The following is a 115,343-nucleotide window of genomic DNA, read 5'->3' as shown; positions in this document are numbered from 1 at the left end:
GGCGACCCCGCGTCCATCGCCTTCGACGCGGTGAAGGAGGGCGTCGCGGAGGGAGCCGACGTCGTCCTCATCGACACCGCGGGACGGCTGCACACCAAGACCGGCCTGATGGACGAGCTGGGCAAGGTCAAGCGGGTGGTGGAGAAGCACGGCGCGGTCGACGAGGTCCTGCTCGTCCTCGACGCCACGACCGGCCAGAACGGCCTCATCCAGGCGCGCGTCTTCGCCGAGGTCGTGGACATCACGGGCATCGTGCTGACCAAGCTCGACGGCACGGCCAAGGGCGGCATCGTGGTCGCCGTCCAGCGTGAACTCGGGGTCCCCGTCAAGCTCGTGGGCCTGGGCGAGGGCGCGGACGACCTGGCCCCGTTCGAGCCGGAGGCGTTCGTGGACGCGCTGATCGGCGACTGAGCTCGCGACGATCGGTCAGGGCCGCCCCGCGCCGCGCGGGGCGGCCCTTCGCGTGCGCTACGGGGTGCCGGCGAGCGGGGGCGTCCCCACGCCCCTTGGGGGTGGCGTCGGGAGGCTCGCTCCGTGTGAGCGCGCTGGAAGGGGTGCGTCGTGGGCCGCGCTGACGGTGCGGAGGCGGGCGTGTGGTGCACGGGGCCACGGCCCCGTGGCCCCGTCTCGTGATCGGATGACGTTCCCCGCCACGCCTGGCGTCTGCCGCCGCTCCGTGCCCCGTGGGCGCTCCCGTGGTGAGCTCTGCCCCGTGCCCCGTGCCCCGTGCCCCGTGCCCCGTGCCCCGTGCCCCGTGCCCCGGTGGCGGCGTACGCCCCAGGGTGGGTGGTGGGGAGTGCCACCGTGCTGTGGAGCGGCGGGAGCTGTGCCGGCGCGGTCGCGCAGGCGCTCCGTCGCCCGCGCCGTGGTGGCGCGGGTCCGGCGCGCGGAGCGCGAGCGGGCAGGCGGCCTGCGGGGGCTCAGGTGGCCGAGCGATGGCAGACGTACGCGAGGGTGCCGAGGAGCAGCCGGGCGTGTGGGGGGTTGTCGGCGGTGTCGAGGAGGGGCGGGCGGAGCCAGCGGACCGGGCCCAGGCCCCCACGGTCCGAGGGCGGTGCCGTGACGTGCTCACCGGGGCCGAGGCAGCGTAGGTCGAGGTCGGCGTCGTCCCAGCCCATGCGGTAGAGCAGGTGGGGCAGTTCGGTCGCGGCTCCGGGGGCGACGAAGAACTGGGCCCGCCCCTCCGGGGTGACGGTCACCGGGCCCAGGGGCAGCCCCATGCGCTCCAGTCGGACCAGCGCGTGCCGCCCCGCCGCCTCGCCCACCTCCAGCACGTCGAAGGTCCGCCCGACGGGCAGAAGCATGGCGGCCCCCGGCGTACCGGCCCAGATCGCCGCCGCGTCGTCGAGGGTGGAGCCGGCGGGGACCGGCCGCGTCCGGGGGAGCGGGTGGGCCCCGGGGGCGGAGCAGTCGGCGGCCCCGCACGAACACTCACGCGCTCCACCGGCGCCCCGTACGGCGCGGGCTCCGGGCACCACGTCCCACCCCCACAGTCCGGTGTACTCCGCCAGCGTTGTGCTCTCGCTCGCGCGGCCACGGCGCCGTGAGGCCGACCGCATGTCCCGGATGCCGCCGATCGTGAAGCCCATGCTCCCTCCAACGGGTTGCGCTCTTGATGGTTACGAGTTGGAGTTCCGCCAGGGCCCTCGGCGGCTGCCGACGGCCAGACGGCGTGCTGTCGCGCACCGGGTGGTGTGTTGCCGAACGCACGCCCCGTGGCGCACCACTGCGCCTTGTGAGGGCGACCTGCGACAAGTGAATCGTGGTGAGGGACAGGGGAGTTCATTCGAAGGGGTGGCGAATGGTGGCGTTTCCCGGGAGCGGCTCGCTGGGGCAGTGATCGTAGGATTACCGTCGGTGCATGTGAGCCGGAATCTGGCCTGTCATCTGGCCGGGTTGGCGACAGTTCGTCGTGGGTCAAGTCGACTGGCCCACGGTTGTGTTGGCGCGCCGTACGGCGGCACCCCCGGTCACGGACGCGACGGCGAGCGCCCCGCACCCCGCCCCCTGCGCGAAAGGCGCTCGGCGGAGTGTGATACGGAGGCGCTAGCCAGGGTGAGCGTCAGGGGCTGGCGCGGACGGCGAGGGCCCGGCGACGATGGTGCGGTCGCGGCCGGGTGAACGATGAAGTGACTCTCGAAGTGGGGGCGTTCCAGTGGGCGGCAACTGCGGAAGCGCTGAGAAGCGACCCAACGAGCAGCTGGGTTCGTGGTTTCTCCGCAGTGGCTGGTCCAAGGGGGAGTTGGCCCGACAGGTGAACCGTAGGGCGCGTCAGCTCGGCGCCCACCACATCAGCACCGACACCTCGCGCGTACGGCGGTGGCTCGACGGCGAGCAGCCGCGTGAGCCGATCCCGCGCATCCTCTCCGAGCTGCTGTCCGAGCGGTTCGGCTGCGTGGTCAGCGTCGAGGACCTGGGCCTGCGGGCCCACCACCAGGCGCCCTCCGTATCCGGCGTGGACCTGCCCTGGACGGGGCCGCAGACGGTCCAGCTGATCAGCGAGTTCTCCCGCAGCGACCTGATGCTGGCGCGGCGCGGCTTCCTCGGCACCTCGCTCGCCCTGGCGGCCGGGCCCGCGCTCGTGGAGCCCATGCAACGCTGGCTGGTGCCCGCGCCCGGCGGTGTGGCCCCCCCGGTGCCCGGTGAGGGGCGCCGGGCGGAACAGGCGGGCCGTGCGCGGCTGTCGGGGCCGGAGCTGGACATGCTGGAGTCGACCACGCGCATGTTCCGCCAGTGGGACGCCCAGTGCGGCGGCGGGCTGCGCCGCAAGGCGGTCGTGGGGCAACTGCACGAGGTGACCGACCTGTTGCAGGAGCCGCAGCCAGAGCTCATCGGGAAGCGCCTGTTCCGCGCCGCCGGCGAACTCGCGGAACTCGCCGGCTGGATGAGCTACGACATCGGCCTGCACCCCACCGCGCAGAAGTACTTCGTGCTGGCGCTGCACGCCGCCCGGGAGGCCGGGGACCGCGCGCTGGGCGCGTACGTGCTCTCCAGCATGAGCCGCCAGATGATCCACCTGGGGCGCCCGGAGGACGCGTTAGAGCTGATCCATCTCGCGCAGTACGGGGGGCGCGAGTCGGCCACCGCGCGCACTCAGGCGATGCTGTACTCGATGGAGGCCCGGGCGTACGCGAACATGGGTCAGCCGAACAAGAGCCACCGGGCCGTGAAGATGGCGGAGGAGACCTTCGCCGACTGCGGCCCGGGCGACGGTGACCCCGACTGGATTCGCTTCTTCTCCGAGGCAGAGCTGCACGCGGAGAACGCCCACTCCTACCGCGATCTCGCGTACGTGGCGGGGCGCAGCCCGACATACGCGCACCTGGCCCAGCCCTCGATGCTCAGGGCCGTGGAGCTGTTCGGCCAGGAGGTCAGCCGGAACCAGCCCGGACACCAGCGCTCGTACGTGCTCAACCTCATCGGCATGGCCACCGTTCACCTGCTCCAGCGTGAACCGGAGCAGTGCACCGTGCTGGCCGAGCGCGCCTTACACGCGGCCCAGAAGGTGCGCTCCGAGCGAGTGAACAACCGGTTGCGCAAGACCGTCGACAACGCCGTGCGCGAGTACGGGCACCTGGCCGAGGTCGCCTACCTCGCCAGCGAACTCACCCGCCTGTTGCCGGACCCGATGGAGCCCGCGCAGGCCGCGGTCTGACACGACCCGCCCCGTAGCCCCGCCACCCGCGGGTGGTCCCGCGCGGGCCCTACGGGGCGGGCGGGGGAACGGGGCACGGTGCGCCGCACGGCGGCCCGCCCCATGGCGTTCACCCGCGCGTAACACCACCGCACCGTTCTTCACCACGGTGAAACACCGCGCGGCACCGGTCGAAACGGCGCCGCGGCAACCTCGTGGCCACATCGGCTCTCCGGGCCGATCCCGCTCGAACCCGCCTCGTCACCGGGGCGGCCGCGACGAGGAGACGTCGACATTGAACGGCGCAGACACCGCATTCGTACTGATCAGTGCCGCACTGGTGATGGTGATGACCCCCGGCCTCGCGTTCTTCTACGGCGGCATGGTGCGGGTCAAGAGCGCGCTCAACATGCTCATGATGTCGTTCATCTCGATGGGCATCGTGAGCGTGCTGTGGGTCCTGTACGGCTACGCGCTGGCCTTCGGAGACGACACGGGCCGAGGGCTGATCGGCGACCTCGACCACGTCGGGCTCGGCGGCGTGGACGCCGCGACGCTGACGGGCGGCCGGGAGGGCATCCCCGTCTTCGCCTTCGCCCTGTTCCAGCTGATGTTCGCGGCGCTCGCCCCCGCGCTGATGAGCGGGGCGCTGGCCGACCGGGTGAAGTTCAGCGCCTGGGCCGTGTACGTCACCCTGTGGGTGAGCCTGGTCTACTTCCCCGTCGCGCACTGGGTGTGGCAGGCGGACGGCTGGCTGTTCCGACTGGAGGTCATCGACTTCGCCGGCGGCACGGCGGTGCACATCAACGCCGGCGTCGGGGCGCTGGCCGCGGTGCTCGTCGTCGGCAAGCGGATCGGCTTCCGCCGCGACCCGATGCGCCCACACAGCCTGCCGCTGGTGATGCTGGGCGTGGCGCTGCTGTGGTTCGGCTGGTTCGGCTTCAACGCGGGCTCCGCGCTCGCCGCGAACGGCACGGCCGCCACCATGGCCCTGAACACGCAGGTCGCCACCGGCGCCGCGATGCTCGGCTGGTTGGCGTACGAGCGCGTACGGCACGGCGCGTTCACCACCCTGGGCGCCGCCTCCGGCGCCGTCGCGGGACTGGTCGCCATCACCCCGGCGGGGGCCCACGTGGACGCGATGGGCGCGCTGCTGGTCGGCGTCGTCGCGGGCTCCGTCTGCTCCTGGGCGGTGAGCCTGAAGTACCGGCTGGGCTTCGACGACTCGCTCGACGTGGTCGGCGTGCACCTCGTCGGCGGGCTGGTGGGCACGCTCCTGGTCGGGCTGCTCGCCCGCGACGGTGTCGGCGGGCTCACCCAGTTGGGCAAGCAGGCCACCGGCGCGTTCGCCGTGCTCGCCTTCTCCTTCGTCGCCTCGTGGCTGCTGGCCAAACTCGTGGACGCCGCCATGGGCTTCAGGGCCACACAGGACGACGAAGTCGGCGGCGTGGACCAGGCGTTCCACGCGGAGACGGCCTACGACCTCGGCCCCGTCGCCGTCACGCACCCCCACCGCACCACGGTGCCCGCCGACTCCGACACCCGACCCGACGCCGCCACGGTGCTGCGGCCGAACGACGCGAAGGTGGACGCGTGAAGCTCGTCACCGCGGTCGTCAAGCCCCACCGGCTGGACGAGATCAGGGAGGCCCTCCAGGCGTTCGGCGTCCAGGGCCTGACGGTGACCGAGGCCAGCGGGTACGGACGCCAACGGGGCCACACCGAGGTGTACCGGGGCGCCGAGTACACCCTGGACCTGGTACCGAAGGCGCGCGTCGAGGTCCTCGTGGCGGACGCCGACGCGGCGGCGCTGATCGAGGTCGTCGTGGAGGCCGCCCGCACGGGCACGATCGGCGACGGCAAGGTGTGGAGCGTCCCGGTGGAGACGGCCGTCCGCGTACGCACCGGCGAACGCGGCCCGGACGCCCTGTAGGACCGTGGCGCCAGGCGGAACCCGCGCCGGGCCCCCGCCCCTTTCGCAGGCAGCCCACGGCGCCGTGACCGGCCGCGCGCCGGGACGGGGCCGACACGTCACCCGGACCCGCCCCGTACACCGGTCGCGGCCGATGGAGCGACGTCCAGGAGCGGCGCGGCCACCCGCCACCACCCCGGAACGGAGCCCGAGTTGACCGAACGTCCGACCACGGAGCCGGCAGCGCCGGCCGCCCCCGACCTGGACGGTCACGCGGCCGCCCGCCTCCGCCTCCTCCAGCGGCACGGGCAACCCGGCCAGCGACACCGGACCAGGCTGTCCGACCTCACGGATGCCTGGCTGGCCTCCCTCCTGACCCGGGCGACCCGGCCCGCGCCCCACGCCGACGCCACACCCCGACGACCAGCCCGGTACGAACGGGGTCGCGCACCACGCACCGACACCCGGAGCGACGACGGGCCCGACGCCGGAATGACGGGGCCGCCGAGCGAGGAGGCCGGGGCACGGGGCGTGGGCGACGGCGTGCACCGTACGGGGCGGCAGGTGGAGCCCCACGGGGTGCGGGCCACGCGGCGCTCCCCCGCTCCGTACGGGGCCCGGGGCACCGAGGAACACGGAGCACGCGGCGACGCGCGGTGGACGGAGCACGGGGCACGGGGCGCCGGAGAGCCGTGGGACACGGCGGAGCGGGGCGCGGGGCCGGAGGGGCGAGCCACGGGGCGGACGGAGCAGGCGACGCGAGGCGCGGAAGGGGCGAGCCACCAGGCGCCACACGTGCAGCGGACGGGGCACGGTCCACGGAGCGTGGGGCACGACGGGCGCGCCGCCGCGCCACCCGGGTACCGCGACCCCACCGAACTGTCAGCCGTACGCCCCGGGGCCACCGCCCCGTCGCCACACCTCGCGGCAACCGCGCCGCCCGCCGGGCCCGTGCCGGCGTACGCTCGACGGCCGGCGACAGTGCGCGGCGTGGCGCTCGTCGCGGTCGGAGGGTACGGACGCGGCGAACTCTCCCCGCGCAGCGACCTGGAGGTGGTGCTCCTGCACGACGGCCACCTCGACGCCCCGGCGCTCGCCCACCTCGCCGACCAGATCTGGTACCCGATCTGGGACGCGGGCCTGCCCCTCGACCACTCCGTACGCACCCTCGCGGAGGCGCGCACGGCCGCGGCGCGCGACCTCAGGGCGCACCTCGCTCTGCTCGACGCGCGCCACGTCGCGGGCGACGCCGCGCTGACGGCGCGGCTGCGCTCCGTCGCCCTCGCCGACTGGCGCGCCAGCGCGCGGCAACTACTGCCCCAACTCCACGAGCTGTGCCAGGAGCGGGCACGGCGCCATGGCGAACTGCGGTTCCTGCTGGAGCCGGACCTCAGGGAGGCCCACGGTGGCCTGCGCGACGTCACGGCGTTACGAGCCGTCGCCGCGTCCTGGCTCGCGGACGCTCCCCGCCCCGGACTTGAGCGGGCGTGCCACCGGCTGCTCGACGTACGGGACACGCTGCACCTGGTCACCGGGCGGGCCACGGCGCGGCTGGCGCTCCAGGACCAGGGCCCCGTGGCGGCACGCCTCGACCTGCCGAACGCCGACGCCCTCCTGCGCCAGGTCTACGCATCGGCCGGGACGATCGCGTACGCCGCCGACGTCACCTGGCGCGAGGTCGAACGCGTACTGCGGACCCACGGGGCCGGCCCTCGGCGACGTGGGCGGCCTCGTGGCACGGGGCACGGCACGCACGCGACGGGGCACGGAGCCCGCTCAGCGGACGGTGCGCGGACGACACCGCTCGCGGAGGGAGTGGTCGAGTACGAGGGCGAGGCCGTCCTGGCCCGCGCCGCCCGTCCCGACCGCGATCCGGTGCTGCCCCTGCGGGCCGCCGCCGCAGCCGCCCAGGCGGGGTTGCGCCTGCCTCCCCACACGGCGCGCCGGCTGGCCGACGCGAAGCCCCTTCCCACGCCGTGGCCCCCCGAGGCGCGCGAGCGTCTGGTCGCCCTGCTCGGGGCCGGCGAGGCCCTGGTACCGGTGTGGGAGGCACTGGAGGCGGAAGGGCTGATCAGTCAGCTGTTGCCGGACTGGGAGCGGGTACGGTGCCGTCCACAGCGCCATCCGGCGCACCGCTGGACGGTCGACCGCCACCTGATCGAGACTGCGGCGCACGCCAGCGCGCTCGGTCATCGCGTCAGTCGCCCCGACCTGTTGCTGTTCGCCGCCCTGCTCCACGACATCGGCAAGGGCTGGCCCGGCGACCACTCCGTGGCGGGGGAGACCATCGCCCGCGACACGGCTGCGCGTATCGGCCTGGGCGCATCCGACGCCGCCACCCTCGCCACGCTCGTACGCCACCGTCTGCTGCTCGTCGAGACGGCCACCCGGCGTGACCTCGACGACCCCGCCACGGTGCGGTCCGTCGCCCGGGCCGTCAGCAGCCGTCCCACCCTGGAACTCCTGCACGCGCTGACGGAAGCCGCCGCGACCGCCACCGGGCCCGCCGCGTGGAGCGCCTGGCGCGCCTCGCTGGTGGCCGATCTGGTGCGCCGTGTCACGGCCTACCTCGCGGGCGAACACACCGCGCCCCGTGTCACGGCACAACCCCCGCCCGCCGAACAGGAGCGGCTCGCTGTACAAGCCTGGCACACCGGCGAACCCGCGCTCGCCCTACACCGCCCTACGGGGCCACACCCGGCCGCCACGGCACGCCCGCACGCCGGAGCGGAGCCGGTCGGTGACGTCCTTCCGCTGGCGGCCCAGGCTCGCGCACCACAGGAGGCCGTGGGCCTCGAGCTCCTCATCGCCGCACCCGCCGGACCCGACACCCTGGCTGTCGTCGCCGGAGTGCTCGCCCTCCACGGCCTGACCGTGCGCTCCGCCGCCCTCCGCGCCGTGCCGCCCCCGCCGACCTCGGGAGAGGGCCCTGCGAGGAGGGGGGAGGGGCGGGAGACGGGCCCGGCGGGCGGAGCGGCCACCGGACGACTCGCAGCACGGGCGACCTCACCGCACCGGATACCAGCCGCCCTGGTCACCACCCCTCGGCTACGGCGTGGCTGGAGCAGGCGGGCCACCCCGGCCGGGCGGGGCCCGACCGCGAACGCGCGGCCAGCCGCCGTATCGCTCCTGACCTGGCGAGTCGCCGTCGCCTACGGAGCCCCTCCCCAGGCCGAGCGGCTGCGCCACGACCTGATCCGCGCTCTCCACGGCACACTGGACATCGCCACGAAGCTCGCGGAGCGCGAGAACGCGTACCCGCCCCGCCGTGGCGCCCTCGCGCCTTCGCCGCGCGTGACCGTGGTGCCCGACGCCTCGCCGCTGGCGACGGTGCTCGAAGTCCGGGCTCAGGACGCGCCGGGGCTGCTGCACCGCGTCAGCCGCGCGCTGGAGTGCGCGGTGGTGACCCTGCGCAGCGCCCACATCGACACGTTGGGCGCCCATGCGGTGGACACCTTCTACGTCACCGACACCGCCGGGGCTCCGTTGTCGGCGGCACGGGCCGCGAGCCTGGCACGAACGCTGGAGCGTGCCCTGCGCTGAGCCCGAGCCGCACGGGCCAGTCGCCCTGCGCACGCCGGCGGCGAGCGACGCGCACGGCGGGGCGGTACACGTACCGACGGAGCACGGGGCACGGGGCACGGGGGCACGGAGCACGGGGCGGTGTTGCGGTGGGTACGGGGCGGTGATCCTGCTTGGGGGCACGGGGCACGGGGCACGGGGCACGGGGCACGGGGCGGCGGCCCCGTGGGGGTGCGGGGCGGTGAATCCCGCACGAGGCACGGGAGGCACCGGGCGAGGGCCCGTCTGCTTGGGCGCGGCGGGCGGGTCGACGTTCGCTCCGCGGATGAGGCACTGTGGGCACGGTGGCCCTCGTGAAGCGTCCGACCGGCGCTTCGGGCGCCAGCGCGTGACCTGTCGGACGGGACGCCGAACGCGGCGCCCGAGTGGCCGCTCCCGTCGAGGCCGCGGGAGGTGACCGTGGACAGCGGGGCAGACCACGCCGGACCGGGCGGATACCCTTGGGGGTCAACCGCCGAATCGACTTCGACAAGAAGGACTCGCGACCGCCGTGTTCGATACCCTCTCCGACCGCCTCGCAGCGACGTTCAAGAACCTCCGGGGCAAGGGGCGCCTGTCCGAGGCGGACATCGACGCCACGGCGCGCGAGATCCGTATCGCCCTGCTCGAGGCGGACGTCGCCCTGCCCGTCGTCCGTGCGTTCATCAAGCAGGTCAAGGAGCGGGCGCTCGGCGTCGAGGTCTCCCAGGCGCTGAACCCCGCCCAGCAGGTCATCAAGATCGTCAACGAGGAGCTGGTCGGCATCCTCGGCGGCGAGACCCGCCGCCTGCGTTTCGCCAAGACCGCGCCCACCGTCATCATGCTGGCCGGCCTGCAGGGCGCCGGTAAGACCACCCTCGCCGGCAAGCTCGGCCGGTGGCTGAAGACCCAGGGCCACGCGCCGCTGCTCGTCGCATGTGACCTCCAGCGCCCCAACGCCGTCAACCAGCTCTCGGTCGTCGCCGAGCGCGCCGGTGTCGCGATCTACGCGCCCGAGCCGGGTAACGGTGTGGGTGACCCGGTGCGGGTCGCCGAGGACTCCATCGCGTTCGCCAAGTCCAAGCAGTACGACGTGGTCATCGTCGACACGGCGGGACGTCTCGGCATCGACCAGGAGTTGATGCGCCAGGCGGCGGACATCCGGGACGCGGTGCGCCCGGACGAGGTGCTCTTCGTCGTCGACGCGATGATCGGCCAGGACGCGGTGAACACCGCGGAGGCGTTCCGGGACGGCGTCGGGTTCGACGGTGTCGTGCTCTCCAAGCTCGACGGCGACGCCCGTGGTGGCGCCGCGCTGTCCATCGCGCACGTCACCGGCCGACAGATCATGTTCGCCTCCAACGGCGAGAAGCTGGACGAGTTCGACGCGTTCCACCCGGACCGCATGGCGTCCCGCATCCTCGGCATGGGCGACATGCTGAGCCTCATCGAGAAGGCCGAGCAGACCTTCAGCCAGGCCGAGGCCGAGAAGATGGCGGCCAAGCTGGCGAAGGGCCCCAAGGAGTTCACGCTCGACGACTTCCTGGCGCAGATGGAGCAGGTCCGCAAGATGGGCTCCATCTCGAAGCTGCTCGGCATGTTGCCGGGCATGGGGCAGATCAAGGACCAGATCAACAACCTGGACGAGAAGGACGTCGACCGCACGGCCGCGATCATCAAGTCGATGACCCCGGCCGAGCGGCAGGAGCCGACGATCATCAACGGCTCGCGCCGCGCCCGCATCGCGCGCGGTTCCGGCGTTGACGTGAGCGCGGTCAAGAACCTCGTCGAGCGCTTCTTCGAGGCGCGCAAGATGATGTCGAAGATGGCCCAGGGCGGCGGCATGCCGGGCATGCCCGGGATGCCTGGCATGGGCGGTGGCCAGCGGAAGAAGGGTAAGCCGCAGAAGAAGGCCAAGGGCAAGCAGCGCAGCGGCAACCCCATGAAGCGCAAGGCCGATGAGGCCGCCGCGGCCGAGCGTCGAGCCGCCGGCGCCGGCGCGGGCGCCGCGCAGGGCGACACGTTCGGCCTGCCGGGCGCGGGTAAGGACGCGAGCTCGTTCGAGCTGCCCAAGGAGTTCCGCGACATGCTGCCGCCCCAGCAGTAGCAGGAACCCGCACGACAGGCGGCAGGGCCGCCCGCGCCGTGGCCCCGCGTAGACGCGGCGCCACGGCGCTGTCGCGCCCGGACGGGCGTACCGTTCTCGCCCTCTGTCCCGCAGCCCTCCCGCACACCCCGTGCCCCCGCGTCGCCAGCGAGACAATCTCGCCCCGTGCCCCGTGCCCCGTGCCCCGTGCCCCGTGCCCCGTGCCCCGTGCCCCGTGCCCCGTGCCCCGTGCCCCGTGCCCCGTGCCCCGTGCCCCGTGCGGCGGGGCGTACGGAGCCTGGGGCGGTGGGCCTGCCGGGGCGACATCCCGCCGCACGCGTCGAGCCGTCCCGGTGCGGGGGGCGGGGCCGCGATTCACGTTCCGCGCTACTCGCCCCGTACGATCTGCGCCATGGCAAAGGCTCCCGTACTCACGCCCCAGGCGGACGACTTCCCGCGCTGGTACCAGGATCTGATCAACAAGGCCGAGCTGGCCGACAACGGCCCCGTGCGCGGCACCATGGTCATCCGACCGTACGGGTACGGGCTCTGGGAGCGGATGCAGCGGGAGCTGGACGACCGGATCAAGGCGGCGGGCGCCGCCAACGCGTACTTCCCCCTGTTCATCCCGCAGTCGTACCTGACCCGCGAAGCCGAGCACGTCGAGGGGTTCGCGCCGGAGCTCGCGGTCGTCACGCACGGTGGCGGCAAGGAGCTCGACGAGCCGGTCGTGGTGCGCCCCACGTCCGAGACGATCATCAACGAGTACTTCTCGAAGTGGGTGCAGAGTTACCGTGACCTGCCGCTGCTGATCAACCAGTGGGCCAACGTGGTCCGCTGGGAGATGCGCCCGCGGGTGTTCCTGCGGACCTCGGAGTTCCTCTGGCAGGAGGGGCACACGGCGCACGCCACGTACGAGGACGCCCGGGAGTACGCCGCACGCATCCACCGCGACGTGTACGCCGACTTCATGGTGAACGTCCTGGGCATCGACGTGGTGCTGGGGCGCAAGACCGCCAAGGAGCGGTTCGCCGGGGCGATCAACACCCTCACCCTTGAGGGCATGATGGGCGACGGCAAGGCGTTGCAGCTCGGCACCAGCCACGAGCTCGGCCAGAACTTCGCCAAGGCGTTCAACACCCAGTACCTCTCGGCCGACGGCGGTCGGGAGCTGGTCTGGCAGACCTCCTGGGGCGTTTCGACCCGCATGGTCGGTGGCCTGATCATGTCGCACGGTGACGACAGCGGACTGCGCGTGCCGCCGAGGCTCGCGCCCGTGCAGGCCGTCGTGTTGGCGATCAAGGGCGAGGAGTCCGTCGCCGCCGTGCGCGCGCTGGGCGACAGGCTGACCGCCGCCGGCATCCGGGTCCAGGTCGACGACCGGGTGGACATTCCCTTCGGGCGGCGCGCCGTGGACTGGGAGCTTAAGGGCGTACCGGTGCGGATCGAGATCGGTCCGCGCGACCTCGAGAACGGCACCGCCATGCTCGCCCGGCGCATCCCCGGGGGCAAGGAGCCGGTTCGCGCCGAGACGCTGCCCGAGACGCTGCCGGCGATCCTCGAAGCCGATCAGGCACTCCTGCTCCAGCAGTCCCGCGAGCGCCGTGAGGCCCGTACCACGGAGGCGGCCACCCTCGACGAGGCGGCGCAGGCCGCGACGGCGGGTGGCTGGGCGCGCATCCCGTGGGCCGACCTCGGCCCCGAGGGTGAGGCCAAACTGGCTGAACAGGCTGTGTCCGTACGGTGTTTGATCGCCGAGGATGGTTCGGTGCCGGACGCGGACGACGCTCCCGGTACGGTCGCCATCGTCGCCCGCGCGTACTGAGGCGGGCCCCTCGACGAGGGGGATCGATCGGTGCGGGTTCCACGTCCGGGTTCCGGTCACGCCGCCCACGCGGCGCGACCGGAGGACGCCATGGCCCGCGGCGACGGGGCGGCACGCGGGGCCGCGAGGGCCATGGTGCACGGCGCGCGGTGACGGACGGGGCCAGGGCGGTGCGCCACGCGGCGCACGGAGCGGGCGCACGGTGCTGGCCGGGGTGCGGGCCCGGTTCGGACGCTGGGGCGTACGCACCGGTACGTACCGGCTTGACGCGCACCGCGCCGCTCCTCCGCAGATCTGCGCACCCGCCCTCGTCAGGAGGCATCAGCGTGAACCGACTGGTACGTGCAAATTATTTGGGATGCCCGGAATCGGAACACCCGGACGCCACCGCTCGTTGTCACGACGTGAGCACGACACCACCTGTTCTCGCCGCGGAGCTGGCGCTGGCGTGGGCCGACATTCAACGGCACCACCCCGAGCTGCCGGATCTCGCCGCGCCCGAATCCCTGATCGGAGAGTCGTCGTCAGCCTGTGGCCACGAGCTCTCATTCGAACGGCTGCTGCACGAGGCCGTGCACGGGATTGCCGCAGCCCGCGGTATCCGTGACACGTCGCGCGCCGGTCGCTACCACAACCGTCGATTCCTGGCGATCGCCGAGGAGTTGGGTCTCGACCACGCCGAGGAGCCGCACCCGAGCAGCGGCTTCTCGCTGGTCACCCTGAACCCGGAGGCGAGAAAGCGCTATCGCCCGACCATCGAGCGGCTGCAGCGCGCCCTGAAGGCGCACACCGTGGCGACCGCCTCCGACACCGCCCGCAGCTTCCGTGGCCCGGCCGCGCGGCACGGGTCGTCCGGCGGCGGGGTGCGGGTCAAGGCGGTGTGCGACTGCGGGCGCAACGTGAGAGTCGTCCCGTCGGTGCTGGCCCAGGCGCCGATCATGTGTGGTGGATGCGGGAAGCCCTTCCGTATCCCCGAGGTGGTCGCGGTCGGCTGACCTGCCACGGTGTGGCACAATAGCGAGCTGTACTCGACAGTCGAACAGGACCCCTCTCTCCTCCGGCTGACGCGTCCATCGGGCACTCGAGTACCGCAACCCCACGCGGCACCTCGTAGTGCTCAACCACGTCAAGACCAGGAGACACCACTCCCGTGGCAGTCAAGATCAAGCTGAAGCGTCTGGGCAAGATCCGCGCGCCTCACTACCGCATCATCGTCGCCGACTCCCGTACCCGCCGTGACGGCCGGGCCATCGAGGAGATCGGCCTGTACCACCCGGTGCAGAACCCCTCGCGCATCGAGGTCGACTCGGAGCGCGTGCAGTACTGGCTGGGTGTCGGCGCGCAGCCGACCGAGCCGGTCGCGGCCATCCTCAAGGTCACCGGTGACTGGCAGAAGTTCAAGGGCCTGCCGGCCCCGGAGCCGATGAAGGTCGCCGAGCCGAAGGCCGACAAGAGCGCGCTGTTCGAGGCCGCCGCCAAGGACGCCGGTGACGAGCCGAAGGGTGAGGCGATCACCCCGAAGGCGAAGAAGGCCGACAAGAAGTCGGACGAGGCGGCCCCGGCCGCTGAGTCCACCGAGTCGACCGAGGCCTGAGGATGCTCGAGGAAGCCCTCGAGCACCTGGTCAAGGGCATCGTCGACAACCCCGACGACGTGCAGGTCGCCTCGCGCGTCCTGCGCCGCGGGCGCGTTCTTGAGGTGCGGGTACACCCCGACGACCTCGGCAAGGTGATCGGCCGCAACGGCCGCACCGCGCGCGCTCTGCGCACCGTCGTGGGCGCCATTGGCGGCCGAGGCATCCGGGTCGACCTCGTCGACGTGGATCAGGTTCGCTGAAGAGCGAGTGAGCACCGGCACGGGCCGGGGACGGCTATCTGCCGTCCCCGGCCCGTGCCGCGTTCGGCGTTACCGTGAGGTAGGCGGTCGGCCTCGTCCGGCGTCCCCGTGCCCCGTCCGACGGGTTCCGTGGCCCGCGCGCTCGGCTCGCCGAGCCGCGCTCGCCACGCGTACGGGGCGCCAGAGCGAGGCTCCGTGCCCTGTCCGGCCCTCGGAGCCCGGCCCGCTCCCCGTCCTTTCGATCCACACCCACCCCGCGTAGCTCGCGCGGCGGCAGAGAAGGAAACGCATCGTGCAGTTGGTAGTCGCGCGCGTCGGCCGCGCCCACGGCATCAAGGGCGAGGTCACGGTCGAGGTACGGACCGACGAGCCGGAACTGCGGCTCGCGCCCGGCTCCGTACTGGCCACGGAGCCCGCCGCGGTAGGGCCGCTGACGATCGAGACGGGCCGCGTCCACAGTGGCCGCCTGCTGCTGCGCTTCGCCGGCGTCAGCGGCCGGACGGGTGCCGAGGCGCTCCGCAACGTCCTGCTGATCGCCGAGGTCGACCCGGAGGAGGTCCCCGAGGACCCCGAGGAGTTCTACGACCACCAGCTCGTCGACCTGGACGTGGTGACCGTGGAGGGAGTTCTCGTCGGCCGCATCGCGGAGATCTCCCACCTGCCTCACCACGACCTGCTCATCGTGAGGCGCCCCGACGGCGGCGAGGTGATGGTGCCGTTCGTCACCGAGATCGTTCCGGAGATCGACCTTACGGAGCAGCGGGCGATCATCGATCCGCCGCCGGGACTGCTGGATGACGCGGACGAGTCCGTACGGGGCGGAGACGGCGCCTGATGCGGCTCGACGTCATCACGATCTTTCCGGAGTACCTGGAGCCGCTCAACGTCTCGCTGGTCGGCAAGGCGCGTGCCCGTGGCCAGCTCGACGTACGCGTACACGACCTGCGGCAGTGGGCGCACGACCGGCACAACACGGTGGACGACACCCCGTACGGCGGCGGGCCGGGCATGGTCATGAAGCCCGAGCCCTGGGGCGAGGCCCTGGACGCGGTGCTCGACTCCGGGACGGAGCGGGACGGGGCCGGCCCCGTCCTGGTCGTACCGACACCCAGCGGGCGGCCCTTCACCCAGGCCCTCGCGACGGAGCTTTCCGAGCGGCCGTGGCTGGTTTTCACCCCCGCTCGCTACGAGGGCATCGACCGGCGCGTCATCGACGAGTACGACGAGCGCCTCGACGTCTACGAGGTGTCCATCGGCGACTACGTGCTCGCCGGCGGCGAGGCGGCCGTGCTGGTGATCACCGAGGCGGTCGCCCGACTGCTGCCGGGTGTGCTCGGCAACGCCGAATCGCACCGTGACGACTCCTTCGCGCCCGGCGCCATGGCCGACCTGCTGGAAGGCCCCGTCTACACCAAGCCGCCCCAGTGGCGGGAGCGCGGCATCCCCGACGTCCTGGTCAGCGGACACCACGGGAAGATCGCCCGGTGGCGCAGGGACGAGGCGTTCCGGCGTACCGCCCGTCACCGCCCCGACCTCATCGAGCGCTGCGACCCCGCGGCGTTCGACAAGGGCGACCGCGCCATCCTGGCCGCACTGGGCTGGCAGGAGCGCGCGGACGGCCGATTTGGGCCGCCGGGCCCGGCCGTGGAAGAATAGGCCGCTGTTGTCCACCTAGCGTGCGCCCCTGCCACAGGGGGAACGACGCCGCCGGCCAGCGACAACACTCATCGATCATTCCAACATCCCGTTGATGACCTGTGGCATCAGCGAAGAAAGCAGACGGTCATGCACCTTCTCGACAACGTCGACGCCGCGTCGCTGCGCACCGACGTCCCGGCCTTCCGCCCCGGCGACACGGTCAACGTCCACGTCCGCGTCATCGAGGGCAACCGCTCTCGTGTGCAGCAGTTCAAGGGCGTCGTCATCCGTCGCCAGGGCTCCGGCGTGCGCGAGACCTTCACCGTCCGCAAGGTCAGCTTCAGCGTCGGCGTCGAGCGCACCTTCCCCGTGCACACCCCGATCGTCGAGAAGATCGAGCTCGTGACCCGCGGTGACGTCCGCCGTGCGAAGCTCTACTACCTCCGTGACCTCCGTGGCAAGGCCGCGAAGATCAAGGAGAAGCGCGACAACTGAGCCGGGCGGGTGCCGGGCGGTCACAGGTTGGCCGGATAGGCTCTGGGCCCGATGGACACCGACGCACAGCTTTCGGAGCGCGATCGCTCTCCCGACCCCCTAGCGGGTCCGGAGCCGCGATCGCGCTCCTCGCGTTTGTCGTGGCTGACCGGCGGCGGCCCCTGGCGCCGCACGACGCTGTTGGCCGCCGCGTGTGTGACGTGCGTCCTGCTGTTGAGCGCCTTCGTCGTGCAGCCCTTCTTCATCCCCAGCACCTCGATGGAGAACACCCTCAAGGTCGGGGACCGGGTGCTGGTGAACAAGCTGGCGTACCGTTTCGGTGACACGCCGCAGCGTGGCGACGTCGTGGTCTTCGACGGCACCGACTCCTTCGAGGAGGAACCCTCGTCGAAGAACCCCGTGACGTCGCTGCTGCGCTCGGCAGCCGCGGCGGTCGGGCTGGCCGAACCCGCCGAGACGGATTACGTCAAGCGCGTGGTGGGCGTCGGAGGCGACCGGGTCACCTGCTGCGACAAGCGGGGGAGGATCAAGGTGAACGGCCAGCCGGTGGACGAGGACTACCTGCACCCCGGAGACGCCCCGTCCCACGTCCCCTTCGACGTTGTGGTACCCGAGGGGAAGCTGTGGGTGATGGGCGACCATCGCAGTGCCTCGCGGGACTCACGGGACCGCCTCGGCGCCCCGGGCGGCGGCTTCGTCCCCGTCGGGCGGGTGATCGGGCGGGCCGACTGGATCGGCTGGCCCCTGAACCGCCTGCGCTCGCTGCACCGCCCCGACGCCTTCGCGGAGGTGCCGGAGCCCGGCGAGAACCCGGGATCGGGCCGGGGACATGGGTAACCACGGCCGGCCGCGTCCCGGCCCGCACCACTCCGAGCCGCCACGGGAGCCACTGCCGCCGCGACCCCCGACGGAGCCCCACACGGAGCACGGAGCGCGAAACCACGGAGCACCTCACGGGGCGGAGCCCGGCGCGCCAGGCGGCGGGGTCCATGCCGCCCCACCGGCCGTCGGCACCGCGGGGCCCTGGCGCGCCGCCCGCGGCGGCCCGGAAGTCGAACCCGCGCCGGCTGACGTGACGCGGCCGAGCGAGGGACCGCCGGCGGCCGACCCGGCCCCGCCAGACCGGCCCGTCGCCCCGCCCGGCGCCGTACACGGGGCGTACGGCGGTTCGCGAGCGGGCGGCGCCTCGGACGACCACGGAGCGCCCACGCCGCCGTACACGGGCCCCGCCTGCGCCCCGTACGACGCTTCCGCCTCCTCCGCTCGCCGGGCGTCCCCGACGCCGCCCGCCCCACAGGCGCCCGCCTCTTCGGGAGCCCCCACGGCCCCGCTCCGTGTCGCGCGGTCGACCGCCGGGGCCGAGGGCCGCGCCCACCCCTCCGCGACGTCCGACGCGGACCCCGTGGCGCCGGGTGTCGCGCCGGGTGACGCCGTCACGGACGGGGCCGACGGGGCGCGGTCACCTTCACGTCAGCCGGGCGGTCGGGCCGAGCGGCGTAAGGCCGCCCGCCGTGTCCAGCGCAGGCGCCGCCGCTCGGCCATCAGGGAAATACCGATCCTGATCGCCGTGGCGCTGCTGATCGCGCTGGTGCTCAAGACCTTTCTCGTGCAGGCCTTCGTGATCCCCTCCGGATCCATGGAGCAGACCATCAGGGTCGGCGACCGGGTGCTGGTGGACAAGCTCACGCCCTGGTTCGGCGCCAAGCCCAAGCGCGGGGACGTCGTGGTCTTCAAGGATCCCGGTGGCTGGCTGGAGAACGAGCACAAGCCCGGCGACGACCCGGTGGGAGTCAAGCAGGTCAAGCAGTTCCTGACGTTCATCGGACTACTGCCCTCGGCGGACGAGCAGGACCTGATCAAGCGCGTGGTGGCCGTCGGCGATGACACGGTGCGCTGCTGCGACAAGCAGGGCCGGATCATGGTGAACGGCACACCCCTGAACGAACCGTACGTCCATCCGGACAACCCGCCCTCGAAGCTGAAGTTCACGGTGCGGGTGCCCCCGGGGCGTATCTTCGTGATGGGTGACCACCGCTCCGACTCGGCCGACTCGCGCTACCACCTCGACGACGAGGGGCACGGCACGATTCCCGAGGATCTGGTCGTCGGAAAGGCCGTGGTCATCGCCTGGCCGATCGGCCACTGGCGGCGGTTGGAGGAGCCGGGGGCCTTCGCCTCCGTACGCGACGCGGGTGACGCTCCGTCCCAGGCGGGCGCCGCTCCGCATAGTGTGTCCTCCGGTTCCGCGCTTCCTCCGGAAGCGCGGGGATTGACCCATCTCCCGACCCTTGCGGAACTCCCGCTCGTTATGGGGTTGGTGGGCCTGCGCCGGACCTGGGGCAGGCGGCAGCGCGGCAAGAGGAGTGGATGTGGGGGATTTGGCGGTCGGCGCACGATCCGGACACGAAGAGCCCGAAAGGCGGCCCGGACAACCCGATGAGGCATCGGTGAACGGGGCGTCCGAGGCCGAGACCCAGCACGACGCGGACCGGGGCGAGGCCCTCGGCGCGCCGGACCAGGGCGATCGGCCGCGGCACCGTGACGGCGCGAGTGAGACCGACGACGCCCACGCGCGGGACGCCGAGGGCGTCGAGCGGGGCGACGCCACAGCCGAGTCCGGCTCCGTCGACGGAGCCGCCGGCGCCCCGGCCGGGGCCTCCCGGGCCGCCGAGGACGACGCGGACAAGGAACGGCGGGCGAAGGCGCGCCGCGCGAAGCACCGGTCCTTCTGGAAGGAGCTGCCGCTCCTCGTCGGCATCGCCCTGCTGCTCGCCCTGCTGATCAAGACCTTCCTGGTGCAGGCGTTCTCCATCCCCTCGGACTCGATGCAGAACACCCTCCAGCGCGGTGACCGGGTGCTGGTCGACAAGCTCACGCCGTGGTTCGGGTCGGAGCCCGAGCGTGGCGAGGTCGTCGTCTTCCACGACCCGGGCGGCTGGCTGGACGAGGCGCCGCAGTCCGACTCGGGGCCCGTCGCGGAAGGTGTGCAGAAGGTCCTCAGCTTCATCGGGCTGATGCCGTCGGCGGAGGAGAAGGACCTGATCAAGCGAGTGATCGCGGTCGGTGGCGACACCGTGGAGTGCAAGAACGACGGCCCCGTCAAGGTGAACGGCAAGGCGCTGGACGAGCCGTACATCTTCCCCGGGGACACTCCGTGCGGTGACAAGGAGTTCGGTCCGATCCACGTTCCCGACGGCCGGATCTGGGTCATGGGCGACCACCGCCAGGACTCCCTCGACTCCCGCTACCACCAGAATCTCGACAACGGCACGGTGTCGAACGACGAGGTCGTGGGCCGGGCCATCGTCAAGGCGTGGCCTATCAATCGCTGGGGCACGCTGCCCGTTCCGGACACCTTCGACCAGTCGGGCCTGAGCGCGGCCTCGATGGCGCCCACGGTCGCCGGGTTCGCCGGCGCCCTGCCCCTGGTGCTGTGGCGCCGTCGCAGGCTGATCAAGAAGGCGGAGCAGAAAGACTGACGGCGTCCGTACCGCCCGGTAAGGTGCACACCCGCGCGGTACGGTGCCGGCCCACGCGCCCGGCTCCGTGTACGGGGCCCTACGGGTCTTACACGGGGCGGCGCCGCGGGTGGGCACGGGGCGCGACAGGCAGGCGCGGTAGTGCCGTCGGGTGACAGGGGAGTGGAATGGGCGGACCGCGACGTACGAGCGACGGCCAGAGCCGGCGCGGCAGCGCGCTGTCGGGAGTGGCGGTGGCCCTCGGCTGCCTGCTCTTCCTCGGCGGCTTCGGCTGGGGCGCGGTGCTCTACCAGCCCTACACCGTCCCCACCGACTCCATGGCGCCGACGATCGCCCGGGACGACCGGGTCCTCGCCCAGCGCGTCGAGGGCAGTGACGTCCACCGGGGCGATGTCGTCGTCTTCCGCGACCAGGCCTGGGGCAACATGCCGATGGTCAAGCGTGTGGTGGGGGTCGGCGGTGACAAGATCGCCTGCTGTGACCAGCAGGGGCGACTGACGGTCAACGGCAAGGGGGTCGACGAGCCGTACCTGGCGCGCCAGGGCCCGGCCTCGCCCACCACCTTCTCCGCGACGGTGCCCCGGGACCAGCTCTTCCTGCTCGGTGACAACCGGGACACCTCGGTCGACTCCCGGGGCCACCTGGCCGACGGCGACCAGGGCACCGTGGCGCGGGCCGCCGTGGACGCGCGGGTGGAGGCGGCGGTATGGCCGCTGGGCTCGTTGGGGATGCTGGAGCAGCCGTCGAGCTTCGACGAGCTGCCGGGTGGCGTCTCCTCGCGCGGCCCGCTGAGCCTGATCACCGGCATGGTGGTCATCGGTGCCGTGCTCATCCTCGGCGGGGCCGCCTACGGCCCGCTCGCCCGGCGGCGGAGCGGCAGGGGCAAGCCGCGGGACGCCGCCGCACGGGGCACGGAGCACGGGGCACGGAGCGCCGCCTCACCCACCGCTGCCCCGCCGGCCCCGCGAGCTCCCTCCGGCCACGGAAGCGGCCCGACGGGCGGTGCCGGACACCAGGCCCCCGCGCCGATGCCGGCGGCGCCGGACCCCCAGAGCAGGCTCACGGGGCAGCCCGGCGCGCCAGCCCCCTCCGGGCGGGGCGAGAAGGGAACGGCGAGAAACGGTGGCTGACGACATACGTCAGGACGGGGCGGGGACCGAGCTGCGCGAGGTAGCCCGGGTGATCCTGCTGGACCCTGACGACCGGGTCCTGCTCATGCATGGCTACGAGCCCGACGACCCCTCGTCGACCTGGTGGTTCACCCCCGGTGGCGGCCTGGAGGGCGGGGAGAGTCGCGAGCAGGCGGCCCTGCGGGAGCTGGCCGAGGAGACCGGGATCACCGACGTGCGGCTGGGGCCGGTGCTCTGGCAGCGCGTGTGTTCCTTCCCGTTCGACGGGCGCCGATGGGACCAGGACGAGTGGTACTACCTCGCCAGGACGACCCAGACGCAGACCCGTACGGAGGGCCAGACCGACCTGGAACGGCGCAGTGTGGCGGGGCTTCGATGGTGGACCGCCGAAGAACTGTTCGCCAGTCGTGAGACGGTGTACCCGACCAGACTCGCCGAACTGCTGCGTACGTTGCTCGACGAGGGGCCCCCTCGTGCGCCGGTGGTCCTGGAGACGGAGCGCGTCTGACGCACAATGGGGGGACGCACGGCTGAAGGGGAACATGCCATGAGCGCCGAGGACCTCGAAAAGTACGAGACCGAGATGGAGCTGAAGCTCTACCGGGAGTACCGCGATGTCGTCGGGCTGTTCAAATACGTGATCGAGACCGAGCGACGCTTCTACCTGACCAACGACTACGAGATGCAGGTGCACTCGGTCCAGGGCGAGGTGTTCTTCGAGGTCTCGATGGCGGACGCCTGGGTCTGGGACATGTACCGGCCGGCCCGCTTCGTCAAGCAGGTGCGTGTTCTCACGTTCAAGGACGTGAACATCGAAGAGCTCAACAAGAGCGACCTCGACCTCACCTCGGGCGAATCCGGCTTCAACAACTGATCGTCGCGGCTGCTGACCGGATGAGCGAAGGTTTCTTCACTCGCCCGGGTGAGCGAGTTATCCCCAGCACACGGGTTATCCACCAAGATCCACACGCTTGCGGTACCTCCGGCACTGTCAGGGCCGGAGGTACTACTCATGCCGCGAACAACCCGCACCCGCCCCATCACAGCCACCCGACCACGTCCGAGTCCCGGGACGTCTCCCCTCCCGACCGAGGCGCTGCGCCCGCCCGCCGACGCGCGGTCGCGACCGTCCTCGGCCCGCCGCGCCCTCGGTGCCTATGGCGAGAGCCTGGCGGCGCGGACGCTCATCGCGGCCGGGATGCTCGTCCTGGCCCGTAACTGGCGATGCCGCGAGGGGGAGATCGACATCGTCGCCCGCGACGGTGACGCGCTGGTCATCTGTGAGGTGAAGACCCGAAGGTCCAGCGCGTACGAGCATCCGATGGCCGCCGTCGACCACGTGAAGGCCGAGCGCCTGCGCCGGCTGGCCGCCCGCTGGCTCGAGCGGTACGGCGGGCCGCCGCCCGGCGGGGTGCGCATCGACGTGGTGGGGGTGCGCCTGCCGCGGCGTGGCGCGCCGACCGTCGAGCACGTGCGGGGGGTGGCCTGATGGGCTTCGCGCGTACGTGCTCGGTGGCGCTCGTCGGTGTCGAGGGGGTTGTCGTCGAGGTGCAGGCGGATCTGGAGCCGGGCGTGGCGGCGTTCACGCTGGTGGGGCTGCCGGACAAGAGCCTGTCCGAGAGCCGGGACCGGGTCCGGGCGGCTGTCGTGAACTCGGGAGCAGAGTGGCCGCAGAAGAAGCTCACGGTGGGCCTGAGCCCGGCATCCGTCCCCAAGGCCGGCAGCGGCTTCGATCTCGCGGTGGCCTGCGCCGTCCTCGCCGCGGCCGAGTTCATCGACCCACGCGAGATCGCGGACCTCATGATGATCGGCGAGCTGGGACTGGACGGCCGGGTGCGACCGGTGCGCGGGGTACTGCCCGCCGTGCTCGCCGCCGCCGACGCCGGATACCGACAGGTCGTCGTCCCGGAGCAGACCGCGGCCGAGGCCGCGCTCGTGCCAGGCGTCTCGGTACTGGGCGCGCGCAGCCTGCGCCAACTGGTGGCCGTGCTGACCGACGCCCCGGTGCCGGAAGAGCCGGAGGAACCGGAGCAGGGCCGCCCCGATCCGATGCTCGCGGGCCTCGTGCTGCCGGGGGCCGGCGCGGGCACGGGCACCGTCGGGCGCCCGGGGCCCAACCGGCGCCTCGACATGGCCGACGTGGCCGGCCAGCGGGGGGCGCGCAAGGCGCTTGAGGTGGCGGCGGCGGGCGGCCACCATCTCTACCTCAAGGGGCCGCCCGGTGCCGGCAAGACCATGCTGGCCGAGCGGCTGCCAGGACTGCTACCACCCCTGACACCCACAGAGGCCCTCGAGGTGACCGCGGTGCACTCGGTGGCCGGCGTCCTCCCGCCGGGCAAGCCGCTCCTGGAGGCGCCGCCGTACTGTGCCCCGCACCACTCCGCGACCATGGCCTCGCTGGTGGGCGGTGGCACCGGAATCCCCCGACCGGGCGCCGTATCGTTGGCTCACCAGGGCGTGCTCTTCCTGGACGAGGCGCCCGAGTTCAGCGGGCGTGCCCTGGACGCGTTGCGCCAGCCGCTGGAGTCAGGGCACGTGGTCGTGGCCAGGTCGGCCGGGGTGATGCGCATGCCGGCACGGTTCCTGCTGTTGTTGGCCGCCAATCCGTGCCCCTGTGGGCGCCACGGCCAGCCCGGCGACGGCTGCGCGTGCTCCCCCGCGGTCATCCGTCGCTACCAGGCCAGGCTCTCGGGCCCGCTCCTGGACCGCGTGGACCTGCGCGTCCAGGTCGGCGCGGTCAGCAGAGCGGAGCTCGCCGGCGAGCTCGGCCGGTCGGAGAGCACCGAGGCCGTGGCTTCGCGGGTGCGCGAGGCCAGGGAGCGGGCCGCCGCCCGCTATGCCGGCACACCCTGGACGGTCAACGGAGCGGTGCCCGGCTACGAACTGCGTACGCGCTGGGCCCTGGCCCCGGGCGCGCTGCGTGAGGCGGAGCGGGACATGGAGCGTGGGGCTCTCACGGCGCGCGGGCTCGACCGGGTTCTGCGCGTGGCGTGGACGGTGGCCGACCTCGCTGGCCACGATCGGCCGACGGGGGACGACGTCGGGCAGGCACTCCAGTTGCGCACCGGCGTCAGTCGGGGAGTGCCGCAGCCGCTGGAGAACGCGTGAGCCCCGTGGACCCGGCCGCGACGGGCGACGATGGCCCCGAGCGCGGCGCCGGGCACGTCCCGACCCAGGACGAGCGGCAGATGACGGACGACGCCGCACGACTGGCCCGCGCGGCGCTGACCCGGCTGACGGAGCCGGGCGACGAGAAGGTCGGCCGGTGGCTGCGCGAGCTCGGCCCCGTGGCGTTACGGCGCGCGCTGTGCGGCGAGGGAGAGCCGCCGCCGGGGGCCAGCGCTCGACGCCTGGCCGGCTGCGCGCTGCGCGCGGCACAGCTCGATCCGGCCGGCGACCTGGCGACGGTGAGGTCGCTGGGTGGGAGATTCGTGTGCCCGGGGGACGCGGAGTGGCCAAGTCAGCTCGATGACCTCGGCGACGCGCGGCCCGTGGGGCTGTGGGTGCACGGGATGGCGTCACTGCGGACGTGGGCGCTGCGCTCCGTGGCCGTGGTCGGGGCGCGGGCCTGCACCGACTACGGGACGCACATGGCGACCACGCTGGGCGCGGGGCTCGCCGAGCGTGGCTGGGTCGTGACCTCGGGGGCGGCCTACGGAGTCGACGGGGCCGCTCACCGGGGCGCTCTCAGCGTCGACGGAGCGACCATCGCCGTGCTCGCCTCGGGGGTGAACATCCCCTACCCGCGCGGGCACGCGGAGCTGATCGGCAGGGTGGCCGAGCAGGGCCTCGTCGTGGCGGAGCTGCCGCCGGGCAGCCATCCCACACGGAGCCGGTTCGTGCTGCGTAATCGGGTCATCGCCGCCCTGACGCGCGGAACGGTCGTGGTCGAGGCCGAGTACCGCAGCGGGTCCCTGGTCACCGCCCGGTGGGCGCAGCGTCTTGGGCGGTGCGCGATGGGTGTGCCCGGCCCGGTGACCAGCGCACTTTCGGCCGGCGTGCACGAGCTGCTGCGCGGGGAGGGCCTGCTGGTGAGCGACGTCGACGAGGTGGTCGAGCTCGTCGGCAGCATCGGCGACCTCGCGCCAGCCAGGCGCGGGCCCGTCGTACGCCGCGACCTGCTGCCCCCCGAGGCCACTCGGGTGCTGGAGGCGATGCCGGTGCGGGGCACCAGCGACATCCGGGCGCTGGCCCGGGACGCGGGGATGAGTCGCGACGAAACGTTGACCAGGCTCCACGAATTACTTGCTCTCGGATTCGTCGAACGGACCGGTGAGCACTGGGAGTTGACCCGTCAGGCGCATCAGAGGGGAAGCTCGCGGCGAGGCGGTTCTTGATTTGTGGCAATTGGGTGAAAGAGTGTGGGAGATGACCGTATACGCCGTTGTGGAGCCGGCATCGCGGTCGCCGTTCGCGGTGGCGACCGTCATCCCGGGGTGCGGAGAACGGAACGAATCTGCGCATCATGCCGCCCCTGCTGCTCGCACACCGCGACGTATCAGTCACGCTACGCTCACAAGGATTCCGACGCGGGCACACGTCCTGACCCACGTCACGGCAGAACGGCTCAAGGCGACGCATGCCCCAGCACACCTCCGGGTCTGAACGCGCGACAGTGCCGCCCGCTGCCCGCGGCGCTGTCCGGCCATCCGCGCCCTCCTCGCTCGAAGAGCTGTGGCGTTCGTACAAGGCGACGGGCGACGACAGGCTGCGGGAGCAGCTGATCCTGCACTACTCGCCCCTGGTGAAGTACGTGGCGGGTCGCGTCAGTGTGGGCCTGCCGGCCAACGTCGAACAGGCGGACTTCGTGTCGTCCGGAGTCTTCGGCCTCATCGACGCCATCGAGAAGTTCGACCTTGACCGGGCCATCAAGTTCGAGACCTATGCGATCACCCGCATCCGTGGCGCCATGATCGACGAACTGCGTGCCCTGGACTGGATTCCCCGCTCCGTTCGTCAGAAGGCCCGCGCCGTCGAGCGGGCGTACGCCACCTTGGAGGCCGCGTTGCGGCGTACACCCTCGGAGGTGGAGGTCGCCGCCGAGATGGGGATCGGTCTGGAGGAACTGCACGGCGTCTTCAGTCAGTTGTCGCTGGCCAACGTGGTGGCCCTGGAGGAGTTGCTGCACGTCGGGGGGGAGGGCAGTGACCGGCTGACGCTCGGCGACACGCTGGAGGACCAGGCCGCGGACGATCCTGTGGAAGTCGCCGAGGACCGGGAGCTGCGGCGGCTGCTCGCCCGCGCCATCAACACCCTGCCGGAGCGTGAGAAGACCGTGGTGACCCTCTACTACTACGAGGGGCTCACGCTGGCCGAAATTGGGCAGGTGTTGGGTGTGACGGAGGGCCGGGTCAGCCAGATTCACACCAAGTCCGTGCTCCAGTTGCGTGCGAAACTGGCCGACGTCGGCCGCTGAATCGTCCCTCCTCCGTCGTCGTGCGTGGCACGCGTACGTAAAGTGGAGGAGTGCCCAGGATTCGAGCGGCCTCGGTGGCCGAGCACCGGACGATGCAGCGCGGCGCCCTGTTGGACGCCGCTCGTACCTTGCTGTCCGAAGGCGGTACGGACGCGCTGACGTTCCCCGCCCTCGCGGAGCGGACGGGGCTTGCCAGGTCGTCCGTCTACGAGTACTTCCGGTCGCGGGCCGCGGTGGTCGAGGAGCTGTGCACCGTGGACTTCCCGGTGTGGGCCGCCGAGGTCGAGGCGGCCATGGAGCGGGCCGACACCGCCGAGGCCAAGATCGAAGCCTATGTCCGACAACAGCTGGCGCTGGTCGGCGACCGACGCCACCGGGCCGTGGTGGCGATCTCCGCCGGTGAACTGGACGCGGGAGCGCGGGAGAAGATCCGCGCCGCTCACGGCGGACTGATCGCCATGGTGGTGGAGGCGCTCGGCGCTCTGGGGCACGAGGAGCCCCGACTGACCGCGATGCTGCTCCAGGGTGTGGTTGACGCCGCGGTCCGACGTATCGAGCTGGGGGCCGCGGAGGACCCCGGACGCATCACGGACGCCGCCGTGGCCACGGCCCTGCGCGGGGTGTGCGGCTGAGCCGCGCCTCGGTGCCTGAGCCGTAACCGGGCCCACGCCGCCACCACCGTCACGGCGGCGATATGGACCAGCCCCGCGGGCACCTGGCCCGCCGCATGGGGGTGGCCTCGTGGCCAGGCCGGCGAGGTCCGTGGCTCGTGGCGCCCAGAGCGGCCGGCTGCGCTTCCGCCGCGCGGGGCGTGGGCGCGGCGGGCGTGCGTCGGGGCGGCGGGTCGCGGCACGTGAGGGCGCCGGCCCGCGCGGGTGTGATGATCGGCGAACCCCGTCGGCGGAGAGGTCCGCGGCCGCTTCGGAGCGGCGATCGGCGCCTTCGGGGCACCGAAGACGGGCAGCAGCCGTGACGGACCGCCGCGCAGCATGGGCGGTGGCATCAGGGTGAGCGGGTCCAGATAGCGCTCCCCGCGCCGCAATCCCCAGTGCAGACAGCCGGGCCGGCAGTGAAACGGCCCGTCCTCCATGGTGGCCACCACCTGGCCCGCGACCACCTCGTCCCCCTTCGCCACCAGAGCCCGCACGGGCTCGTATGTCGTGCGCAGCGCTGGGTCGCCGCTGCCGGACACCGTGATGGCGAGCACGCCACGTCCCGCCACCCGACCCGCGAACGTCACCCGACCCGTGGTGGCCGCCCGGACGGGTTGCCCGGCGTGCGCCGCCAGGTCCACCCCCCGGTGCCCGGCGGCCCAGGGCTCGGGTGGTGGCTCCCAGCCTCGGAGTACGACGGGTCGCGGCGCCCCGAGGGCGCCGCCCACGGGCCAGGCGCGGTCGACGCCGGCGGGTGCGGGAGTGGCGGAGCGCTTGCGGGTCGCCGACGGCGCCGGGGGCGAGGAAGGATCCGTCACCACCGCGCCGCCCGTGGACGGAGCGGGGGCGCTCCCGTCGTGAGGTTGGAGGGCGTTCTTCGGAGCATCCGAGCCCCGCGGTGCCGTACGCGGCGCGGCGGGAGGGGCGGTGGAAGGGGGACGCGGGCCGGCGGGGTTGACGGGACGAGGCGTGGTAGCGGTGCGGGCTCGGCCGGGCCCCGCAGCGGCCTCCGGTGCCGTGGCCCAGCCGCCGGTTCTGTCAGCGGAGCGGGCGTCCGTGAGCAGCGTCGCCGCGCACGCCGCGGCGGCGACGCCGAACACGGCCGCCCCCGCCGTGAGCCAGCGGCCCAGCGAGGCCCGTCGAGCGCGCCTCCGGGATGCTCGCGGTGAGGCGGCGGCGCGGCGCGGCCGGGCGCTCGCCCAGATGCGGCACAGGCGCCGCCATCCGTGGTGGGCCGCCTTCAGGGCTTGACGTGGTTTGGGTGCGTAAGACATGCGACGACCGTGCCGCAAAAAACCGATCTGTGGTGACCATGGCCGCCTTCTGTGGATTACTCACGGGTTGTGGATAACGCCGTCACCCGCCACCGCACCGGTCCCGTACACTTCACGTGGCGATCCGGGTCACCGGGTCGACTTCGCACGCCCCGCCGCCGGCGCACCAGTCCCTCTCGGGCAGCCCGGTGGCCGCGTCCCTCGGTCCTCGGAAGGCTCGTCCTTCCGCGGCAGGCGCGTCGGGGCGTCAGGCGCGGCGGCCACCCGGCCGCCGCGGGAACCGAGTATTCAAGGAGTACGGCCATGGCCGTCGTCACGATGCGGGAGCTGCTGGAAAGCGGCGTCCACTTCGGTCACCAGACCCGCCGTTGGAACCCGAAGATGAAGCGCTTCATCTTCACCGAGCGCAACGGCATCTACATCATCGACCTGCTCCAGTCGCTGTCGTACATCGACCGCGCCTACGAGTTCGTCAAGGAGACCGTCGCGCACGGCGGCTCCATCATGTTCGTCGGTACGAAGAAGCAGGCGCAGGAGGCCATCGCCGAGCAGGCGACCCGCGTGGGCATGCCCTACGTCAACCAGCGCTGGCTGGGCGGCATGCTCACCAACTTCTCGACCGTGTACAAGCGCCTGCAGCGCCTGAAGGAGCTTGAGCTCATCGACTTCGAGGATGTGGCCGGCTCTGGCCTCACCAAGAAGGAGCTCCTGGTTCTCTCCCGCGAGAAGGCCAAGCTGGAGAAGACCCTCGGCGGTATCCGCGAGATGCAGAAGGTGCCGAGCGCCGTCTGGATCGTCGACACCAAGAAGGAGCACATCGCCGTCGGCGAGGCGCGCAAGCTCCGTATCCCGGTCGTCGCGATCCTCGACACCAACTGCGACCCCGACGAGGTCGACTACAAGATCCCGGGCAACGACGACGCGATCCGCTCCGTCACCCTGCTCACCCGCGTGATCGCCGACGCCGTCGCCGAGGGCCTCATCGCCCGCTCCGGTGTCGCCACTGGTGACGTGAAGGCCGACAAGGCCGCCGGTGAGCCGCTCGCCGAGTGGGAGCGCGACCTGCTGGAAGGCGACACCGCCAAGAAGGCCGAGGAGGCTGGGAAGCCGGCCGAGGCCGCTGCCGCCGAGGTCGCCGCCCCGGAGGCAGCCGAGGCCGCCGCCCCCGAGGCCGCTGCCGCCGAGGCCCCGGCCGCGGACGCCGAGCAGGCCTGACGAACACCATGGTGGATCGGCCTCGCTCCGCTCCGCCGCAGCGTCACGGTTGGTGACGGCGGGGCGTCGCGCGATGCGACGCCCCGCCGTCCACCCGTAAGATCACACATCTTTCGAGACTTTCGAGAAGAGATTCACAGACCATGGCGAACTTCACCGCCGCTGACGTCAAGAAGCTCCGTGAGCTCACCGGCGCCGGCATGATGGACTGCAAGAAGGCGTTGGACGAGGCCGAGGGCAGCGTCGACAAGGCCGTCGAGATCCTGCGCGTCAAGGGCCAGAAGGGTGTGGCCAAGCGCGAGAGCCGCAGCGCCACCAACGGCGCCGTCGTCTCCCTGATCGCCGACGACAAGACCTCCGGTGTCCTCCTTGAGCTGAAGTGCGAGACGGACTTCGTCGCCAAGGGTGACAAGTTCACCGCCGTGGCCGACACCATCGCCGCGCACGCCGCCAAGACGGCCCCGGCCGACATCGCCGCGCTGCTCGCCTCCGAGATCGAGGCCGGCAAGACCGTGCAGGCGTACGTCGACGAGGCCAACGCCACGCTCGGCGAGAAGATCGTCCTCGACCGGTTCGCCCAGTTCTCCGGCGGCTTCGTCGCGGCATACATGCACCGCACCAGCCCGGACCTGCCGCCCCAGGTGGGCGTGCTCGTCGAGCTGGACGCGGAGAACGCCGAGGTCGCCAAGGACGTCGCGCAGCACATCGCCGCCTTCTCGCCGAAGTTCCTCACCCGCGAGGAGATCTCGGCCGAGACCGTTGAGAACGAGCGTCGCGTCGCCGAGGCCACCGCTCGCGAGGAGGGCAAGCCCGAGGCCGCCCTGCCGAAGATCGTCGAGGGTCGCGTCACCGGCTTCTTCAAGGAGAACGTGCTGCTCGACCAGCCGTTCGCCAAGGACAACAAGAAGTCCGTCAAGAAGGTCCTGGACGAGGCCGGCGTCTCGCTCAAGCGCTTCGCCCGCTTCCGCGTCGGCGTCTGAGCCCGTTCCCCGGGATTCAGCCCGGCTCAGGCTGAGCCAGGGCAGCGAATGACCAGCGACCCGATAGGGTCGTACGCAGCCAGCCGTCCACCGGTTGGCCGCAGATGTGACGAGGAGGCCATTGCCGTAGAGGTCGATCAAGGACCATCCCGGCAGTGGCCTCCTTCGTATGTGCACGAGGAGATCTCCCATGAATCTGGACGCCGACCAAGCCGACCCGAAGACTGACGGGGCCCCGCGCCGTCGGTTCCTGCTGAAGCTGTCCGGCGAGGCGTTCGCCGGTGGTGGCGGACTCGGCGTCGACCCGGACGTCGTGCACAAGATCGCCCGCGAGGTGGCCGCCGTCGTCCGGGACGGGGCCGAGATCGCGATCGTGATCGGCGGCGGCAACTTCTTCCGTGGCGCCGAGCTGCAGCAGCGTGGCATGGACCGTGCCCGCTCCGACTACATGGGCATGCTCGGCACCGTCATGAACTGCCTCGCCCTCCAGGACTTCCTGGAGAAGGAGGGCATCGACTCGCGGGTGCAGACCGCCATCACCATGGGGCAGGTCGCGGAGCCGTACATCCCGCTCCGCGCGGTGCGCCACTTGGAGAAGGGGCGCGTCGTGATCTTCGGCGCCGGCATGGGCATGCCGTACTTCTCCACGGACACCACCGCGGCCCAGCGCGCCCTGGAGATCGATGCCGAGGCGCTGTTGATGGGCAAGAACGGCGTGGACGGCGTCTACGACTCCGACCCCAAGCGGAACCCGGACGCCGTCAAGTTCGACGCGCTGGGATACGCCGAAGTGATCACCCAGGACCTCAAGGTCGCCGACGCCACGGCGATCACGCTGTGCCGCGACAACAGGCTGCCCATCCTCGTCTTCGAACTGCTGGCAGAGGGCAACATCGCGCGCGCGGTGAAGGGTGAGAAGATCGGCACGCTCGTCAGCGACCAGGGCGACCGGCACTGACGGTCCGTACCGCCTTCGCACGGCCTCCCGTAACGCCATACGGGCGGCAACTCCCGACCGCCGGAAGTGCCCGGCGCGGGGATGGACAACGGCCTGCCGGTCGGACACCGTGCAGGAGAAGACGCACGCAGGGGCGAGGCTCTGCTTACTGATAACACCAGGAGCAAGTGGTGATCGAAGAGATCCTCCTCGAGGCCGAGGAGAAGATGGAGAAGGCCGTTGTGGTCGCCAAGGAGGACTTCGCCGCGATCCGCACCGGGCGTGCGCACCCGGCGATGTTCAACAAGATCGTGGCGGACTACTACGGGGCGCTGACGCCGATCAACCAGCTGGCGTCGTTCTCGGTACCGGAGCCGCGGATGGCGGTTGTCACGCCGTTCGACAAGAGTGCGCTGCGCAACATCGAGCAGGCCATCCGTGACTCGGACCTGGGCGTCAACCCCAGCAACGACGGCAGCATCATCCGGGTGGTCTTCCCCCAGCTCACGGAGGACCGCCGCAAGGAGTACATCAAGGTCGCCAAGACCAAGGGCGAGGACGCGAAGATCTCCATTCGCAGCGTCCGCCGCAAGGCCAAGGAGACCATCGACAAGCTCGTCAAGGACGGCGAGACGGGCGAGGACGAGGGCCGTCGCGCCGAGAAGGAGCTCGACGACACCACCGCGAAGTACGTCGCGCAGGTGGACGAGCTGCTCAAGCACAAGGAAGCCGAGCTGCTCGAGGTCTGATGAACGACTCATCCTGGGGGGCCCCGCCCCGTACCGGATTTAGGGGCCCGACCGACCAGGGGCCCGCTCCCGCGCTTCGTGGGGCAATGCCCCCGACACCGGCGGGTCCCCTGCGCGAGGCGGGCCATGCGGCGCAAACTCGCCCCATGCCCATCGTGCCCGACAGAGGCGGAGACCAGGACGACCAGGGGGCCGCTCGGCTGAGTGGCCCCCTGTTCCGCGACGAGCAGGAACCGCCAGCCCCGTCCCCCCGGTCCGGCTCGGAGCCCACTCACGAGCCCGCACGCGGCGAGGCGGACACGACCCCCAGGGAGCATCCCGCCGTGCCAGCCGCGCCGCAGAAGAAGCGCGCCGGGCGTGACCTGCGTGCCGCGATAGGGGTCGGGCTCGGCCTCGGCGCGATCATCGTCGTCTCGCTCTTCGTGCAGAAGGTCCTCTTCGTCGGCGTCATAACGGTCGCCGTCGTCGTGGGTCTGTGGGAGCTGACCTCGCGGCTCGCCGAGCGCAAGGAGATCCGGGCGCCACTCGTGCCGCTGGCGGTGGGCGGCGCGGCGATGGTCGTGGCCGGCTATCTGCGCGGTGCGCAGGGCGCCTGGATCGCCATGGCGCTCACGGCGCTCGCGGTGCTCGTCTGGCGGATGACGGAGCCCCCGGACAACTACCTCCGGGACGTGACGGCAGGCGTCTTCGCGGCGTTCTACGTGCCCTTCCTCGCGACGTTCGTCGCGCTCATGCTCGCGGCGGACGACGACGGGCCACAGCGGGTCCTCACGTTCCTGATCCTCACCGTGGTCAGCGACACCGGGGCGTACGCCGTGGGCTGGAAGTTCGGCAAGCACAAGCTCGCTCCACGCATCAGCCCCGGAAAGACACGCGAGGGGCTGCTGGGCGCCATGGCCTTCGCCATGGTGGCGGGGGCGCTGTGCATGCGGTTCCTGGTCGAGGACGGCGCCTGGTGGCAGGGCCTGATCCTGGGTCTCGCGGTCGCCGTCAGCGCCACGCTGGGCGACCTGGGCGAGTCCATGATCAAACGGGATCTCGGGATCAAGGACATGGGAACGCTGCTGCCGGGGCACGGCGGCATCATGGACCGCCTCGACTCGCTGCTCCCGACGGCACCGGTCGCCTGGCTCCTGCTGGTGGTGTTCGTCGGCGCGGGCTGAGAGCCCCCGCCGGGAGTGAGAACACCCGCAGCCGCGTACGAGCCGCCCCGTCCACGAAACTCCACGTGGGCGAGGCGGCTCGAAGCATGAGAGCGGCGATACGGGCGGGGCGTCCCGGTCGCCGCGAGAGGCGGCGGGGGTGGGGCGGAGTGCGCGGGCCGCTTGAGGTGTCGCGGCGAGGTACGGGCGAGCGACCCTGCCTGGGGGCACGGGGCACGGGGCACGGGGCACGGGGCACGGGGCACGGGGCACGGGGCGGCGAATGTCGGGATGAGGGTGCGCCGCGTACGGAGCGTACGAAGCCGCGGCGTTGGGCTGACTGTGCGGCGGGGGAGGGGGCCGTGCGCCCCGTGCGAGTGTCGGCTGGCCGGGGCGGCGAGGCTGGGCTCGCGATGTGCGGAGCGTGTGGAGTGTCCGGGGGTGTGACGGGAGAGGTGCGACGCCCTCTGTCGGCCGCGCCGCATGTGGCAGGGGACCGGGCCGCGAAGCCGTTCGTGGGCGGTGTGCCGAGCCCGCCCGCCGGGTGCTGACCGTACGTGACCGGCAGCCGCGTGAATGCCGCGGACAGCTATCGCCACCTGCGGCTTTGTGTGTGTCGAGGGCCCCGTTCGTAGCCGGTGAGCCCTACCCCGTATGTCTGCGACACTAGATGAACCATGCCTAAGCCCGGAGAACTCACTTTCGTCGCGCCGCGCGGAGCCAAGAAGCCGCCGCGGCATCTCGCTGACCTCACCCCCGCCGAGCGCCGTGAGGCCGTGGCCGCGATCGGCGAGAAGCCCTTCCGTGCTGGGCAGGTCTCCCGGCACTATTTCGCCCGGTACGCGGACGCCCCGGCGAACTGGACGGACATCCCCGCGGCGGCCCGCGAGAAGCTGGCCGCCGAACTGCTGCCGGACCTGATGAACGTCGTCAGGCACATCAGCTGTGACGGTGACGCCACCCGTAAGACACTGTGGCGGCTGCACGACGGGACGCTGGTCGAGTCGGTGCTGATGCGCTACCCGGACCGGGTCACGATGTGCATCTCCTCGCAGGCCGGCTGCGGCATGAACTGCCCCTTCTGCGCCACGGGGCAGGCGGGGCTCGACCGTAACCTCTCCACGGCCGAGATCGTGCACCAGATCGTCGACGGCATGCGCGCCCTGCGCGACGGCGAGGTACCGGGTGGGCCCGCCCGGCTCTCGAACATCGTCTTCATGGGCATGGGCGAGCCGCTCGCCAACTACAAGCGGGTCGTCGGCGCCATCCGCCGGCTCACCGACCCGGAGCCCGACGGTCTGGGCCTCTCCCAGCGTGGGATCACCGTGTCCACGGTCGGGCTGGTGCCGGCGATGCTGCGGTTCGCCGACGAGGGCTTCAAGTGCCGCCTGGCGGTATCACTGCACGCGCCGGATGACGAGCTGCGCGACACCCTGGTGCCGGTCAACACCCGCTGGAAGGTCCGGGAGGTGCTGGACGCCGCGTGGGAGTACGCGGAGAAGTCCGGGCGCCGGGTGTCCATCGAGTACGCCCTGATCAGGGACATCAACGACCAGGCGTGGCGGGCCGACCTGCTGGGCAGGTTGCTGCGCGGGCGTCGGGTGCACGTCAACCTCATCCCGCTCAACCCCACCCCCGGGTCGAAGTGGACCGCTTCGCGGCCCGAGGACGAGCGCGCGTTCGTCGCGGCGCTCGAGGCGCACGGCGTGCCCGTGACCGTCCGGGACACCCGTGGGCAGGAGATCGACGGGGCCTGCGGCCAGCTGGCCGCCTCCGAGCGGTGACGGGGCGTGGGGCGACGGCGTCGCCCCACGCACGCGCCGATGTCGGCACCGTACGCGCCCCGTGTCGCGTGGTGCGCGGTGTCCGGCACGGCTCCGTCCTGGGCGCCGTGTGCACCATCTGGCGCGCGGGGACGGTGCGGATGGGGCACCGGCAGCACGTCGCGCTATCGTGAGTCGAACAAACGCACATTTCCGACAGGGGAGCGCGCTACGCGCTGAGAGTGCGGCACCGCGGGTGCCGCAGACCCTCGGACCTGATCCGGGTCATACCGGCGTAGGGAGTCAGACGCACTGATGAACAGCTACCTTCGGCGTGCCGTGGGCACCGCTCTGCTCGGCACGTTGGGCGTCACCACGCTGGCGGCGTGTGGAGAGTCCGGCAGCGGCTCGGACTCCAAGACGGTAACGGTCGTCGCGCACGACTCCTTCACGGTGTCCAAGGCGGTGCTCCAGCGGTTCACGCAGGAGACCGGCTACAAGGTCAAGGTGGCGCGTGGGGCGGACGCCGGGGCGGCGGTGAACCAGGCCATCCTGTCGAAGGGCAATCCGCAGGGCGATGTCTTCTTCGGCGTCGACAACACGCTGCTCTCGCGCGCGCTGGACGAGGGCGTCTTCGCCCCGTACCGGGCCAAGGACCTCGACCAGGTGCCCGCGGGCCTGCAGTTGGACGCCGCGAAGCACCGGGTCACCCCCGTGGACACCGGTGACATCTGCGTCAACTACGACCGGAAGTACTTCGCGGACAAGAAGCTGGCGCCGCCGCGCAGCTTCGACGACCTGATCAAGCCGCAGTACAAGAACCTCCTGGTCACGGAGAACGCTGCCACGTCCTCGCCCGGGCTCGCCTTCCTGCTCGGGACAGTCGGCACCTACGGGGACGACGGCTGGCAGGACTACTGGAAGAAGCTGAAGGACAACGGGGTCGAGGTCGTCGACGGCTGGGAGCAGGCGTACAACGACCGCTTCTCCGGTTCCGGTGGTGGCTCGGGCAAGGGAGACAAGCCGCTGGTCGTCTCCTACGCCTCCAGCCCGCCCGCCGAGGTGGTCGGCGTCAAGCCGCAGCCCAAGGAGGGCCCGACGGGCGTGGCCACCGGCACGTGCTTCCGGCAGATCGAGTTCGCCGGGCTGCTCGACGGAGCGAAGAACACCAAGGGCGGTAAGGCACTCCTGGACTTCATGCTCAGCAAGACCTTCCAGGAGGACGTGCCGGTCACGATGTACGTCAACCCGGTCCGGCCGGACGCGAAGCTGCCGGAGGTCTTCACGAAGTACGGGGAGCGGATCGCCAAGCCGGCCACCGTCGCCCCGGAGGAGATCGCCAAGAACCGCGAGCAGTGGATCAAGACGTGGACTTCGCTCGTCGTGAGGTGAACGACGCACCGTCGCCCGACGCGCCGTGCTCCGAGGCGCCCCACGGGGCCCACGCATGGAGCACGGGGCACGGAGCCGAGGGCTCAGCGGTACGGGGCACGGAGCACGGAGCCCCGCACGGACCGGCGCGGTACGGGGCACGGGGCACGGGGCGGGGCCCGCGAGCGACGGGGGCGTGGCGGACCACGGCCCTGCGCCTTGGCCTCATGGCTGTACCGCTCGGGTTCTTCGGGCTCTTCTTCGGGTATCCGGTGGCAGCCATCACCGCTCGTGGGCTGCACGCCGGCGGCGCCTGGCAACTCGGACGGGTCAGTGAGGTTCTCGGCGACCCCGACGTGCTCAACGTGCTGTGGTTCACCGTGTGGCAGGCCGCCGCCTCCACAGCGCTGACCCTCGCCCTCGCACTGCCGGGGGCATACGTCTTCGCGCGTCTGGACTTCCCGGGCAAGCAGCTGCTGCGGGCCGTGGTGACGGTGCCCTTCGTGCTGCCCACGGTGGTCGCGGGATCGGCCTTCCTCGCTCTCCTCGGGCGAGGCGGCCTCCTCGACGAACTGTGGGGCGTGCGGCTGGACACCACCGTCTGGGCGATCCTGCTGGCCCACGTCTTCTTCAACTACGCCGTGGTGGTCCGCACCGTCGGTGGGTTGTGGGCGCAACTCGACCCGCGGCAGGAGGAGGCCGCCCGCGTCCTGGGGGCCGGCCGGTTCGCCGCCTGGCGCCAGGTGACACTGCCCGCTCTCGGGCCCGCCATCGCCGGTGCGACGCTCATGGTCTTCCTCTTCACGTTCACCTCCTTCGGTGCGGTCCAGATCCTGGGCGGGCCGCGATACGCGACGCTGGAGGTGGAGATCTACCGGCAGACCGCGCAGCTCCTGGACCTGCCGACCGCCGCGGTCCTGACACTGACCCAGTTCGCCGCGGTCGCCGCGCTGCTCGTGGTCCACGCGTGGACGGTGCGGCGACGGGAGAGCACGCTGCGGTTGGTGGACGCCTCGTACACGGCCCATCGGCCGCGCGGCGCCGGACAGTGGACGCTCCTGGGGGGCGTGCTCGCCGTCATCGCGCTGTTGATCCTTCTGCCGCTGGCCGTACTGGTGGAGCGCTCCCTCGCCGGCCCCGACGGTTACGGGTTCGCCTTCTACGAAGTGCTGGCGTCGGCTGAGGAAAGCGGCGGGACCTTCATCGTGGCGCCGTTGGACGCCCTGTGGAACTCGCTCCGGTACGCGGCGGTCGCCACCGTCATCGCGCTCGTCGTCGGCGGCCTCGCCGCCGCCGCGCTCACCGTGCGCGGACCACGGGGCAGCGGACCGACGCGAGCGGGACGGCTGGTGCGGGGCTTCGACGCGCTGCTCATGTTGCCGCTCGGCACCTCGGCCGTCACCGTCGGGTTCGGATTCCTGATCACGCTGGACAAGCCGCCGCTGGACCTCCGGGCCTCGTGGTTCCTGGTGCCCCTGGCGCAGGCCCTGGTCGGTGTCCCCTTCGTCGTACGAACGATGCTGCCGGTGCTCCGTGCGGTGGACGACCGGCTGCGCGAGGCCGCCACCGTCCTGGGCGCTTCGCCGCTGCGTGCGTGGCGAGAGGTGGACCTGCCCCTGGTCCGCAGGGCCCTGCTGATCGCCGCCGGCTTCGCGTTCGCCGTGTCACTGGGGGAGTTCGGGGCGACCGTCTTCATCGCCCGCCCCGACAACCCCACTCTTCCGGTGGCCATCGCCCGCTTCCTGGGTCGCGCAGGGGAGCTCAACTACGGGCAGGCCATGGCGCTGAGCACCATCTTGATGGTGATCTGCGCAGCCGCGCTGTTGGCGCTTGAGCGGCTCCGTACCAACCGTTCGGGAGAGTTCTAGATGACATTGCCGCACAAGAGGCGAGCCCGGGACGACGGTGGGCCACAGCGCCACGATTCGGCGGGAGACGACGGCGGTCTCCACGGCGCGACGGAACGGCCAGCGCCGGCCGAACGGGACGAGACTGAGGGCGAGGCACGGAGCGACGGAGCTACCGCCACCAACGGAGCACGGGGCACGGAGCGCGGGACGCGGGGTGACGGTGACGGGGCCCGAGGCACGCCGGACACTCGCGGGGAACGGGGCGGACGGGGCGCGGATCTGCTGCGGCTGGACGAGGTCACCGTGCGCTTCCGTGAGCGCGTCGCGCTGGACGCGGTGAGCCTCGGCGTCGCCGAGCGTGAGACCGTCTGTGTGCTCGGCCCCAGCGGTAGCGGAAAGTCCACCATGCTGCGCGTGGTGGCTGGTCTTCAGGCCGCGGACAGCGGGCAGATCCGGCTCGCGGGGCGCGACCAGGCCGGCGTGCCCGCGCACCGCAGAGGCGTCGGCCTCATGTTCCAGGACCATCAGCTCTTTCCGCAGCGGGACGTGGCGGGCAACGTCGCGTTCGGCCTGCGCCTGCGGAAGGCCGGGCGGGGGGAGGCCGACCGCGCGGTGGCCGAACTCCTGGATCTCGTGGGCCTCCCGGGGGCGCAGCGGCGAGCCATCGCGGCGCTGTCGGGAGGCGAACAGCAGCGGGTGGCGCTGGCGCGCGCCCTCGCACCGCGTCCGAAACTGCTGATGCTGGACGAGCCGCTGGGTCAGCTCGACCGTGGACTGCGGGAACGGCTCGTCGTCGAACTCCGACAGATGTTCCGCCAGTTGGGTACGACGGTGCTGGCCGTCACCCACGATCAGGGCGAGGCATTCGCCCTGGCCGACCGTGTCGTCGTCATGCAGGACGGCCGGATTGCCCAGGTCGGCACCCCGCTGGAGGTCTGGCAGCAGCCCGCCTCCGAGTTCGTGGCGCGCTTCCTCGGCTTTGACAACGTCGTGGACGCGACCGTGCGAGGTGCATCCGCCGACACCCCCTGGGGGATGGTGCCGGTGCCGACCGGAACCGCCGCCGGCCCGTGCCAACTGCTGATCCGCCCCACGGGCGTGCGGCTGACGGGCGCTGACGACGGGCTTCCGTGCGTCGTGCGGGCGCGAACGTTCCGTGGCGGCCTCGGTGTCTCCCTGCTGTTGCGGCCCGAAAGCGGGCCGATGCTGGAGGCGGCGTGCTCCCTGCGAGAGGCGCCGGCGGAAGGAGAGCGGGTACGCGTCGCGTTCGCGGTTGAGGACGTGGTGTCGCTCGGTCGGACGGAGTAGAGCGCCGATCGAGCCCGGCAGCGATGTCGACTCATCGCCCGTTGCGTCGTTACGCGGTGCTACTCCCCTCCCGTGGGGACGAGGCGCGGAGTGGTGATGTCGTGGCGTAGAGATCCGCGATCCTGCTCGGGAGCACGGAGCACGGAGCACGGAGCACGGAGCACGGAGCACGGAGCACGGAGCACGGAGCACGGAGCACGGAGCACGGGGCACGGGGCACGGGGCACGGGGCGGTGACTCTGCCTGGGGGCACGGAGCAGGTCCCGCTTGGCGGCAGGGCGGGCCGCGCCGGCTGTGTGCTCAGCGTCGGGGCGGGTGGCTCGCGGCCGGGCCGGCGCCTCGCGGACGCCGCGCACGAGGGTCCTGCTGTGCTCCGGGATGGCGCGCCCTCCTGGAGCACGGGGAGAGCTCGGACCTACGGGGAGGCACCCGCATCCGATGGCGCCGTTCCGCTGGCAGACGAAGCCGACGCAGGCGGTCGCGGAGCGGCCAAGGGCGCCCCGTGTTACGTGGCGAGTGGCATCGTGGCGAGTTCGGCCACCAGCCAACTGAGGGCGCCCAGAGCGGTGAAGACGGCTGCCACGCGGAGGGCCGCAGCGTTGCGGAGAGCGGGCCGCGGGGCGCCGAGACAGAGCAGGGCGCCGGTCGAGGCGGCGCGTGCGTTTCTGCTCTCCAGCACGGCCATCAGCGCTGTGGCGGTGGCGCACCCCATCACCAGCGCTGCGCCGAGGCCCGTCAGGGGGCCGAACGGACGGTCCTCCGTCAGGTCCGGCACCGCCTCGTACAGACGGACCGCGACGTAGGCGCTGCTCGCGACCGCGCACAGCGCGCCCAGCGGGCGACCGAGTCGGCCTGACTCCTCCTGCAACCCGCGCCCCGCCAGCAGCCGCACGGCACCCGGCCGCCCCAGGGCGAGCAGCCTGCCGCAGAGGCGGATGACCCCGGGCCCGATCAACACCAGCCCCACGGTGGCCAGTACCCACGTGGCCAGCACGGCGAGAGCGCCGCCGCTGAGGTGGCCCGGCACGGGGAGCAGGTCCCGCGTGTCGGTGACGTCGCGGCTGACGTAGGCCTCAAGTGCCAACCCCACTGAGATCAGCGCGATCCCCCAGGGCAGCCCGGAAGCCTCGGTGGTGTCAGGGGGCGGCATGGCGGGCGTCACAGTGACGGGCTCGGCCTCCGCGCTCACCGGCTCAGGTGAGGGTACGGCGACGGCCAACGGGGCGTTGGTGTCGACGGCGTTGAGTACCGGCGCCACGCGGACAGGGGGTTCGGGCGACACATTCGCCTGGGTGAGCGGTGGGGGAGGTAGGTGAGAAGCGGACGGAGTCTCCATCGCGGCAAGCGCGGGAGTAGCCGATTGCATGCGCGAGAGCGCTGGCCGTGCGCTCCGTGGCGCCCGTGTCCGGCGTACGTCCGGTGCGTCGTGCGCCCGCGAGCTGAGTGCGCCGGCTGTGGCGGCGGCAAGAGGTGGCACCGACAGGAGGGTCAGCACGGCCCCGACGGGGAGGTGATAGCCCACGGCGAACGCGTCGATGACGGGGTCGTTGAGGGGAGAGCCGCCGAGGTCGCCCCGCAGATAGAGAAAGGCGAGCAGTGCGAGCGAGCTTCCGGCGAAGCAGATCAGGGCCGTGGACGAGGCTGTGAGCACCGCGCGTCGAAACGGCCCGCACCCAGCGCCCGCCAGTCCCTCAGCGGGGTGAAGGACCGTGTCGACACGGCCGACAGCGGTGGCCAGTTGCACGGTCGCGGCCAGTGGCGCCGCGCACCAGAGGAGGCGCGCCAGGGCGTCGGACGTGGCGTCGGGGTGGCCCAGGGCGTACCCGAGGGAGCACAACAGCAGAAAGCCGGACCCCGCGGACGCGATGGCTACAAGCGACCGCCGGACCTGGGTCAGCGGGCTGGCGCCAAGGGCTAGACGGAGACTGAGCACGCCGCACTGCCCTCCGCGTCACGAGTGGGGGCGGAGCCGCCGCGCCGGCCGTCGACGAGCGAGACGGAGCGGTCGACCAGGGCGTCGGCCTCGGTGCCGTGGCCCGTGAGTAGCACCGTGATGCCGTGGGAGCGCGCCGCCGTGGTGATGGTGCGGAGGACCTGTTCACGGTCGGGACCTTGCAGCGGGGCGGTCGGTTCGTCGGCGAAGAGGACGTCGGGTTCCGTGGCGAGTGCCCTGGCGACGGCCACGCGCTGTCGCTGTGACTGCAGGAGCGCGGCGGGGCGACTCCGGGCGCAGTCGCCGACGTCGAGCCGATCGAGCCACTCGTGCGCCGCGTGCTTGGCGGCCTTGCGGCGCGTGCCACGGAGCATGAGGGGCAGTGCGGCGTTCTCCCAGGCGTTCAGTTCCGGTACGAGGCAGGGTTCGGGGCCGATCCACCCGAAGCGATCGCCGCGCAGCCGCTCGCGGGCCACCGCCGGCATGGTGTGCACGGGGGTGCTGTTGAACCACACCTCGCCGCTGTCGGGTACGAGTTGGCCGGACAGGCAGCGCAGCAGGGTGGTCTTGCCGCAGCCACGGGGCCCGGAGACCGCCAGGATCTCCCCTTCGCGAACGCCGAGGGATACACCTGTCAGCGCGGGCGAGCCACGGTACGCGTAGGTGAGGGCACGTGCCCACAGCACATCGTTGTCGGGCGGAGCCACCATGGCAGTACCTCGGTTGCTGACGATTGTCCGCGTTCCCCTGACCGGGTGAACGAAGGCAAGAGCGATCGGTCACTGGAACGGTAAGGACTCGCGTGGGGGAACGGGGCCCAGGCGCGGCGCTGAAGCGGCGCTATTCCTCCGATCAGCCGTCGAATCAGCCTTTCGCTTCAGCACTCGCCGGCATACGCGGACGTGGATCACGCGTGCCCGGGGAGAGCAGCGGCCGACATCGGCCAGCGAACAGGCGGCCAGTTGAGTGACGCGGGGCGGCGCGGCGACGGCAAGCCGTCGACCGGTGGATGCCGACCGGGCACGTGACCGGCGACGCGCCGCCCGGATACTCGTCTCCGCCGGGCCCCGCACTCGGCTCGCCGCAGGTTGCGAAACCGGGAACGACGCGGACACTGCCGTTGACGGAGCACGGAGCACGGAGCACGGAGCACGGAGCACGGAGCACGGAGCACGGAGCACGGAGCACGGAGCACGGAGCACGGAGCACGGAGCACGGGGCCAGCGAACGCACTGCGGGGCAGGGTACGGGCCACGGGGCGGTGCTGCAGGGAGCCGGCTGTGTTCCCCGTACCGGTCGGACGCGCCCCGTACGGAGCCTGCAGGCAACGCCCTCACACCGCGCCGTGGCCTCCGTCATCCCGACGCGCTGCTCGGCCCTGTCCGGTGGCGCGCCGCCGGACAGGGCCCGTGCCGGTAGTGCTGCGGTCAGATCTTCGTCCACGCCTCCGTCAGCACGCCCCGTACGATCTGCTCGATCTCGTCGAACGTCGCCTGGTCGGCGATGAGCGGGGGTGCGAGCTGGATGACCGGGTCGCCTCGGTCGTCGGCGCGGCAGTACAGGCCGTTCTCGTACAGCTTCTTGGAGACGAAGCCGTACAGCAGGCGCTCGCACTCCTCGTCGGTGAAGGACTCCTTGGTGGCCTTGTCCTTCACCAGCTCGATGCCGTAGAAGAAGCCGTTGTCGCGCACGTCGCCGACGATCGGCAGGTCGTCGAGGCGGGAAAGGGTGGTGCGGAACGCGTGCTCGTTGTCGAGGACGTGCTGGTTGAGGCCCTCGCGTTCGAAGATGTCGAGGTTGGCGAGCGCGACGGCGGCCGACACGGGGTGGCCACCGAAGGTGTAGCCGTGCAGGAAGGTGTTGTCGGCCGTGTAGAAGGGTTCGGCGATCCGGTCGGAGACGATGGTGGCGCCGATGGGGGAGTAGCCGGAGGTCATGCCCTTGGCGCAGGTGATGATGTCCGGCACGTAGCCGAACTTGTCGCACCCGAACATCGTGCCGAGGCGGCCGAAGGCGCAGATGACCTCGTCGGAGACGAGGAGGACGCCGTACTGGTCGCAGATCTCCCGCACCCGCTGGAAGTAGCCGGGCGGTGGTGGGAAGCAGCCACCGGCGTTCTGGACCGGCTCCAGGAAGACGGCGGCGACCGTCTCCGGGCCCTCGAAGAGGATCTGCTGCTCGATCTGGTCGGCGGCCCAGCGGCCGAACGCCTCCGGGTCGTCGCCGTGTGACGGGGCGCGGTAGATGTTGGTGTTGGGCACCTTGTGCGCGCCGGGCACCAGTGGTTCGTACGGGGCCTTGAGCGCGGGCAGACCGGTGATGGACAGGGCGCCCTGCGGCGTGCCGTGGTACGCGACGGCGCGGGAGATGACCTTGTACTTGGTGTGGTTGCCGGTCAGCTTGTGGTAGTGCTTCGCGAGCTTCCACGCCGTCTCCACCGCCTCGCCGCCACCGGTGGTGAAGAAGACCTTGTTGAGGTCGCCGGGAGCGTGGTGCGCCAGCCGTTCGGCGAGCTCGATCGCCTTGGGGTGGGCGTAGCTCCACACCGGGAAGAAGGCGAGTTCCCGCGCCTGCCGGTACGCGGCCTCGGCGAGCTCCTCCCGGCCGTGTCCCGCCTGCACGACGAACAGGCCGGCCAGGCCGTCGAGGTAACGCTTGCCCTGGTCGTCGTAGATGTAGGTGCCCTCGCCGCGCACGATGGTCGGCACCGGGGCGTTCTCGTACGACGCCATGCGGGTGAAGTGCATCCACAGGTGATCGTAGGCGGCCTTGGAACGGCGCGTGGTGGAGGTCGCTGTGCCGGCGTCGGCGCTCATGGCTATCTCGTTCCCCAGGTGTAGGTCTGCTTCCGGAGCTTGAGGTAGACGAAGCTCTCGGTGGAGCGCACGCCGGGCAGCGTGCGAATCCGCTTGTTGATCGTTTCCAGGAGGTGGTCGTCGTCCTCACAGACGATCTCGGCGAGGAGGTCGAAGGAGCCGGCGGTGACGACGACGTACTCCACCTCCTCCATCGCCGTCAGGGCGTCGGCCACCGGCTCGATATCGCCCTCGACGTTGACGCCGACCATCGCCTGGCGTCGGAAACCCACGGTCAGCGGGTCGGTGACGGCGACGATCTGCATCACGTTCTGATCGAGCAGCTTCTGGACGCGCTGCCGGACGGCCGCCTCGGAAAGCCCCACGGCCTTGCCGATCGCGGCGTACGAGCGGCGCCCGTCCTCCTGGAGCTGCTCGATGATCGCCAACGAGACGGCGTCGATCGAGGGCGAACTGTGCTTGTCAGGTGTGGCCACGCCTCTCACCCTGCACGAGGACTCGACTGTGTCGCAACTCAGGTTCGCCGGAATTCGTTGTCCGGAGCTCTTCTGGTAACTGATTTCGTAGCTTTCGGCGAGTGGGTATGTCGAAAGCGTCGCCCTGGAGGCTAGGGTGGGTGTCTCACCTATCGGACACTTGGCAGGGAGGGGTGGCTGTGACCACCGAGCTGCGTCGTTTGCGCAACTACATCGACGGGGAGTTCCAGGACGCCGCTGACGGGCGGACCACCGAGGTGGTCAACCCGGTCACCGGAGAGGCGTACGCCACCGCTCCACTGTCCGGCGCGGCGGACGTGGACGCGGCCATGAGGGCCGCCGAGGCAGCCTTCCCGGCCTGGCGTGACGTGGTCCCGGCCGAGCGGCAGAAGCTCCTCCTGAAGATCGCCGATGCCTTCGAGGAGCGCGCGGAGGAGCTGATCGCCGCCGAGTCGGAGAACACCGGCAAGCCGCTCGGACTCACGCGGTCCGAGGAGATCCCCCCGATGGTCGACCAGATCCGCTTCTTCGCGGGCGCGGCGCGGATGCTGGAGGGCCGCTCTGCCGGCGAGTACATGGAGGGGCTGACGTCATTCGTCCGGCGCGAGCCGATCGGCGTCTGCGCGCAGGTCGCGCCGTGGAACTACCCGATGATGATGGGCGTGTGGAAGTTCGCCCCCGCCCTCGCGGCGGGCAACACGGTGGTCCTGAAGCCCTCCGACACCACCCCGGCGTCGACGGTCCTCATGGCCGAGATCATCGGCGGCGTGCTGGCGGACCTCGGTCACCCCAAGGGCGTCTTCAACATCGTGTGCGGCGACCGCGACACGGGGCGCCAGATGGTCGAGCACCCGGTGCCCGCCATGGTCTCCATCACCGGCTCCGTACGGGCGGGGATGCAGGTCGCCGAGAGCGCGTCCAAGGACATCAAGCGGGTGCACCTGGAGCTCGGCGGCAAGGCCCCGGTCGTCGTCTTCGAGGACACCGACATCGCCAAGGCCGTCGAGGACATCTCGGTGGCCGGCTACTTCAACGCGGGACAGGACTGTACCGCCGCGACCCGCGTGCTGGTGCACGAGTCGATCCACGACGAGTTCGTCACGGCGCTGGCCAAGGCCGCCGCCGAGATCAAGACAGGTGCGCCGGACGACGAGGACGTCCTGTACGGCCCCCTCAACAACGCCAACCAACTCGCCCAGGTCTCCGGCTTCGTCGACCGGCTCCCGGCCCACGCGAAGGTCGAGACCGGTGGCCAGCGCGTCGGCGACAAGGGGTACTTCTACGCCCCCACCGTCGTCTCCGGCCTGAAGCAGGACGACGAGATCATCCAGAACGAGGTCTTCGGCCCCGTCATCACCGTCCAGTCCTTCACCACCGAGGAACAGGCCGTCAGCTACGCCAACGGCGTCGAGTACGCCCTGGCGTCGTCCGTGTGGACCAAGGACCACGCGCGCGCCATGCGGCTGTCCAAGGCGCTGGAGTTCGGCTGCGTGTGGATCAACACGCACATCCCGCTGGTCGCGGAGATGCCGCACGGCGGATTCAAGAAGTCGGGCTACGGCAAGGACCTGTCCTCGTACGGCTTCGAGGACTACACGCGCGTCAAGCACGTCATGACATCGCTGGACGGCTGACCGACCGGAACAGCGGCCCGCGAGCGGCCGAGCGAGGCGGTACGGGGCCGGCTGGTGGTCTCTCGCGCCGGTGACGGTGCCGGCCGGCTGGCCGGAGCCCTGAGCTCTCGGCCGCTCGCACGCGGGGCTCCGCTGCTCGTCGGCTGCGGCCCCGTCCCGCCCCGCCGGCGCTTCGTGTCGCCGGACCAGTCGGGCGTGTGTCCGGTGGGTACGGCGCGGGCTGGGGTTCGTGGTCGTACCGTGCCAGTGCGTCCTTCGGCTGAGCCTGGGACGGCGGTGTCCGGCTTGCGTGTGTGGCACCGGGTCGCTGTGTGGGCCTGGGCGGGCCGGCTTGTCGCGCCGGAGGTGGGGCCGGTCTCGTACGGGGCGTGCACGAGACCGGCCTGTTGCGTTTGGCGCACGGGGTGACGAGGCCGGCGTGAGGTGTCGGGCTTCGGGCGGTGCCAGCCTTCTTCCGCGTGTGGGGGTGCCGCGCGGTGTGGTGTGTCGCGGGCGTGCCGTGGTGATCCTGCCCGGGGGCACGGGGCACGGGGCACGGGGCACGGCTCCGGACCGAGCGAGGGCCGTCGAGCTCCCGCGTACGGGGCGAAGGTCCGAGCCGAGACGACGATGGCGATGGCGATGGCGAGCCTGGGCGCCGGCGGCGCCGGCTCGCGGGGCCGCGCCGCCAACGTGCCGTACGTCTCATACGTCTCGCACGCGCGGCGTCACCGCCGTGGCCACCAGCGCCGCCGGTGTGAGGCGCCGTTACCGACCCTCCAGCGCTCCGTGCCCGATCAGCGCGCGCAGGGTGCCGATGCGGTTGGTCGTGATGCCGTCGACGCCCGCGCGGAGCAGCCGCCGCATCGTGCGCTTCGTGTCCGCCGTCCAGGCGGAGACCAGGATGCCGTCCGCGTGTGCCTGTTCCACCAGGGCGGGAGAGACGATGCCGAACCGGTAGTTCAGCCAGCGTGGGCGTAGCTCCGCGACCAGCTCGGGGCGTGGTGGCGCGAGCGATGTCCAGGTGAAGGCGATCTCCGCGTCGGGGTCCGCTCGTCGTACAGCGCGCAACGCGGTCAGGTTGCCGCAGTAGTACACGCGGTCCGCCGCCCCGGCCGCGCGCACCGTGGCAAGTGTCGCGGGCACAGCCGACGGAGCGGGTAGGTCGAGCATGGCGCGCACCGTACGCGGCCCACCGGCCATCTCGTCCAGGCCGTCGCGCAACGCGGGCACCCCGCCGCCCGTGACGGCTCCGACCTCGGCCGCCGTGAGGTCGGCGAGAGCCCGATCGTGACCCCACAGTCGCTTCAGGGACGCGTCGTGCAACAGCACGGGCTCACCGTCGCGGGTGATCCGTACGTCGACCTCCACCGCGTCGGCGCCCGCGCGCACCGCTGAGCGGATCGAGGCCAGCGTGTTCTCGCGCTGCACGTACGGGTCCCCGCGGTGGGCAACGGCGGTGAAGTCGCTGACGCGTGGTGCGGTTCTGGTGACCATGCTCCCCATTGTTGCCGCGCCACGCCTCCTCCGCCCCGCACCCCCCCCCGCGAGGTCGCCGCTCCCCGCCCCGTGCGCGAGGCCGTCACCGTGCTCCGTTCGACCGCGTCGGGGGGCACGCTCGGTGCGTGGCGACGCGGTCGTCGCGGCCCGATCGGACCTGAGAGGGCGGGGCCCACGTGACGTGCTGCCCAGGCGCCTCCTTGCGGGGCTCGTCCGGGGGCCTCCTAGGCCGTCGCCCCGGCTGTGTACGCGTCGATCTCGGCGGTGAGCTTGGCCTTGCCCGTGGTGTCGAGGAACGAGGCCGTCACGGCGTTCTTCGCCAGCGCGGCCACGCCCACGGCGTCAAGGTCCAACAACCGAGCCGCCACGGCGTACTCGTTGTTGAGGTCGGTACCGAACATGGGCGGGTCATCGGTGTTGACGGTCACGAGCACGCCGGCAGCGACCATGTCCCGGATCGGGTGCTCCTCCAGCGTGGCCACGGCCCGCGTGGCGATGTTGGACGTCGGGCAGACCTCCAACGGGATGCCGTGCTCCGCGAGGAACTGCAGCAGCTTCGGGTCCTGTGCGCTGGACGTGCCGTGGCCGATGCGCTCGGCGCGGAGCGCGGTGAGGGCGTCCCAGACGGTCTGCGGCCCCGTGGTCTCGCCGGCGTGTGGCACGCTGTGCAGCCCCGCCGCGATGGCCCGGTCGAAGTACGGCTTGAACTGCGGGCGCGGTACGCCGATCTCCGGGCCGCCCAGGCCGAAGCTGATCAGCCCGTCGGGCTGGAGGTCCAACGCGATGCGCGTGGTCTCCTCCGCGGCCTCCAGGCCCGCCTCGCCGGGGATGTCGAAGCACCAACGGAGCGTGACGCCGAGCTCAGCCTCGGCGCCCTTGCGGGCGTCCTCGATGGCCTCGACGAAAGCGGCATCGGGTATGCCACGCCGGGTCGAACTGAAGGGCGTGACGGTCAGTTCGGCGTAACGGATGTTCTGCCGAGCCATGTCCCGAGCGATCTCGTACGTCAGCAGTCGCACGTCCTCCGCGTCCCGGATGAGGTCGACGACGGAGAGATAGACGTCGATGAAGTGCGCGAAGTCGCGGAAGGTGAAGAAGTCGACAAGCGCCGCCGGGTCCTTCGGCACCTTCGAGTCGGGATGGCGCGCGGCGAGTTCGGCGACGATACGAGGAGAGGCGGAGCCCACGTGGTGGACGTGCAGTTCGGCCTTCGGCAGTCCGGCGATGAAGGTGGTGAGATCGGACAACTGAACCTCCTGGGGACGGGGCCCGGGAAGGGGCACGCTTGGATCATCGTAGAACCGGGGCCCTGGCCCCGTGGTAACCAGGCCACCACACGACCGATTGTCCGTAGGGGGAGCGACATGCCCGACGAGTCCGACCAGCCCACGTCCGCCGCGCCAGCCGACAGCTCGGGCGTGACGCCCCCCACGACTGGGGCGGGGCCGCACGACCAGGCCGCTCCGGCGACGCCGGAAAGGCCACCCACACCGACGCGCGGTCAGGAACAGGGGCAGGAAGTGGACGCGCGGGCGGAGGCGGCTGCCGCGCCGGCCCCCGCGCCCGCGTCGGACCCCGGCGCGTCCGTGCCCGTCAGCCCGCCCGTGGGCCAAGCGCCGGCAGCGGCGTACAGCCCCGCGATGTGGACACCGCACGGCGCGACGGGGGCGAGTGCGGTCCCCCCGCCGCCGCCAGCGCCGACGGGGCCGGGCACCCCGAGTGCGTACGCCTACGGCGCCGCTCCGTACGGCCAGAGCGGCCACGTGCACGGCTCCCCGGGGCAGAGCCCGTACGGGCCGGGCGGTCACGGCCATGCGCCCTACGGAGCGCCGACGCCCCACGGGAACCAGGGCTACGTGTACCCGACGCCCTACGGTGCGGCCTGGGGCCGCGGCGTCCACTGGCCCAACAACGCTCAGGGCACCGCCGCACTCGTGCTCGGGATCGTCGGCCTGGTGCTGTTCTTCAGCGTCGTCTTCGGCATCATCCTGGGCGTGCTGGCGATCGTCTTCGGCGTACTCGGACGAGGCAAGGCCCAGCGCCGCGAAGCGGACAACGGCGGCTCCGCGCTGGCCGGCATCATCCTCGGCATCATCGCCTGCGTCGCGAGCGTGGTCATGATCTTCGTCTATGTCGCCACCGACGGCGACGAGTCGGACGGCGACGAGTCCGACGAGCCGTACGGCAGCACCGGAACACGAGTGTCGATCCTGGTGGAAGGCCCACTGCGCGGCATCTAGCGCGTCACACGTCGAGAGTTCCGCGTCTGGAGTCTCCGCGGGGCTCGACCGCCCTGGAGGGGCTCCAGGTGCTGCACGGAGGTCGGTGCCCCGTGCCCCGTCGTATGGCGTCGTACCGGTCGGGGCAACACGTCGAGCGTGATGCCTCTTGTGTCAACTGTGGGCGCTGGTCCAGACATGCTCAAGCCCCGTGCCCCGTGCCGAGGCGTGCGCCCCGTCCCTGGGGTGGTGGGGATGCGCGGCTTCGCCTACGCGAGTCGGCGGCGGGCCTCCATCAAGGCGAAGCCGAGGAGGTTGAGACCCGCCCACCGTTCGGGAGCGGCTGCGCGCTCGTCGTCGGCGCTGAGCCCGATGCCCCAGACGCGATCCACGGGGCTCGCCTCGACCAGGACGCGTACGCCGGTGCCCAGCAGGTAGTCACGGAGTGCGGGGTGCTGGCCGAACTTCGCCACGTTGCCCCGCACGACGAGTTCGAAGCGCCGGGCCTGCCACACCGCGTTGTCGAAGCCGCGAACGGAGCGGCCGATCTCCTTGGCCTGGTCGGGGTGCGACGCGGCGATGGCGCGACGCTCGGCCTCGGCGTCGCCGAACAGCCGGGCCTTGCCCGCCATCATCCAGTGCTCGGCCGTCGCGTAGGTGACCTGATCGACGGCGAACGGTGCCGGCCACCACTGGCTGAAGCATTCGGCGCCCACGACGCCGTCGCGGCGCGGCTGATGCCCCCAGAAGTAGACGTACGTGAACCGCTCGCCCCGCTCTGTGCGCGAGACCAGCTCCCCCACGTTCGTCGGCTCGTCGTGCTCGTGTGCCGTGTCCGAGACGATCTCCGCTTGCCTCATGAACGGAGATTCTGCCAGCCGCCCCGAGGGAGCCGCGCAAGAGTGTGTTCCCGACGGCCACCGTCGGACGGTCTGTCTCGGGCCTGGGGGAGGCGGTACAACAGCCGAGCCACCGACCATGCGTCGAGCGCGGACCGGTTGACGCGCGGCGGGACGCGTGGACGTACGGGGCGGTGATCCTGCCTGGGGGCACGGGGCACGGGGCACGGGGCACGGGGCACGGGGCACGGGGCACGGCGGAGTCCGCCCCGCCGGGGCCCCGACAGACCGGGGTGGAGCGCACTGTGGGCCCCTGTGACGCGCTTCACTACTAACGAGTAGCCGTAGTCGAGTAAGGAATGGTCAAGGCTCCTCCTCTCTCTCGTGACACGCACGACGACGCGCGAAACGAGAGGGGCGAGAGGCATGAGTGACACGGGGGCGACGAGTGCTGTGCACTGGCTGGCGTCAGCGGCACTCGACGCGGAGGCTTGCCTGGCGGAGTGGGGGCGTAACCCGTTGGGAGTGACGCTGCTCCCCGCTGGCCGACTGTGGGACGTCCTCATCGTGCCGGGAGAACTCGGCACCCAGACCTACGACGTACTGCGTGGCTACGTGGAACGGCTCGGCCCCGTGCTGGTGGACTTCACCGGTTCCCGGGTCGGGTTCTTCGTGCCGCCCGGCACCGCCGCCGGGTGGGTGGCCAGCGGCGTACGGGGCGCGGGGCACGGTAGCTGGATCGCGGTGCCCTACCCGGGGCGGGAGACCGGAGGCGTGCGGTGGCTCAGCCCGCCGGACGGCTCCGGGACGCTCATCGATCCGGTGACGCTGGAGCTGGCGATGCACGAGGCAGCCGCGGGCCGCGACCAGCCTCCCGGGGAGGGCCACTGACGGACAGCGCACGCCGTACCGACCAGGCCACGCCGCTCAGCAACAGGACGGACAGGCACCAGCTGCCCAGTACGTCCAGGGGCCAGTGGTAGCCGCGGCGTACCAGGCCCCATCCCACCCCGGCGTTCAGGCCCACCAGCGCGACCACGGCCCATCGCCGGGCGGTACGGGGCGCGATCGGGATGGCTGTCGTTGGAGGCGTGGCTGGACACGCCTCCAACGACGTGCCCGAGCGGGTGACGGACCATGCGAAGACAGCGAGGAGGTATGCCGCTCCGTAACCGACGGCGGCCGTGGCCGCGTGGCCGGATGGGTAGTAGCCGTTCCCGCTTCCCATCGGGGCCCCGTCTGGCCCCGGTCGCCCCAGCCACGCCTTCAACGGAGCGACCAGCGCGGGCACTGTGGCCAGGGCGAGGGCAGCGGCCAGAGGCGGCAGCCACCACAGCGCGCACCGCGCTCGGCGTCCGCACCACAGGGCGGCCCCGATCACCGTCGCCAGCACGGGCAGGACGACGGCCGCGCCGCCGAGATCCGCGCCGAATTCGGCCAGGGTGATGGCGACAGACGAGGGGGAGTGTCCGGAAGGCAGCGCCCCGTGTCGCGCCACGTCGCGGCTCAGTCGCTCATCCAGCGCCCGCACGGGGCCGTCGGCGGCCACCTGCCAGGTGATGAGGGTGAAGAGCGCGATCACGCTGCCGAAGACGAGGAACGGTGCGTGAAGAGGAAGGGGCAGCCCCGAAACAGGGGGGGTGGTTCCGGGGCTGCCGGAGCGACCGGGGCGCCGCACGCCCCGGGGGGTGTGGGGCGGGCGGCCATCCGATCGGTGAGGAGATCCGGAGCCAGAGACTCCAGTGGGGTGCGCCGAGGCGCGGCCGGAACGGGGCTGGGGATGCACCGGCCCGGCATCGCTCGCAGTCCCCTGCGAGCGGGGTGTTTCTCTCATCTGCGGGAACCGTACGTGAGGCCGGACGTGGCGGATAGCTGGATCACTCGCTCGTCATGGCCCTCGCACATCTTCTTCACGAGGTGTGCCTGGCACCCCGCGCCGTGCCGTACGCCCACGTCTCCGCCTCGTTCTCGCTCCGGTGCCGCCCCTGCTCAGCGGCATTGTCGCCGCTCACGGTGCGCGGCCGGCAGCGTGGGCCGTGGGGCGGACTATTCCACGGCGGCGCCAGGCGCTGGCCGGCCGCCCCGTCTCCAGTCACGGGGCAGCCCTGCCCCGCACGGGGCACGGGGTACGGGGCACGGCGAGATGGTGCGGCCGGCGGTCACAGCTGAGTGAAGGACTCCTCCAGGATGTCGAGCCCCTCGTTCAGCAGTTCGTCGCCGATCACCAGTGGCGGCAGGAAGCGCAGGACGTTGCCGTACGTGCCGCAGGTCAGCACCACCAGACCGGCGGCGTGGCAGGCGGCGGCCAGTGCACCCGTGGCGCCCGGGTTCGGGTCCTTGGAGCCCGGCTGAACCAGCTCGATCGCGATCATCGCGCCACGCCCTCGGACGTCCCCGATGATCTCGAACTTCTCCTGCATGGCGTTGAGCCGGGCCTTCATGACGCCCTCGATGTGCTTCGCCTTCGCGTTGAGGTCGAGTTCGCGCATGGTCTCGATGGAGCCCAGGGCTGCGGCGCAGGCCACCGGGTTGCCGCCGTACGTACCGCCCAGGCCGCCGCTGTGCGCGGCGTCCATGATCTCGGCGCGGCCGGTGACGGCGGCGAGCGGGAGGCCGCCGGCGATCCCCTTGGCGGTGGTGATGAGGTCAGGCACGATGCCCTCGTCCTCACAGGCGAACCACTGACCGGTGCGGCAGAAGCCAGACTGGATCTCGTCCGCGACGAAGACGATGCCGTTGTTGTTGGCGAACTCGACGATCTTCGGCAGGAAGCCCTTGGCCGGCTCGATGAAGCCGCCCTCGCCCAGTACCGGCTCGATGACGATGGCGGCCACGTTCTCCGCCCCGACCTGCTTGCTGATCACGTCAATGGCCTGGGAGGCCGCCTCTTCGGCGCAGTTCTCCGCGCCGGTCAGCCAGCGGTAGGGGTAGGCGACGGGGACCCGGTAGACCTCGGGTGCGAAGGGCCCGAAGGAGTGCTTGTACGGCATGTTCTTGGCTGTGAGAGCCATGGTGAGGTTGGTGCGGCCGTGATAGCCGTGGTCGAAGACGACGATCGCTTGGCGCTTGGTGTAGGCGCGAGCGATCTTGACCGCGTTCTCGACGGCCTCGGCGCCGGAGTTGAACAGCGCGGACTTCTTCGCGTGGTCGCCCGGGGTGAGCTTGGCGAGTTCCTCACAGACGGCGATGTAGCCCTCGTACGGCGTCACCATGAAACAGGTGTGGGTGAAGTCGGCCAGCTGCGCCGAGGCGCGACGTACGACCGCTTCGGCACTGGAACCGACCGACGTCACGGCGATACCTGAACCGAAATCGATCAGAGAGTTCCCGTCCACGTCCTCGATGACACCGCCACCCGCTCGGGCGGCGAAGACGGGCAGCACGCTGCCGACGCCTCCCGCGACCGCCGCGCCCTTGCGCGCCATGAGCGCCTGGGACTTCGGGCCGGGGATGGCAGTGACGAGGCGGCGCTCCTGGGGGAGGGTGGGGCCTCCGGACAGTTCGGACATGCAGCGCTCCAGGGGGTACGCAGGGAATGACGGCGGCTCTCCTTCGCAGGCTAGGTGTGTCGCCCCACCCCTGGCATGTTCCGTTCGGGAGAAGTGCGCGTGTTGCGTTGTCCGTGGCGGACATAGCGCGAGGCGCGGACATAGCGGAGCGAACGGCACACCCGCGGACGGGGCAGCGCAACTGTCGGCACGGGGCCACTAGATTGAGTGCCCAGACGGTTGAAGGCGACCGACGGAGCTGCCGTGGTGTGGGCCCCGGCCCGGACCGGTACGTGCGGTGCCAACAGATCGCGCCAGGGCGCCGGGCGCGATCGGGCGCCTCTGCCGAACGGGGACACGACGTGTGTCCGTGGGGCGCGGCACGAGGGTCGGGTACGCCGCGTGCGGGCCCGCGGGGCCTGGGCGGGGTCGTAGGAGCCGTGCGACGGGTCCCTGGGGCGGTGCTGGAGCGGCCCGGAGACCGCGTCGCTCCGTAGCGCGACCGGGTGCGTGCCGGAGCGGAGGCGGGAGCGTGGTGCCACGGGGCGCGCGGATTGGCACGGTGGGCGGGGGTGGCCAGGCATGGTGCGGGCGCCCTTCGTACGGTGCCGCCCTCGACTGCGGGCCGGACGGGTGGCGCGCCGTGTGTGACTCGCACGGTGCGGCGGGTAGTTGAGTGTGCGTAGTTGGCAGGTCAGGTCAGGGGGCAGGGAAAGCGGATGGACACCGAGGGCACCTACGACGCGCGCGGGCCGCGTCGGGACGAGGTCGCGCCGCTCCCGGCTGACAGGGAGCAGCCGCCCCGCCCACCCACCAGCCCCACGGGCGTGGCGGGCCCGCCCAGCGCGCCCCCGTGGCTGTCGGCGCCGGCGTCACCCGCGCCGGCCCCGTTCCCGTCTCGGCCCCCATACGACTCGAGGCGACCGGATCAGCCGGGTGAGTGGCAGCGTACGGCTGACCTTCCCGCTCCGCCGGCCGGACCGCCCGCCCCGCTCGCTCCGATGGTCGGCCCGCCTTCCGGCGGCCTGCCCCAGGCCGGAGAGCAGCCGTATCCCGCCGGCCTGCCAGGCAGTGCACCCACTCCACCGATGCCGCCCGTGCCGGCGAGGCCGGCGACGGCGCCGGCAACGCAGCACCCGTTCCTGGAGTGGCTTCGTACGCCGCGTCGCGTCACGGAGCCGGGCATCTGGGCGTACGGCTATCGCCCCAAGCCTCCGGAGGAGCCGGATCGGATTCCCATGCCGCGGCTGGTGGGCGGGGCGGTGATCGCCTTTCTGTGTGCCTGGTTGGTCTGGGAGCTTCTGGAGAACCGTTATCTGGGCAACTATTGGCGCCTTCCTTTGTTGCTGCTGACACCTGACTCATGGTGGGACGGGCACCCATCGACGACGGCAGCTTGGGCTGCGCAGATCTACCGTCTGCTGGTCTGGGCAGCGCTGGCCCTCATCTTCGGTCGCGTAGGCCACTGGCCTGAACTCCTCCGCCGCCTCTTCGCCCCGTTGCTCCGTGCCGCGCAGGAGCACAGCAGCGACCCCTCCCGGCCTCCCGCCGCCCCCGAAGCCGACCCGGCCGAGTGGCCGGAGCTGCGGCAGGCCGGAGCGAGAGACGCCGCGGACCGGTTGGCGTACGACGCGCGGGCGGGGCTGATGAACGACGTGGATCACGCACGGATCACACGGGCTTGGACCTTCGCACGAACGCAGCCCGCCCAGGTGTCGGCCTTCACCGACACCGTGTTGCGGCACGGGGCCGCCGCGTGCGCGCACCCCTCCGGGGCGCGGGACCTGCCCATGCGGGTGGCCCGTCACGACTTGGCCGTGCAACAGGTGCGGCTGGGTACCGCCGTCGACGACCCACGCAATCCGTACCAGCATCGCGGCGTCGGCCTGGCCCTCGACCCCGGGGCGTTGGGCACCTCCCTGCTGGCGGTGGGGCCGCCGGGGGCAGGTAAGACGGCGCGGCTGGTGGGCCCCGTCGTGGAGGCGCTGTGCCTGCAGGCGCTCGCGGGGCAGGCCGCGGTCGTGGTCGTCGGGGCCGCCGGCGCCGGTCTTGGGCCGGACGAGGCGTTCGACGTCGTGGTGAAGATCGGCCGAGCGGACTCGGCGTACGACCTTGATCTGTACGGCGGCGCTACGGACGCGGACGAGGCGGGCGGCATGCTGGCCGAAGCGCTGCTCGGTGACCTGACGCTGACGCTCCCCGGTGGGGAGAGTCAGCGCGCCAGCACCGCCATCGCGCAACTCCTCGGGCCCTTCCGCGCGGGGCACGGCCGCTTCCCGTCCGTTCCCGAGCTCCGCGAGCTCCTGGAGGGCTCGTCCACGGCCCTGCTGGCGCTCCGTAAGGTGCTCGAGGCGACCGGCCAGCAGGCGCAGGCCCGGGAGCTCGACGCCCGTGAGCGGCAGGCGGCCCGCTCCGGGGACATCGGCGCCGTGCTCGCCGAGCGGCTCGCGCTTCTTGACCGCCCCGCCTTCGCGCCGTTCTTCAAGACCGACGGGGCCAGCCGCCCCTTCTCGCTGCGTTCGTTGGAGCACCCGGTGCGCGTGCGCATCGACCTTCCGGAACGGGGCTACGCCGAGGCGTCCCGACTGCTGGCACGGCTCGTCCTGGCGCAGTTCGCCGAGAGCGCCGTCAGCCGTACCGACCGCTCCCTGTTCGCCTGCCTCGTCCTCGACGACGCCTCGCACACCATCACCCCCGAGGCCCTGCGGGCCCTCCAGCGGCTGCGGTCGGCCCACGCGGGCGCCGTCCTGACCCTCCGCACGCTCGACGACGTCCCACAGTCCCTGCGCAGCGCCCTGCTGGGCGCGGTGGGCTGCCGCATGGCGTACGCCGGACTGACGACGTGGGACGGGGCGCACTTCGCCGAGGTGTGGGGCAAGGAATGGGTGGAGACGCGCGACGTCACGGACCGCCAGATCATCTCGGACGAACCACTGACCAAGGTGCTGCACTTCATCCGCCGGGTCGCCACCGGCAAGGCCGCCACCGCCCAGTCGGTGACCGTACGGACGGTGGAGCGCGAGCGCTGGTCGGCGTCCGAGCTCGCGCACGCCGTACCACCCGGGCACGCCGTGCTCTCGCTGACGTCCGTACGCGGCCCCAGCGCGCCCCCCGTGCTGGTCAACCTGAACGGCTGACCGCTCCCCGCCCAGCGGCGACCCGGGGCGGGCGCGCGCACCGTGCCCGCCCCCTACCTCACACGAGATGCCTGCGCTTTCCTCCATTGAGGCAGAATCGGAAGGAGCCGTTCGTACGGGACGGCGCACTCTTCGCGTCACGCCGAAGCGAAGCCGCCCGAAGCCGCAACGAAGGTGCCATGCCTCCCACGCTCGCCTCACTCGTCCACCACTCCACCCTCAAACTGACCGTGCTCGCGGGTGGGGACCGGCTGGACACACCCGTGCGCTGGGCGCACGTCAGCGAGCTGCCCGACCCCGTGCCGTACCTGGACGGCGGTGAGCTGCTGCTGATCACCGCGATGAAGCTGGACGCCGAGAACCCGGAGGCGATGCGCCGCTACGTACGGCGTCTGGTCACCGCGGGGGTCGTCGGCCTCGGCTTCGCCGTCGGCGTCAACTACGAGGAGCCCCCGTCGGCGCTCCTGCAGGCCGCGAGCGAGGCCGGCCTGCCGCTGCTCGGCGTTCCGCGCCGCACCCCCTTCATCGCCATCAGCAAGGTCGTCTCGGCGGCCATCGCCGCCGACCAGTACCGCGCTGTGACGGCCGGCTTCGAGGCGCAGCGCGAGCTCACCCGCGCCGCCATCGGCGACGAGGGCCCCGCAGCCCTGTTGGCCAAGCTCGCCGCCCATCTCAACGGTTGGGCGGCCCTCTACGACGCCTCCGGCGCCCTGATCGGCTCCGCACCCGACTGGGCCGCGCGCCGGGCGGCGAGTCTCAGCGCTGACGTCGAGCGGCTCCGCGGCAGGCCCGCACCCGCCAGCGCCGTCGTCGGGGGCGCCGAAGCGGGGGGTGACGAGGAGGAGGTCGCCGATCGGGTGGAACTCCAGACGCTGGGCATCGGCCGGCGCACCCGAGGCATCCTCGCCGTGGGTACGGGGGCCCCGCTGGGCACCGCGGAACGCTATGCCGTGCACTCCGCCGTCGCCCTGTTGACCCTCACCACGGAGCGCTCCCGCGCGCTGCACGAGGCCGAGCAGCGACTGGGCGCGGCACTGCTACGCATGCTGCTCGCGGGCGAACCCGACCACGCGCGGGCCGTGGCCGGCCAGCTCTACGGCGACCTGCTCGACGTCCCCTTCCGCGTGCTCGTCGCCGAAGGGCCGACCACCACGACCACCGTGGCCCCGCCGGCGCCCCGTGTCGTCGACGCGGACGCCCCACTCGCCGCGCCTGTCGCGGGGCAGGGGCAGGACGCCCCGCGTACCGAACCCGACGCGTCAGGCGAGACCCGTGCGGCGCGGCATGGCGCGGTGGCGCCCATCGCCGCGTCAGCGTCGGGCGAGGCTCCACACGGGGCGGTCCGCCCGCTGGCTCCCGGCCCCGCTCCGGCGCCCACGGACGGTGTGCCGGCCGCCGCCCCAACCGATCCGCTCGGCTCTCTCGTGGACACCATCGAGACGGCAGCGGCCCGCACCGGCGAGGCGGTGCTCATCGTCCCGGACGGGGCGCGGCTGATCGTGCTGGCCACCGACGGCGGAGCCGCCGTCACGGCGTGCGCGGAGCACGCCGAGGCCGCCGAAGCACGTCGCGGCGGAACGGCGCGCCCCCGTGCTCGAAGCGGCGCACACACCGACGACGGCCTCGTCATCGGTCTCTCCGCTCCCGCGGGCCCCATCGCGGCGGCCTCCGCCTACCGACAGGCCGAGCAGGCGCTCTCCGTCGCACGGCGCCGGGGCCGCGTACTCGTCGAGCACGAGCAGGTCGCCGCCGGGTCGGTGCTACCGCTGCTCGCCGACGATGCCGTACGGGCCTTCGCCGACGGCCTGCTCCGTGCCCTGTACGACCACGACGCGACGGGGCGGGGCGATCTCGTGGCGAGCCTACGAGCGTGGCTCTCCCGCCACGGCCAGTGGGACGCCGCCGCTGCCGAACTCCGGGTTCATCGGCACACGCTGCGCTACCGCATGCGCCGTGTCGAGGAGATCCTCGGCCGCTCACTCGACGACCCCGACGTCCGCATGGAACTGTGGCTGGCCCTGAAGGCCACCGGGGCGTAGCGAGCGCGGCCCACACCCCGATCAGAGCCCAACGGGGCGTCCGTGAGGCCGTGGCGACGGAGGGCCCCGCCTCTTTGCCGCGCCCCTGCTCTCCGGCCACGTTCTCGCGAGTACGGCGCGGACACCGATGGCGCCCCGTCGTCCCGAACCACACCCGACGGCCGCGCTCGTAGGCCGCCCGCCGCGCCGCCTCCTGCCCGTGCGCTGCGTACGGTATGCCGTGTCGTGCGGCACCCAAGCGCCGTTGTCCCCGTGCCCCGTGCCCCGTGCCCCGTGCCCCGTGCCCCGTGCCCCGTGCCCTGTCGTCCTCCCTGCTCTCGCTCCGCACCACGTCCGCCCGCGTGGTGCGCGGAGAGGTGTCGTTCTCCGCACGTGCCAATCCGGCACGCCACACACGAGCAGTGCTACGAGTCGGACAAACGCCGGGCGACTGGTTCGCCCCTACGGTGGGGGCAGAGCGTGTGTCAGTTCTCCGGTAAGCGAGCTGCCCAGGGTGTGGAGGTTTTGGGCCGGCCCGCGCCGTCCGGCGGTGCCGCGAGACGCGCGGGTCAGCCGGTGTCGGCCGCCCGTCCCGTCGCCGGCCCGCTCGCGCACGCTCCGCGACATCGCCGCACCACCACCAGACCGCATCACCTCCACCAATCGGAAGGGCCGGGGTTCGCTGTGTCAGTCACTCAAGAATCTGCCACCCACGCTTTCTGGCTCGCTGGCCGCGCGGCGACCGGCGAGGACACCTTCGACGTCACCTCCCCCTGGGACGGCCGTCTCGTCGGCACCGTGAGCGTTCCCACCGAGACGCAGGTCGAGGAGGCCGTGGCCGCCTCCGTGGCGGTGCAGGCCGAGTTCGCGGCGACTCCCGCGCACGTACGGGCCGCCGCTCTCGACCACGTGACAAAGCGCCTCAGCGAGCGGGTCGAGGAGATCGCCCAGCTCATCTCCGCGGAGAACGGCAAGCCCATGAAGTGGGCCCGCGGCGAGGTGGGGCGGGCCATCTCGGTGTTCCGGTTCGCCACGGAGGAGGCGCGCCGGTTCAACGGTGGCGAGTCCCAGCGCCTGGACACCGACGCCGGCGGGGTCGGCCGGCTGGCGCTCACGCGCCGCTTCCCGCGCGGCACCGTGCTGGGCATCGCCCCGTTCAACTTCCCGCTGAACCTCTGCGCGCACAAGGTCGCCCCCGCGATCGCCGTCGGCACGCCGATCATCCTGAAGCCGGCTCCCGCCACTCCGCTGTCGGCGCTGCTGCTCGGCGAACTGCTGGCCGAGACCGACCTGCCGGCGGGGTCGTGGTCCGTGTTGCCGGTGCCCAACGACCGCATGCCCGCACTGGTGCGGGACGAGCGGCTGCCGGTCATCTCCTTCACCGGCTCCGACAAGGTCGGCTACGCCATCATGGAGTCGGTCCCTCGCAAGCACTGCACGCTGGAGCTGGGGGGCAACGGGGCAGCCGTCATCCTCCCCGACTTCGCCTCCGAAGCGGACCTCGACTGGGCCGCGACCCGCATCGCGACGTTCTCCAACTACCAGGGCGGCCAGTCCTGCATCTCCGTCCAGCGCGTGATCGCGGACGCCTCGCTCTACGAGCGCCTTGTGCCCAAGGTCGTGGCGGCCGTCGAGGCACAGATCACGGGCGACCCCTCGGACGAGGCCACCGAGGTCGGCCCGTTGGTCAGCGAGGACGCCGCGAAGCGCGTCGAGTCGTGGGTCGAGGAGGCGGTACGGAGCGGAGCGACACTGCTGGCCGGCGGCAAGCGTGACGGGGCCTCGTACGCGCCGACGGTCCTCGCCGACGTGCCCGCCGACGCCACCGTCGCCCGTGAGGAGATCTTCGGGCCCGTCCTGACGCTCCACCGGGTCGACGGCGAGGCCGCGGCCTTCCAGGCCGTCAACGACTCCAAGTACGGCCTGCAGGCGGGTGTCTTCACGCACGACACCCGTGCCGCGTTCCGCGCGCACCGCGCGCTTGAGGTCGGTGGCGTCATCATCGGCGACGTTCCCTCCTACCGCGCCGATCAGATGCCCTACGGTGGCGCCAAGCAGTCCGGTGTCGGCCGTGAGGGCGTCCGCTACGCCATGGACGACTACACGTACGAGCGCGTCATGGTGTTCACCGGCATCGACCTGTAGACGCCCACCTCCAGCGCTGACCTGACGCCGAGAGGCGACCAGGCAGCCGCGACCGGAGACGACCAGGACGACGCAGGCGGCGGTCGGAGCGCAGCATCGCGCTCCGATCGCCGCGCCATGCGTGTGGGCTGCGGGGCGGGACGGCGGTTCCGCCCCAAGGTCTCGTTTCCGTCGCGTCGGCACCGTAGACCGTGCCCCACACGCCCTCCGGGCGGTTCGCCCCGTCGCCCCGTCGCCCCGTCGCCCCGTCGCCCCGTCGCCCCGTCGCCCCGTCGCCCCGTCGCCCCGTCGCCCCGTCGCCCCGTCGCCCCGTCGTCTCTCGTGCGCCGTACGGCCGCCCCCAGCTCGCGCCCCCGTCGACCCCTGGTCCGGCCGTTCGCCGCCATGACAGAGTCCTACTAGGGGTGCGCCGCCCAAATCCCCCGGTGGAGCGGCCACAATGGGGGGATGACGGACTCCCTCGCCTCGCCGCACCAGCCCTTCGCCGCTGCCATCGACGCCTCCGTGGACCCGGACGCGCCGCGCACCATCGTGATTCTCGGCTCGACGGGCTCGATCGGCACCCAGGCCATCGATGTCGTGCTGCGCAACCCCGACCGGTTTCGGGTCACGGGGCTGTCCGCCGCGGGCGGGCGGGTAGAGCTGCTCGCGGAGCAGGCACACCAGTTGCGGGTCCGTACGGTCGCCGTCGCGCGACAGGACGCCGTGCCCGCGCTCCGTGAGGCGCTGCGGGCGCGGTACGGGACGGAGTCGCTGCCCGAGATCCTCGCGGGGCCCGACGCGGCCACGGATCTCGCCGGCAGTGCATGCCACTCCGTGCTCAACGGCATCACCGGTTCCATCGGCCTGGCCCCCACGCTGGCCGCGCTGAAGGCCGGCAGCGTGCTCATCCTCGCGAACAAGGAGTCCCTGATCGTCGGCGGCCCGCTGGTCAAGGCCGTGGCCAAGCCGGGGCAGATCGTGCCGGTCGACTCCGAGCACTCGGCGCTCTTCCAGGCCCTGACGGGCGGCACCCGGGCCGAGGTGCGCAAGCTGGTGGTCACGGCCAGCGGCGGGCCCTTCCGCGGTCGCAGCAGGGACGAGCTGACGGCGGTCACGCCGCGCCAGGCCCTCGCCCACCCCACCTGGGACATGGGCCCCGTCGTCACGATCAACTCGGCGACCCTGGTCAACAAGGGGCTGGAGGTCATCGAGGCCCACCTGCTTTTCGACATTCCCTTCGACCGCATCGAGGTCGTCGTCCACCCGCAGTCGTACGTGCACTCCATGGTCGAGTTCACCGACGGTTCGACGCTCGCCCAGGTCAGCCCGCCCGACATGCGCATGCCGATCTCGCTCGGCCTGGGATGGCCGGACCGTGTGCCCGACGCCGCGCCGGGCTGCGACTGGACGAAGGCGTCGACGTGGGAGTTCTTCCCGCTCGACACGGAGGCCTTCCCCTCCGTCGCACTGGCCCGTCACGTGGGTGACCTGGGGGGCACCGCCCCCGCCGTGTTCAACGCGGCCAACGAGGAGTGCGTGGACGCGTTCTTGGCCGAGCGACTGCCCTTCACGGGGATCGTGGACACCGTGGCCGCCGTGGTCTCCGAGGGACTGGCCTCAGGCGCCGTGAAAAAGCGCAATGATGGAACCTCGCTCTCGGTGACTGACGTCCTGGAAGCGGAGACATGGGCGCGCGCCCGCGCCCGGGAACTGGCCGCACGGGCGGCGAAGGCAACATCGGAGGTACGCGCATGACGACCTGGATGACGATTCTCGGGATAATCGTCTTCGTCGTCGGCCTGCTCTTCTCCATCGCCTGGCACGAGCTGGGACACCTCTCGACAGCCAAGCTGTTCGGCATCCGGGTGCCGGAGTACATGGTCGGCTTCGGGCCGACGATCTTCTCGCGCAGGAAGGGCGAGACCGAGTACGGCGTGAAGGCCATCCCGCTCGGCGGCTACATCCGCATGATCGGAATGTTCCCGCCAGGTGACGACGGCAAGGTCACGGCGCGCTCCACCTCGCCGTGGCGCAGCATGGTCGAGGACGCCAGGTCCGCCGCGTACGAGGAACTCCAGCCGGGCGACGAGAAGCGGCTCTTCTACACGCGCAAGCCGTGGAAGCGCGTGATCGTCATGTTCGCCGGGCCGTTCATGAACCTGGTGCTCGCTGTGGCGATCTTCATCGGCGTGATGATGACCTTCGGGGTCAATACGCAGACCACCACCGTCGGATCCGTCTCCGAGTGTGTGATCCCGGCCTCGGCCAACACCGACACCTGCCCCAAGGACGCCAAGGACTCGCCAGCCAAGGCGGCGGGTCTCCTGCCGGGCGACAAGATCGTCGCGTTCAACGGCCGGCCGACCCCGGACTGGCAGACCCTCCAGCGTGACATCCGCGACACCACGGGGCCCGCGACCATCACCGTGGAGCGCGACGGGGCCCACCGGACGCTGCGCGCCGACCTGATCAAGAACAAGGTCGCCAAGTCGGACGGCGACGGCGGTTACGTACGGGACCAGTACGTCACCGCGGGCTTCCTCGGGTTCGCACCGGCCACCGGCGTCGTACAGCAGTCCTTCGGCGAGTCCGTCGAGCGTATGGGCGACATGGTGGAGTCCGGTGTCGAGTCGCTGGTAGCGCTCCCGTCCAAGGTCCCCGACCTGTGGAACGCGGCCTTCGGCGACGCCGAGCGCGAACCCGACTCGCCGATGGGCGTGGTGGGCGCCGCGCGGGTGGGAGGCGAGGTCTTCAACCTGGACATCCCGCCGGAGCAGCAGATCGCCACGATGCTCTTCCTGGTGGCGGGCTTCAACCTCTCGCTGTTCCTGTTCAACATGCTGCCCCTGCTGCCGCTGGACGGCGGGCACATCGCGGGCGCCCTGTGGGAGTCCGTACGACGCAAGGCGGCGCGCGTCTTCCGGCGCCCCGACCCGGGCCCCTTCGATGTGGCCAAGCTCATGCCAGTCGCGTACGTCGTCGCCGGAATCTTCATCTGCTTCACCCTGCTGGTGCTCATCGCCGACCTGGTGAACCCGGTGACCATCACCTGACCTGCCCGGGGCGGGCGTCAGCACGCGCCGCCCCGCACGCGGCGCGCCCCGGCCCAGCCCTGTCGCGCCCTTCCGCCTCCGCCGCCGCGGCCGAGCGTGGGAGGGCGCCGTCGCTGTCGCGGAGGGCCGGGCCGTACGCCAGCGGCCCCGGCTCCCTGCTGCGTGCCTGGTGAGAGCGTGGACCGGTGCGTACAGGGCGCGGTGGCCCGGCCAGGGCGGCGTGGCGGATGCCACTGATGTTGATCTTTCGGTCGGCTGACGCCCGGGCCACGAACGAGCGAAGATCTGGCGTGGCGTATTCGTCCTGCTATCACCGATCGTGTGAGGTTAGAGGCTGGGTGCGCTGTACGTGGGCCAGGTGACGTAATCTCGAAGACCGGAGCCCGCCGATCTCGGGACCTCGTTACACACCTTGGGGTTGCTCGTCACATGACTGCGATTTCGCTTGGAATGCCTTCCGTTCCGACCAAGCTTGCTGACCGTAGGGTGAGCCGCCAGATTCAGGTGGGCTCGGTGCCTGTGGGTGGTGATGCTCCGGTGTCCGTGCAGTCGATGACGACGACGTTGACGGCTGATGTGAACGCGACGTTGCAGCAGATCGCGCAGTTGACGGCGTCGGGGTGTCAGATCGTGCGGGTGGCGTGCCCGTCGCAGGATGACGCTGAGGCGTTGGCGGCGATCGCGAAGAAGTCGCAGATTCCGGTGATCGCGGATATTCATTTTCAGCCGAAGTACGTGTTCGCGGCGATTGACGCGGGGTGTGCGGCGGTGCGGGTGAATCCGGGTAATATTCGCCAGTTTGATGACAAGGTGAAGGAGATCGCGCGGGCGGCTTCTGATGCGGGGGTGCCGATTCGGATCGGTGTGAACGCGGGGTCGTTGGATAAGCGGTTGTTGGCGAAGTACGGGAAGGCGACGCCGGAGGCGTTGGTGGAGTCGGCGTTGTGGGAGTGCTCGTTGTTCGAGGAGCACGGGTTTCGGGATATCAAGATCTCGGTGAAGCACAACGATCCGGTGGTGATGGTCAACGCGTACCGTTTGTTGGCGGCTCAGTGTGACTATCCGTTGCATTTGGGTGTGACGGAGGCGGGTCCGGCGTTTCAGGGGACGATCAAGTCGTCGGTGGCGTTTGGCGCGTTGTTGGCGGAGGGGATTGGCGACACGATTCGGGTGTCGTTGTCGGCTCCGCCGGCGGAGGAGGTGAAGGTGGGGATTCAGATTTTGGAGTCGTTGAATCTGAAGCCTCGGCGGTTGGAGATCGTGTCGTGTCCTTCGTGTGGTCGGGCGCAGGTGGATGTGTACAAGTTGGCGGATGAGGTGACGGCTGGGCTTGAGGGGATGGAGGTGCCGTTGCGGGTGGCGGTGATGGGGTGTGTGGTGAATGGTCCGGGTGAGGCGCGTGAGGCGGATCTGGGTGTGGCGTCGGGGAACGGTAAGGGTCAGATCTTTGTGAAGGGTGAGGTCATCAAGACCGTGCCGGAGTCGAAGATCGTGGAGACGCTGATCGACGAGGCCATGAAGATCGCCGAAGAGATGGAGCGCGACGGGGTGCCCTCCGGTGAGCCCGAGGTGTCCGTGAGCTGACGCTGTCGGATACTGCCGTGTTCCCGGTTGCGGGGGTGCGCCGTGGGGGAGCGAGGTACAGTGCGGAAACCGAGTCCCCTGTGGCCCGTAGGCCCGCAACCACGAGGCAAACCGACACGTGCTGACGACGACCACCACCAGGGTCCTTGAGCCGGGCGAGCTCGACGCGGCGCTCGCCGTCCTCGACCGTGACCCGGTGGCCAACGCCTTCGTCGCCGCCCGGGTCCAGACGGCAGGTCTGGACCCATGGCGGCTCGGGGGTGAGATGTGGGGTTGGTACGCCGGCGGCCGGCTGGAATCGCTGTGCTACGCCGGCGCCAACCTCGTCCCCATCTGCGCGACCCCCGATGCCGTGCGCGCCTTCGCCGACCGCGCGCGCCGCTCGGGGCGTCGCTGCTCCTCGATCGTCGGCCCCGCCGAGGCCACCGCTGACCTGTGGTCCCTTCTGGAGCCGAGTTGGGGTCCGGCCCGCGAGGTGCGCGGCCACCAGCCACTGATGATCACCACGACGATGCCGACGAACGTCACCCCCGACCCGCTGGTACGTCGCGTCCGCAAGGACGAGATGGAGGTGATCATGCCCGCGTGCGTGGCCATGTTCACCGAGGAGGTCGGCGTCTCACCGCTGGCGGGCGACGGCGGCCTGCTCTACCAGGCGCGCGTCGCGGAACTCGTCGGCTCCGGTCGTTCCTTCGCCCGAGTCGAGGACGGACAGGTCATCTTCAAGGCCGAGATCGGCGCGGTCACGCAACGGGCCTGCCAGATCCAGGGCGTCTGGGTCGCTCCCGAGTACCGGGGACGCGGTCTGTCGGAGATCGGCATGGCCGCCGTGCTCGGCTACGCCCTGCGCGAGGTGGCCCCGGTCGTCAGCCTGTACGTCAACGACTTCAACGCCGCGGCCCGGGCCGCGTACCGGCGCGTCGGCTTCCGCGAGGTCGGCGCGTTCATGAGCGTTCTGTTCTGACTCCGTCCGGGCCGGCCAGTAGGGTGCCGCTCATGTCACACCCCGCAGCGGGACCGCCCTCAGCCCCCCGAGACGTCACCATCGGGCCCCTCGACCTCGCGGCCCGGGTGGACGAGGCGCTCGCCGTCCAGGCCCTGGCCTTCGGTCTCACGGACGACGAGATCCGGGTGCGGCACCACATCGTCCTGCGGCACCTCGCCACACCGGGCGCGCGTGCGTTCGGGGCCACCACCGAGACCGGACGTCTCGTCGGGTTCGTCTACGGTCTGCCGAACCACCGCTCCTACTGGTGGTCCACCGTCGTCGCCCCCTACCTCCGCACCGCGGGCTACGAGGACTGGCTGGACGACAGCTTCGTCATCACCGAACTGCACGTTCACCCAGCCCACCAGAAGCACGGCATCGGCCGGGCACTGATCACCATGCTCACCGACGGGGCCGCCCAACCCCGCAGCATCCTCTCCGCCATCGACGCGGAGACCCCCGCCCGGGGCCTGTACCGCGACCTGGGCTACCGCGACCTGGCCCGCCCCGTGCACTTCCCGAGCGCCCAGAGCCCGTACGTCGTGATGGGTGCACACCTGCCGCTGCGGCAACGGTGACGGGCCGGCCACACTGCCTGGCGTGTGGCGCTCGGCCCGACCAGGCAACGGAGCTGTGCGCTCCGAGGCGCGCGACAGGGCGCGAAACGCGATGCGTCACCGGACGCGTACGGGCGGACGCTCCCGCTGGGGCACGGGGCACGGGGCACGGGGCACGGGGCACGGGGCGGCGCCTCTGTTCCGGGGACGGCTGGCTCGACCCGGTGTCATGGTCTCGTGGGGCGGGCGTAGGGCGCTGCCGGCGCCGTGAGTGACATCAGACCCGCGGGCGTACGTGCGCGGGCGCGTATGGGGGAGGCGGGGCGTCGGGGCGATCCATTTCCACGCCGCGACCGGCTGCGGCTAACCTCTCGCTCACCGCACCTCGCACGCAGGAGATCCCCATGGCCCATGCCGTCAACGTCCAGCGCATGTCCACGATGCTGCTCAAGACACTGCGCGACGACCCGGCCGATGCCGAGACCGCCAGCCACAAGCTGCTCGTCCGCGCCGGGTACGTGCGGCGTACGTCGGCGGGGATCTGGTCCTGGCTGCCACTGGGCAAGAAGGTGCTGGACAACGTCTCCCGCGTGGTGCGCGAGGAGATGGACGCGATCGGTGCGCAGGAGGTGCTGCTTCCCGCGTTGCTGCCGCGAGAGGCGTACGAGACCAGTGGGCGCTGGGAGGAGTACGGGGACCTGCTCTTCCGGCTCAGGGACCGTAAGGGTGCCGACTACCTCCTCGGGCCGACGCACGAGGAGATCTTCACGCTCACGGTCAAGGACCAGTGCACGTCGTACAAGGACCTGCCGGTGATCGTCTACCAGATCCAGACGAAGTACCGGGACGAGGCGAGGCCGCGTTCGGGTGTGCTGCGGGGGCGCGAGTTCCAGATGAAGGACTCGTACTCCTTCGACGTCACCGACGAGGGGCTGGCCGAGGCGTACCGACTGCACCGCGAGGCGTACACGCGGATCTTCGAGCGGCTGGGCCTGGACTACCGCATCGTGTCGGCGATCTCCGGGGCGATGGGCGGCTCGGCCTCGGAGGAGTTCCTGGCCCCCGCGGCGGCCGGTGAGGACACCTTCGTGGACTGCCCAGCCTGTGACTACGCGGCGAACACCGAGGCCGTCACGTTCCCCGCCCAGCCGGCCGGGGACGGAGCCGCGCACGGCCCCGTCCAGGAGCTGGACACCCCCGACACCCCCACCATCGAGGCCCTGGCCGCGCACCTGGGCGTCTCCGCCGGCGCGACGCTGAAGAACCTGCTCGTCAAGGTGGACGGCGAGATCACGGCGGTAGGCGTGCCGGGCGACCGCGAGGTGGACCTCGGCAAGCTGAGCGAGCACCTGGCGCCGGCGACCGTCGAACTGGTCACCGCCGAGGACTTCGCCGACCGGCCCGACCTGGTGCGCGGATACGTCGGCCCGCAGGACATGGCGGGCAAGGCGTTCCGCTACATCGCCGACCCGCGGGTCGCTCCCGGCACCGCCTGGATCACCGGCGCCAACAAGGCCGACACGCACGCGCGCGACGTCGTCTGCGGCCGGGACTTCGAGGTGGACCAGTACCTGGACGTGGTCGTGGTGGAGCCGGGCGACCCCTGCCCCGTCTGCGGCACCGGCATCGCACTCGACCGTGCCATCGAGATCGGTCACATCTTCCAGCTCGGCCGCAAGTACGCCGACGCCTTCGAGTTCGACGTACTCGGCCAGCAGGGCAAGCCCGTGCGCGTGACCATGGGCTCGTACGGCATCGGCGTCTCGCGCGCCGTGGCGGCGCTGGCGGAGCAGACCCACGACGGCGCGGGGCTGTGCTGGCCGCGCGAGGTGGCGCCGGCCGACGTACATGTCGTCGCGGCTGGCAAGGCCCTCCAGAACGAGCTGGCGTTGGAGATCGCGGAGCGGCTGGGCGGCGCGGGCGTGCGCGTGCTGGTGGACGAGCGGCCCGGGGTCTCGCCCGGCGTGAAGTTCACGGACGCGGAACTCATCGGCGTGCCGACCATCCTGGTCGTCGGTCGCGGCGCGGCCGACGGCGTGGTCGAGCTGAAGGACCGGCGGACGGGTGAGCGCGAGGAGCTCTCCATCGACGAGGCGGTGGCCCGCCTCACCGCCTGAGGCCACCTGCCCGAACGAACGCCGGCGAGGTCACCACGCTCCGTGCGGCCCCTCGGCGTTCGCCTTGCGCGACCCCGCCCCGACCTCGTACGCGTCGTCGGGGCACGGGGCACGGGGCACGGGGCACGGGGCACGGGCCACGGGGCCACGGGGCCACGGGGCCACGGGAGACCCTCTGTACGGGGCGGGCCGGAGAGCGAGGCCAGCGCCCCGTACGGGCACGGGCGGCTACAGCCAGCTCGCGAACTCCAGGAGCAGCTCCCCCTCGTCGCGCTCACCCCGGGAGAGACGACGGACACCGGCCGCTACGGAGCGGAACAGGGCCCAGCCGCGCAGCCGGTCACGGTCCAGCTCCAGCGAGTCGGCGAGCTTGTTGACGCGCCGGCGGGCTGCGTTGGAGGCGCCGGGGAGCGCCACCAGGGTGTCGAGGCGGTCCCGAGCGAGCCAGGCCAGGTCGTACGCCCGCTCACCGACCACCGGCTCGGGAGCGATCGCGAGCCACGGAGACCGATCGCCGGCGAGTACCTTGCCCTGCTGGTAGTGGCCGTGCAGCAGCAGCGTTTCGGGTGGGGCGGCGGCGAGCTCGGTGTGCGCGGCCAGCGCTCCGTCGATCAACGGTCTGACGTCCGCCGTCCACGGTTGGTCGCGTGATGCGCGTAGCGCCGCGACCTGGTGGGCGGTGTGTTCGGATACGGACGGCAACGAGTGAGCCGCCGGGGCCGGTACCCACAGTCGCCGTACCGTTTCCGCCGCCTCCAGGATGGACTTCGGCTCCGGTAGCGAGCGCAGGCTCACTTCACCGTGCAGCCGCTCCAACAGCAGGGCCCCCTCGCCGCGCTTGCTCCGTAGCACCTGTACGGCGCCCGAGCCGGCCCAGTGCGTGAGCGCCGCCGCCTCACGCTCGGCCCGCTCCGTGCTCGCGCCCAGCTTCAGCACAGCCGGGGCCCCGTCTGCCTGGCGCACCAGTACCAACAGGCTTCCGCAGCCGCCTGGCGCCAGGACCCGGTCGGCGGTCAGCTCCCAGCGCCTCAGGAGGCGCTCAACACGCTCGGGCACCGTCGCCAGCCAGTCCCGCCCCGTCTCGCCGCGCTCGGCCTCGACGGCTCGGGCCAGGCGTCGCGGCGGTTCGAGGGAAACGCCTGCGGGCCGCGAGTCACCCTCGTGCGGTGTTGTAGCCATTCCCGAGCTGTCCCTTTCCCTTGGCCTGCGGTATCGCATGCGTGCCCACCACCGGTGGCGCCGCACACGAACGAAGCGCTCTGTCGACTCATCGACCCCGCGGTCGTGAGCCGTCAGTCTGCCTTGCTCCGCCGTCCGCCCCGTGCGCGCGTCCCTTCCGGCCGCGTCAGCTCTCCTTCAGTGACACTTGGCGTGTCCCGTGTCCCGTGTCCCGTGCCCCGTGCACGAGTGCCGCCCTGTGCTCCGCGTGCTGAAGCCGCAGGCCCGGCGCCTGTGTCGCGGGCCGGCGGTGTGGCTGTCGCGCCCAAGCCGGGCGGGAGGTGAGGCCGTCGTGGTGGGTCGGGCAGTGGGTAGGGGAGCGGTGGGCCCGTAGCCGAGCGTGGCGAGGTCGGCTGGCTCCTTGGAGCGCACCTCCCGCTCACGGAATCTCTCGCGGGCAAAGGCTCGCGGGCGCTGTGTCATCGGGTGTCGGCGGTGCCGCTGGCGGCGGGGGACGGGGCGCCACCGGCGGTCCGCTCGGCGAGGCCGGGGAAGGCTACGCCGCTACCGCGCCAACGCACCGCCCTGACCGCCGCTTCGCGCAACGCGGCTGCGGCTTCGCGGCGCGCCCCGCCCGCGGTGGCCCGCACCAGGTCGGCGTAGACGGCGCAGAGTCGGGCTTCCACCTCGCCCGCGAGCCGGGCCGCGGCCGTGGCGTCCGGCACCGGGAAGGGCAGGGCGTAGGCAGCCGCGGAGCTGACCGGTTCGCCCCCCAGAGCGCGTACGGCGCGCTCCAGGGTGTCCCGACGGGCCCGGTGCGCGGTCAGGCTCTCGCGAGCCTCAGCCAGCCGCTGATCCTCGATCCGCCCGCCCACGACGCCGTATCCGTAGACGGCTGCGTGCTCAGCCGCCAAGGCCGCCTGAGTGGCGCCTAGCGCGGGCCCGGTCGACGCGGCGGCGCCCCGTTCACCGTCCCCGCCCTCCGTGGTGCCTTCGGTCTCGTCGAGGCCGTCGGCCCCAGCCGCACGCTGCCAGGTCCTGCTCATGTGGGCGACCTTCCTGCCGTGTCCCGTCCGCTGCGCGGTTCGTCTCGTCACTGCCTTGCGGTCCGGCGGGCCCGCACGTCACGTTCTGGGTGCCCCGTGCCCCGTGCCCCGTGCCCCGTGCCCCGTGCCCCGTGCCCCGTGCCCCGTCGGTACCGCCTGCCGGGCCCGCGCGCGGTGCCCCGGCGTGGCCAGCGGGGGCAGCAGTCCGCCCTCGTACGGTGACGCGCTCGCGACAGGCCGTGACGCGGTCACGTTCGACTCTCGGCCAGCAGGTAGGCGTGTGCCGCGCCGCTGGCGGCCACGGAGGCGAGGAGTCGGGCGAGTTCGGGTGAGGCGGCGGCCAGGGCCGTGGTGCGGGTGTCCGATGTGCGGCGCTCCGCCGTGGCCAGCGCGGTCAGCGCGGCGCGAGGGTCCCGGGGCACCTCGACGGCACGCGGCGGGCTGCTGCCCGAGGGAGTGGCGGAGACGGACGGTGCGGACGACGGCGCCGACGAACCGAGCGCCTCCGCGTGTCGAGCCACCTCGCCACGGAGCGGACGGAGCCGGCTGGCCAGATCCGGATGTGCCCTGGCGGTCGCGTCGTAGCGAGCCAGCAGGGTGAGCGAGTCGCGCGCGGCCTGGGCGCGCAGGCTTTCGTCGGCCGAGGCGCGACCGTCCGAGTCGGCCCCGTCGTCCGCCCCGTCGGAGCAGCCGGCCAACAACGCGCCGATGCCGACGACCCCGACCGCGCCACCGGCGAGGGCGAGCAGGCTGCGTCTGCGCGGGCCCGTGGGACCCGGCGAAGTTCTCGTGAGCGACACGTTCCTCATCCCCTGCTCGTGATCACCGCAGGCGAGCGTACCCACCGCGACCGTCGGAGCAGTGCCGCCCCCGCCGCAGGCCACCCCGTACGGCTCGCACGACGGGGCCGGCGTACGGCCCCAGCCGCCGAATCGTCAGCCCGTGGCGGGAACAGCTAGGCTTTGACCGACACGCGACGTTCCCACAACAGCACACGCGGCCGAGGAGTCACCCGGATGAGCACCACCCAGAGCGAGAGGCTGCGCGGACTACTGGCACCGCTTGTCAGCGCGCGGGACCTGGATCTGGAAGAGGTCGAGGTGACACCGGCCGGGAAGCGGCGTGTGCTCCGTATCGTGGTCGACTCCGATGACGGCGTGCAGCTGGACGCGTGTGCGGAGCTGAGCCGAGCGGTCTCGCAGGCCCTGGACGACGCGGACGTCATGGGTGGCGCCCCGTACGTCCTCGAGGTCACCTCGCCCGGCGCCGACCGGCCGCTGACCGAGCCGCGCCACTACCGCCGTGCCATCGGCCGCCTGATGAAGGCGCAGCTCGTCGAGGGCGGGGAACTGGTCGCCCGGATCGTCGCGGTCGACGACGACGGGCTCGACTTGGAGGTTCCGGGCGTGAAGGGCCGCAAGCCCACGGAGCGCAGGCTGGCCTTCGGCGAGATCTCCAAGGCACGCGTGGAGATCGAGTTCAATCGCAAGGCCAGTGAGCAGAAGAACGACGAGAGCCAAGAGGAGGCGTAGCCGTGGACATCGACATGAGTGCCCTGCGGGGTCTGGTGCGGGAGAAGGAGATCTCGTTCGACCTGCTGGTCGAGGCGATCGAGGCGGCCCTCCTCATCGCGTACCACCGCACCGAGGGCAGCCGCCGCCAGGCGCGCGTCGTGCTGGACCGACAGACCGGTCACGTGACCGTGTGGGCCAAGGAGGACGCCGCTGACCTGGCGGACGCGCAGGAGGGGGCCGAGCCGCAGGAGTTCGATGACACTCCCTCCGGGTTCGGCCGGATCGCCGCGACGACCGCGAAGCAGGTCATTCTCCAGCGGCTGCGGGACGCCGAGGAGGAAGTGACCTTCGGGGAGTACGCGGGGCGTGAGGGCGACGTGGTCGCGGGCATCGTCCAGCAGGGCAAGGACCCCAAGAACGTGCTGGTCGACATCGGCAAGCTGGAGGCCATCCTGCCGGTGCAGGAGCAGGTCCCCGGCGAGGAGTACACGCACGGCACGCGCCTGCGCACCTACGTCGTACGCGTCGTCAAGGGCGTGCGCGGCCCCTCGGTCACGCTCTCGCGGACCCACCCCAACCTGGTGCGCAAGCTCTTCGCGCTGGAGGTGCCGGAGATCGCGGACGGCTCGGTCGAGATCGCGGCCATCGCCCGTGAAGCGGGGCACCGTACGAAGATCGCCGTCCGCTCCACGCGGTCCGGGCTCAACGCCAAGGGCGCCTGCATCGGCCCGATGGGCGGACGGGTGCGCAACGTGATGGCCGAGCTGCACGGCGAGAAGATCGACATCGTCGACTGGTCGGACGACCCCGCGGACCTGGTGGCCAACGCGCTGTCGCCGGCCCGGGTGAGCAAGGTGGAGATCGTGGACCTGTCGGCGCGTTCCGCGCGCGTGACGGTGCCGGACTACCAGCTCTCGCTCGCCATCGGCAAGGAGGGCCAGAACGCCCGCCTCGCCGCGCGCCTGACCGGCTGGCGCATCGACATCCGCCCCGACACCGAGCAGTAGCTGGCCGGCGGAGGTCGAACACCGAGCCCCGCGACCACGGGGCTCGAACCTCTGCGGCGCGGCTGATGGTGCCCCCTTCCGTGAGGCGTGGGCCCTTCGCGGGGCAGGGTGCGACGGCGACGGGCGCTTGCGGGCACGCCCACGGCGCGCGGAGTGCGGAGTTCGTACGCCGCGCGCCACGGAGCGCGGCCGACGGCGGCCGACAGGGCCGGCAGCTCGACGTGACCCGGTCCCTGACTGGCCGGCGACCCGTACACGGCCAGAGGTCGGGACCAGGCCGGTTGTGCGGCAGCGGGGAGGAACGGCAGCGCCAAGCGGCCGGCAGTGTTCCCCGGGCCGGTGCGTGTGTACGTGCTCGACGCGCTCCGTCTCGCTCCGCGGGAGGCGGGCACTCCACCAAGGCGGCCCTGGCCCCCTCGGTTGGGTACGGTGCGCTGGGTAGAGGCGCGGGCCCTGGTATCGCCACTCCGTGGCGGACGAGTCCGCTACGGAGTCGAGCCACGGTGCCCCGCTCCGCGCAGATCGTCGCGTGACCCCGGATGGCGAGCGCGAGCCTCGGGCAGCGTGGTGAGGCACAGGTCAGCACCCGAACCACCGGTGTTCCGCGACGTGGCCGGGGCGATGTCGTGCGCCGCCCACATCGCCCCCCGACGAGCACGGTCGCCGGCCCATGGCGCCGGCCGGCGGCAGGCGCACCCCGCCCACCGAGTGACGCGCACGACGTGGGCTTCGCGGACCCGACGGGCTGGGCAGCGACACACACCACAAGGCGCGTCGCCGCGCCACCCACCCCCGGAGCCGACCCGGCCACCAGGCAGACCGCCCCCGAACCGTAGGACCGCCGCCGCACGACAAGAAGCCCACGCGGCGATCCTGCTCGGGAGCACGGAGCACGGAGCACGGAGCACGGAGCACGGAGCACGGGGCGGTGTTGCGGTGGGTACGGGGCGGTGATCCTGCTTGGGGGCACGGGGCACGGGGCACGGGGCACGGGGCACGGGGCACGGGGCACGGGCCACGGGGCGGCGGCCCCGTGGGGGTGCGGGGCACGGGGCGGCGGCCCCGTGGGGGTGCGGGGCACGGGGCACCAGGTGGGTTCACGGAGTGTGGGGGCGGTGGAGCAGCGGCTCGGTGTCCTCCGTGTACCGTGCGCGTCTCGCGTCTCGTACGTCACAGTGAGCACGGGGTCGCCGCCAGGACGCGGTGGGCTCGGCGGAGCGGCATAACAAGCGACCGTTCGATCGTTGCCCTAAACGGGTGGGGTCGGCGCGGGGAGGTAGACTAAAACAGTGTCTGGCCGGACGCGCGACAGCGCATGCCCCGAACGAACCTGTGTGGGATGTCGGGAGCGCGCGGCTAAGGGCGATCTGCTGCGCATCGTGGTGGTCGAGGGCGATTGTGTCCCCGATCAGCGCGGTACGCTGCCCGGCCGGGGTGCTTATGTGCACCCGGCACTGGTCTGTCACGACCTGGCGGTTCGCCGCCGGGCTTTTCCCAGGGCCTTCCGGGCCCAGGGTTCGCTCGACACGACGGCCCTGCGCCGGTACGTCGAGCAGGTAGCACCGTAAGAGCTGGAAGTACGGCACGGGACACCGTGCGGTCAGGTACCTCGCGAGTTGGAAGTAGGTCGAGATTGCGATGAGCACTCGATGAGTACGCGATGAGTACGCCCATGAAGTAGCGACGGTCCGGCGGTCAACCCCGGACCTAAAAGGAGCGATGTGGCTAAGGTCCGGGTATACGAACTCGCCAAGGAGTTCGGCGTCGAGAGCAAGGTCGTCATGGCCAAGCTCACCGAACTCGGTGAATTCGTACGTTCGGCGTCCTCGACGATCGAGGCGCCGGTTGTACGCAAGTTGACTGATGCTTTCCAGCAGGGCAACGGTTCCGGCCGTTCCGCTGGCAAGCCCGCGGCGCCGCGCAAGGCGTCGCCCGCAAAGCCGTCTGCGCCGTCTCCGCAGGCGGCTCGTCCCGCTGCCCCGAAGGCTCCGACGCCCGGCCCCAAGCCGGCGTCGAGCAGCCCCGCGGGCGGCACGAGCGCGGCCCCCACTCCGGGCCCGCGCCCCACTCCGGGTCCCAAGGCTCCGACGCCCGGCCCGCGTCCCGCCCCCGCGGCTCCGGCCGCGCCGGCGCAGCCCGAGTTCACCGCGCCGCCGGCGGCAGCGGCGCCGCCCACGGCTCCCAAGCCCAGCGGCGCCCGGCCCGGTGCCACGCCGGGCCCGCGTCCCAGCGCTCGGCCTTCCGCGCCCGGCCAGGGTGGCGGCCAGGGCCAGGGCCAGGGTGGCGGACGCTCCGGCGCGCCGCGCCCCGGCGGTCAGGGTGGCGCTCCCCGTCCGGGTGGCCGGCCCTCCGGCCCGCGCCCGGGCAACAACCCCTTCACCTCCGGTGGCAGCACCGGCATGTCCCGCCCGCAGGCGCCCCGTCCGGGGGGTCCGCGTCCGGGCCCCGGTGGTCAGAGCCAGGGCGGTCCGCGCCCGCAGGGCGGTGGCCAGGGCGGTCACGCCGGCCCGCGTCCGGGCCCGAGCGGTGCCCGTCCCAGCCCCGGCTCGATGCCGCGTCCGCAGAGTGGCCCCGGTGGCGCGCCGCGTCCCGGTGGCGGCCCTGGCGGCCCCGGTGGTAACCGTCCGAACCCGGGCATGATGCCGCAGCGTCCGGCCGCGGGTCCGCGTCCGGGCCCCGGTGGCGGCGGTCGCGGCCCCGGTGGCGCTGGGCGTCCCGGTGGTGGCGGTGGCGGTCGTCCCGGTGGCGGCGGCTTCGCCGGTCGCCCCGGTGGTGGCGCTGGCGGCGCTGGTCGTCCCGGTGGTGGCGGCGGTTTCGCCGGTCGCCCCGGCGGCGGTGGCGGTGGCGGCGGCTTCGGTGGTCGTCCCGGCTTCGGTGGTCGTCCCGGTGGCCCGGGTGGCCGTGGTGGCACGCAGGGTGCGTTCGGTCGCCCCGGCGGCCCGGCGCGTCGTGGTCGTAAGTCGAAGCGGCAGCGGCGCCAGGAGTACGAGGCCATGCAGGCCCCGTCGGTCGGCGGCGTGATGCTGCCGCGCGGCAACGGACAGGTCGTCCGGTTGTCGCGTGGTGCCTCCCTGACCGACTTCGCGGAGAAGATCAACGCCAACCCGGCGTCGCTCGTCGCCGTGATGCTCAACCTGGGCGAGATGGTCACCGCGACGCAGTCCGTCTCGGACGAGACGCTCCAGCTGCTCGCCGACGAGATGAACTACAACGTCGAGATCGTCAGCCCGGAGGAGGAGGACCGCGAGCTCCTGGAGTCCTTCGACATCGAGTTCGGCGAGAACGAGGGCGGCGAGGACATGCTCGTCGCGCGTCCGCCGGTGGTGACCGTCATGGGTCACGTCGACCACGGTAAGACGCGACTGCTCGACGCGATCCGCAAGACCAACGTGGTCGCGGGCGAGGCCGGTGGCATCACCCAGCACATCGGTGCGTACCAGGTCTCCACCGAGGTCAACGACGAAGAGCGCAGGATCACCTTCATCGACACCCCGGGTCACGAGGCGTTCACCGCCATGCGTGCCCGTGGTGCGAAGTCGACCGACATCGCGATCCTGGTGGTCGCGGCCAACGACGGTGTGATGCCGCAGACGATCGAGGCGCTGAACCACGCCAAGGCGGCCGACGTGCCGATCGTGGTCGCGGTCAACAAGATCGACGTCGAGGGCGCCGACCCGACCAAGGTGCGCGGTCAGCTCACCGAGTTCGGCCTGGTGGCCGAGGAGTACGGCGGCGACACCATGTTCGTCGACATCTCCGCGCGCCAGGGGCTGAACATCGACCAGCTCCTGGAGGCGGTCATCCTCACCGCCGACGCCTCGCTCGACCTGCGCGCCAACGCGGAGCAGGACGCGCAGGGCATCGCGATCGAGGCCCACCTCGACCGTGGTCGCGGCGCCGTGGCCACCGTGCTCGTCCAGCGCGGCACGCTGCGGGTCGGCGACACGATGGTGGCGGGCGACGCGTACGGCAGGGTCCGGGCGATGCTCGACGACACCGGCGCGCAGCTTGAGGAGGCCGGTCCCTCGACCCCGGTCCTGGTGCTTGGTCTGACCAACGTGCCGGGCGCGGGCGACAACTTCCTGGTCGTCGACGAGGACCGCACGGCTCGGCAGATCGCCGAGAAGCGCGCGGCCCGCGAGCGCAACGCCGCGTTCGCCAAGCGCACCCGCCGGGTCTCCCTGGAGGACCTGGACAAGGTGCTCAAGGCCGGCGAGGTGCAGCAGCTCAACCTCATCATCAAGGGCGACGCGTCCGGTTCGGTCGAGGCCCTGGAGTCCTCGCTGCTCCAGCTCGACGTCGGCGAAGAGGTGGACCTGCGCATCCTGCACCGTGGCGTCGGTGCGGTCACCGAGACCGACATCGACCTGGCGGCGGGCTCCGACGCCATCGTCATCGGCTTCAACGTGCGGGCCGAGGGCCGTGCCACGTCGGCGGCCGAGCGCGAGGGCGTGGACGTGCGCTACTACTCGGTCATCTACCAGGTGATCGAGGAGATCGAGGCGGCCCTCAAGGGCATGCTCAAGCCGGAGTACGAAGAGATCGAGCTCGGCACGGCGGAGATCCGCGAGGTCTTCCGCTCCTCCAAGCTCGGCAACATCGCGGGTGTCCTCATCCGCTCCGGCGAGGTCAAGCGCAACACCAAGGCACGCCTGCTGCGCGACGGCAAGGTCGTGGCGGAGAACCTCAACATCGAGGGCCTGCGCCGCTTCAAGGACGACGTCACCGAGATCCGCGAAGGCTTCGAGGGCGGTATCAACCTCGGCAACTTCAACGACATCAAGATCGACGACGTCATCGCGACGTACGAGATGCGAGAGAAGCCGCGCGGCTGATCTCGTCTGACCCGTAACGGTCCGGGGCCGGTCGGCCGGGGCCCCTCCACCGCTGGTGACAGCGGTGGAGGGGGAAATCCCGTCGATCGGCCCCGACCGTTGCGTGTACGGTTTGGGGGTTCCCGCCAAGCAGTGGCGGGGAGCTACCCCGCACCGGCGGGTTAACCGGACACACATGTATGTAGGGACTTTGTCCTTCGATCTGCTCCTCGGCGACGTACGGTCGTTGAAGGAGAAGCGCTCCGTCGTCCGCCCGATCGTCGCCGAGCTGCACCGCAGGTTCGCGGTCAGCGTGGCGGAGGTCGGCGACCAGGACCTCCACCGCAGGGCCGAGATCGGCCTGGCGGCGGTCTCCGGGGACACGGGGCACCTCGTGGACGTGCTCGACCGGTGTGAGCGCCTGGTCGCCGCCCGACCCGAGGTGGAGCTGCTGTCGGTACGGCGGCGCTACCACGGAGACGACGACTGACCGCGACCGACGCGGCACCGTACGGGGCCCCACGGGGCGCGGCACGGGGCAGGAGCGGCGGCGCCACGGGGCGGCCCGGTAAGGGCGAGGGCCCGCGACGGCGCAGGCGCCGCGTCCGACGACTTGACACGTGAACCGAAGAAGAGAGAAGAAGACGCATGACCGACACCGCGCGGGCACGCAAGCTGGCTGACCGCATCCGGGTCGTGGTCGCGGAGACCCTGCAGCGACGCATCAAGGACCCGCGACTGGGCTACGTGACGATCACGGACACCCGGGTCACCGGCGACTTGCGGGAGGCGACCGTCTTCTACACGGTCTTCGGCGACGAGGAGGAGCGGATCGCGTCCGCCGCGGCGCTGGAGAGCGCCAAGGGCGTCCTCCGCTCCGAGGTGGGCCGCCAGACCGGCGTCCGCTTCACCCCCACGCTGACGTTCGTCCCCGACGCGCTGCCCGACAACGCCCGCACCATCGACGACCTGCTCGCCAAGGCCAAGGCCGCGGACGCGCAGGTCCGCGAGGCGTCCGAAGGGGCCGCGTACGCCGGCGAGGCCGACCCGTACCGCAAGCCCGGCGAGGACGACGACGCCGAGCACGAGACCGGCAGCGAGGGCACCGCACAGGCATGAAGCGCAAGGGGACCGGTCCGGACGGACTGGTGATCGTGGACAAGCCGGCCGGTTTCACCTCGCACGACGTCGTGGCCAAGCTGCGCCGTTTCGCGGGGACACGTCGCGTCGGGCACGCCGGGACGCTCGATCCCATGGCGACCGGCGTGCTGGTCATCGGCGTGGAGAAGGCGACCCGGCTCCTGGGCCACCTGGCGCTCACCGAGAAGGAGTACGCGGCGACCATCAGGCTCGGCCAGAGCACCGTCACCGACGACGCCGAGGGCGAGATCACCGCGTTCGCCAGCGTGGCCGGCGTGGAGCGCGCGGCCATCGACGCCGGGGTGGCCAAGCTGACCGGCGACATCCAGCAGGTCCCGTCGAAGGTCAGCGCCATCAAGATCGACGGAAAGCGGTCGTACTCACGGGTGCGGGAGGGCGAGGAGTTCGAGATCCCGGCCCGCCCCGTCACCGTCTCGACCTTCGACGTGCACGAGGTGCGCTCGGCGGTGGCCGACGACGGGACGCCCGTCGTGGACCTCGACGTGAGAGTGGTGTGCTCCTCGGGCACGTACATCCGCGCGCTCGCACGGGACCTCGGCACGGACCTCGGCACCGGCGGCCACCTCACCGCGCTACGACGCACCCGGGTGGGCCCGTACGACCTGAACGGGGCGCACTCCCTGGCGGAACTGGAGGCGTCGCTGACGGTCCTGCCGATCGCCGACGCCGCCGCTGCGGCCTTCCCCCGTTGGGACGTCAGCGCCGAACAGGCACGGCTCCTGGGCAACGGGGCGCGCCTGAAGGGCCCCGCCCTCGACACCGAGGGGCCCGTCGCGGTCTTCGACCCCGAGGGCCGGTTCCTCGCGCTCGTCGAGGAGCGGGACGGCAAGACCAAGAGCCTGGCCGTCTTCGTCTAGGGCCCCCACCCCCCGTACCGCCGTGCCGTCGCGCACGCGGGCGGAGAACCCCTCAGCCGCCGGCTACGCGCTGCCTCGCGTGGGCCGGCGGCTTCGTGTTGCCCTCCGACCGGTACGAGCCCCGCCCGGCCCCTCCCGCCTCCGGGGCGACCGCGCCGCGCGGCCCCGCGCCCCGTGACCCGTGCGGGGGTCACGCCAGGGCTCGAAGTGGGGCATGCTGTGCCGGAGCACGGAGCACGGAGCACGGAGCACGGAGCACGGAGCACGGAGCACGGAGCACGGAGCACGGGGCGGTGTCGCGGTGGGTACGGGGCGGTGATCCTGCTTGGGGGCACGGGGCACGGGGCACGGGGCACGGGGCACGGGGCACGGGGCACGGGGCACGGGGCACGGGGCGGCGGCGCTGGTGGGGGTGGCGTCGCGCGCGGGGCGCGGGGGCAGTGTTGTGGCGTTCCCCTGAGATACGGGGCGGGGCTGTGCTGTGGTGGGGCGGGGAGCGGGTGGGTGATGCCGGGGCCCGAGCGTGGGCATGGCAGTCTTAGACCTGCGTCAAATGACAGACAAGAGTTCGGGTGAGGAGCGGGCACAGTGCAACGCTGGCGTGGCTTGGAGGACATCCCCGAGGCTGCTTTCTTCGGGCCTGGGGGACGCAGCGTGGTCACCATCGGCTCGTACGACGGCGTGCATCGCGGGCACCAGTTGATCATCGGCAGGGCCGTAGCACGGGCGCGTGAGCTCGGCGTACCGGCGGTGGTGGTGACCTTCGACCCGCACCCGAGCGAGGTCGTACGCCCCGGTAGCCATCCGCCGCTGCTGGCCCCGCACCACCGGCGCGCCGAACTGATGGCGGAGCTGGGTGTGGACGCGGTGCTGATCCTGCCGTTCACGACGGATTTCTCGAAGCTGCCGCCGAGCGAGTTCGTGGTGAAGGTACTCGTCGACAAGTTGCGCGCACAGGTGGTCGTCGAGGGCCCCAACTTCCGGTTCGGGCACAAGGCCGCCGGCAACGTGGAGACCCTGAAGGAGCTCGGCCGCACGTACGACTACGAGGTCGAGATCGTGGACCTCTACGAACGGGGCGAGGCGGGCGGCGGCGAGCCGTTCTCGTCCACCCTGACCCGCAAGCTCGTGGCCGAGGGTGACATGGCGGGCGCCATGGAGGTCCTGGGCCGCCCGCACCGGGTCGAGGGCGTCGTCGTACGGGGCGCGCAGCGCGGGCGCGAGCTCGGCTACCCCACCGCCAACCTGGAGACGCTGCCCCACACCGCCATCCCCGCCGACGGCGTGTACGCCGGCTGGCTCACGGCGAACGGCGAGGCCATGCCCGCGGCCATCTCGGTCGGTACGAACCCACAGTTCGACGGCACGGAGCGCACCGTCGAGGCGTACGCGATCGACCGGGTGGGGCTCGACCTGTACGGGCTGCACGTCGAGGTGGACTTCCTGGCGTTCCTGCGCGGCCAGGAGAAGTTCGAGTCGGTGGAGGCGCTGCTGGAGCGCATGGCCATCGACGTCAAGCGCGCCCGGGACCTCGTGGCGGCCCGCGCCGGCGACCACCAGCGCTGAGACGGTGCGCCCGGCGGCCCCGCGCCGCTCCGCGCCCCACCGGGGCGGCGGGCGGTGCGGCGCGAGGTGGGGCCGGGCCCGCGAGGAGCGTTCGGCGCGCCGTTGACGTCGCCGGGGCGTGTCCGGCTCTGCCTGTCCCCTTCGCGCGGACCCCGCCCCCTCGGAGCGAGGGGAGTGCCTATGCGGGCCGTTCCTCCACGGGGCCGCCTTCTCGCCTCCACGGGGCCTGCGCGCGGGGCCGACGGAGCGCGCGTGGCGCGCGCGAGCTCAGCGAAACGGCGGGGCCCGCACCGTCGTCCGAACACTCCCCGGTGTCCGGACGACACGGTGCGGGCCCCGCCGCCGTGCACGCCGGTGGCCTATTGCTGGGGCGGTGCGGGGGGCTGGGGCCAGCCGCCCTGGCCGGCGCTCCGCTGGTCGTCCTGGGCTCCCTGCTGGGGCGCGCCGGGCTGCGGATAGCCGTATCCGGGTGGAGCCTGTTGGCCGGGCTGACCCGGTGCGGCCGGTGGGGCGGCAGGCTGTTGTCCGGCGGGAGGCGCGGGCTGTGGCGCCGCGTACTGCCCCGGCTGGCCGTACTGCTCGGGCTGCGGCGTCTGCGGGCGTTGCTGCCAGCTCTGCCCCTGCTGCGGGTAGCCCTGGGGCGCCGGGTACGCCGCGCCGGTGCCCTGCTGCGCTCCGTACGGATCGGCGTGCTGCTGCCCGTGACCGGCCTGCCCCGCCGGGTACCCCGCCGCCGGCGGCGCGGCCTGGCCGCTCGGCATCGGGGGCGCCATGTGCGGCGGGTGGGAGGCGCTGCCGTCCGTTGTCCACAGGCCCTGTTCCTGCTGGGCCCGGGTGAAGTCCTCGGCGACCATCGCGGACAGGTGGAAGTACGCCTCGCGGGTCCTGGGCCGCATCATGTTCAGGTCCACCTCGGCGCCCGCCGCCAGGTGCTCGTCGAACGGCACCACGACCACGCCACGGCAGCGTGTCTCGAAGTGCGACACGATGTCCTCCACCTTGATCATCTTCCCCGTCTCGCGGACACCCGAGATGACGGTGATGCTGCGCGAGACGAGATCGGCGTACCCGTGCGCGGAGAGCCAGTCGAGCGTGGTGCTCGCGCTGCTCGCCCCGTCGACGGAGGGCGTGGAGATGATGATGAGCTGGTGCGCGAGATCGAGCACGCCCCGCATGGCGCTGTAGAGCAGGCCGGTGCCGGAGTCGGTGAGGATGATCGGGTACTGCTTGCCGAGTACGTCGATGACGCGGCGGTAGTCCTCGTCGTTGAAGGTCGTCGAGACCGCGGGGTCCACGTCGTTGGCGAGGATCTCCAGGCCCGACGGCGCCTGCGAGGTGAACCGCCGGATGTCCATGTAGCTGTTGAGGTACGGGATGGCCGTGACCAGGTCGCGGATGGTCGCCCCGGTCTCGCGTCGGACGCGCCGGCCGAGCGTGCCCGCGTCGGGGTTGGCGTCGATGGCGATGACCTTGTCCTGCCGCTCCGTGGAGAGCGTCGCGCCCAGTGCCGTGGTGGTGGTCGTCTTGCCGACGCCGCCCTTGAGGCTGATGACGGCGATCCGGTAGCAGGACAGCACGGGCGTACGGATCAGCTCCAGCTTCCGCTGCCGCTCCGCCTCCTCCTTCTTGCCGCCCAGCTTGAACCGGGAAGCGGCCCCGCCGCCCTGCCGCCGGGGCTTCTGCTTGGCGCGCAGCAGGCGGTCGGAGGAGAGCTCCACGGCCGCCGTGTAGCCCAGCGGGGCGCCGGCCCCGTGCCCCGTGCGCGCCCGCTGGTTGGCGGGCGGGGTGGGCCACTCGCCGGACCTCGGGTCCACCGGCCCCGCCGTATGCGGCTGCGCCCCGGGCCCCGGCGCTCCGGCCTGCGGCCCCGCGTGCGGGGCCGGGACACCGGGCTGCGCCTGCTCGGGCCCGGGCTGCGGGAAGCCGTAACCCCCCTGCGGGGCGGCGGGGCCGGCGGGCGCTCCGTGCTGCGGGAAGCCGTACCCGCTCGGCGCTCCGCCGGGCTGGGCGGTCGGCGGCTGCTCCGCGCCGCCGGGCGCCGAGGCGGCCAGCGGATACCCGTAGCCGGCTGGCGCTGCGGAGCCGGACGGGGCGGGTGCCGGCGCCGGCTGGCCGGGCGCGGGGGCGGCCCCGGGCTGTGCGGTGTAGCCACCGCTGTCGGGCTGGCCGGGGACGGGGCCCCGTGCCTCGTAGGCGCCCTGCCCCGTGTCGGGCTGGCCCACGCCGGGTTGCGCGGCGGGCGGCTGAGCGCCGGGGGACGCCGCCGTACCGGTGCCGCTGGGCTGCGGGTAGCCGTAACCGTCGTGCTGCTGGCCGGGGTTGGGGGCCTGGTGCTGCTGCCCTGCGGGCGGTGCGAGGCCGGGTTGGGGCTGTGCGTGTGGGGCGGGTGGCGCCCACGCGCCCTGCTCGGGCACTGGTGCGGCGCCGGCGACCGGGCTGGCCGCCGCCGGTGCGGCCGGCACGTGCCCGGCGGCACCGGTGACGTGCGGTGCCGGCTGGCCGTGCGCCGCGCCCCACGGCGCGTCCGTGGGCGCCGGTGCGGCCGGGGCGGGGGCGGCCGGGGCGGGGGCGGCCTCCGCTCCCGGCTCGGCCTGGCCGGCCTGCTGCGGTGCGGCGCGCTCGAAGTTCGGCGGTAGCGGCGGGAGTCCGGAGTGCGGTGCGGCCGGTGGCGGCCAGGCGCCAGCGGGCTGGCCGCCGGAGGCGTAGGGCGACGTCGCGGGCTGCGGCGCGCCGTGCGGGGCCGTGCCCTGGGGCGGGTCCGAATGCTGCGGGGCGGCGCTGGCCGGCCCCGGGGCGGCCGGCCCCGGGGCGCCGTGGCCCGCGGCCCCGTCGGCGCCGGCCGCGCGCTCCGCAGCCTCGTGGTGCATGGCGGCGGTGGAGAACCGCATCGTGCCCGCACCGCCCGCGCCACCGGGCGTCGACTCGGAGTCGGCGTGGGCACCGGGCCACGCGCCGGTGGTCGTCTCCCGCTCGGTGGCGGGGTCCGGTGTCGCACGCGGATGCGCGTCCGCCGCGTCGGCGCGCTCGCGGGCGGCCATCTCCTCCATGTCGCGGCGTAGCGACGCGGTGGAGAAACGCATCGTGGAGGGGCCCTGCGGGCTGTGTACCCCGCCAGCTCCCGCACCGGACGACGCCGTCGTGGAAGCGGCGTCAGGCGCCCCGGCCGCGCTCGGCGCCACCTGGGACGGGGCGGCGTCGGCCGCGTCGCGCGTGTCCGCCGCGCCCCGTACCGCCGGGGCGTCAGCGTGATCGGCGCCTGGGGCGGAGCCGCCGTCCGTCGCGCCGTTGCGCGGCCCCGGCACCTGAGCGGTACCGTCCGGCGCCTGGATGCGATACGCGTCGTCGTTCGCCTCGTCATCGGCGGCTGACCCGCCACGAGCGGTGGCACCTGACGCCCCCGTGGCGTCACCGGACGCGCTGTGGACGCCCCGCGCCGGCTCGGCGCGGCCCGGGGCCGCACCGTTGCCCCCGGCGCCACCGCCCTCGGCGAGACCCGTGTTCTCGGGCTGGGAACCGGAACCCGAACCGGAACCGCCAACGTCCCCCGCCTCGCCGGACAGTGACGACCCGTCGGTCACCGGCGCGTCACCTCCGGGAGCTCCGGGTGCTCCGGGTGTTGCCCAGGACGCCGGGTAGGCGTCCGGCGTCGGGGCCCCGGGCACGGCTACGGGGTTGCCCGTGGGTGGCGGGGGAACAGCCGCTCCGGCGTCGTACCCACTGGGAGCCGGGGGCATCGCGGGCGCCGGCGGGAGAGGCGGCCACGGCGAGGCGGGCGTCGCACCGGAAGGCGCCGGGGGCGGCGGTGTCGAGGAGGCGAACGCCGACGAGGGTGACGACGAAGAGGAAGGCGAAGAGGACGCCGTGTTCTGCGTGTACCAGGCGGGAGGGGTGTAGTCGATAGTGAACTCGCCCGTGTGCTCGGCGTCCGCGTCGGACTGATCCTCGCCCGGGGTGGTTCCGCCCGTGCGGATCTCGTCCCGATCGCTGCTCACAATGCCTCCTGCTGGTGTGGTCGAGCACCCTTGAATATCTCGGTGGGCCGACCGTTCCCGTCGTACGACCGCTCGGCTTTCCCCATGAGGGACGCGGAGCCACCGCAATCGGGTTCTCCGCACTCCACACCAAGACTAATCATCCTGAGCGCCACAACGGCAGGCCCGCCCCCTGGCCTCGGTCGCCCCGAGTGGAACCGGCGGCGTACACCCGGGGATCGCCGCTCCGCGCCCCGTGGTGCGACCCGGAGGCGCGCACCGGGGTGCCGCGCTCGCGGTGTCAGTCCACGCGGCGTGGGGCGCCCAGGAGACCGGCCTCGACATCGGTCGCCCGTATCGTGACGTACTGCCGCGAACGCCGCGTACACCACAGAGTTACCTCATCAGGCAGCGACGACAGGGCGTCCACGTCCGCGCGGGGCAACGCCAGCACCCGGCCCACCGCGGTCGCCTCGTCGGGCGAAACCCGCTGAACGCCCACCAGGTCGGCCTGCTCCAGCAAGCGTGGGGCCACCGGGCTGACGTACGGCAGCAGCGTCAGGACCGACTGCCAGGGGGCCGCCGCCACCCGGCCCCGTGGCGGGCGCATGCCGCAGTCGCGGACGACCAGCACGGGGCCGCGAACCGACGGCCCCTGCGGGGCCACCCGACCCACCTCGTGCGTCGCCATGCAGGGATGGCCGCCGCCCGCGGCCTGGACGAGAGAGGCCCAGGACTGCGCGCGCCCCGTCTCCACGGCCACCCGCACGCCCGTACCCGCCGCCCGCAGCGCGAGCACCTGGGCCGACCACAAGCCGCCGACGAGCACGATGTCGTAGGGCGCCGGGCGGCTCAGGCCGAGCGTGACGGGGCGCTGCCGCTGATCGGCGCCGACCACCACGCCGTCATCCCCGATCGGCAGTGCCAGCGCGTCGAGTTGCCCCTCGCGCACCACGTGTCGGTCGCGTCGCGGTCCGATCAACCCGAAGCCGAACCTGGCCCGGACGCCTCGTCCCGTACCGGGCGCCGGTGCGCCGCCCCCGGCGGCCGGGGGGCCGGGCGGCGTACGGGAGTCGGCGCCCGGGTGACCGTACGGCGTGCCGGGCATCGGGACAGGCGCCGGCGCCCCGGGAACCCCCGGGGAGTTCGGAGCGCCCGGCGGCGCCGCGCGGTGCCGGCCGGACGTGCCCGGAGGGTGGCCCGAGCCGACGGGCGGGCGCGGCGTACTCATCAGCGGGTCCCTCCAAGCGGCAAGGTGGCCAGTACACCGGGTACCTGTTCGCGATCCAGCCGGACGAGGCCGGTTCCGAGGTCACGCGCCGCACGCTCCAACGCGCGCCGCGCGCCTACCAGTTCGTCGTCACTACGTCCCGTGATCCGCACGTGTCCACTGAGGACGACCTCCCGGCCACCGCTGCGCCCCAGCGTCAGGCTGAACGTCGTCGCCAGCACCGGCACCGCCGTCAGCAGCGACACCAGGCGCGGCAGCGGCGTCCCTCCCGCCCCCAACTGGGGCCAGCGGCCGACCCAGTACGTCGTGTGCCGACGGTCGTCACAGCGCCAGGTGCGGGAGGTCTCCACGGTGCGCCGTGCCGGCGCGCTCGGCGAGCCGTGGGGTGCGGCGGCGATGGGGTTGGCGCACGCGGCGGCGGCCACGGCCGCGACGAGCTCCACCTCGGCGAGCACGTCCGCCCGGAAACCCGCCCCGACGAGGCGGCTGGACAGCTGGTCGGCGGCGCGCAGCAGGCACCGCCGCGCCCCGTCGAGCCCGCCACCACGGGCCGCCACGGCCTCCGGGCAGAGCTCCGGATCGAGCTTGAGCGCGACCCAGGTGACACGCAGCGCGGGCGCGCCCGACTGGGCCTGGAGCGGCCCGTAGTTGCGGGTGGCCGCCGCCTGCGGCGGGAGGTGCGGCGCCGGAGCGGGCTGGGTGTGCTGGATGACCTGGACGGACTCCAGGCGTATGCCGTCCACGTCCATGCCGTCGCGCAGCAGCCCCAGGGGGAGCGAGCGCTCGCCCCCCGGCGGTCGCAGTCCGAGGTCGGCGGCCTCCACGCGCAGCACGGCGGTCAGGAACGTGCCGTCCCCGATCATGCCGACGTCGCGCCGTGAGCGGCCGGCGAAGGAGTACGTACGCAACGCCGGTTCGCACTCCAGGACCGGTGCCAGCCCGGGGTCGGTGCCCTCGGGGACGCGCAGGGACGCCGCCCGTCGCGTGCGCCCGCGCAGGGCGAGCGCGGTCGCCAGCCACTCCGGCAGCGAGCGCCGACGGCGGCGTACCAGGGCGACCAGCACCAGCAGAGCCGCCACGACCGCGGCGGGTGCCACGAACAGCGGGTCGACGACCCAGGCCACGAGCAGAACGGCGGCGGCGACCTCCACGAGCACGAGCTGCCGCAGCGGGAACGCCCCCAACCCGCCCGTACGCGCCGTCCTACGCGGCGCCACCGAGCCCGGCCGGACCGGCGCACCCTGCCCCTGGTCGGGTGCCCCGCCACGGGGCGCCTGGGCCCCCACCGTGCCACCAGCGACCGCTCCCGTCATCGCCTCGCACCCCGCCCGCGCCGCCGTCCCGCGCACCACCCGCGCGCGGGGCGGGGCGCACGGTGCCACCCCGCCGTCTCGCCCGCGGTTCCCGCGCGCCGGCGCGGCGCCTGACGCGCGCGTAAGCGCACGCAGATCCTGTGCGTCATGTCGTACGCCCCCTCATGTCGCGCCACCGGAATCCGCTGTCCGGTCGCCTGACGACCCCGCCCCGCACGCCCCGCTGTCGTACGCACACCGACCGTAGACCGTCGTGCCCCCACGCCCAACTCCGGGGCCCCGAACCTTGCACGGAGTGACCCGGGCGTCACGCACCGAACGCTTACCGGCATAGTAGGGGGCCGGTCTGACAGCGGCGGCCCGGATGCGGGGGTCGACGGCGCGACCGGCACCGTTCCATGTGGGGGAGGGACCGAGGCCCATGGCATCACGGCGGGACGAGCTCAACGCGTACACCTTCGCCAGGAAACGTGTGGTCGCTGCCTTTCTGCAGCCCACACCGGCCGGCACGGAGGAAGGCGCGCCCCGTGCGCTGCGCGCGGTGCTGCCCGGGGTCGTCGTCGGCGCCCTGGTGCTCGCCGGCTTCGGGGCGTGGGGCATGTTCAAACCCAAGGCCCCGAAGGGCTGGGACGAGCCGAAGGCCAACGTCATCATCGGCAGCGACTCCACCACGCGGTACGTGGTCCTGGAGACCAACGGCAAGGCCCAACTCCACCCCGTCCTCAACCTCTCCTCGGCCAAGCTCCTGCTGAACCCCAGCAAGGGCAAGGTCATCAAGGTCGACGAGAAGATCCTGGACAACGGGAAGATCCCGCACGGGCCCACCATCGGCATCCCGTACGCACCGGACCGGCTGCCCGACGCGCGCGACGCGGGCCGGGCCAAGCGCTGGGCGGTGTGCGAACAGCCGGGCGGGCGCGGCAGCACCGTGCAGAAGGCGACGTTCGTCCTCGCCGACCGCGAGACCGCCAGAGTCGAGGGAACGGAGCGGCTGCGCGGCGGCCAGGTGCTGTACGTGCGGGACCAGAACGGGGCGCGCTACCTGGTGGACGCCAAGGGCGCCAAGTACCTGATCGGAGGGCCCAACTGGCGCGAGCGGTCGGCGGACTACAGCTCCACGTACGACAAACTGCTGCTCCGTACCCTGGTCGGCAACCGCTCCGCCCATCCCCAGCGCGTCACCGACGACTGGCTCAGGACGCTGCGCGACGGCACCCCGATCACCTTTCCGCACCTTCCCGGCACCGTCGCCACGGACGCGGGGATCGCGGGGCTCAGCGAGGACGAGGGACGCGTGGGCACGGTGCTCAGGGCACAGACCGGCACGGGGCCGCAGCACTACGTCGTGCTCCCCGGCACCGTGCGCCCCGTCTCGGACTTCACCGCCGAGCTGCTGCTGAGCTCGCCGGAGACCGACCTTCTGAACCAGGCGGGGAAGGCCCGGGACGTCGACGCCCAGGCGTTCACCCCGGAGGGCCCCGAGGACGCCTTCTACGGCGACCGCTCCTGGCCGCAGGCCAAGACGGAGCAGATCAACGCGCTCGGCGGCGACACGGCCCGCGACACGGTGTGCAACGTCCTGCGCGAGGCGGCGTCCGACGGCTCCACGAAGCTGAGCACCTGGGCCGGCAGGGGCTTCCCCGCGACGATCGCCGAAGGTGGCAGCACCACCTACGTCACCCCGGGCACCGGGCTGCTCTACCGGGAGACCCGGGGCCGCCAGTCCAGCTCCGGCTCGCTGTTCCTGGTGACCGACACGGGGCTGCGGTACGCGGTCCAGACGAACAACGACAGCAGCTCCGAGGAGAGCGCCATCGGCACCGACGGCAAACCGAGGAAGCCGGACGAGGAGGGCCGGCGCGAGATCGACCAGGCCCGCATCCGGCTCGGCTATCAGGACGTCAAGCCGGTGCGGGTGCCCATCGAGTGGTCGTCCTTCCTAGCGAAGGGCCCCCGCCTGGACACCACGGCGGCGCGGCAACCGCAGGGGGCGTAGCCACGGGGCGGCGATCCTGCCCGGGGGCACGGGGCACGGGGCACGGGGCACGGGGCACGGGGCACGGGGCACGGGGCACGGGGCACGGGGGCGCCGTGTGGGCCGGCATGGGGCGGGCCGTGGACGGGGCGACGGGGGTGTCCGCACGTGGAGTTCGCGGTGACGCGGAGTGCGGCGCGCAGGCGCGCGGCACGGGAGAGGGACGGACGAACGGCGATGTGGACGACGCATCAGACAACCCGGGCGGCGGCGCTGACGACCGCCGCGCTGCTGGCGAGCCTCGGCGCGGCAGCAGCGCCTGGCGGGGCGGGAGCGCCCGTACGAGACGACCCGGCACGCCCGCCCCTCGCGAGCGGGCCTCGGGGCACGCCGGCGCCTGACACCGGCGTGACGGTGAACGGCGGCGGCGCGTGCGAGTATCCGATGAAGAAGCAGTTCGCCGCCCGGCCCTGGGCACTCCAACGCGTCGTCCTCGACGAGTTGTGGCAGGAGACCAGGGGGCGAGGCGTACGGGTCGCCGTCATCGACACGGGCGTGGACGACGTCAACCCGCAACTCACGCCGGCCGTTGACGACGCGAGCGGGCTCGACCTGGTAACCAGGGGCAAGCGCGCGGACCCGACCGCCGACGCCGTCGGGCACGGCACGAAGGTCGCCGGCATCATCGCCGCCCGCCCCCGGCGCGGAACCGGATTCGTCGGACTCGCCCCGGAGTCGACGATCATCCCGATCCGACAGAACGACGAGAAGGCCACGGGCACGACGAAGACGATGGTGGTCGCCATCGAGCACGCGATCGCCGAAAAGGCCGATGTCATCAACATCTCGCAGGACACGACCAAGCCGCTCTCGCACCATTCCGATTTGGCGCTGGCCGTGGAAAAGGCGCGGCAGAACAACATTGTCGTGGTGGCCTCGGCGGGTAATGACGGCCTCGACAACAAGGTCAAGGAAACCTACCCGGCGGCCTACGCTGGCGTGTTGGCCGTGGCCTCGTCCGACCGCAACAACGAACGGGCGCCCTTCTCCCAACGGGGCGAATTCGTGGGCGTCGCCGCACCGGGCGTCGACATCGTCTCCACCGTTCCCGGAAACGGACAGTGCGTCGACAACGGCACCAGCTTCTCCGCCCCGTACGTGGCCGGCGTCGCCGCCCTGCTGCGCGCCAAGTACCCCGGCTGGCGGGAGCACGAGATCGTCGCCTGGATCAAGCAGACCGCCAACCGGTCCATCAACGGTCGCGACAGCAACGTCGGTTGGGGAGTCGTCGACCCCGTACGCGCCCTCAGCGGGCACGTCAGTCCGCTCTCCGCGCCCACGCCGGACCGCGCGCCGAGCCGGCCGAGCGCCCCGGAACCGGCTCGCCTCACCTTCGGCGAGACGGAGCGCGAACGCCGCGAACGGCTGGCCACGTACGCCATCGGCACCGCGACGGTGACGGTCGCGGTCATCGTCGGCACGGCGGTTGTCCTACGAGACCGCCGCCGCCGCGCGGAGCGACGCGCCTGACGCCTGCTGCCGGGCGTCGGGTGGCACGGCCCCGTGCCCCGTGCCGCCGTGCCCACCTGGCCTCGTTCTCGACCTCACGGTCGCGTCCCGGCGCGCACCCCGCAGCCGCCGCAGCCGCCGCCGCAGGCGTCGTCGACCGTGTGTGCCGCGCCCCGTCCTCCATGCGGCAGTACGGGATTCCTCCGCCGCGATGTGCCGCACACGAAACGGGATTCGCCGGCGAATAGCGACGCCCTGACGAATTGGATCACTATCGCCAAGATCGGTGGCCGACCACCTCGTCAGGGGATTCCCGGCCGGTAATGGTAGAAAGAACCCCCGCTCGTTAGTCATTGCATGGCGGGCTCTGCGACCGATTCGCTCCTTTTCGGGGGAAAGATCGTCCGAATTGCGGGAGGAGGCCGATCGGTTGGCGGGTCCGCGTGAAGAGGTAGGCGCCGATGTCGCAGCCGCCACAGCCCCCCCACCAGCCGCCCGGAGGCTTCGGTGCGCCGCAGGACCCGTCACAGGGCGGCTTTGGCGCGCCGCAGCACCCCCCCGTTCCGCCGCCCGCGCCCCATGCCCCGCCAACGCCCCCGCCCACCGTGCCGGCCGCGCCCCCCACCCCGCCGCCGGCCTGGGGCGGCGCGGGCGGGTACGCGCAGCAGCCGACGCAGTCGAACCCGTACGCGCAGCACCCCCAGTACGGCTACCCGCCGGCGGGCCAGCCGTACTACGGCGCGCCCGGGGCGGGCGGCCCCGGGACGCCGGGAGCCCCCGGAGGCGGCTCGGGCGGTCAGCGCAAGAAGCGCACGGCGATCATCGTCGGCGCGACGGCCGCGGTCGTGCTCGCGGCGGGTGGCGGCGTGTGGGCCGTGGTAGGCGGCGACGACGGGGGCAAGGAGCCTCAGTCGAAGCAGAGCACCGAGCCCGGCAAGAAGGAGACGACGGGGCCGTCCAAGGCCCCGGAGGAGACGGCCACTCCGGGCGAGCAGGAACTCGACCCGAACGAGATCCGCCAGGACGGCGAGGCGAAGGTGCTCTTCCAGACACCGGCACCCAAGGTCGCCCGGAGCGGGGTGGACGTTCCCGGATTCTGGGTCATGGACGACTACGTGGTGAAGGCCGTCCAGACGAAGATCGTCGCTTACGACAACACCGGCGCCGAGAAGTGGAACGTCCCGCTGCCGAAGACGGTCTGCGCCGCTCCGTCCACGGCGAACGACGCCGGAAAGGTCGTCATCGCGTACGAGGGACGCAAGAAGGACGAGTGCAGCCAACTCGCGCTGATCGACCTCAAGGCCGGAAAGAAACTCTGGGACAAGCCGGCCCCCGAAGGCGGCCTGTTCGGCAGTGGATACAACAGTCTGGGCATCGCCCAGAGCGGTGACGCGGCGGGCCTGTCCTGGTTCGGCGGTTCCGCCCTGGTGAGTGTCAAGGACGGCAACCCGCTTCCGGTCCCGGAACTGACCGCCTCGTGTTCCGTCAAGGGCTGGGCGGGAGGCAAGGCCCTGCTGCGCGCGTACTCCTGCAACGACGGCACCGCCAAGCTACAGAAGATCGACCCGGCCACCGGCAAGGTCACGTGGACCTATCCGGTGCGCAAGGGGTACGAGGTCACGCGGATCTACTCCACCAGCCCGGTGGTCGTCCATCTCACCGACGACAAAAGGAAGTCGGGTGGCCTCATCGCCGTCAAGGAGGGCGGAAAGGAGCGTTCCGTCCTCGACCTCGGTGGACAGGAGTACCAGCCGGACTGCGGTATGAGCCTCTTCGGCTCCAACATAGGCGCCTGTCAGGGCGTCGTGGCCTCGAACGACACGTTCTTCCTGCCCACCGCGCTGGGCAAGAGCAGCACGTCCGGGCTGACCACCGAGATTCACGCCTTCAGCCTCGACACCGGCAAGAGGAAGTGGGCGTCGAAGGTCAACGGCCGCATGATGTCCCCACTGCGCATGGACGGCGAGAACCTCATCGCGTACCAGGAGCCCACGTACGACAAGGCCGGCACGGTCGTCAGCATTTCCCCGAGCGGAGGCGCGCCGAAGACGACGGAGCTGCAACTGCCCGCGGCCACCAAGGAAGCGGAGGACGGTTTCTACCGCACCCGCCGCGTCTACGACGAGAAGGGCCGCTTCTATCTGGCCTCTGAGCGTCTGACCGGCGACGGTGAAAAGGAACGGCTCATCATGGCCTTCGGTCCCTGACAGTCGATTCGAGAAAGCTGTTCCACGGCCCAACGGAGGGGGTGGACGTCAACCGGCGTCCACCCCCTCCGTGTTGCCCGGATGCACCGTCGTGCCCGCCGCCGGCCGGTGGCGGGCCAGGTGCGCATGAAGGGGACGCTACCCCTCACACGACATCGCTTATCGCCTTTATGAGTGCCTATCGGGCAAATCCGTAAGCGGAGGTGAAACGCTTCGCCACGATGAGCGATCCTCAACGGCTGGTAATCGCGGTGGTGTGGGCATGTATTGTCGCGCGCGACGTCGCTCGCAGTGGTTAGAGTGGTACGCGAAGTCACCTGCGCCGTACGGGGAGGCGGAGTGAGATGAGCGAACAAGATCATGACGGTGGTCGCCACTTAGGCGACACGCGCGGTGGGGCCGACCTTTCGCGCGAGGCCGAGACGCTGACCTACTTCAAGGGCCGGATCGACAAGATCCTCCTTGAGCTGGAGTCGTCCCCGGCCGCGAAGAGCAGGATCAGCGATCAGACCATCACGCGCGCGGCCTACGGGACGGGCTTCAGTGCGGCCGACGACCTCGCGAGCATGTACGACAAGGTCCACGGACGACTGGAGAAGTTCTCCCAGACCCTGGGGGAACAACTCGAGATGCTCGGCATCGCCGTACAGATCGCGGACCGCGGCTACGACAGCGTCGATGCCAGGCAGGCCGCACGGCTGAACGAGATCCAGCGCCGTGCGCGGGCCGACTACGCGGCGGTGAAGCACCACCAGTCCACCGACCGCGCGACGGGCCCCGCGGACACCGGAGGCGGCGAGACCGGCGGCTCCGGTTCGGACTTCAGGTAGGAGAAGAGGAGGCATGGGGAACGGGGAGTTCGAGGGCCAGTCCCTTGAGAGCCTGCACGCGATGTTGGCGGGAGCGGATCCGGCCAAGCTGGCGAACGCGGGGAACACGCTCAGCGACGCGGGCCCGAAGATCACGGAAATCGGCAACTACCTCAGGAGTCACGCTACACGCGTTGAGTGGCGCGGCGAAGGCGCGGACAGCTTCCGCGAGTGGGCGCACCACTTCGCCCTGGAGGTCACGCGGTTAGGGCAGTTCACCAGCGGTGTCGGCGGCCACATGGTCAACGCGGGCCAAGCGCTCACCGAAGCCAAGGCGGCGGTGCCCAAGCCCGTGGACACGGAGAAGGCGCACGGGGACCCCGACGCGGACAAGGCGGTCATCGCCGACGGTACGACCAAGCTTCAGCAGGCCATTCACCAGATGGAGCGGCTGTCCTCCTACTACAGGGCCGCGAAGGAGGATCTGGGCGCGGAGCGGGAGCCGGAGTTCAAGCCGTTGGATCTTGGTGCCGGAGTCGTTATCCCCGAGACGCCATATCAGGCCGACGTCGCTCCCGCCGCGCGGGCTCCGGGCGAGATGGCAGACGTTCAACCTCAGCCTCTTTCGACGGCTGGGGCAAGCGAATACGGAGGGTCGCGGGGATTCCAGGGGGCTGTGCCTGGGCCGGGACCGGGCGAACGCGTAGAGATGAGCCTCGACGGAACGGGAAGGCCTTCGCCTCTTACGAGCGACTCAACTGTGCCCTCGCCGAAACCTGACGAGCCTTCGAGGCTCCCGGGGCAATCGGTACCAACAGTGCCTGCCCGCGTGGTGCCCCCGACTGGCCTCCTCAGGCCAGTCCCCACTGTGGAGGGGCGAACGCCTTCGGCTCGTGCGCCATTCGATATTCCAAGCAGCCAATCGTGGCCGACTACTCAAGCCCAGCGCCGACAGGTGCCCGACCCGCCTGGCATCTCGGGCGGCCACCCTCGAGGCCTGACTCGCTTGCCGTACGGCCCGCGGCTGCCGCGCGGGCTGACTGTGGGGGAAGAATCTGTGCCATTCGCCCGAAGGGTGACGTCCGGCAGTTTCCCGCCCGCGGGTGGGGTGCCCCCGGCAGCTGGCAACTCCGGTGCGGCGCACCGGGCCTATGACGCCAGCGGACCGCGTTCGCCTCACTCGTCGCCTTCAACGTCAGCCAACTCCCCGCGAGGGAATGTTGCCGGTGAGGAGCGAAGTGGGGCGGCTAGAGGGCCACTCTCGGGGGCGGCGGGTGGTGTGCCGGCCGGACACGCGGAAGGCGCGAGAAGTTCGGGCAACGGGAGGAGAGGGCAGGGCCTAGCCAACGAGCCGGGAGGCACCGCTGCCGCTCGGCGTGCGGCCGTACCACGCAACACTGATTTCACGCCCGGCGGTACCGGCCTGGTTCGAGGCGCGACCGCGACTCCCGCGCGGCAGGTGTCTCGATCCGAGCAGAACGGCAGTGCAGAGGACTGGCCTCTGGGGCGCGATACGGTCCCCCCGGTGCTCGAGTAAGTTAACACTCTGCTGAACTAACTGGAGAATAAGCTCGCATGCCATATCTGCTGAACCGCTGGGGCGGGAGTTTATGTAGCATGCTCCTGCTTTTATGTGTGGGGTCGATATGGGTGGCCTCGCCCGCAGCCGCTGATGAATTTCAGGAGCGTCAATGGCATCTTAAGGCGATGGACGCCAAGGGGTTGTGGTCGGTGAGCACCGGAGAGGGGGTGACCGTCGCAGTCATCGACTCAGGTGTCGACCCGGTACCTGAACTTCGGGGACGCGTATCGCACGAGAGGAACTTCGCTGGCGATCCGCCGTCGGGAGGTGGTGAGGGGCGTAGCCATGGAACAGAAATGGCATCGTTAATCGCTGGAGTGGGAGGTTCGGGAGGCGTGCAGGGGCTTGCTCCGGGGAGCAGGATCATGTCTCTGCAGACGGGGCATGGCGAGGCAACGGTCGGTGGCTCGTCCGAAATCTGGGCGCAGGCCATTAGATATGCTGCGGACCACGGTGCGCGGATCATTAACTTCTCGCAGACAGTGAGGCCATTCGTGCCAGGCCCGAGAGATGAGCTCAACGGGCCGCTGAGGCAACTCAAAAGTGCTGTTGCCTATGCCAGAGAGAAGGGCCTCTTGGTCTTTGCGGGATCGGGAAACGATGGTGACACGAGCAATGCTCCTGGTTATCCGTCGACCTTTCCGGGGGCGATCGGCGTGGGGGCAGTTGATCGATCTGGCAAGGTAGCTAAGTTCTCTACCTACGGCCCTCAGGTAAAGCTGGCGGCCCCTGGCGTAGATATCCCAGGGAGATGCAAGAACGGTCAAGGGCTCTGCAGGCAAGGGGGCACCAGCCCCGCCACCGCACTCGCTTCCGCCTCTGCCGCTCTCATCTGGTCCAAGCACCCCACCTGGACGAACAACCAGGTGCTGCGGGTGATGATGCAGACCGCGAGCAAGCCGGAAGGCAAGGTGCCCAGTAAGTACATCGGGTACGGGATCATTCGTCCGGGGCAGGTGTTGATTGACGGCAAGGGTGATCCGGGTGATCCGGACGTCAACCCGTTGCTGCCTCACGAGAAGTCCCGGGAGAGCGGGAAGGGACAGGCGGAGTCGACGCGCCAGCCGGCCACCACGCCTTCCGGATCACCGGACGGCGCGGCCGGGGCGGATTCCGAAGACGCTCGGCGTGCCGCCGAAGGAGTCGCGGCCCGAGGACGGGGGGACGGGGACTCCAGCCTGCTGTGGCCGGCGCTCGGTGTGGTCGCCGGCGCCGTGACCCTCGGGGGAGCGGTTCTCTTCGCGCGGCGTCGCCATCCGCAGTCGAGCGTGTAGTGACCGACCACGACCATCAGCGAGAGCACGACCAACGGAGGGAAGCACGTAATGGCCGGAAACCTCAAAGTAACCGAGGCCGAACTCACGCAGCTGATCAATGACCTGGATCTGATGGAAGGTTCGCTGGAGAACAAGATCCGTTCGCTGAACAGCGTGGTGGACCGGATCGAGACCGGATGGAAGGGCTCGGCCGCGGGGGCGTACAACCAGCTTCAGAGTGGGGTCAACCTGCACGCCCGGAAGATTCGGGAACTGCTGGTGCTCATCGAGCAGGCGATGAAGATGAGCCGCGACGGATTCTCGCAGCAGGAGCTGGACCAACTGCAGAAGTTCAAGAACATGCAGGGCGGCGAGGGCGGCGGCCAGAGTCGCATTCTCGACATGGCCTGACGGAACAGAAGCCCCGCTGAACTGATCTGAAGGAGAGACGATGTCGCTTCTCGTCACGTACGAAACCGTCACCACGGCCGCCAACGACGTCCGTACGACCGCGAACACGCTGAAGACCGAGCTTGACGAGTTGCACCGGCGTGTGGAGCGGGTGGTCTCCACATGGGAGGGTGACGCGCGGACCGCCTTCCACGAGACCCAGACGCACTGGAACACCTCGGTCAACGAGCTCACCAGCACGCTGCACCAGATCGCGCGAGCCCTGGACGACGCGACGGACGGGTACCGCGCCACGGACAAGGCAGCCGCGGCCCAGTTCCGTATGTGAGTCCCGCGCACCACACGTCTCGGCCCAGCGGTTCACGAACCGCTGGGCCGAGACACGTAGTGGTCCCTGGTGACACAGAAACGGCGCGGGGCGGATCAGTCGACTGATCCGCCCCGCACCGTCGTACGTGGGGTCGCGCACGCGCCGCGCGCGGGAAGGCGACCCCAGCGCGTCCGCCACTTCCCCAGGACGACGCGACACCGCCGGTCGTGCCCCCGCCGCCGGCGACCCCGCCCGCCCCGCCCCCAAGGGGCCGTCACCTGAAGCCCGTTCGCCCCGGACCACCTGGTCTGGCCCCCGTACACGCCCTGTCCCGGGGCCTTTCACACCCCGGGGCGGCCCGTGCGCCGCCGGCACGCGCCGCGGGGGCCCCGTCACGTCTCCGGCAGCCAGCCCAGCTGCACCAGGGGCGTCCCACGGCGGCGGGAGACGAACACGCCCCGCCCCGGAGGCAGCGCCCGGGGGCGTACGTTCCCCAGGACCTCGCCCTCGCCCCGGTCACCCGACAGGACGACGCCCTGCGCCCCGAGCTCCTTGATCCGCTGCATGAAGGGCTCGAACGACGAGCGGGAGGCGCCCGCCGAGTTGCGGGCGATGACGAAGCGGATGCCGACGTCACGGGCGAAGGGCAGGTTCTCGGTGAGCACGGCCAGGGGGTTCCCGCTGCTGGTCGAGACCAGCTCGTAGTCGTCGACGAGGACGAAGAGCCGCGGGCCCGACCACCAACTGCGCTCCCGCAGCTGTCGCGGAGTGACGTCGGGCGTGGGCGCGCGCCGCTCCATCACCGTGTTGACGGCGTCCATGTGGGTCTGTAGCGCGGACGCGATCGGCGCGTACTCCAGCAGGTGGTCGGTGGGGATGGCCTCCAGGAGCGAGCGCCGGTAGTCGCCCACGACGATCTTCGCCTCGTCCGGTCCGTACCGCTCCGCGATCTGCTTCGCCATCAGGCGCAACAGCGCCGTCTTGCCCGACTCGCTCTCGCCGAAGACGAGGAAGAACGGGTCGGTCTCGAAGTCGACGTACACCGGCTCCAGGTTGGTCTCGTCGATGCCGATGGCGATGCCGCGCTGGGGGAACTCGAAACCCTTGGGCAGGCGGTCGGACGGGAGCCGGCGGGGGAGGAGGCGGACCGCGGGGGCGTGCGCGCCCGACCAGTGTGTGGTGGCCGCGCGGACCAGGGCCGCGGTGGCGTCCGAGAGGCCGTCCGGGTCGCTGGCCGCGTCCACACGCGGCTGCGCCGCCATGAAGTGCAGTTTCTCCGGCACCTGGCCACGGCCGGGGACGCCGGCCGGCACGTTGGCCGCGACCTTGCGGTCGAACTCGGAGTCCAGGGAGTCCCCGAGGCGCAGTTCCAGACGGCCCAGGAGCTGGTCCTTGAGGTTGGCCCGCAGTTCCATGTACCGCGACGCGGTAATCACGACGTGCACGCCGTACCCCAACCCGCGGGCCGCGATGTCCGTGACGATGCCCTCGAGCATCTCGTACTCCTGCTTGAACGACCCCCAGCCGTCGATCAGCAGGAACACGTCGCCCCACGGCTGGTCCGGAAGGTGCCCCGTGGCACGCTGGCGCCGGTAGGAGGCGATGCCGTCGATGCCGTGGGCACGGAAGTACTCCTCGCGGCGCGCGAGCACGCCGGCGACCTCGGCGACCGTACGCCGCACCCGCTCCGGGTCCAGGCGCGAGGCGATACCACCCACGTGCGGCAGGTCCGCGAGCGCCGCCATGCCGCCGCCACCGAAGTCGAGCCCGTAGAACTGCGCCTCCCACGGCGTGTGGGTGAGCGCGAACGCGGCGACCAGCGTGCGCAGCAGCGTGGACTTGCCCGACTGCGGGCCGCCGACCACCAGCATGTGTCCCGCGGCGCCGGAGAAGTCGCGGTAGAGAACCTCGCGGCGCTGCTCGAAGGGCTTGTCGATGAGGCCGAGCGGGACGACGAGGGCGCCGAGGCGCGGATAGTCGGCCGCGTGCAGCCCGCGCTCGGGGGAGGTGCCGAGCGGCGGCAGCACCTGGTCCAGGGACGGCGCGTCGTCCAACGGCGGCAGCCACACCTGGTGGGCCGGCTGCCCCTGGCCCTCCAGGCGCCGTGCGACGACGTCCAGCACCGTGTCGACGAGCGGGTCATCACCCGTGCGGGGTGCCGCCGGCGGCGTCTGGGGGGACGGGGCGCCGTACGCGATCGGCACGGGCGTCGCCGTGAACAGCGCGGGGCGCCGCTCGACGGGCAGCGGGCCGTCCGGGGAGGCCGTCACGCCGGTGCGGTACGCGCCGGAGACGTACGCCGCCTTGAAGCGCGTCATCTGCTCCGTGCCGAACTTCAGGTAGCCGGAGCCGGGGACGGACGGCAGGTGGTACGCGTCGGGCACCCCCAGCGCCGTGCGTGACTCGGCGGCCGAGAACGTGCGCAACCCGATCCGGTACGACAGGTAGGTGTCCAGACCGCGCAGCCGGCCCTCCTCCAGGCGCTGCGAGGCCAGCAGCAGGTGCACGCCCAGGGACCGGCCGATGCGGCCGATCTGGATGAACATGTCGATGAAGTCGGGCTTGGCGGACAGGAGTTCGCTGAACTCGTCGATGACCAGGACCAGCGAGGCCAGCGGCTCCAGCGCGGCACCGGCCGCGCGCGCCTTCTCGTAGTCGTGGAGGTTGGCGAAGTTGCCCGCGGAGCGGAGCAGCTCCTGGCGTCGCTGCAGCTCGCCACGGATCGAGTCCCCCATCCGGTCGACCAGGGTGAGGTCGTCCGCCAGATTGGTGATCACCGCCGAGACGTGTGGCATGCGGGACATGCCGGTGAAGGTGGCGCCGCCCTTGAAGTCGGCCAGGACGAAGTTCAGCGTCTCGGACGAGTGCGTCACCGCCAGCCCCAGCACCAGCGTGCGCAACAGCTCCGACTTGCCCGAACCGGTCGCCCCGACACACAGCCCGTGCGGCCCCATCCCCTCCTGCGCGGCCTCCTTCAGGTCCAGCATCACCGGCTGGCCGTCCTCGCCCACGCCGATCGGCACCCGCAGCCGCTCCGCCTGCGTACGCGGGCGCCAGGTGCGGGAGACGTCCACCGCCGCCGCGTCGCCGAGCCCCAGCAGGTCCGTGAAGTCCAGGTTGGCCAGCAGCGGCTCGTCATCGTCACCGCCGCCCATCCGCAGCGGCGCGAGCTGGCGTGCCAGGGCCTCCGCCGCCTGGGGCGACAGCGTGTCCGGCGTGCCCTCGTACCGCACGCCGACCCCGGAGTCCAGGCGCAGCCGGCCCGGCCACACCTCCACGGACAGGCCGCCGCGCGGCTCCTCCAGCTCGCCCGAGACCACCTCGACGACGGTGACGCCCTGCAGACCCTCGGGCGCCGCGAACACCGAGTCCGGCGGCACCATCCCGCCGTCCAGGACGATCACCAGGTGCGGCTGGTCCAACAGCGGCTGGCCCTCGCGGTGGAACCGGGGGCGCCCCTCCAGCCGCTCGGCGAGCAGCTCCTCCAACTCGCCGAGATCGTCACCGAACAGGCGCCTGGTGCCCGCGCCGTCCACCGTGCCGGGCGCCTGCGCGTGCGGCAGCCACTTCGCCCAGTCCCAGCGCGGCACCGCGCCCGGCGCCGCCACCACCGCGACCAGCAGGTCCTCCGGCGAGTGCAGCGCCACCAACTGCGCCACCAGCGCCCGCGCCAGGCCGTGCGCCGCGCGCGGCTCGCCCGAAACGGTCAGGTGGTAGAAGCGGCGCAGCGAGATGGCCATCGGCAGCCCGTCCAACGCCCCGTGCACGGCCACGAACCGCTGCATGGCGCCGGCCGACAGCGGCTCCAGCTCGTCGACGGGCGCCGTGTCGGGTGTCACCAGCGGCGTGGCCAGCTGCTGCGCACCCAGCCCGACCCGCACCTGCCCGAAGTCCGGATCGCTGATCCGCCGCTCCCAGACCCGACTCGCCACCTCGCCCGACGGGCGCGTGCCCCGCTCCGAGACCAGGGCCCACAACTGGTCGGGCGCGGGGTGCAGGTAGAACTGGGCGTCGCGCTGGGCCCGCGCCGTGCGCCGGATCTGGCGGCGGGTCTGCGCGAGGTACTTCAGGTAGTCCCGCCGCACGTCCGCCAGCTGGCCCTGCGTCCCCCTGCGGTAGCGCACGATCTGCGCGATCACCATGCCCACCGTGGAGACCAGCATCAGCGAACCCATGATCCGCATGAACGGCGGCGCGCCCGGCATGAAGAAGAACACCACCGACGACCCCATGCCGAGCATCGGCAGGAGCTGCATCAGCACGCCCTCCTGCTGCCCGCGCGGCAGCTCGGGCGGCGGTTCGAGCCGCACCTCGTCCGACGGCACCTCGGAAGGCAGCGCCCGCGACGGACGCTTGACGACGATCTGACTCACCGGTGCACCAACCCCCGTCATACGTCGGCGACTTCGGGAAAATCAGGACAGAAGCATCCTTGGCGCCGACCCCTCACCTCGTCTGCGTGATCCTACCGACACGCTCTGACATCAAGGTGGGTAGGGTGACCCGGCGCGCACGTGTCCAACGGACGTCAAACAGAGGGGCCTCCTGGTGAGTTCGACCGCAACGACCGGCTTTTGTCGCGTCACCGTCGTTGCTCCCGACAGTCGCGTCGACGTCGCCCTGCCCGACGACATCGCGGTCGCCGACGTCTATCCCGAGATCCTGCGACTGACCGGCCAGACGCAGCCCCCGGGCAGCCCCACGGGCTATCACCTGCTGCGCCGTGACGGCACCGTCCTCGACAGCGCCCGCACGCTCGCGGCGCAGCGCGTCCTGGACGGCGAACTGCTCAGTCTGCGTCCCTTCGCCGACTCGCTGCCGCCCACCGTCTTCGACGACGTGTCGGACGCCGTGGCGAGCGCCGTCACGCGCGACCGGCACCTGTGGCGCGAGGACATGCTGCGCGGCGCCGGTCTGGTCGGCGGCGTACTGCTGCTCGTGCTGATGAGCCTCGTGCTCTGGTACGCGGATCCCGAGCGCCATTCCACGCACGGTGTGCCCGGCGTCGTCGCCGGTGTCACCGGGGTGCTGCTGACGGCGCTGGCAGGGGTGCGGGCCCGGGTGTACGACGACCGGGCCTCCGCCGTCGCGCTGGGCCTGGGCGCCATGCCGCACCTGCTGGTCGCGGGTACCGGGATCATCGCGGCGGACGGCGGCGAGGGCCCGGGGCGGCTGCAGTTCCTCCTGGGCTGCGTCTGCGCGCTGGTGGCCTCCGTCGTGCTGGTGACGCTCACGCCCGACGGCGACGCGCCGTTCGTCGCCACGGCCTTCGCCGCGACCGTCGGCACGCTGGCCACGTTCTGCGCCATCCTGGCCGACGCGACCGCCACCGACGCCGCCGCGGTCTGCGCGCCGGTCGCTATCGGCACGCTGGCGTTCCTGCCGGGGCTCTCCACGCGCTTCGCGCGCCTGCCGATCGGCTACGCGTCGCCGTACAGCGCCACCAGCGTCGACTTCGACGCGGACCCCGACGCCCCGCCGTCACCCGACCCGGTCGACGCCGAGCGCGTCGCCGCCCAGGCGCGGCGCGGGCACGAGATGCTGCTCGGCCTGGTCGGCGGTTGCAGTGTGGTCGTCATCGGCGCGGCGGCGGTGCTGGGCTTCTCCGACTCGGTGTGGGGCCAGGTGCTCGCCCTGGCCGCCGGCCTGGCCATGCTGCTGCGGGCCCGGCTCTTCCGGTACACCTCGCAGGTCGCCTGCGTCCTGGTCGCCGGGATCGCCGCCGTCGGGCTGCTGGTGGTGGGCCTCGCGCTGCACGCCCCCGACCACCTCCGCCAGGAGCTGCTGGGCGGCGACCGGGGCGGCATGGACGTGCGCACCGTCTGGCTCGCGGGCGCCATCGCCGCCGGGGCGGCACTGGTGGTGGCGCTCGGACTGATCATCCCGAAGAAGGGGCTGACCCCCTTCTGGGGCCGCGTCTCGGACCTGGCGGAGGGGGCCCTCCTGCTCTCGCTGGTGCCGCTGTGTCTGGCCGTCCTCGACGTCTACGCGGAGGCCCGTGGCATGACCAGCGGATAGCCACCGCGCGCGTGGCCCCCGCCGGGGCGGGCCACCCGGGGGCGGGGCGGTGACCGGACGGGGCGCCCCCGCCCCCTCCCACTGGCCCCGCTGGGAGTGGCTCCGCCGCGTGCCCCGGCCCCGTCCGCCCCGTGCCCCGTGTCTCCGCCCCGTGCCCCGTCCACCCTCGCGCGCCCCGTGGAGCCGGCCTCTTCGCTCCGTACGGTCGACACCACCCGCGTACGGTCGACACCAGCCGCGCGGGCCCGCGCCCGGCCCCCGCCCGCCCCTACGGCGACGTCGAGCCGCCCCGGCGAGCCCGTGGTCAGCCCCGTCGCGGGTGGCTGGTACGCTGTGTGACGGCCGTGTGTGTACGCGTTTCCGGAGCATCTGGATACTGCGCCCAGCGGACCCCGCCTTCCGAGTCACGGAAGCTCTCCCGCGAATGAGACCGGGGGCACTCGGTGGCCAAATTGAGATTTCCTGAAGGAGTACGCGTGCCGCTCGACGCCGCAACGAAGAAGCAGATCATGTCCGAGTTCGCCACCAAGGAGGGTGACACCGGCTCCCCCGAGGTGCAGGTGGCCATGCTCTCGCGTCGCATCTCGGACCTGACCGAGCACCTCAAGACGCACAAGCACGACCACCACTCCCGTCGTGGCCTGCTGCTCCTGGTCGGCCAGCGTCGCCGCCTGCTGCAGTACCTGGCCAAGAAGGACATCACCCGCTTCCGTGCGCTCGTCGAGCGCCTCGGCATCCGCCGTGGTGCGGCGGGCGCCAAGTAACACGCCGTGGAGGGGCGGTTCCCACACCGGGGAGCCGCTCCTTTGCCGTACGGGCCCAGGCCCCGGCCCGCCGCCCGCGCCGCTCAGCGGCACGGTGCGCGGGAAGCGCGGGACCCCGTACGACGAACGGCCCGCGCCCGTGCGGCGCGCGGGCCCCACAGACCACCGGCCGGCCCGATCGCGTTCTCGCGTGAGATGCCTCTCGCCGTGTGAGCCGCACCACTGCTCGTCGCCCCGATCGGGTGACCGTCCCGCACGCCGCGACCGCACCGTCCGCCACACGGTTCACGGCCCGGCCGGCACGGACGTCACCCACCCCGGGAGGGCGGTGTACGAAGCGTCCGCGGACGTACCCGGCGCCCGACCGAAAGGGCGCCGCACCCGCGGTCCGCGCGGGACCCGTGCCGCACTCTGGCGGCACTCCGGACAGACGTCTTCGCCGTCGTGGCGGCGGCCGAAGGTTTGTAGTCTGGTCCCACAACGCCATAACGAACGAGGGGGAGCGCCCTCTTCCCGCCGAATCGAGGCCGCAGGCGCCGGTCCTCGGTAGTGGCTCCCGGAGCTGGCAACTCCGGTGGCTTCGATCGAAGACCGGCCCGGCCGCCGGACCCAGCGGCACCGAGCGCTCCTCCACCACCGTCCCCCGTCACACGGACGAGGGACGCAGACGAGGAGATTTTCCTGGTGGAGAACGAGACCCACTACGCCGAGGCCGTCATCGACAACGGCAGCTTCGGCACCCGTACCATCCGCTTCGAGACGGGCCGCCTGGCCCGTCAGGCCGCCGGCTCCGCCGTGGCCTACCTGGACGACGACACCATGGTGCTGTCGGCCACCACGGCCTCGAAGAACCCGAAGGACCAGCTCGACTTCTTCCCCCTGACGGTGGACGTCGAGGAGCGGATGTACGCGGCCGGCAAGATTCCCGGCTCCTTCTTCCGTCGCGAGGGCCGGCCCTCCGAGGACGCGATCCTCACCTGCCGCCTGATCGACCGCCCGCTGCGCCCCTCCTTCAAGAAGGGCCTGCGCAACGAGATCCAGATCGTCGAGACGATCATGGCGCTCAACCCCGACCACCTCTACGACGTGGTCGCCATCAACGCCGCCTCCTGCTCCACGCAGCTCGCGGGCCTGCCCTTCTCCGGCCCGATCGGCGGCACGCGGGTCGCGCTGATCAACGGCCAGTGGGTCGGCTTCCCGACCCACACCGAGCTGGAGAACGCCGTCTTCGACATGGTCGTGGCCGGTCGCGTCCTGGACGACGGCGACGTCGCGATCATGATGGTCGAGGCCGAGGCCACCGAGAAGACCATCCAGCTCGTCAAGGACGGCGCCGAGGCCCCCACCGAGGAGGTCGTGGCCGCCGGTCTCGAGGCCGCCAAGCCGTTCATCAAGGCGCTGTGCCAGGCGCAGTCCGACCTGGCCGCCAAGGCCGCGAAGCCGACCGGCGAGTTCCCGGTCTTCCTCGACTACCAGGACGACGTCCTGGAGGCGCTGTCCACGGCCGTGCGCACCGAGCTGGCCCAGGCGCTGACCATCGCCGGCAAGCAGGAGCGCGAGAGCGAGCTCGACCGCGTCAAGGCCGTCGCCGCCGAGAAGCTGCTGCCGCAGTTCGAGGGCCGCGAGAAGGAGATCTCCGCCGCGTACCGCTCGCTGACCAAGACCCTGGTCCGGGAGCGCGTCATCAAGGAGAAGAAGCGCATCGACGGCCGTGGCGTCACGGACATCCGTACGCTGGCCGCCGAGGTCGAGGCGATCCCGCGGGTGCACGGCTCGGCGCTGTTCGAGCGCGGCGAGACCCAGATCCTGGGTGTCACCACGCTGAACATGCTCCGCATGGAGCAGCAGCTCGACACGCTCTCGCCGGTCACGCGCAAGCGCTACATGCACAACTACAACTTCCCGCCGTACTCCACCGGTGAGACCGGCCGCGTGGGTTCGCCCAAGCGCCGCGAGATCGGCCACGGCGCGCTCGCCGAGCGCGCCCTGACGCCGGTGCTGCCCACGCGCGAGGAGTTCCCGTACGCGATCCGTCAGGTCTCCGAGGCGCTGGGCTCCAACGGCTCGACCTCGATGGGTTCGGTCTGCGCGTCCACGATGTCGATGCTCAACGCCGGTGTGCCGCTCAAGGCCCCCGTCGCCGGCATCGCCATGGGCCTGATCTCGCAGGAGATCGACGGCAAGACGCACTACGTCACCCTCACCGACATCCTCGGTGCGGAGGACGCGTTCGGTGACATGGACTTCAAGGTCGCGGGCACCAAGACCTTCGTCACCGCGCTCCAGCTCGACACCAAGCTCGACGGCATTCCCGCCTCGGTGCTGGCCGCCGCGCTCAAGCAGGCCCGGGACGCCCGGCTGCACATCCTCGACGTGATGAACGAGGCCATCGACGTTCCGGACGAGATGTCCCCGAACGCGCCGCGGATCATCACCGTCAAGATCCCGGTGGACAAGATCGGTGAGGTCATCGGCCCCAAGGGCAAGATGATCAACCAGATCCAGGAGGACACCGGCGCCGACATCACGATCGAGGACGACGGCACCATCTACATCGGTGCCGCCGACGGTCCGGCCGCCGAGGCCGCCCGCGCCACGATCAACGGCATCGCCAACCCGACCATGCCGGAGGTCGGCGAGCGCTACCTGGGCACGGTCGTCAAGACCACCACCTTCGGCGCGTTCGTCTCCCTGCTCCCGGGCAAGGACGGCCTGCTGCACATCTCGCAGATCCGCAAGCTCGCCGGTGGCAAGCGCGTGGAGAACGTCGAGGACGTGCTCGCGGTCGGCGCGAAGGTCCAGGTCGAGATCGCCGAGATCGACCAGCGCGGCAAGCTCTCCCTGATCCCCGTGATCGAGGGCGAGGACGGCGACGACCAGAAGGACGAAGCCGCCCAGTGATGCAGCTTTCCCCTTCGGGCGGATCGCACCGCGCGACGGCCCGCCCCTCCATCGAGGGGCGGGCCGTCGCCCGTACCCGGTCCACCACCAAGACGCTCCTCAAGGGCGAGAACGGCATCGGTACGGTGCGCCGCACGACCCTCCCCGGGGGGCTGCGCGTGGTCACCGAGACCCTGCCCTCCGTCCGGTCCGCCACCTTCGGCATCTGGGCACACGTCGGCTCCCGGGACGAGACGCCGGCGCTCGGCGGCGCCACGCACTACCTGGAGCACCTGCTCTTCAAGGGCACCCAGCGGCGCAGCGCGCTCGACATCTCGGCCGCCATCGACGCGGTCGGCGGCGAGATGAACGCGTTCACGGCCAAGGAGTACACGTGCTACTACGCGCGGGTGCTCGACTCGGACCTGCCGCTGGCCATCGACGTCGTGTGCGACATGCTGACCAGCTCGCTGATCGAACCCGGGGACGTGGACGCCGAGCGCGGCGTCATCCTCGAGGAGATCGCGATGACCGAGGACGACCCGGGCGACTGCGTACACGACCTGTTCGCGCAGACCATGTTCGGTGACACCCCGCTGGGGCGCCCCGTCCTGGGCACCGTGGACACGGTCAACGCGCTGACGGCCGACCGCGTCCGACGCTTCTACCGCAAGCACTACGACCCCACCCACCTGGTCGTCGCCGCCGCTGGCAACGTCGACCACGCCCGCGTCGTACGCCAGGTCCGGGCGGCCTTCGACCGGGCCGGGGCGCTGGAGCGGGAGGACGTGACACCGGTGGCGCCGCGCGGCGGCACCCGGTCGATCCGCACCGTCGGCCGCGTGGACCTGGTGGCCCGCAAGACGGAGCAGGCGCACATCGTGCTCGGCATGCCCGGCATCGCCCGCACCGACGACCGCCGCTGGGCGCTCGGCGTGCTGAACACGGCGCTCGGTGGCGGCATGAGCTCGCGCCTGTTCCAGGAGGTGCGGGAGAAGCGCGGACTGGCGTACAGCGTGTACTCCTACACCTCCGGCTTCGCCGACTGCGGGCTGTTCGGGGTGTACGCCGGCTGCCGCCCGAGCCAGGTGCACGACGTGCTGCGGATCTGTCGCGACGAACTCGACCAGGTCGCCGAGAAGGGCCTGAGCGACGAGGAGCTGCGGCGGGCCATCGGCCAGCTCTCCGGCTCCACGGTGCTGGGTCTGGAGGACACCGGCGCGCTGATGAACCGCATCGGCAAGAGCGAGCTGTGCTGGGGTGACCAGATGTCCGTCGACGAGATGCTCCAGCAGATCGCCGCCGTCACGCCCGACGACGTGCGGGAGATCGCCCGCACGGTGCTGGGCCAGCGCCCCTCGCTGTCGGTGATCGGCCCGCTGAAGGACAAGCAGGCCAGCCGGCTGGACGAGGCCGTCGCCTGACGCGTGCCCCCGTACGGCCCGAGCCACCTTGGCCGAGCCGTACGGGGCCGCGCCCCGTGGCCCCGTAGCCCGTGCGCGCGGCCCCGTGCCTCACGCGCGGGGCCGGGCCGGTCGCCCCCCGCGCCGACGGAGCCCCGCGCTCCGTACCGACGAGGCCGTCGCCCCGTGGCCCCGCACCCCCGTCCCGGCGGAGCTCTCGCCCCGTGCTCCGTGCGACGATGCCCCGGGCGAGGGCGCCCGGCCGCCGCCACCCGCGCGGCGTGCCCCGTCCGTGGCGCCCCGCGCGGGCGCCCGCCCTCACCACCCCAGCCAGCCCCGCCCCACCCGTGCGAGCGAAGGAAAGCCAGAGACGATGAGCAAGCTGCGCGTAGCCGTGATCGGAGCCGGGGGCCGCATCGGCTCCGAGGCCGTACGAGCGGTGCAGGCGGCCGACGACCTGGAACTCGTGGCCACCCTGCGACGGGGCGACCGGTTGGAGACGCTGACCGAGGCCGGCGCCCAGGTCGCGGTCGAGCTGACCCACCCGGACGCCGTCCTGGAGAACCTGGAGTTCTGCGTACGCAACGGCGTCCACGGCGTCGTCGGCACCACCGGCTGGACCGACGAGCGCCTGGCCCGGCTCGACACGTGGCTCACCGCGTCGCCCGAGACCGGGGTGCTCATCGCGCCGAACTTCTCCATCGGCGCCGTGCTCACGATGCGCTTCGCCCAGCAGGCGGCCCGCTTCTTCGAGTCGGTCGAGGTCATCGAGCTGCACCATCCGAACAAGGCCGACGCCCCGTCCGGCACCGCCACCCGCACCGCGCAGCTCATCGCGGCGGCCCGGCAGCGGGCGGGCAGCGGCCCGCAGCCCGACGCGACCAGCACCGCGTTGGACGGGGCGCGCGGGGCCGACGTGGACGGCGTGCCGGTGCACTCCGTACGGTTGCGGGGACTGCTCGCCCACCAGGAGGTCCTGCTGGGCGGCGCGGGGGAGACGTTGACCATCCGGCACGACTCCCTGCACCACAGCTCCTTCATGCCGGGCATCCTGCTGGGCGTGCGCCGTGTGGTGACGACTCCGGGCCTGACCTTCGGGCTGGAACACTTCCTGGATCTGGACTGAGAACGTGCGCGCAAAGATCACCTACTTCGGCCTCGCGGCGGTCCTGGTCGTCTACTTCGTCCTCGTCGGCAGCCGTGGCGTGCTGTTGATCCAGCAGGGCACGGCGCTGACCGTCGCGTTCGGCGTGGGCGTGCTCGTGCTGCCGTTCATCGGCGCCTGGTTCCTGTGGCAGAGCACGAAGTTCGCCCGCGCCGCCGGCCGGCTGGCCAGGACGCTGGAGGCGGAGGGGGCGCTGCCGGTCGACGAACTGGTGCGGACGCCCAGCGGTCGGATCGACCGGGACTCGGCGGACGCGATCTTCGAGCGGCGTCGTACGGAGGCGGAGGCCGCCCCGGACGACTGGCGCGTCTGGTTCCGACTGGCGGTCGCCTACCACGACGCCCGGGACACCCCGCGAGCCCGCAAGGCGATGCAGCGCGCCATCAACCTGCACGACGGCCAGCCGGTACGCGGCTGACGGCCCCGACAACCCCGCCCCGGTCGTCGGAGCTCACCACCGACGACCGGGACGCGGACTTCCGACGGGTGCGGGCACGGGGCCGGGCGCCTCAGCCCGGTACGGGACGCGTGGGAGCCCCACGGCGCGGGGCGCCGACGGGGCGCGGAGCCGACCGGGACCGGCGCGCGGCCGGCCGGGGCGCCGAAGCGTGGGGCAACGGAGCGTGAAGAGGGCGCGGAGCCGCGCCGCACCACCGCACGGCACGGGGGACGGGGCGACGCGAGGCTCCGCCCGCGCCCGGCCACCGTCGCGCCCGCCCTCACGCGTGCTCGGCCGCCCAGGCCTCGACCGCGTCGGCCGCCCGGTCGAAGGCGGGGCGACGGCCGAGGAAGTCGCTGTTGTGGTCGGTGACCAGGGCGCGCAGCGTGCTCCCGCGCTCCGTGCTGATCACCAGCGCCTGGCCCTGCACGGTGCGCGGCAGGCCGAGGAGCTTCACCGGCTGCTGTCGGGTGCGCACACTGGCCACCTGCGACCAGCGCAGCGTCGTGGTTCTCAGGAAGCTCACGTGGCGCAGCCCGTGCTGGCTCACCCACACCCCCACCCGCAACAGCCGCACCGCGCCAGCGATCACGATCGCGGCGATGCCCACGCAGGTCGCGGCGCCCGTGACCGAGCCCGCCACGGCGATCACCATGGCCGACAGCAGGACGAACGAGGCCAACAGCAGGAGCACGGCGGCCAGGCCGACGCGCCAGGGGCCCGGTCGGTAGGGACGACGCCACTGTTCGCGCCCCTCGTGTGGCAACGCCAGCGGCCCGGCCGCGGCCTCGTCGAACTCGCGGTCGGCGGTCAGAATGCTCAAAGGCACGGGCCCGTCCTCACTCACCAGCACATTCGGCTGTGCGGGGTGAGGCTACCGTTAGCGGCCGTCAGCCGCCTCGGAGCGTGGCACCTGATGGGTCGAGTGCGACTGCGTGTCCAGCGACGCCATCCCGAACAGCAGCGCGCCGACGAACCCCGCCGTGATGGTGAGCCCGATCAGTGCCCGGCCGGCTATCTGTCCCCGGGTGGACGGCTCCCTGGGCGGGGGCGTCACGTTGCTACGGAAGCTCTCGGCCTCCGCCACGAAGGCGAACGGCACGGACTCTCGCCGTCGGAACATGGATGCGCTCTCCTCGGGTCTCGGGCCGCGTGCGGTGCAGGCGGGGGCCGGCTGGAACGGTGGGGGGACAGTGCGGCACCGGAGCCGAGACGGCCCGGTGTACGGAGAACGTCGGAGTCGCTCCGTACGTGCCCGTTTTCGACTGCTTAGGTTAAAAATACCAACCGCGCCGCCGGACTCGACCATCGGGGTCCGTTTTGTCTGACAGGCCCCGCACGGGGCGTATGCGGCGAGCGTGCCCCGACGCGGCCCGTAAGCTGGGCGCCGCCCCGAGCGATGAGACTGGAAGGACCCTCCGTGACCGACACCGCCGCCGAGAGCGCCCCGGCGAGCTTCCGCAGTGACATGACCGTCGAGCTGGTCAAGCACAGCGCCGCCGACTCCGACGTGCTGTGGGCCGCCCGGGTCTCCACGGCGGGCGAGCAGTCCCTGGAGGAGCTGACCAAGGACCCCGAGCGTTCCCGGGGGCTGATCAACTACCTGATGCGGGACCGGCACGGCAGCCCCTTCGAGCACAACTCGATGACCTTCTTCATTAGCGCCCCGATCCTCGTCTTCCGCGAGTTCATGCGACACCGCGTCGGCTGGTCCTACAACGAGGAGTCCGGCCGCTACCGGGAGCTCCAGCCCGTCTTCTACGTCCCGGACGAGTCGCGCAAGCTCGTGCAGGAGGGCCGCCCCGGCAAGTACCGGTTCGTCGAGGGCACCCAGGCGCAGCACGAGCTGACCGGCAAGGTCATGACGGACGCGTACACCCACGCGTACGAGGCCTACCAGGAGATGCTGAACGCCGGCGTCGCCCGCGAGGTGGCCCGTGCCGTGCTGCCGGTCGGCCTCTACTCCTCGATGTACGCGACGTGCAACGCCCGCTCCCTGATGCACTTCCTCGGCCTGCGCACGCAGCACGAGGAGGCGAGCGTGCCGTCCTTCCCGCAGCGGGAGATCGAGATGGTGGGCGAGCTCATGGAGGCGCGGTGGGCCCGTCTGATGCCGCTCACCCACGCGGCGTTCAACGCGAACGGGCGCGTCGCTCCCTAGCTTCCGCCCCCGGTCGGGGGCGGGGCGGCCCCGCCCCCCCCCGCCCCCGTGACAAGAACCGGCCCCGATGCACGGGGCCGACCCCCCGCACGACCGGGCGCGCCACCCACCACCCCACC

The 115,343-nt window shown here is 72.1% G+C and carries 85 protein-coding genes, 3 pseudogenes and 1 riboswitch (1 of these 89 cut by a window edge); of the genes and pseudogenes, 67 read left to right on the top strand and 21 right to left on the bottom strand.

What is annotated here, in order from left to right:
* A protein-coding gene (ftsY, locus tag ACFVFR_RS04045) for a signal recognition particle-docking protein FtsY (RefSeq protein WP_383697874.1) crosses the window boundary here: on the top strand, positions 1 to 411 show its 3' end. It extends 804 nt beyond the left edge of the window; 411 of the gene's 1,215 nt are visible here — the last part of the coding sequence; its start codon lies off the left edge, out of view; the stop codon is at positions 409 to 411.
* Between the two features lie 509 nt (positions 412 to 920).
* Here ftsY and ACFVFR_RS04040 read toward each other — a convergent pair.
* On the bottom strand, positions 921 to 1,589 hold the full coding sequence (locus tag ACFVFR_RS04040; RefSeq protein WP_383697872.1) for a bifunctional DNA primase/polymerase: 669 nt from the start codon (positions 1,587 to 1,589) through the stop codon (positions 921 to 923).
* Positions 1,590 to 2,155: 566 nt separating this feature from the next.
* Here ACFVFR_RS04040 and ACFVFR_RS04035 point away from each other — a divergent pair.
* From ACFVFR_RS04035 to ACFVFR_RS03925, 23 genes and pseudogenes are all read left to right on the top strand, one after another.
* Entirely contained in the window at positions 2,156 to 3,655 is a 1,500-nt protein-coding gene (locus ACFVFR_RS04035) for a hypothetical protein (protein WP_383697870.1), read from the top strand.
* A 274-nt stretch (positions 3,656 to 3,929) separates the two neighbouring features.
* Positions 3,930 to 5,231, top strand: coding sequence for an ammonium transporter (locus ACFVFR_RS04030; RefSeq protein WP_383697868.1), 1,302 nt, complete (start codon positions 3,930 to 3,932; stop codon positions 5,229 to 5,231).
* Entirely contained in the window at positions 5,228 to 5,566 is a 339-nt protein-coding gene (locus ACFVFR_RS04025) for a P-II family nitrogen regulator (RefSeq protein ID WP_383697866.1), read from the top strand. The genes ACFVFR_RS04030 and ACFVFR_RS04025 overlap by 4 nt, the downstream gene beginning before the upstream one ends.
* A gap of 930 nt (positions 5,567 to 6,496) precedes the next feature.
* A complete protein-coding gene (locus tag ACFVFR_RS04020) occupies positions 6,497 to 9,088 on the top strand; it encodes a [protein-PII] uridylyltransferase (RefSeq protein WP_383698057.1) in 2,592 nt (863 codons plus the stop codon).
* Between the two features lie 529 nt (positions 9,089 to 9,617).
* Positions 9,618 to 11,192: a signal recognition particle protein gene (ffh, locus tag ACFVFR_RS04015; protein ID WP_383697864.1), complete on the top strand. Its 1,575-nt coding sequence runs from the start codon at positions 9,618 to 9,620 to the stop codon at positions 11,190 to 11,192.
* Between the two features lie 391 nt (positions 11,193 to 11,583).
* A complete protein-coding gene (gene proS / locus ACFVFR_RS04010; protein ID WP_383697862.1) occupies positions 11,584 to 12,996 on the top strand; it encodes a proline--tRNA ligase in 1,413 nt (470 codons plus the stop codon).
* A 404-nt stretch (positions 12,997 to 13,400) separates the two neighbouring features.
* Positions 13,401 to 13,991 (top strand): hypothetical protein, encoded by a 591-nt coding sequence (locus tag ACFVFR_RS04005; protein ID WP_383698056.1) that lies wholly within the window; start codon positions 13,401 to 13,403, stop codon positions 13,989 to 13,991.
* A gap of 155 nt (positions 13,992 to 14,146) precedes the next feature.
* Positions 14,147 to 14,590: a 30S ribosomal protein S16 gene (gene rpsP / locus ACFVFR_RS04000; RefSeq protein WP_383697860.1), complete on the top strand. Its 444-nt coding sequence runs from the start codon at positions 14,147 to 14,149 to the stop codon at positions 14,588 to 14,590.
* A 2-nt stretch (positions 14,591 to 14,592) separates the two neighbouring features.
* Positions 14,593 to 14,832, top strand: a complete 240-nt coding sequence (locus ACFVFR_RS03995; protein WP_176164356.1) for an RNA-binding protein — start codon at positions 14,593 to 14,595, stop codon at positions 14,830 to 14,832.
* 292 nt (positions 14,833 to 15,124) lie between these two features.
* A complete protein-coding gene (gene rimM / locus ACFVFR_RS03990) occupies positions 15,125 to 15,667 on the top strand; it encodes a ribosome maturation factor RimM (RefSeq protein WP_383697858.1) in 543 nt (180 codons plus the stop codon).
* On the top strand, positions 15,667 to 16,488 hold the full coding sequence (trmD, locus tag ACFVFR_RS03985; protein WP_383697857.1) for a tRNA (guanosine(37)-N1)-methyltransferase TrmD: 822 nt from the start codon (positions 15,667 to 15,669) through the stop codon (positions 16,486 to 16,488). The genes rimM and trmD overlap by 1 nt, the downstream gene beginning before the upstream one ends.
* Before the next feature lie 129 nt (positions 16,489 to 16,617).
* Entirely contained in the window at positions 16,618 to 16,965 is a 348-nt protein-coding gene (rplS, locus tag ACFVFR_RS03980) for a 50S ribosomal protein L19 (protein WP_383697855.1), read from the top strand.
* A gap of 51 nt (positions 16,966 to 17,016) precedes the next feature.
* Entirely contained in the window at positions 17,017 to 17,802 is a 786-nt protein-coding gene (gene lepB, locus ACFVFR_RS03975; protein WP_383697853.1) for a signal peptidase I, read from the top strand.
* A gap of 565 nt (positions 17,803 to 18,367) precedes the next feature.
* Positions 18,368 to 19,405, top strand: coding sequence for a signal peptidase I (gene lepB / locus ACFVFR_RS03970; RefSeq protein ID WP_383697851.1), 1,038 nt, complete (start codon positions 18,368 to 18,370; stop codon positions 19,403 to 19,405).
* On the top strand, positions 19,335 to 20,444 hold the full coding sequence (lepB, locus tag ACFVFR_RS03965; protein WP_383697849.1) for a signal peptidase I: 1,110 nt from the start codon (positions 19,335 to 19,337) through the stop codon (positions 20,442 to 20,444). The genes lepB (ACFVFR_RS03970) and lepB (ACFVFR_RS03965) overlap by 71 nt, the downstream gene beginning before the upstream one ends.
* A 167-nt stretch (positions 20,445 to 20,611) precedes the next feature.
* A pseudogene (gene lepB / locus ACFVFR_RS03960) lies at positions 20,612 to 21,346 on the top strand (signal peptidase I); the annotation flags it as partial.
* Positions 21,347 to 21,566: 220 nt separating this feature from the next.
* Complete coding sequence (locus ACFVFR_RS03955) at positions 21,567 to 22,082, top strand: NUDIX hydrolase (protein ID WP_383697847.1); 516 nt, start codon at positions 21,567 to 21,569, stop codon at positions 22,080 to 22,082.
* A 39-nt stretch (positions 22,083 to 22,121) separates the two neighbouring features.
* Positions 22,122 to 22,448, top strand: coding sequence for a DUF2469 domain-containing protein (locus tag ACFVFR_RS03950; protein WP_176164363.1), 327 nt, complete (start codon positions 22,122 to 22,124; stop codon positions 22,446 to 22,448).
* Positions 22,449 to 22,670: 222 nt separating this feature from the next.
* On the top strand, positions 22,671 to 23,063 hold the full coding sequence (locus ACFVFR_RS03945) for a YraN family protein (RefSeq protein WP_383698054.1): 393 nt from the start codon (positions 22,671 to 22,673) through the stop codon (positions 23,061 to 23,063).
* Positions 23,063 to 24,682 (top strand): YifB family Mg chelatase-like AAA ATPase, encoded by a 1,620-nt coding sequence (locus ACFVFR_RS03940; protein ID WP_383697845.1) that lies wholly within the window; start codon positions 23,063 to 23,065, stop codon positions 24,680 to 24,682. The genes ACFVFR_RS03945 and ACFVFR_RS03940 overlap by 1 nt, the downstream gene beginning before the upstream one ends.
* On the top strand, positions 24,679 to 25,911 hold the full coding sequence (gene dprA, locus ACFVFR_RS03935) for a DNA-processing protein DprA (protein ID WP_383697843.1): 1,233 nt from the start codon (positions 24,679 to 24,681) through the stop codon (positions 25,909 to 25,911). Before ACFVFR_RS03940 ends, dprA begins: the two co-directional genes overlap by 4 nt.
* Positions 25,912 to 26,153: 242 nt before the next feature.
* Complete coding sequence (gene whiG, locus ACFVFR_RS03930; protein WP_383697841.1) at positions 26,154 to 26,990, top strand: RNA polymerase sigma factor WhiG; 837 nt, start codon at positions 26,154 to 26,156, stop codon at positions 26,988 to 26,990.
* A gap of 74 nt (positions 26,991 to 27,064) precedes the next feature.
* On the top strand, positions 27,065 to 27,622 hold the full coding sequence (locus ACFVFR_RS03925; protein ID WP_383698052.1) for a TetR/AcrR family transcriptional regulator: 558 nt from the start codon (positions 27,065 to 27,067) through the stop codon (positions 27,620 to 27,622).
* Between the two features lie 440 nt (positions 27,623 to 28,062).
* On the opposite strand, the pseudogene ACFVFR_RS03920 reads toward ACFVFR_RS03925, so the two are convergent.
* Positions 28,063 to 28,917 (bottom strand): annotated as a pseudogene (locus ACFVFR_RS03920) (peptidoglycan DD-metalloendopeptidase family protein); the annotation flags it as partial.
* A 303-nt stretch (positions 28,918 to 29,220) separates the two neighbouring features.
* On the opposite strand from ACFVFR_RS03920, the gene rpsB reads away from it, so the two are divergent.
* The 9 genes from rpsB to ACFVFR_RS03875 all read left to right on the top strand — a co-directional run bounded on the left by rpsB (position 29,221) and on the right by ACFVFR_RS03875 (position 40,232).
* Entirely contained in the window at positions 29,221 to 30,132 is a 912-nt protein-coding gene (gene rpsB, locus ACFVFR_RS03915) for a 30S ribosomal protein S2 (RefSeq protein ID WP_383697839.1), read from the top strand.
* Positions 30,133 to 30,275: 143 nt separating this feature from the next.
* On the top strand, positions 30,276 to 31,112 hold the full coding sequence (tsf, locus tag ACFVFR_RS03910) for a translation elongation factor Ts (RefSeq protein WP_383697837.1): 837 nt from the start codon (positions 30,276 to 30,278) through the stop codon (positions 31,110 to 31,112).
* Positions 31,113 to 31,302: 190 nt separating this feature from the next.
* Positions 31,303 to 32,070 (top strand): UMP kinase, encoded by a 768-nt coding sequence (gene pyrH / locus ACFVFR_RS03905; protein ID WP_383697835.1) that lies wholly within the window; start codon positions 31,303 to 31,305, stop codon positions 32,068 to 32,070.
* A gap of 170 nt (positions 32,071 to 32,240) precedes the next feature.
* A complete protein-coding gene (gene frr, locus ACFVFR_RS03900) occupies positions 32,241 to 32,798 on the top strand; it encodes a ribosome recycling factor (RefSeq protein WP_383697833.1) in 558 nt (185 codons plus the stop codon).
* A complete protein-coding gene (locus tag ACFVFR_RS03895; RefSeq protein WP_383697832.1) occupies positions 32,798 to 33,961 on the top strand; it encodes a phosphatidate cytidylyltransferase in 1,164 nt (387 codons plus the stop codon). The genes frr and ACFVFR_RS03895 overlap by 1 nt, the downstream gene beginning before the upstream one ends.
* Before the next feature lie 656 nt (positions 33,962 to 34,617).
* Entirely contained in the window at positions 34,618 to 35,724 is a 1,107-nt protein-coding gene (gene rlmN / locus ACFVFR_RS03890; RefSeq protein ID WP_383697830.1) for a 23S rRNA (adenine(2503)-C(2))-methyltransferase RlmN, read from the top strand.
* A gap of 187 nt (positions 35,725 to 35,911) precedes the next feature.
* Positions 35,912 to 36,022: riboswitch (TPP riboswitch) on the top strand.
* Entirely contained in the window at positions 36,019 to 37,095 is a 1,077-nt protein-coding gene (locus tag ACFVFR_RS03885) for a thiamine ABC transporter substrate binding subunit (RefSeq protein WP_383697828.1), read from the top strand. (Overlaps the previous riboswitch by 4 nt.)
* Before the next feature lie 206 nt (positions 37,096 to 37,301).
* Complete coding sequence (locus ACFVFR_RS03880; RefSeq protein ID WP_383697826.1) at positions 37,302 to 38,942, top strand: ABC transporter permease; 1,641 nt, start codon at positions 37,302 to 37,304, stop codon at positions 38,940 to 38,942.
* Positions 38,943 to 39,227: 285 nt separating this feature from the next.
* Complete coding sequence (locus ACFVFR_RS03875) at positions 39,228 to 40,232, top strand: ABC transporter ATP-binding protein (RefSeq protein WP_383697825.1); 1,005 nt, start codon at positions 39,228 to 39,230, stop codon at positions 40,230 to 40,232.
* A gap of 505 nt (positions 40,233 to 40,737) precedes the next feature.
* Here ACFVFR_RS03875 and ACFVFR_RS03870 read toward each other — a convergent pair.
* From ACFVFR_RS03870 to ACFVFR_RS03855, 4 genes are all read right to left on the bottom strand, one after another.
* Positions 40,738 to 41,490 carry a hypothetical protein gene (locus ACFVFR_RS03870; protein ID WP_383697823.1) on the bottom strand — a complete coding sequence of 251 codons (753 nt, stop codon included), beginning with the start codon at positions 41,488 to 41,490 and terminating at the stop codon, positions 40,738 to 40,740.
* A 656-nt stretch (positions 41,491 to 42,146) separates the two neighbouring features.
* The gene (locus ACFVFR_RS03865; protein WP_383697821.1) at positions 42,147 to 42,875 is read right to left on the bottom strand and encodes an ABC transporter ATP-binding protein; all 729 of its coding nucleotides are present in this window, start codon (positions 42,873 to 42,875) and stop codon (positions 42,147 to 42,149) included.
* Positions 42,876 to 43,592: 717 nt separating this feature from the next.
* A complete protein-coding gene (locus tag ACFVFR_RS03860; protein WP_383698050.1) occupies positions 43,593 to 44,999 on the bottom strand; it encodes an aspartate aminotransferase family protein in 1,407 nt (468 codons plus the stop codon).
* Complete coding sequence (locus ACFVFR_RS03855; RefSeq protein ID WP_383697820.1) at positions 44,984 to 45,466, bottom strand: Lrp/AsnC family transcriptional regulator; 483 nt, start codon at positions 45,464 to 45,466, stop codon at positions 44,984 to 44,986. Before ACFVFR_RS03855 ends, ACFVFR_RS03860 begins: the two co-directional genes overlap by 16 nt.
* 170 nt (positions 45,467 to 45,636) lie before the next feature.
* On the opposite strand from ACFVFR_RS03855, the gene ACFVFR_RS03850 reads away from it, so the two are divergent.
* The gene (locus tag ACFVFR_RS03850) at positions 45,637 to 47,091 is read left to right on the top strand and encodes a gamma-aminobutyraldehyde dehydrogenase (protein ID WP_383697819.1); all 1,455 of its coding nucleotides are present in this window, start codon (positions 45,637 to 45,639) and stop codon (positions 47,089 to 47,091) included.
* 747 nt (positions 47,092 to 47,838) lie between these two features.
* On the opposite strand, the gene ACFVFR_RS03845 is transcribed toward ACFVFR_RS03850, so the two are convergent.
* Positions 47,839 to 48,567 carry a glycerophosphodiester phosphodiesterase gene (locus tag ACFVFR_RS03845; protein WP_383697817.1) on the bottom strand — a complete coding sequence of 243 codons (729 nt, stop codon included), beginning with the start codon at positions 48,565 to 48,567 and terminating at the stop codon, positions 47,839 to 47,841.
* 227 nt (positions 48,568 to 48,794) lie between these two features.
* The gene (locus tag ACFVFR_RS03840) at positions 48,795 to 49,817 is read right to left on the bottom strand and encodes an adenosine deaminase (protein ID WP_383697815.1); all 1,023 of its coding nucleotides are present in this window, start codon (positions 49,815 to 49,817) and stop codon (positions 48,795 to 48,797) included.
* A gap of 609 nt (positions 49,818 to 50,426) precedes the next feature.
* On the opposite strand from ACFVFR_RS03840, the gene ACFVFR_RS03835 reads away from it, so the two are divergent.
* Positions 50,427 to 50,810, top strand: coding sequence for a DUF4190 domain-containing protein (locus ACFVFR_RS03835; RefSeq protein WP_383697813.1), 384 nt, complete (start codon positions 50,427 to 50,429; stop codon positions 50,808 to 50,810).
* A 248-nt stretch (positions 50,811 to 51,058) separates the two neighbouring features.
* On the opposite strand, the gene ACFVFR_RS03830 is transcribed toward ACFVFR_RS03835, so the two are convergent.
* On the bottom strand, positions 51,059 to 51,649 hold the full coding sequence (locus ACFVFR_RS03830) for an NADAR family protein (protein ID WP_383697812.1): 591 nt from the start codon (positions 51,647 to 51,649) through the stop codon (positions 51,059 to 51,061).
* A gap of 405 nt (positions 51,650 to 52,054) precedes the next feature.
* Here ACFVFR_RS03830 and ACFVFR_RS03825 point away from each other — a divergent pair, with 405 nt between their 5' ends.
* A complete protein-coding gene (locus ACFVFR_RS03825; RefSeq protein WP_383697810.1) occupies positions 52,055 to 52,519 on the top strand; it encodes a hypothetical protein in 465 nt (154 codons plus the stop codon).
* Here ACFVFR_RS03825 and ACFVFR_RS03820 read toward each other — a convergent pair.
* Both ACFVFR_RS03820 and gabT read right to left on the bottom strand, forming a co-directional pair.
* Positions 52,440 to 53,462, bottom strand: coding sequence for a phosphatase PAP2 family protein (locus ACFVFR_RS03820; RefSeq protein WP_383697808.1), 1,023 nt, complete (start codon positions 53,460 to 53,462; stop codon positions 52,440 to 52,442). The genes ACFVFR_RS03825 and ACFVFR_RS03820 overlap by 80 nt on opposite strands.
* A gap of 325 nt (positions 53,463 to 53,787) precedes the next feature.
* A complete protein-coding gene (gabT, locus tag ACFVFR_RS03815) occupies positions 53,788 to 55,137 on the bottom strand; it encodes a 4-aminobutyrate--2-oxoglutarate transaminase (RefSeq protein ID WP_383697807.1) in 1,350 nt (449 codons plus the stop codon).
* A gap of 980 nt (positions 55,138 to 56,117) precedes the next feature.
* Between gabT and ACFVFR_RS03810 the strand changes: the two genes are divergently transcribed.
* From ACFVFR_RS03810 to ACFVFR_RS03770, 9 genes are all read left to right on the top strand, one after another.
* Positions 56,118 to 58,253, top strand: coding sequence for an ATP-binding protein (locus ACFVFR_RS03810; RefSeq protein WP_383697805.1), 2,136 nt, complete (start codon positions 56,118 to 56,120; stop codon positions 58,251 to 58,253).
* 179 nt (positions 58,254 to 58,432) lie between these two features.
* The gene (locus tag ACFVFR_RS03805) at positions 58,433 to 60,292 is read left to right on the top strand and encodes a PucR family transcriptional regulator (RefSeq protein WP_383697803.1); all 1,860 of its coding nucleotides are present in this window, start codon (positions 58,433 to 58,435) and stop codon (positions 60,290 to 60,292) included.
* A gap of 663 nt (positions 60,293 to 60,955) precedes the next feature.
* Complete coding sequence (locus ACFVFR_RS03800) at positions 60,956 to 62,416, top strand: aldehyde dehydrogenase family protein (protein WP_383697801.1); 1,461 nt, start codon at positions 60,956 to 60,958, stop codon at positions 62,414 to 62,416.
* A 447-nt stretch (positions 62,417 to 62,863) separates the two neighbouring features.
* Entirely contained in the window at positions 62,864 to 64,153 is a 1,290-nt protein-coding gene (gene dxr, locus ACFVFR_RS03795) for a 1-deoxy-D-xylulose-5-phosphate reductoisomerase (RefSeq protein ID WP_383697800.1), read from the top strand.
* Positions 64,150 to 65,451, top strand: a complete 1,302-nt coding sequence (locus tag ACFVFR_RS03790; protein WP_383697798.1) for a M50 family metallopeptidase — start codon at positions 64,150 to 64,152, stop codon at positions 65,449 to 65,451. The genes dxr and ACFVFR_RS03790 overlap by 4 nt, the downstream gene beginning before the upstream one ends.
* A 429-nt stretch (positions 65,452 to 65,880) precedes the next feature.
* The gene (ispG, locus tag ACFVFR_RS03785) at positions 65,881 to 67,035 is read left to right on the top strand and encodes a flavodoxin-dependent (E)-4-hydroxy-3-methylbut-2-enyl-diphosphate synthase (RefSeq protein ID WP_383697797.1); all 1,155 of its coding nucleotides are present in this window, start codon (positions 65,881 to 65,883) and stop codon (positions 67,033 to 67,035) included.
* 118 nt (positions 67,036 to 67,153) lie between these two features.
* Positions 67,154 to 67,999 carry a GNAT family N-acetyltransferase gene (locus ACFVFR_RS03780; RefSeq protein ID WP_383697795.1) on the top strand — a complete coding sequence of 282 codons (846 nt, stop codon included), beginning with the start codon at positions 67,154 to 67,156 and terminating at the stop codon, positions 67,997 to 67,999.
* A 32-nt stretch (positions 68,000 to 68,031) separates the two neighbouring features.
* Positions 68,032 to 68,601 carry a GNAT family N-acetyltransferase gene (locus tag ACFVFR_RS03775; RefSeq protein WP_383697793.1) on the top strand — a complete coding sequence of 190 codons (570 nt, stop codon included), beginning with the start codon at positions 68,032 to 68,034 and terminating at the stop codon, positions 68,599 to 68,601.
* Positions 68,602 to 68,984: 383 nt separating this feature from the next.
* Positions 68,985 to 70,697 (top strand): proline--tRNA ligase, encoded by a 1,713-nt coding sequence (locus ACFVFR_RS03770; RefSeq protein ID WP_383697791.1) that lies wholly within the window; start codon positions 68,985 to 68,987, stop codon positions 70,695 to 70,697.
* Positions 70,698 to 70,925: 228 nt separating this feature from the next.
* Here the strand turns inward: ACFVFR_RS03770 and ACFVFR_RS03765 are convergent, their stop codons facing one another.
* From ACFVFR_RS03765 to ACFVFR_RS03755, 3 genes are all read right to left on the bottom strand, one after another.
* Positions 70,926 to 71,876, bottom strand: coding sequence for an aminoglycoside phosphotransferase family protein (locus ACFVFR_RS03765; protein WP_383697790.1), 951 nt, complete (start codon positions 71,874 to 71,876; stop codon positions 70,926 to 70,928).
* Between the two features lie 458 nt (positions 71,877 to 72,334).
* Positions 72,335 to 72,901 (bottom strand): ferritin-like domain-containing protein, encoded by a 567-nt coding sequence (locus tag ACFVFR_RS03760; protein ID WP_383697789.1) that lies wholly within the window; start codon positions 72,899 to 72,901, stop codon positions 72,335 to 72,337.
* A 248-nt stretch (positions 72,902 to 73,149) separates the two neighbouring features.
* A complete protein-coding gene (locus ACFVFR_RS03755; RefSeq protein WP_383697787.1) occupies positions 73,150 to 73,710 on the bottom strand; it encodes a hypothetical protein in 561 nt (186 codons plus the stop codon).
* Positions 73,711 to 73,917: 207 nt separating this feature from the next.
* On the opposite strand from ACFVFR_RS03755, the gene rimP reads away from it, so the two are divergent.
* The 8 genes from rimP to ACFVFR_RS03715 all read left to right on the top strand — a co-directional run bounded on the left by rimP (position 73,918) and on the right by ACFVFR_RS03715 (position 83,820).
* Complete coding sequence (rimP, locus tag ACFVFR_RS03750; RefSeq protein ID WP_383697786.1) at positions 73,918 to 74,433, top strand: ribosome maturation factor RimP; 516 nt, start codon at positions 73,918 to 73,920, stop codon at positions 74,431 to 74,433.
* A 2-nt stretch (positions 74,434 to 74,435) separates the two neighbouring features.
* The gene (gene nusA, locus ACFVFR_RS03745) at positions 74,436 to 75,422 is read left to right on the top strand and encodes a transcription termination factor NusA (RefSeq protein ID WP_383697784.1); all 987 of its coding nucleotides are present in this window, start codon (positions 74,436 to 74,438) and stop codon (positions 75,420 to 75,422) included.
* Between the two features lie 1,289 nt (positions 75,423 to 76,711).
* On the top strand, positions 76,712 to 76,990 hold the full coding sequence (locus ACFVFR_RS03740; RefSeq protein WP_383697782.1) for a YlxR family protein: 279 nt from the start codon (positions 76,712 to 76,714) through the stop codon (positions 76,988 to 76,990).
* Positions 76,991 to 77,143: 153 nt separating this feature from the next.
* Complete coding sequence (infB, locus tag ACFVFR_RS03735) at positions 77,144 to 80,257, top strand: translation initiation factor IF-2 (protein ID WP_383697780.1); 3,114 nt, start codon at positions 77,144 to 77,146, stop codon at positions 80,255 to 80,257.
* Positions 80,258 to 80,432: 175 nt separating this feature from the next.
* The gene (locus ACFVFR_RS03730; RefSeq protein WP_383697778.1) at positions 80,433 to 80,726 is read left to right on the top strand and encodes a DUF503 domain-containing protein; all 294 of its coding nucleotides are present in this window, start codon (positions 80,433 to 80,435) and stop codon (positions 80,724 to 80,726) included.
* 158 nt (positions 80,727 to 80,884) lie between these two features.
* Positions 80,885 to 81,355: a 30S ribosome-binding factor RbfA gene (gene rbfA / locus ACFVFR_RS03725; protein WP_383697776.1), complete on the top strand. Its 471-nt coding sequence runs from the start codon at positions 80,885 to 80,887 to the stop codon at positions 81,353 to 81,355.
* Complete coding sequence (truB, locus tag ACFVFR_RS03720; protein ID WP_383697775.1) at positions 81,352 to 82,254, top strand: tRNA pseudouridine(55) synthase TruB; 903 nt, start codon at positions 81,352 to 81,354, stop codon at positions 82,252 to 82,254. Before rbfA ends, truB begins: the two co-directional genes overlap by 4 nt.
* A 588-nt stretch (positions 82,255 to 82,842) precedes the next feature.
* Positions 82,843 to 83,820, top strand: coding sequence for a bifunctional riboflavin kinase/FAD synthetase (locus ACFVFR_RS03715; RefSeq protein ID WP_383697773.1), 978 nt, complete (start codon positions 82,843 to 82,845; stop codon positions 83,818 to 83,820).
* A gap of 359 nt (positions 83,821 to 84,179) precedes the next feature.
* Here the strand turns inward: ACFVFR_RS03715 and ACFVFR_RS03710 are convergent, their stop codons facing one another.
* From ACFVFR_RS03710 to eccE, 4 genes and pseudogenes are all read right to left on the bottom strand, one after another.
* Positions 84,180 to 86,900, bottom strand: a complete 2,721-nt coding sequence (locus ACFVFR_RS03710; RefSeq protein ID WP_383698048.1) for an AAA family ATPase — start codon at positions 86,898 to 86,900, stop codon at positions 84,180 to 84,182.
* A gap of 789 nt (positions 86,901 to 87,689) precedes the next feature.
* Positions 87,690 to 87,812: pseudogene (locus ACFVFR_RS03705) on the bottom strand (SCO5717 family growth-regulating ATPase); the annotation flags it as partial.
* A 280-nt stretch (positions 87,813 to 88,092) separates the two neighbouring features.
* Entirely contained in the window at positions 88,093 to 88,899 is an 807-nt protein-coding gene (locus ACFVFR_RS03700; protein ID WP_383697771.1) for a hypothetical protein, read from the bottom strand.
* A 122-nt stretch (positions 88,900 to 89,021) separates the two neighbouring features.
* Positions 89,022 to 90,335 carry a type VII secretion protein EccE gene (gene eccE, locus ACFVFR_RS03695; RefSeq protein WP_383697769.1) on the bottom strand — a complete coding sequence of 438 codons (1,314 nt, stop codon included), beginning with the start codon at positions 90,333 to 90,335 and terminating at the stop codon, positions 89,022 to 89,024.
* Between the two features lie 421 nt (positions 90,336 to 90,756).
* On the opposite strand from eccE, the gene eccB reads away from it, so the two are divergent.
* The 7 genes from eccB to ACFVFR_RS03660 all read left to right on the top strand — a co-directional run bounded on the left by eccB (position 90,757) and on the right by ACFVFR_RS03660 (position 100,412).
* Positions 90,757 to 92,331: a type VII secretion protein EccB gene (gene eccB, locus ACFVFR_RS03690; protein WP_383697767.1), complete on the top strand. Its 1,575-nt coding sequence runs from the start codon at positions 90,757 to 90,759 to the stop codon at positions 92,329 to 92,331.
* 216 nt (positions 92,332 to 92,547) lie between these two features.
* Positions 92,548 to 93,840, top strand: coding sequence for a type VII secretion-associated serine protease mycosin (mycP, locus tag ACFVFR_RS03685; protein WP_383697764.1), 1,293 nt, complete (start codon positions 92,548 to 92,550; stop codon positions 93,838 to 93,840).
* Between the two features lie 584 nt (positions 93,841 to 94,424).
* Entirely contained in the window at positions 94,425 to 96,026 is a 1,602-nt protein-coding gene (locus ACFVFR_RS03680; RefSeq protein ID WP_383697762.1) for a PQQ-binding-like beta-propeller repeat protein, read from the top strand.
* Between the two features lie 344 nt (positions 96,027 to 96,370).
* Positions 96,371 to 96,856 carry a hypothetical protein gene (locus ACFVFR_RS03675; RefSeq protein ID WP_383697761.1) on the top strand — a complete coding sequence of 162 codons (486 nt, stop codon included), beginning with the start codon at positions 96,371 to 96,373 and terminating at the stop codon, positions 96,854 to 96,856.
* A 1,554-nt stretch (positions 96,857 to 98,410) separates the two neighbouring features.
* Positions 98,411 to 99,691: a S8 family serine peptidase gene (locus ACFVFR_RS03670; RefSeq protein WP_383697759.1), complete on the top strand. Its 1,281-nt coding sequence runs from the start codon at positions 98,411 to 98,413 to the stop codon at positions 99,689 to 99,691.
* 51 nt (positions 99,692 to 99,742) lie between these two features.
* Complete coding sequence (locus ACFVFR_RS03665; RefSeq protein ID WP_383697756.1) at positions 99,743 to 100,084, top strand: WXG100 family type VII secretion target; 342 nt, start codon at positions 99,743 to 99,745, stop codon at positions 100,082 to 100,084.
* Between the two features lie 40 nt (positions 100,085 to 100,124).
* Entirely contained in the window at positions 100,125 to 100,412 is a 288-nt protein-coding gene (locus ACFVFR_RS03660; RefSeq protein WP_383697754.1) for a WXG100 family type VII secretion target, read from the top strand.
* Positions 100,413 to 100,786: 374 nt separating this feature from the next.
* On the opposite strand, the gene eccCa is transcribed toward ACFVFR_RS03660, so the two are convergent.
* Positions 100,787 to 104,767 carry a type VII secretion protein EccCa gene (gene eccCa, locus ACFVFR_RS03655; protein WP_383697753.1) on the bottom strand — a complete coding sequence of 1,327 codons (3,981 nt, stop codon included), beginning with the start codon at positions 104,765 to 104,767 and terminating at the stop codon, positions 100,787 to 100,789.
* Between the two features lie 175 nt (positions 104,768 to 104,942).
* On the opposite strand from eccCa, the gene eccD reads away from it, so the two are divergent.
* The 6 genes from eccD to ACFVFR_RS03625 all read left to right on the top strand — a co-directional run bounded on the left by eccD (position 104,943) and on the right by ACFVFR_RS03625 (position 113,042).
* Complete coding sequence (gene eccD, locus ACFVFR_RS03650) at positions 104,943 to 106,412, top strand: type VII secretion integral membrane protein EccD (protein WP_383697751.1); 1,470 nt, start codon at positions 104,943 to 104,945, stop codon at positions 106,410 to 106,412.
* Positions 106,413 to 106,888: 476 nt separating this feature from the next.
* Positions 106,889 to 107,176, top strand: coding sequence for a 30S ribosomal protein S15 (rpsO, locus tag ACFVFR_RS03645; protein WP_383697749.1), 288 nt, complete (start codon positions 106,889 to 106,891; stop codon positions 107,174 to 107,176).
* Between the two features lie 684 nt (positions 107,177 to 107,860).
* Positions 107,861 to 110,077 carry a polyribonucleotide nucleotidyltransferase gene (locus tag ACFVFR_RS03640; RefSeq protein ID WP_383697747.1) on the top strand — a complete coding sequence of 739 codons (2,217 nt, stop codon included), beginning with the start codon at positions 107,861 to 107,863 and terminating at the stop codon, positions 110,075 to 110,077.
* Entirely contained in the window at positions 110,077 to 111,480 is a 1,404-nt protein-coding gene (locus tag ACFVFR_RS03635; protein ID WP_383697746.1) for a M16 family metallopeptidase, read from the top strand. Before ACFVFR_RS03640 ends, ACFVFR_RS03635 begins: the two co-directional genes overlap by 1 nt.
* A gap of 352 nt (positions 111,481 to 111,832) precedes the next feature.
* Entirely contained in the window at positions 111,833 to 112,585 is a 753-nt protein-coding gene (gene dapB, locus ACFVFR_RS03630; protein ID WP_383697744.1) for a 4-hydroxy-tetrahydrodipicolinate reductase, read from the top strand.
* Positions 112,586 to 112,589: 4 nt separating this feature from the next.
* Positions 112,590 to 113,042, top strand: a complete 453-nt coding sequence (locus ACFVFR_RS03625; RefSeq protein WP_383697742.1) for a hypothetical protein — start codon at positions 112,590 to 112,592, stop codon at positions 113,040 to 113,042.
* 301 nt (positions 113,043 to 113,343) lie between these two features.
* On the opposite strand, the gene ACFVFR_RS03620 is transcribed toward ACFVFR_RS03625, so the two are convergent.
* Both ACFVFR_RS03620 and ACFVFR_RS03615 read right to left on the bottom strand, forming a co-directional pair.
* Positions 113,344 to 113,892, bottom strand: coding sequence for a hypothetical protein (locus tag ACFVFR_RS03620; RefSeq protein WP_383697740.1), 549 nt, complete (start codon positions 113,890 to 113,892; stop codon positions 113,344 to 113,346).
* Positions 113,893 to 113,943: 51 nt separating this feature from the next.
* Positions 113,944 to 114,186, bottom strand: coding sequence for a hypothetical protein (locus ACFVFR_RS03615; protein ID WP_383697738.1), 243 nt, complete (start codon positions 114,184 to 114,186; stop codon positions 113,944 to 113,946).
* A 297-nt stretch (positions 114,187 to 114,483) separates the two neighbouring features.
* Between ACFVFR_RS03615 and thyX the strand changes: the two genes are divergently transcribed.
* Positions 114,484 to 115,224, top strand: a complete 741-nt coding sequence (gene thyX, locus ACFVFR_RS03610; RefSeq protein ID WP_383697737.1) for an FAD-dependent thymidylate synthase — start codon at positions 114,484 to 114,486, stop codon at positions 115,222 to 115,224.
* The last annotated feature ends 119 nt before the right edge of the window (positions 115,225 to 115,343 follow it).

This window comes from Streptomyces sp. NPDC057702 (assembly GCF_042799315.1).
Taxonomy (GTDB): Bacteria; Actinomycetota; Actinomycetes; order Streptomycetales; family Streptomycetaceae; genus Streptomyces.
This window is presented reverse-complemented; position numbering and strand designations above follow the sequence as displayed.

Excerpts from the sequence above, each read along its gene's own strand:
- ACFVFR_RS04040 (WP_383697872.1), bottom strand. The coding sequence starts at position 1,589 with ATGGGCTTCACGATCGGCGGCATCCGGGACATGCGGTCGGCCTCACGG.
- proS (WP_383697862.1), top strand. The coding sequence starts at position 11,584 with ATGGCAAAGGCTCCCGTACTCACGCCCCAGGCGGACGACTTCCCGCGC.
- ACFVFR_RS03995 (WP_176164356.1), top strand. The coding sequence starts at position 14,593 with ATGCTCGAGGAAGCCCTCGAGCACCTGGTCAAGGGCATCGTCGACAAC.
- trmD (WP_383697857.1), top strand. The coding sequence starts at position 15,667 with ATGCGGCTCGACGTCATCACGATCTTTCCGGAGTACCTGGAGCCGCTC.
- rplS (WP_383697855.1), top strand. The coding sequence starts at position 16,618 with ATGCACCTTCTCGACAACGTCGACGCCGCGTCGCTGCGCACCGACGTC.
- lepB (WP_383697853.1), top strand. The coding sequence starts at position 17,017 with ATGGACACCGACGCACAGCTTTCGGAGCGCGATCGCTCTCCCGACCCC.
- ACFVFR_RS03950 (WP_176164363.1), top strand. The coding sequence starts at position 22,122 with ATGAGCGCCGAGGACCTCGAAAAGTACGAGACCGAGATGGAGCTGAAG.
- ACFVFR_RS03940 (WP_383697845.1), top strand. The coding sequence starts at position 23,063 with ATGGGCTTCGCGCGTACGTGCTCGGTGGCGCTCGTCGGTGTCGAGGGG.
- whiG (WP_383697841.1), top strand. The coding sequence starts at position 26,154 with ATGCCCCAGCACACCTCCGGGTCTGAACGCGCGACAGTGCCGCCCGCT.
- rpsB (WP_383697839.1), top strand. The coding sequence starts at position 29,221 with ATGGCCGTCGTCACGATGCGGGAGCTGCTGGAAAGCGGCGTCCACTTC.
- tsf (WP_383697837.1), top strand. The coding sequence starts at position 30,276 with ATGGCGAACTTCACCGCCGCTGACGTCAAGAAGCTCCGTGAGCTCACC.
- pyrH (WP_383697835.1), top strand. The coding sequence starts at position 31,303 with ATGAATCTGGACGCCGACCAAGCCGACCCGAAGACTGACGGGGCCCCG.
- ACFVFR_RS03895 (WP_383697832.1), top strand. The coding sequence starts at position 32,798 with ATGAACGACTCATCCTGGGGGGCCCCGCCCCGTACCGGATTTAGGGGC.
- rlmN (WP_383697830.1), top strand. The coding sequence starts at position 34,618 with ATGCCTAAGCCCGGAGAACTCACTTTCGTCGCGCCGCGCGGAGCCAAG.
- ACFVFR_RS03885 (WP_383697828.1), top strand. The coding sequence starts at position 36,019 with ATGAACAGCTACCTTCGGCGTGCCGTGGGCACCGCTCTGCTCGGCACG.
- ACFVFR_RS03880 (WP_383697826.1), top strand. The coding sequence starts at position 37,302 with ATGGCTGTACCGCTCGGGTTCTTCGGGCTCTTCTTCGGGTATCCGGTG.
- ACFVFR_RS03865 (WP_383697821.1), bottom strand. The coding sequence starts at position 42,875 with ATGGTGGCTCCGCCCGACAACGATGTGCTGTGGGCACGTGCCCTCACC.
- ACFVFR_RS03845 (WP_383697817.1), bottom strand. The coding sequence starts at position 48,567 with ATGGTCACCAGAACCGCACCACGCGTCAGCGACTTCACCGCCGTTGCC.
- ACFVFR_RS03830 (WP_383697812.1), bottom strand. The coding sequence starts at position 51,649 with ATGAGGCAAGCGGAGATCGTCTCGGACACGGCACACGAGCACGACGAG.
- ACFVFR_RS03825 (WP_383697810.1), top strand. The coding sequence starts at position 52,055 with ATGAGTGACACGGGGGCGACGAGTGCTGTGCACTGGCTGGCGTCAGCG.
- ACFVFR_RS03820 (WP_383697808.1), bottom strand. The coding sequence starts at position 53,462 with ATGAGAGAAACACCCCGCTCGCAGGGGACTGCGAGCGATGCCGGGCCG.
- gabT (WP_383697807.1), bottom strand. The coding sequence starts at position 55,137 with ATGTCCGAACTGTCCGGAGGCCCCACCCTCCCCCAGGAGCGCCGCCTC.
- ACFVFR_RS03810 (WP_383697805.1), top strand. The coding sequence starts at position 56,118 with ATGGTCGGCCCGCCTTCCGGCGGCCTGCCCCAGGCCGGAGAGCAGCCG.
- ACFVFR_RS03805 (WP_383697803.1), top strand. The coding sequence starts at position 58,433 with ATGCCTCCCACGCTCGCCTCACTCGTCCACCACTCCACCCTCAAACTG.
- dxr (WP_383697800.1), top strand. The coding sequence starts at position 62,864 with ATGACGGACTCCCTCGCCTCGCCGCACCAGCCCTTCGCCGCTGCCATC.
- ACFVFR_RS03790 (WP_383697798.1), top strand. The coding sequence starts at position 64,150 with ATGACGACCTGGATGACGATTCTCGGGATAATCGTCTTCGTCGTCGGC.
- ispG (WP_383697797.1), top strand. The coding sequence starts at position 65,881 with ATGACTGCGATTTCGCTTGGAATGCCTTCCGTTCCGACCAAGCTTGCT.
- ACFVFR_RS03775 (WP_383697793.1), top strand. The coding sequence starts at position 68,032 with ATGTCACACCCCGCAGCGGGACCGCCCTCAGCCCCCCGAGACGTCACC.
- ACFVFR_RS03770 (WP_383697791.1), top strand. The coding sequence starts at position 68,985 with ATGGCCCATGCCGTCAACGTCCAGCGCATGTCCACGATGCTGCTCAAG.
- ACFVFR_RS03765 (WP_383697790.1), bottom strand. The coding sequence starts at position 71,876 with ATGGCTACAACACCGCACGAGGGTGACTCGCGGCCCGCAGGCGTTTCC.
- ACFVFR_RS03760 (WP_383697789.1), bottom strand. The coding sequence starts at position 72,901 with ATGAGCAGGACCTGGCAGCGTGCGGCTGGGGCCGACGGCCTCGACGAG.
- ACFVFR_RS03755 (WP_383697787.1), bottom strand. The coding sequence starts at position 73,710 with ATGAGGAACGTGTCGCTCACGAGAACTTCGCCGGGTCCCACGGGCCCG.
- rimP (WP_383697786.1), top strand. The coding sequence starts at position 73,918 with ATGAGCACCACCCAGAGCGAGAGGCTGCGCGGACTACTGGCACCGCTT.
- ACFVFR_RS03730 (WP_383697778.1), top strand. The coding sequence starts at position 80,433 with ATGTATGTAGGGACTTTGTCCTTCGATCTGCTCCTCGGCGACGTACGG.
- rbfA (WP_383697776.1), top strand. The coding sequence starts at position 80,885 with ATGACCGACACCGCGCGGGCACGCAAGCTGGCTGACCGCATCCGGGTC.
- truB (WP_383697775.1), top strand. The coding sequence starts at position 81,352 with ATGAAGCGCAAGGGGACCGGTCCGGACGGACTGGTGATCGTGGACAAG.
- ACFVFR_RS03710 (WP_383698048.1), bottom strand. The coding sequence starts at position 86,900 with ATGCGTTTCTCCACCGCGTCGCTACGCCGCGACATGGAGGAGATGGCC.
- ACFVFR_RS03700 (WP_383697771.1), bottom strand. The coding sequence starts at position 88,899 with ATGCCCGGCACGCCGTACGGTCACCCGGGCGCCGACTCCCGTACGCCG.
- eccE (WP_383697769.1), bottom strand. The coding sequence starts at position 90,335 with ATGACGGGAGCGGTCGCTGGTGGCACGGTGGGGGCCCAGGCGCCCCGT.
- eccB (WP_383697767.1), top strand. The coding sequence starts at position 90,757 with ATGGCATCACGGCGGGACGAGCTCAACGCGTACACCTTCGCCAGGAAA.
- mycP (WP_383697764.1), top strand. The coding sequence starts at position 92,548 with ATGTGGACGACGCATCAGACAACCCGGGCGGCGGCGCTGACGACCGCC.
- ACFVFR_RS03675 (WP_383697761.1), top strand. The coding sequence starts at position 96,371 with ATGAGCGAACAAGATCATGACGGTGGTCGCCACTTAGGCGACACGCGC.
- ACFVFR_RS03670 (WP_383697759.1), top strand. The coding sequence starts at position 98,411 with ATGCCATATCTGCTGAACCGCTGGGGCGGGAGTTTATGTAGCATGCTC.
- ACFVFR_RS03665 (WP_383697756.1), top strand. The coding sequence starts at position 99,743 with ATGGCCGGAAACCTCAAAGTAACCGAGGCCGAACTCACGCAGCTGATC.
- ACFVFR_RS03660 (WP_383697754.1), top strand. The coding sequence starts at position 100,125 with ATGTCGCTTCTCGTCACGTACGAAACCGTCACCACGGCCGCCAACGAC.
- ACFVFR_RS03635 (WP_383697746.1), top strand. The coding sequence starts at position 110,077 with ATGCAGCTTTCCCCTTCGGGCGGATCGCACCGCGCGACGGCCCGCCCC.
- dapB (WP_383697744.1), top strand. The coding sequence starts at position 111,833 with ATGAGCAAGCTGCGCGTAGCCGTGATCGGAGCCGGGGGCCGCATCGGC.
- ACFVFR_RS03615 (WP_383697738.1), bottom strand. The coding sequence starts at position 114,186 with ATGTTCCGACGGCGAGAGTCCGTGCCGTTCGCCTTCGTGGCGGAGGCC.